The 112,577-nt window shown below is 61.5% G+C and carries 102 protein-coding genes, 2 tRNA genes, 1 pseudogene and 2 riboswitches (1 of these 107 only partly in view); of the genes and pseudogenes, 47 read left to right on the forward strand and 58 right to left on the reverse strand.

Annotation, left to right across the window (positions count from 1 at the left end; all coding sequences use genetic code 11):
• The 3 genes in view from ACYQ2U_RS12620 to lplT are tightly spaced (at most 33 nt apart) and all read right to left on the reverse strand, a layout consistent with a single transcriptional unit that may run on beyond the window.
• Positions 1-12, reverse strand: the 5' portion of a protein-coding gene (locus ACYQ2U_RS12620) for a branched-chain amino acid ABC transporter ATP-binding protein/permease (RefSeq protein ID WP_459950732.1). The gene continues 1,683 nt to the left of window position 1, outside the view; only the first 12 of its 1,695 coding nucleotides appear in the window; it begins with the start codon at positions 10-12; its stop codon lies beyond the left edge, outside the window.
• Positions 9-890, reverse strand: a complete 882-nt coding sequence (locus tag ACYQ2U_RS12625) for a branched-chain amino acid ABC transporter permease (protein WP_459950733.1) — start codon at positions 888-890, stop codon at positions 9-11. The genes ACYQ2U_RS12620 and ACYQ2U_RS12625 overlap by 4 nt, the downstream gene beginning before the upstream one ends.
• A 33-nt stretch (positions 891-923) precedes the next feature.
• Complete coding sequence (gene lplT, locus ACYQ2U_RS12630; protein WP_459950734.1) at positions 924-2,261, reverse strand: lysophospholipid transporter LplT; 1,338 nt, start codon at positions 2,259-2,261, stop codon at positions 924-926.
• Positions 2,262-2,411: 150 nt separating this feature from the next.
• Here lplT and alr point away from each other — a divergent pair, with 150 nt between their 5' ends.
• A complete protein-coding gene (alr, locus tag ACYQ2U_RS12635; protein WP_459950735.1) occupies positions 2,412-3,518 on the forward strand; it encodes an alanine racemase in 1,107 nt (368 codons plus the stop codon).
• A complete protein-coding gene (gene radA, locus ACYQ2U_RS12640) occupies positions 3,518-4,891 on the forward strand; it encodes a DNA repair protein RadA (protein WP_459950736.1) in 1,374 nt (457 codons plus the stop codon). The genes alr and radA overlap by 1 nt, the downstream gene beginning before the upstream one ends.
• 7 nt (positions 4,892-4,898) lie before the next feature.
• Here the strand turns inward: radA and ACYQ2U_RS12645 are convergent, their stop codons facing one another.
• Positions 4,899-5,360, reverse strand: coding sequence for a bacteriohemerythrin (locus ACYQ2U_RS12645; RefSeq protein ID WP_459950737.1), 462 nt, complete (start codon positions 5,358-5,360; stop codon positions 4,899-4,901).
• 130 nt (positions 5,361-5,490) lie between these two features.
• On the opposite strand from ACYQ2U_RS12645, the gene ACYQ2U_RS12650 reads away from it, so the two are divergent.
• Positions 5,491-7,959, forward strand: coding sequence for an ABC transporter permease (locus ACYQ2U_RS12650; RefSeq protein ID WP_459950738.1), 2,469 nt, complete (start codon positions 5,491-5,493; stop codon positions 7,957-7,959).
• Between the two features lie 249 nt (positions 7,960-8,208).
• A complete protein-coding gene (locus tag ACYQ2U_RS12655) occupies positions 8,209-9,237 on the forward strand; it encodes a hypothetical protein (RefSeq protein WP_459950739.1) in 1,029 nt (342 codons plus the stop codon).
• A 248-nt stretch (positions 9,238-9,485) separates the two neighbouring features.
• On the opposite strand, the gene ACYQ2U_RS12660 is transcribed toward ACYQ2U_RS12655, so the two are convergent.
• Positions 9,486-11,108 carry a methyl-accepting chemotaxis protein gene (locus ACYQ2U_RS12660; protein WP_459950740.1) on the reverse strand — a complete coding sequence of 541 codons (1,623 nt, stop codon included), beginning with the start codon at positions 11,106-11,108 and terminating at the stop codon, positions 9,486-9,488.
• A gap of 431 nt (positions 11,109-11,539) precedes the next feature.
• On the opposite strand from ACYQ2U_RS12660, the gene fliD reads away from it, so the two are divergent.
• Entirely contained in the window at positions 11,540-12,391 is an 852-nt protein-coding gene (gene fliD, locus ACYQ2U_RS12665) for a flagellar filament capping protein FliD (RefSeq protein WP_459950741.1), read from the forward strand.
• 137 nt (positions 12,392-12,528) lie between these two features.
• Here fliD and ACYQ2U_RS12670 read toward each other — a convergent pair whose 3' ends face one another.
• From ACYQ2U_RS12670 to ACYQ2U_RS12685, 4 genes are all read right to left on the reverse strand, one after another.
• The gene (locus ACYQ2U_RS12670) at positions 12,529-12,822 is read right to left on the reverse strand and encodes a DUF6156 family protein (RefSeq protein WP_459950742.1); all 294 of its coding nucleotides are present in this window, start codon (positions 12,820-12,822) and stop codon (positions 12,529-12,531) included.
• The gene (locus tag ACYQ2U_RS12675) at positions 12,819-13,112 is read right to left on the reverse strand and encodes a hypothetical protein (protein WP_459950743.1); all 294 of its coding nucleotides are present in this window, start codon (positions 13,110-13,112) and stop codon (positions 12,819-12,821) included. The genes ACYQ2U_RS12670 and ACYQ2U_RS12675 overlap by 4 nt, the downstream gene beginning before the upstream one ends.
• Before the next feature lie 4 nt (positions 13,113-13,116).
• On the reverse strand, positions 13,117-13,851 hold the full coding sequence (locus ACYQ2U_RS12680; RefSeq protein ID WP_459950744.1) for a dinitrogenase iron-molybdenum cofactor biosynthesis protein: 735 nt from the start codon (positions 13,849-13,851) through the stop codon (positions 13,117-13,119).
• 277 nt (positions 13,852-14,128) lie between these two features.
• Positions 14,129-14,806, reverse strand: a complete 678-nt coding sequence (locus tag ACYQ2U_RS12685; protein WP_459950745.1) for a hypothetical protein — start codon at positions 14,804-14,806, stop codon at positions 14,129-14,131.
• 169 nt (positions 14,807-14,975) lie between these two features.
• Here ACYQ2U_RS12685 and ACYQ2U_RS12690 point away from each other — a divergent pair, with 169 nt between their 5' ends.
• From ACYQ2U_RS12690 to ACYQ2U_RS12700, 3 genes are read left to right on the forward strand one after another with little or no spacing between them, the layout of a single operon-like run.
• Positions 14,976-15,524 carry a YaeQ family protein gene (locus tag ACYQ2U_RS12690; protein ID WP_459950746.1) on the forward strand — a complete coding sequence of 183 codons (549 nt, stop codon included), beginning with the start codon at positions 14,976-14,978 and terminating at the stop codon, positions 15,522-15,524.
• The gene (locus tag ACYQ2U_RS12695) at positions 15,524-16,327 is read left to right on the forward strand and encodes a hypothetical protein (RefSeq protein WP_459950747.1); all 804 of its coding nucleotides are present in this window, start codon (positions 15,524-15,526) and stop codon (positions 16,325-16,327) included. The genes ACYQ2U_RS12690 and ACYQ2U_RS12695 overlap by 1 nt, the downstream gene beginning before the upstream one ends.
• Before the next feature lie 60 nt (positions 16,328-16,387).
• Positions 16,388-17,191 (forward strand): D-hexose-6-phosphate mutarotase, encoded by an 804-nt coding sequence (locus ACYQ2U_RS12700; protein ID WP_459950748.1) that lies wholly within the window; start codon positions 16,388-16,390, stop codon positions 17,189-17,191.
• On the opposite strand, the gene ACYQ2U_RS12705 is transcribed toward ACYQ2U_RS12700, so the two are convergent.
• The 3 genes from ACYQ2U_RS12705 to ACYQ2U_RS12715 all read right to left on the reverse strand — a co-directional run bounded on the left by ACYQ2U_RS12705 (position 17,188) and on the right by ACYQ2U_RS12715 (position 20,592).
• Positions 17,188-17,901, reverse strand: a complete 714-nt coding sequence (locus tag ACYQ2U_RS12705) for a TIGR01621 family pseudouridine synthase (protein ID WP_459950749.1) — start codon at positions 17,899-17,901, stop codon at positions 17,188-17,190. The two genes, ACYQ2U_RS12700 and ACYQ2U_RS12705, sit on opposite strands and share 4 nt — an antisense overlap.
• A 36-nt stretch (positions 17,902-17,937) precedes the next feature.
• Positions 17,938-18,867, reverse strand: a complete 930-nt coding sequence (locus ACYQ2U_RS12710) for a hypothetical protein (protein ID WP_459950750.1) — start codon at positions 18,865-18,867, stop codon at positions 17,938-17,940.
• Positions 18,868-18,957: 90 nt separating this feature from the next.
• Positions 18,958-20,592, reverse strand: coding sequence for an electron transfer flavoprotein-ubiquinone oxidoreductase (locus tag ACYQ2U_RS12715; protein ID WP_459950751.1), 1,635 nt, complete (start codon positions 20,590-20,592; stop codon positions 18,958-18,960).
• A 209-nt stretch (positions 20,593-20,801) separates the two neighbouring features.
• On the opposite strand from ACYQ2U_RS12715, the gene ACYQ2U_RS12720 reads away from it, so the two are divergent.
• Positions 20,802-20,878 (forward strand) — tRNA-Asp (locus tag ACYQ2U_RS12720).
• A gap of 93 nt (positions 20,879-20,971) precedes the next feature.
• Here the strand turns inward: ACYQ2U_RS12720 and ACYQ2U_RS12725 are convergent.
• Entirely contained in the window at positions 20,972-21,499 is a 528-nt protein-coding gene (locus ACYQ2U_RS12725) for a C40 family peptidase (protein WP_459950752.1), read from the reverse strand.
• A gap of 145 nt (positions 21,500-21,644) precedes the next feature.
• Between ACYQ2U_RS12725 and ACYQ2U_RS12730 the strand changes: the two genes are divergently transcribed.
• Positions 21,645-21,734: transfer RNA gene (locus ACYQ2U_RS12730), tRNA-Ser, on the forward strand.
• A gap of 119 nt (positions 21,735-21,853) precedes the next feature.
• Here ACYQ2U_RS12730 and mobA read toward each other — a convergent pair.
• Entirely contained in the window at positions 21,854-22,450 is a 597-nt protein-coding gene (gene mobA, locus ACYQ2U_RS12735) for a molybdenum cofactor guanylyltransferase MobA (protein ID WP_459950753.1), read from the reverse strand.
• 7 nt (positions 22,451-22,457) lie between these two features.
• The gene (locus tag ACYQ2U_RS12740) at positions 22,458-23,693 is read right to left on the reverse strand and encodes an MgtC/SapB family protein (RefSeq protein ID WP_459950754.1); all 1,236 of its coding nucleotides are present in this window, start codon (positions 23,691-23,693) and stop codon (positions 22,458-22,460) included.
• A gap of 62 nt (positions 23,694-23,755) precedes the next feature.
• On the opposite strand from ACYQ2U_RS12740, the gene ispD reads away from it, so the two are divergent.
• From ispD to ACYQ2U_RS12760, 4 genes are all read left to right on the forward strand, one after another.
• Positions 23,756-24,436: a 2-C-methyl-D-erythritol 4-phosphate cytidylyltransferase gene (gene ispD, locus ACYQ2U_RS12745; protein ID WP_459950755.1), complete on the forward strand. Its 681-nt coding sequence runs from the start codon at positions 23,756-23,758 to the stop codon at positions 24,434-24,436.
• Entirely contained in the window at positions 24,433-24,918 is a 486-nt protein-coding gene (gene ispF / locus ACYQ2U_RS12750; protein WP_459950756.1) for a 2-C-methyl-D-erythritol 2,4-cyclodiphosphate synthase, read from the forward strand. Before ispD ends, ispF begins: the two co-directional genes overlap by 4 nt.
• 87 nt (positions 24,919-25,005) lie before the next feature.
• Positions 25,006-25,482 carry a cyclic nucleotide-binding domain-containing protein gene (locus ACYQ2U_RS12755; RefSeq protein WP_459950757.1) on the forward strand — a complete coding sequence of 159 codons (477 nt, stop codon included), beginning with the start codon at positions 25,006-25,008 and terminating at the stop codon, positions 25,480-25,482.
• Positions 25,479-26,618 carry an AI-2E family transporter gene (locus ACYQ2U_RS12760; RefSeq protein WP_459950758.1) on the forward strand — a complete coding sequence of 380 codons (1,140 nt, stop codon included), beginning with the start codon at positions 25,479-25,481 and terminating at the stop codon, positions 26,616-26,618. Before ACYQ2U_RS12755 ends, ACYQ2U_RS12760 begins: the two co-directional genes overlap by 4 nt.
• Positions 26,619-26,625: 7 nt before the next feature.
• Here ACYQ2U_RS12760 and ACYQ2U_RS12765 read toward each other — a convergent pair whose 3' ends face one another.
• Positions 26,626-27,054, reverse strand: a complete 429-nt coding sequence (locus ACYQ2U_RS12765) for a hemerythrin domain-containing protein (protein WP_459950759.1) — start codon at positions 27,052-27,054, stop codon at positions 26,626-26,628.
• A gap of 67 nt (positions 27,055-27,121) precedes the next feature.
• Here ACYQ2U_RS12765 and ACYQ2U_RS12770 point away from each other — a divergent pair, with 67 nt between their 5' ends.
• Positions 27,122-27,913: a TatD family hydrolase gene (locus ACYQ2U_RS12770; protein ID WP_459950760.1), complete on the forward strand. Its 792-nt coding sequence runs from the start codon at positions 27,122-27,124 to the stop codon at positions 27,911-27,913.
• Positions 27,914-28,002: 89 nt separating this feature from the next.
• Here ACYQ2U_RS12770 and ACYQ2U_RS12775 read toward each other — a convergent pair whose 3' ends face one another.
• Positions 28,003-28,323, reverse strand: a complete 321-nt coding sequence (locus tag ACYQ2U_RS12775) for an H-NS histone family protein (RefSeq protein ID WP_459950761.1) — start codon at positions 28,321-28,323, stop codon at positions 28,003-28,005.
• Positions 28,324-28,576: 253 nt separating this feature from the next.
• Between ACYQ2U_RS12775 and glmS the strand changes: the two genes are divergently transcribed.
• Entirely contained in the window at positions 28,577-30,394 is a 1,818-nt protein-coding gene (gene glmS / locus ACYQ2U_RS12780) for a glutamine--fructose-6-phosphate transaminase (isomerizing) (protein ID WP_459950762.1), read from the forward strand.
• A gap of 65 nt (positions 30,395-30,459) precedes the next feature.
• Here the strand turns inward: glmS and ACYQ2U_RS12785 are convergent, their stop codons facing one another.
• From ACYQ2U_RS12785 to ACYQ2U_RS12825, 9 genes are all read right to left on the reverse strand, one after another.
• The gene (locus ACYQ2U_RS12785; protein ID WP_459950763.1) at positions 30,460-31,218 is read right to left on the reverse strand and encodes an outer membrane protein; all 759 of its coding nucleotides are present in this window, start codon (positions 31,216-31,218) and stop codon (positions 30,460-30,462) included.
• A 213-nt stretch (positions 31,219-31,431) separates the two neighbouring features.
• Positions 31,432-32,121: an SIMPL domain-containing protein gene (locus ACYQ2U_RS12790; RefSeq protein WP_459950764.1), complete on the reverse strand. Its 690-nt coding sequence runs from the start codon at positions 32,119-32,121 to the stop codon at positions 31,432-31,434.
• 11 nt (positions 32,122-32,132) lie between these two features.
• Positions 32,133-32,654, reverse strand: coding sequence for a gamma carbonic anhydrase family protein (locus tag ACYQ2U_RS12795; protein WP_459950765.1), 522 nt, complete (start codon positions 32,652-32,654; stop codon positions 32,133-32,135).
• 4 nt (positions 32,655-32,658) lie between these two features.
• On the reverse strand, positions 32,659-34,134 hold the full coding sequence (locus ACYQ2U_RS12800; protein ID WP_459950766.1) for an aminoacyl-histidine dipeptidase: 1,476 nt from the start codon (positions 34,132-34,134) through the stop codon (positions 32,659-32,661).
• 61 nt (positions 34,135-34,195) lie between these two features.
• A complete protein-coding gene (gene hslO / locus ACYQ2U_RS12805; protein WP_459950767.1) occupies positions 34,196-35,050 on the reverse strand; it encodes an Hsp33 family molecular chaperone HslO in 855 nt (284 codons plus the stop codon).
• 6 nt (positions 35,051-35,056) lie between these two features.
• Entirely contained in the window at positions 35,057-35,404 is a 348-nt protein-coding gene (locus ACYQ2U_RS12810; RefSeq protein WP_459950768.1) for an arsenate reductase, read from the reverse strand.
• Between the two features lie 696 nt (positions 35,405-36,100).
• Positions 36,101-36,541, reverse strand: coding sequence for a hypothetical protein (locus ACYQ2U_RS12815; protein WP_459950769.1), 441 nt, complete (start codon positions 36,539-36,541; stop codon positions 36,101-36,103).
• Positions 36,542-36,750: 209 nt separating this feature from the next.
• Entirely contained in the window at positions 36,751-37,932 is a 1,182-nt protein-coding gene (locus ACYQ2U_RS12820; RefSeq protein ID WP_459950770.1) for an MFS transporter, read from the reverse strand.
• A gap of 140 nt (positions 37,933-38,072) precedes the next feature.
• Positions 38,073-39,305: an MFS transporter gene (locus tag ACYQ2U_RS12825; protein WP_459950771.1), complete on the reverse strand. Its 1,233-nt coding sequence runs from the start codon at positions 39,303-39,305 to the stop codon at positions 38,073-38,075.
• 213 nt (positions 39,306-39,518) lie between these two features.
• On the opposite strand from ACYQ2U_RS12825, the gene ACYQ2U_RS12830 reads away from it, so the two are divergent.
• On the forward strand, positions 39,519-39,863 hold the full coding sequence (locus ACYQ2U_RS12830) for an ArsR/SmtB family transcription factor (RefSeq protein ID WP_459950772.1): 345 nt from the start codon (positions 39,519-39,521) through the stop codon (positions 39,861-39,863).
• A gap of 5 nt (positions 39,864-39,868) precedes the next feature.
• Entirely contained in the window at positions 39,869-40,321 is a 453-nt protein-coding gene (locus ACYQ2U_RS12835; protein ID WP_459950773.1) for an SRPBCC family protein, read from the forward strand.
• A gap of 103 nt (positions 40,322-40,424) precedes the next feature.
• On the opposite strand, the gene ACYQ2U_RS12840 is transcribed toward ACYQ2U_RS12835, so the two are convergent.
• Positions 40,425-42,761, reverse strand: a complete 2,337-nt coding sequence (locus tag ACYQ2U_RS12840) for a Tex family protein (protein ID WP_459950774.1) — start codon at positions 42,759-42,761, stop codon at positions 40,425-40,427.
• Between the two features lie 128 nt (positions 42,762-42,889).
• Here ACYQ2U_RS12840 and ACYQ2U_RS12845 point away from each other — a divergent pair, with 128 nt between their 5' ends.
• The 3 genes from ACYQ2U_RS12845 (at position 42,890) to ACYQ2U_RS12855 (ending at position 46,592) form a co-directional block, all read left to right on the forward strand.
• Positions 42,890-44,401 (forward strand): DNA recombination protein RmuC, encoded by a 1,512-nt coding sequence (locus ACYQ2U_RS12845; protein ID WP_459950775.1) that lies wholly within the window; start codon positions 42,890-42,892, stop codon positions 44,399-44,401.
• Between the two features lie 161 nt (positions 44,402-44,562).
• Positions 44,563-45,252: a Bax inhibitor-1/YccA family protein gene (locus tag ACYQ2U_RS12850; RefSeq protein ID WP_459950776.1), complete on the forward strand. Its 690-nt coding sequence runs from the start codon at positions 44,563-44,565 to the stop codon at positions 45,250-45,252.
• Between the two features lie 260 nt (positions 45,253-45,512).
• The gene (locus ACYQ2U_RS12855) at positions 45,513-46,592 is read left to right on the forward strand and encodes an alpha/beta fold hydrolase (protein ID WP_459950777.1); all 1,080 of its coding nucleotides are present in this window, start codon (positions 45,513-45,515) and stop codon (positions 46,590-46,592) included.
• A 139-nt stretch (positions 46,593-46,731) separates the two neighbouring features.
• Here ACYQ2U_RS12855 and ACYQ2U_RS12860 read toward each other — a convergent pair whose 3' ends face one another.
• On the reverse strand, positions 46,732-47,205 hold the full coding sequence (locus ACYQ2U_RS12860) for a Crp/Fnr family transcriptional regulator (protein ID WP_459950778.1): 474 nt from the start codon (positions 47,203-47,205) through the stop codon (positions 46,732-46,734).
• Between the two features lie 350 nt (positions 47,206-47,555).
• Complete coding sequence (rlmD, locus tag ACYQ2U_RS12865; protein ID WP_459950779.1) at positions 47,556-48,887, reverse strand: 23S rRNA (uracil(1939)-C(5))-methyltransferase RlmD; 1,332 nt, start codon at positions 48,885-48,887, stop codon at positions 47,556-47,558.
• 45 nt (positions 48,888-48,932) lie between these two features.
• Here rlmD and ACYQ2U_RS12870 point away from each other — a divergent pair, with 45 nt between their 5' ends.
• The 3 genes from ACYQ2U_RS12870 (at position 48,933) to recN (ending at position 52,800) form a co-directional block, all read left to right on the forward strand.
• The gene (locus ACYQ2U_RS12870) at positions 48,933-50,081 is read left to right on the forward strand and encodes a JmjC domain-containing protein (protein ID WP_459950780.1); all 1,149 of its coding nucleotides are present in this window, start codon (positions 48,933-48,935) and stop codon (positions 50,079-50,081) included.
• 151 nt (positions 50,082-50,232) lie between these two features.
• Positions 50,233-51,135: an NAD(+)/NADH kinase gene (locus tag ACYQ2U_RS12875; RefSeq protein WP_459950781.1), complete on the forward strand. Its 903-nt coding sequence runs from the start codon at positions 50,233-50,235 to the stop codon at positions 51,133-51,135.
• Positions 51,136-51,147: 12 nt separating this feature from the next.
• Positions 51,148-52,800 (forward strand): DNA repair protein RecN, encoded by a 1,653-nt coding sequence (gene recN, locus ACYQ2U_RS12880; RefSeq protein ID WP_459950782.1) that lies wholly within the window; start codon positions 51,148-51,150, stop codon positions 52,798-52,800.
• A gap of 30 nt (positions 52,801-52,830) precedes the next feature.
• On the opposite strand, the gene ACYQ2U_RS12885 is transcribed toward recN, so the two are convergent.
• Together ACYQ2U_RS12885 and fur are read right to left on the reverse strand one after the other, a co-directional pair.
• The gene (locus tag ACYQ2U_RS12885; RefSeq protein ID WP_459950783.1) at positions 52,831-53,403 is read right to left on the reverse strand and encodes a TMEM165/GDT1 family protein; all 573 of its coding nucleotides are present in this window, start codon (positions 53,401-53,403) and stop codon (positions 52,831-52,833) included.
• 23 nt (positions 53,404-53,426) lie between these two features.
• Positions 53,427-53,582: riboswitch (yybP-ykoY riboswitch) on the reverse strand.
• Between the two features lie 137 nt (positions 53,583-53,719).
• Positions 53,720-54,148, reverse strand: a pseudogene (fur, locus tag ACYQ2U_RS12890) (ferric iron uptake transcriptional regulator); the annotation flags it as partial.
• Positions 54,149-54,247: 99 nt separating this feature from the next.
• Here fur and ACYQ2U_RS12895 point away from each other — a divergent pair.
• The 6 genes from ACYQ2U_RS12895 (at position 54,248) to ACYQ2U_RS12920 (ending at position 61,058) form a co-directional block, all read left to right on the forward strand.
• Positions 54,248-54,688 (forward strand): outer membrane protein assembly factor BamE, encoded by a 441-nt coding sequence (locus ACYQ2U_RS12895; protein ID WP_459950784.1) that lies wholly within the window; start codon positions 54,248-54,250, stop codon positions 54,686-54,688.
• A gap of 30 nt (positions 54,689-54,718) precedes the next feature.
• Positions 54,719-55,525 (forward strand): 4-hydroxy-tetrahydrodipicolinate reductase, encoded by an 807-nt coding sequence (dapB, locus tag ACYQ2U_RS12900; protein WP_459950785.1) that lies wholly within the window; start codon positions 54,719-54,721, stop codon positions 55,523-55,525.
• A 161-nt stretch (positions 55,526-55,686) separates the two neighbouring features.
• Positions 55,687-56,820, forward strand: a complete 1,134-nt coding sequence (gene carA / locus ACYQ2U_RS12905; protein ID WP_459950786.1) for a glutamine-hydrolyzing carbamoyl-phosphate synthase small subunit — start codon at positions 55,687-55,689, stop codon at positions 56,818-56,820.
• A 4-nt stretch (positions 56,821-56,824) separates the two neighbouring features.
• Positions 56,825-60,043 (forward strand): carbamoyl-phosphate synthase large subunit, encoded by a 3,219-nt coding sequence (carB, locus tag ACYQ2U_RS12910; RefSeq protein ID WP_459950787.1) that lies wholly within the window; start codon positions 56,825-56,827, stop codon positions 60,041-60,043.
• The gene (gene greA, locus ACYQ2U_RS12915) at positions 60,040-60,519 is read left to right on the forward strand and encodes a transcription elongation factor GreA (RefSeq protein WP_459950788.1); all 480 of its coding nucleotides are present in this window, start codon (positions 60,040-60,042) and stop codon (positions 60,517-60,519) included. Before carB ends, greA begins: the two co-directional genes overlap by 4 nt.
• A gap of 77 nt (positions 60,520-60,596) precedes the next feature.
• On the forward strand, positions 60,597-61,058 hold the full coding sequence (locus ACYQ2U_RS12920; protein WP_459950789.1) for a DUF4149 domain-containing protein: 462 nt from the start codon (positions 60,597-60,599) through the stop codon (positions 61,056-61,058).
• A gap of 33 nt (positions 61,059-61,091) precedes the next feature.
• Here ACYQ2U_RS12920 and ACYQ2U_RS12925 read toward each other — a convergent pair whose 3' ends face one another.
• The gene (locus tag ACYQ2U_RS12925; RefSeq protein WP_459950790.1) at positions 61,092-61,472 is read right to left on the reverse strand and encodes a YhbY family RNA-binding protein; all 381 of its coding nucleotides are present in this window, start codon (positions 61,470-61,472) and stop codon (positions 61,092-61,094) included.
• Positions 61,473-61,550: 78 nt separating this feature from the next.
• Between ACYQ2U_RS12925 and ACYQ2U_RS12930 the strand changes: the two genes are divergently transcribed.
• The 4 genes from ACYQ2U_RS12930 to glmM all read left to right on the forward strand — a co-directional run bounded on the left by ACYQ2U_RS12930 (position 61,551) and on the right by glmM (position 66,372).
• On the forward strand, positions 61,551-62,141 hold the full coding sequence (locus ACYQ2U_RS12930; protein ID WP_459950791.1) for an RlmE family RNA methyltransferase: 591 nt from the start codon (positions 61,551-61,553) through the stop codon (positions 62,139-62,141).
• Positions 62,142-62,238: 97 nt separating this feature from the next.
• On the forward strand, positions 62,239-64,122 hold the full coding sequence (ftsH, locus tag ACYQ2U_RS12935) for an ATP-dependent zinc metalloprotease FtsH (protein WP_459950792.1): 1,884 nt from the start codon (positions 62,239-62,241) through the stop codon (positions 64,120-64,122).
• A 61-nt stretch (positions 64,123-64,183) separates the two neighbouring features.
• Positions 64,184-65,011, forward strand: a complete 828-nt coding sequence (folP, locus tag ACYQ2U_RS12940) for a dihydropteroate synthase (protein ID WP_459950793.1) — start codon at positions 64,184-64,186, stop codon at positions 65,009-65,011.
• Positions 65,012-65,016: 5 nt separating this feature from the next.
• The gene (gene glmM / locus ACYQ2U_RS12945) at positions 65,017-66,372 is read left to right on the forward strand and encodes a phosphoglucosamine mutase (RefSeq protein WP_459950794.1); all 1,356 of its coding nucleotides are present in this window, start codon (positions 65,017-65,019) and stop codon (positions 66,370-66,372) included.
• A gap of 36 nt (positions 66,373-66,408) precedes the next feature.
• On the opposite strand, the gene ACYQ2U_RS12950 is transcribed toward glmM, so the two are convergent.
• The 4 genes from ACYQ2U_RS12950 to gcvT all read right to left on the reverse strand — a co-directional run bounded on the left by ACYQ2U_RS12950 (position 66,409) and on the right by gcvT (position 73,184).
• Positions 66,409-68,517 carry a methyl-accepting chemotaxis protein gene (locus ACYQ2U_RS12950; protein WP_459950795.1) on the reverse strand — a complete coding sequence of 703 codons (2,109 nt, stop codon included), beginning with the start codon at positions 68,515-68,517 and terminating at the stop codon, positions 66,409-66,411.
• 254 nt (positions 68,518-68,771) lie between these two features.
• Positions 68,772-71,615 (reverse strand): aminomethyl-transferring glycine dehydrogenase, encoded by a 2,844-nt coding sequence (gcvP, locus tag ACYQ2U_RS12955; RefSeq protein WP_459950796.1) that lies wholly within the window; start codon positions 71,613-71,615, stop codon positions 68,772-68,774.
• Between the two features lie 80 nt (positions 71,616-71,695).
• The gene (gene gcvH, locus ACYQ2U_RS12960; protein WP_459950797.1) at positions 71,696-72,076 is read right to left on the reverse strand and encodes a glycine cleavage system protein GcvH; all 381 of its coding nucleotides are present in this window, start codon (positions 72,074-72,076) and stop codon (positions 71,696-71,698) included.
• Between the two features lies 1 nt (position 72,077).
• Positions 72,078-73,184 (reverse strand): glycine cleavage system aminomethyltransferase GcvT, encoded by a 1,107-nt coding sequence (gene gcvT, locus ACYQ2U_RS12965; RefSeq protein ID WP_459950798.1) that lies wholly within the window; start codon positions 73,182-73,184, stop codon positions 72,078-72,080.
• Between the two features lie 142 nt (positions 73,185-73,326).
• A riboswitch (glycine riboswitch) is annotated at positions 73,327-73,416 on the reverse strand.
• Positions 73,417-73,470: 54 nt separating this feature from the next.
• Between gcvT and ACYQ2U_RS12970 the strand changes: the two genes are divergently transcribed.
• The 7 genes from ACYQ2U_RS12970 to rluB all read left to right on the forward strand — a co-directional run bounded on the left by ACYQ2U_RS12970 (position 73,471) and on the right by rluB (position 79,524).
• Positions 73,471-74,307: a 3',5'-nucleoside bisphosphate phosphatase gene (locus ACYQ2U_RS12970; protein ID WP_459950799.1), complete on the forward strand. Its 837-nt coding sequence runs from the start codon at positions 73,471-73,473 to the stop codon at positions 74,305-74,307.
• 12 nt (positions 74,308-74,319) lie between these two features.
• On the forward strand, positions 74,320-74,946 hold the full coding sequence (locus ACYQ2U_RS12975; RefSeq protein WP_459950800.1) for an L-threonylcarbamoyladenylate synthase: 627 nt from the start codon (positions 74,320-74,322) through the stop codon (positions 74,944-74,946).
• Positions 74,947-74,988: 42 nt separating this feature from the next.
• A complete protein-coding gene (locus ACYQ2U_RS12980; protein WP_459950801.1) occupies positions 74,989-75,630 on the forward strand; it encodes a site-2 protease family protein in 642 nt (213 codons plus the stop codon).
• 10 nt (positions 75,631-75,640) lie between these two features.
• Complete coding sequence (locus ACYQ2U_RS12985; protein ID WP_459950802.1) at positions 75,641-76,843, forward strand: tryptophan--tRNA ligase; 1,203 nt, start codon at positions 75,641-75,643, stop codon at positions 76,841-76,843.
• A 168-nt stretch (positions 76,844-77,011) separates the two neighbouring features.
• Positions 77,012-77,779: a segregation and condensation protein A gene (locus ACYQ2U_RS12990; protein ID WP_459950948.1), complete on the forward strand. Its 768-nt coding sequence runs from the start codon at positions 77,012-77,014 to the stop codon at positions 77,777-77,779.
• Positions 77,760-78,398 (forward strand): SMC-Scp complex subunit ScpB, encoded by a 639-nt coding sequence (scpB, locus tag ACYQ2U_RS12995; protein WP_459950803.1) that lies wholly within the window; start codon positions 77,760-77,762, stop codon positions 78,396-78,398. Before ACYQ2U_RS12990 ends, scpB begins: the two co-directional genes overlap by 20 nt.
• A gap of 13 nt (positions 78,399-78,411) precedes the next feature.
• A complete protein-coding gene (gene rluB, locus ACYQ2U_RS13000) occupies positions 78,412-79,524 on the forward strand; it encodes a 23S rRNA pseudouridine(2605) synthase RluB (protein WP_459950804.1) in 1,113 nt (370 codons plus the stop codon).
• A gap of 81 nt (positions 79,525-79,605) precedes the next feature.
• Here rluB and ACYQ2U_RS13005 read toward each other — a convergent pair whose 3' ends face one another.
• Positions 79,606-81,141: a transglycosylase SLT domain-containing protein gene (locus ACYQ2U_RS13005; protein WP_459950805.1), complete on the reverse strand. Its 1,536-nt coding sequence runs from the start codon at positions 81,139-81,141 to the stop codon at positions 79,606-79,608.
• 121 nt (positions 81,142-81,262) lie between these two features.
• Positions 81,263-82,063 (reverse strand): hydroxyacylglutathione hydrolase, encoded by an 801-nt coding sequence (gene gloB, locus ACYQ2U_RS13010; RefSeq protein ID WP_459950806.1) that lies wholly within the window; start codon positions 82,061-82,063, stop codon positions 81,263-81,265.
• Between the two features lie 41 nt (positions 82,064-82,104).
• Between gloB and ACYQ2U_RS13015 the strand changes: the two genes are divergently transcribed.
• The 4 genes from ACYQ2U_RS13015 to ACYQ2U_RS13030 all read left to right on the forward strand — a co-directional run bounded on the left by ACYQ2U_RS13015 (position 82,105) and on the right by ACYQ2U_RS13030 (position 84,702).
• Positions 82,105-82,848, forward strand: coding sequence for a class I SAM-dependent methyltransferase (locus ACYQ2U_RS13015; RefSeq protein WP_459950807.1), 744 nt, complete (start codon positions 82,105-82,107; stop codon positions 82,846-82,848).
• Positions 82,841-83,290 carry a ribonuclease HI gene (gene rnhA / locus ACYQ2U_RS13020; RefSeq protein ID WP_459950808.1) on the forward strand — a complete coding sequence of 150 codons (450 nt, stop codon included), beginning with the start codon at positions 82,841-82,843 and terminating at the stop codon, positions 83,288-83,290. Before ACYQ2U_RS13015 ends, rnhA begins: the two co-directional genes overlap by 8 nt.
• Positions 83,290-83,988 (forward strand): DNA polymerase III subunit epsilon, encoded by a 699-nt coding sequence (dnaQ, locus tag ACYQ2U_RS13025; protein ID WP_459950809.1) that lies wholly within the window; start codon positions 83,290-83,292, stop codon positions 83,986-83,988. The genes rnhA and dnaQ overlap by 1 nt, the downstream gene beginning before the upstream one ends.
• Before the next feature lie 126 nt (positions 83,989-84,114).
• On the forward strand, positions 84,115-84,702 hold the full coding sequence (locus ACYQ2U_RS13030) for an SPOR domain-containing protein (protein WP_459950810.1): 588 nt from the start codon (positions 84,115-84,117) through the stop codon (positions 84,700-84,702).
• 8 nt (positions 84,703-84,710) lie between these two features.
• Here the strand turns inward: ACYQ2U_RS13030 and ACYQ2U_RS13035 are convergent, their stop codons facing one another.
• Positions 84,711-84,989: a DUF6150 family protein gene (locus ACYQ2U_RS13035; RefSeq protein ID WP_459950811.1), complete on the reverse strand. Its 279-nt coding sequence runs from the start codon at positions 84,987-84,989 to the stop codon at positions 84,711-84,713.
• 73 nt (positions 84,990-85,062) lie between these two features.
• On the opposite strand from ACYQ2U_RS13035, the gene ACYQ2U_RS13040 reads away from it, so the two are divergent.
• Positions 85,063-85,467: a hypothetical protein gene (locus ACYQ2U_RS13040; RefSeq protein ID WP_459950812.1), complete on the forward strand. Its 405-nt coding sequence runs from the start codon at positions 85,063-85,065 to the stop codon at positions 85,465-85,467.
• Between the two features lie 819 nt (positions 85,468-86,286).
• Here ACYQ2U_RS13040 and ACYQ2U_RS13045 read toward each other — a convergent pair.
• From ACYQ2U_RS13045 to tssC, 19 genes are all read right to left on the reverse strand, one after another.
• The gene (locus tag ACYQ2U_RS13045; protein WP_459950813.1) at positions 86,287-86,994 is read right to left on the reverse strand and encodes a hypothetical protein; all 708 of its coding nucleotides are present in this window, start codon (positions 86,992-86,994) and stop codon (positions 86,287-86,289) included.
• 39 nt (positions 86,995-87,033) lie between these two features.
• The gene (locus ACYQ2U_RS13050) at positions 87,034-88,080 is read right to left on the reverse strand and encodes a GNAT family N-acetyltransferase (RefSeq protein ID WP_459950814.1); all 1,047 of its coding nucleotides are present in this window, start codon (positions 88,078-88,080) and stop codon (positions 87,034-87,036) included.
• Between the two features lie 206 nt (positions 88,081-88,286).
• On the reverse strand, positions 88,287-88,727 hold the full coding sequence (locus ACYQ2U_RS13055; RefSeq protein WP_459950815.1) for a hypothetical protein: 441 nt from the start codon (positions 88,725-88,727) through the stop codon (positions 88,287-88,289).
• 51 nt (positions 88,728-88,778) lie between these two features.
• Positions 88,779-89,486 (reverse strand): hypothetical protein, encoded by a 708-nt coding sequence (locus ACYQ2U_RS13060; RefSeq protein WP_459950816.1) that lies wholly within the window; start codon positions 89,484-89,486, stop codon positions 88,779-88,781.
• A gap of 18 nt (positions 89,487-89,504) precedes the next feature.
• Positions 89,505-90,665, reverse strand: coding sequence for a type VI secretion system protein TssA (gene tssA / locus ACYQ2U_RS13065; protein ID WP_459950817.1), 1,161 nt, complete (start codon positions 90,663-90,665; stop codon positions 89,505-89,507).
• Between the two features lie 5 nt (positions 90,666-90,670).
• Positions 90,671-94,687 (reverse strand): type VI secretion system protein, encoded by a 4,017-nt coding sequence (locus tag ACYQ2U_RS13070; RefSeq protein WP_459950818.1) that lies wholly within the window; start codon positions 94,685-94,687, stop codon positions 90,671-90,673.
• A gap of 10 nt (positions 94,688-94,697) precedes the next feature.
• Positions 94,698-95,468 carry a DotU family type IV/VI secretion system protein gene (locus tag ACYQ2U_RS13075; protein ID WP_459950819.1) on the reverse strand — a complete coding sequence of 257 codons (771 nt, stop codon included), beginning with the start codon at positions 95,466-95,468 and terminating at the stop codon, positions 94,698-94,700.
• Entirely contained in the window at positions 95,461-97,029 is a 1,569-nt protein-coding gene (gene tssK, locus ACYQ2U_RS13080) for a type VI secretion system baseplate subunit TssK (RefSeq protein ID WP_459950820.1), read from the reverse strand. Before tssK ends, ACYQ2U_RS13075 begins: the two co-directional genes overlap by 8 nt.
• A 15-nt stretch (positions 97,030-97,044) precedes the next feature.
• Positions 97,045-97,521, reverse strand: coding sequence for a hypothetical protein (locus ACYQ2U_RS13085; RefSeq protein ID WP_459950821.1), 477 nt, complete (start codon positions 97,519-97,521; stop codon positions 97,045-97,047).
• Positions 97,518-97,916 carry a DUF4150 domain-containing protein gene (locus ACYQ2U_RS13090; protein WP_459950822.1) on the reverse strand — a complete coding sequence of 133 codons (399 nt, stop codon included), beginning with the start codon at positions 97,914-97,916 and terminating at the stop codon, positions 97,518-97,520. Before ACYQ2U_RS13090 ends, ACYQ2U_RS13085 begins: the two co-directional genes overlap by 4 nt.
• Before the next feature lie 10 nt (positions 97,917-97,926).
• Positions 97,927-98,511 (reverse strand): DUF3540 domain-containing protein, encoded by a 585-nt coding sequence (locus tag ACYQ2U_RS13095; RefSeq protein ID WP_459950823.1) that lies wholly within the window; start codon positions 98,509-98,511, stop codon positions 97,927-97,929.
• Positions 98,508-99,596, reverse strand: coding sequence for a pentapeptide repeat-containing protein (locus ACYQ2U_RS13100; RefSeq protein ID WP_459950824.1), 1,089 nt, complete (start codon positions 99,594-99,596; stop codon positions 98,508-98,510). The genes ACYQ2U_RS13095 and ACYQ2U_RS13100 overlap by 4 nt, the downstream gene beginning before the upstream one ends.
• Positions 99,593-102,286 carry a DUF2169 domain-containing protein gene (locus tag ACYQ2U_RS13105; RefSeq protein ID WP_459950825.1) on the reverse strand — a complete coding sequence of 898 codons (2,694 nt, stop codon included), beginning with the start codon at positions 102,284-102,286 and terminating at the stop codon, positions 99,593-99,595. Before ACYQ2U_RS13105 ends, ACYQ2U_RS13100 begins: the two co-directional genes overlap by 4 nt.
• 2 nt (positions 102,287-102,288) lie before the next feature.
• Positions 102,289-104,961 carry a contractile injection system protein, VgrG/Pvc8 family gene (locus ACYQ2U_RS13110; RefSeq protein ID WP_459950826.1) on the reverse strand — a complete coding sequence of 891 codons (2,673 nt, stop codon included), beginning with the start codon at positions 104,959-104,961 and terminating at the stop codon, positions 102,289-102,291.
• Entirely contained in the window at positions 104,958-106,070 is a 1,113-nt protein-coding gene (gene tssG, locus ACYQ2U_RS13115) for a type VI secretion system baseplate subunit TssG (RefSeq protein WP_459950827.1), read from the reverse strand. Before tssG ends, ACYQ2U_RS13110 begins: the two co-directional genes overlap by 4 nt.
• A complete protein-coding gene (tssF, locus tag ACYQ2U_RS13120) occupies positions 106,034-107,848 on the reverse strand; it encodes a type VI secretion system baseplate subunit TssF (protein WP_459950828.1) in 1,815 nt (604 codons plus the stop codon). The genes tssG and tssF overlap by 37 nt, the downstream gene beginning before the upstream one ends.
• A gap of 12 nt (positions 107,849-107,860) precedes the next feature.
• Entirely contained in the window at positions 107,861-108,265 is a 405-nt protein-coding gene (tssE, locus tag ACYQ2U_RS13125; RefSeq protein ID WP_459950829.1) for a type VI secretion system baseplate subunit TssE, read from the reverse strand.
• Between the two features lie 72 nt (positions 108,266-108,337).
• Positions 108,338-108,931: an Hcp family type VI secretion system effector gene (locus ACYQ2U_RS13130; RefSeq protein ID WP_459950830.1), complete on the reverse strand. Its 594-nt coding sequence runs from the start codon at positions 108,929-108,931 to the stop codon at positions 108,338-108,340.
• A 41-nt stretch (positions 108,932-108,972) separates the two neighbouring features.
• Positions 108,973-111,021, reverse strand: coding sequence for a type VI secretion system contractile sheath large subunit (gene tssC / locus ACYQ2U_RS13135; RefSeq protein WP_459950831.1), 2,049 nt, complete (start codon positions 111,019-111,021; stop codon positions 108,973-108,975).
• 538 nt (positions 111,022-111,559) lie between these two features.
• Between tssC and ACYQ2U_RS13140 the strand changes: the two genes are divergently transcribed.
• Positions 111,560-112,540 (forward strand): sigma 54-interacting transcriptional regulator, encoded by a 981-nt coding sequence (locus ACYQ2U_RS13140; RefSeq protein ID WP_459950832.1) that lies wholly within the window; start codon positions 111,560-111,562, stop codon positions 112,538-112,540.
• Positions 112,541-112,577: the final 37 nt, after the last annotated feature.

The raw sequence follows: 112,577 nt of genomic DNA on the forward strand, positions 1-112,577 counted from the left end.
AAGCCAGATCATGCCTTGCGCTCCAATACCCGGCCGAACAGGCCCGAGGGGCGGATTAGCAGGATCAGGAAGAGCAGGCCGAAGGCCACGGCATCGCCCATCTGACTGGACAGGTAGGCCTTGCTGATGACTTCGGCAAAACCGAGAAAGAGACCGCCGATGAGAGCGCCACGGATGTCGCCCATGCCGCCGAGGATGATGACGGCAATGCCCTTGTGCAGGATGGGTTGGCCCATCTGGGGCGTGATGGCATTGAAGTCGAGGCCGATCAGCACGCCGGCCACGCCGCCCAGAGCCGCGGCGGCGAAGGAGGTGACGTGGAACAAGGCTTCGACGTTGATGCCCAGCAGGCAGGCGGCCTTGGGCGATTCGGCGATGGCCCGCAGGGCGCGGCCCAGCTGGCTGCGCTTGAGCACGGTGAACAGCACCGCCATGAGCAGGAAGGCGATGGCGACGATGGCCAGTTCCAGGGCACGAACGTGGATGTCGCCGATGACGAAATCGGCGGCGGGCAGGATTTCCTCGGGGAAACGACGAATCTCGGCACCGAACAGGCCCTGGGCGCTGCTGGTGAGCATGATGCCGACGCCGATGGTGGCGATCATGGGAATCAGGTGGGGGGCATTGCGGGCCCGCAGCGGCTTCAGCACCAGCAGGTCCACCAACAGGCCGAGGAGGCCGCTGAACAGGGCAGCAGCGGGCAGGGCCAGCCAGAGGGAGCAGTCCAACTGGGTCACCAGCACCAGGGCGGCGTAGCTGCCGGCCATGAAGACGGCGCCGTGGGACAGGTTGATGACCGCCAAGACGCCGAATACCAGGGTGAAGCCCAGGGCGAACAGGGCATAGACGCTGCCCAGGGTCAGGGCGTTCAGCAACTGCTGGGCAAGCATGGTTGGACGGCGGCCGGTGGGCTCAGGCGACGGTCAGTGGGTACAGTCGTCCAGGTGGGCCACGTCGTCGTACTGGCGCTGGTTGGCCTCGTGGCGCTTCTGGATGAGCCACATGATGCCGGCGACGAAGAGGCCGAACAGGGCGATGATCCAATAGATGTGCAGATGCAGGGAAACCAGGGTCGAATAGACGAAGGTCATCACCAGGATCGACAGGTTTTCGTTGAAGTTCTGCACGGCGATGGAATGGCCCGCGCCCATCAGCACGTGGCCACGATGCTGGAGCAGGGCGTTCATGGGGACGACAAACAGGCCCGAGAGGATGCCGACCACCACTAGCAACAACATGGACACCGCCATGCGCAGCTCGATCAGCCAATGCACCGGCTTGCCGAACAGAGTGAAGTCGAAGCGGGCGATTTCATAGGTGGGCACGTAGGGCACCAGGATCATGACGATGACGCCGACGCCCATGATCATACCGAGGGGAATCACCTTGACCGAGCGGCGCAGGGAAATCATGCGGGCGGCGGCGAAGGCACCGGCGGCGACGCCGAAGGCGACGATGCCCTGCAACATGCTGGCCTTGGACAGGTCCAGGTGCAGGGCGGCCTTGGCCCAGTCGAGGACGATGAACTGCAAGGTGGCGCCGGCGCCCCAGAACAGCGTGGTCACCGCCAGGGAGACCTGGCCCAGCTTGTCCTTCCACAGCAGCTTGAGGCAGTGGTTGAACTCGTGGAGCAGATACCAGGGGTTCTTTTTCAGGGGAACGTGGTCCACCCCGGTGTCGGGAATGTAGAGATTGAAAATGGCAGCGACGACGTACAGGGCGCCGACGATCAGCAGGTTCATTTCGCCCACGGTGTCGATGCCCGTGTCGAAGCCGGGGAAGTCAAAGTTGAGCAGGGCCTGGGCCAGGTCGGGCTTGATCAGGGCACCACCGAGGACGGTGCCGAGGATGATGGCGATGACGGTGAGCCCCTCGACCCAGCCGTTGGCCACCACCAGCAGGCGGTGGGGCAGGTATTCGGTGAGGATGCCGTACTTGGCCGGTGAGTAGGCGGCGGCGCCCAGGCCCACCACGGCGTAGGCGTAGAGGGGATTGACGTTGAGGAACATCAGCCCGCAGCCGAGGATCTTGATGGTGTTGCTGATGAACATGACCCGCCACTTGGGCATGGAGTCGGCGTAGGCACCGACGAAAGCGGCCAGGACCACGTAGGAGACCGTGAAGAAGGTCTTGAGCAACGGCGCATGGGATGCCGGCGCGTCCATTTCCCTCAACAGGGCAATGGCGGCAATCAACAGCGTGTTGTCGGCCAGCGCAGAAAAAAATTGCGCCGCCATGATGGTGTAAAAGCCTAGATTCATGGGGTCCGCTTTTTTGAGGCGGGGTGTTTATATCACGAAAGGGAGGCTTCCCCGACCCTTTGCAAGCCGGGCGAATTTGTGGCAGCGGGCAGCGGGGCGGTGCACTATGCGAAACTTCGTCCCTGCCATCCGCTGACTTTCCGATTCGCCATGACCCGCCCGATTCGCGCCCGCATCGATTCTTCCGCATTGCGTCATAACCTGGCCATCGCCCGTCACCATGCCCGGGGCAGCCATGTCTGGGCGGTGATCAAGGCCAACGGCTACGGCCATGGCGCCCTGCGCGTGGCAAAAGCCCTGTCCGGTGGCGCCGACGGCGCGGACGGTTTCGCCCTGGTGGAACTGGAAACCGCGATTGAACTGCGGGAAGAGGGCATTTACGAGCCCATCCTGATGATGGAGGGGTTCTACGAGGCCGGCGAGCTGGCCCAGTTTTCCTGGCACAACCTGCAACCGGTGATCCACAGCCTGGACCAGGTGCGGGTCTTTTGCGACGCCCAATTGACGGCGCCCATGCCCGTCCATCTCAAGCTCAACACCGGCATGAATCGCCTGGGCCTGAACCCGGACGAACTGCCCATTGCCTTCGCCAAGCTGGAGGCCTGCACCCATGCCGGCCCGATCACCCTGATGAGCCATTTCGCCGATGCCGACGAGCCGCGCGGCATCGCCGAGCAAATGGCGCGGTTTGCCGCCATGGCGGGGGGCTACGGTTTGCCCGTGTCCCTGGCTAATTCGGCGGCATTGCTGCGCTTCCCCGAAACCTCGGGGCGGGAGGGCGACTGGGTGCGGCCCGGCATCATGCTTTATGGTGCATCGCCGTTCCCGACCATGCAGGACGCCCAGGCCATCGGCCTGCGCCCGGCGATGACCCTGGAGTCGGCATTGATCGCCGTGCGCACCCTGCAAGCCGGCGACCGCATCGGCTATGCGGGCAACCACGTGGCCGCGGGCGAACTGCGGATCGGCATCGTCGCCTGCGGCTATGGTGACGGCTATCCGCGCCATGCCCCCACCGGCACGCCGGTGCTGGTGGCCGGCGTGCGCAGCCGCATCCTGGGGCGGGTGTCCATGGACAAGATCTGCGTCGATCTGACGCCGGTGCCCCAGGCCAAGGTCGGCAGCATCGTCACCCTCTGGGGCCGCCACGGCGAGACGCGCCTGGAGGCCGACGACGTGGCCACTGCTGCGGGTACGGTGAGCTATGAATTGTTCTGCGCGGTGGCCCGACGGGTGCCGGTGATCGAGGAAAACTGATGGCCAAGGCGAAAACCATCTATTCCTGCACCGAGTGCGGCGCCAGTTCTCCCAAGTGGCAGGGCCAGTGCCCCGGCTGCGGCCAGTGGAACACCCTGGTCGAGACCATTGCCGAAACCGCGCCGACGGCGGCCAACAACCGCTATTCCGCCCTGGCGGCCTCGGGCAAGTTGCAACGCTTGGCGGAAATCGACCCCAAGGAGGAGCCGCGCCAACCCACCGGCATCGAGGAGTTCGACCGAGTGCTGGGCGGTGGCCTGGTCCAGGGCGGCGTGGTGCTAATCGGCGGCGATCCGGGTATCGGCAAGAGCACCCTGTTGCTCCAGGCCCTGTGCCGCCTGGCGGAAATCGGTCAACCCGTGCTCTATGTATCCGGCGAAGAGTCCGGCGAGCAGGTCGCCCTGCGGGCGCGGCGCCTGCAACTCCAGGCCGACCACCTGCAATTGCTGGCCGAGATCAACCTGGAAAAGATCGTCGCCACCTTGCAAGCGGAAAAGCCCGCCGTGGCGGTGATCGACTCGATCCAGACCATCTATTCCGAAGCCCTGCAATCGGCCCCGGGCTCCGTGGCCCAGGTGCGGGAATGCTCGGCCCAGCTGACGCGGCTGGCCAAGCAAAGCGGCACCACGGTGATCCTCGTCGGCCACGTGACCAAGGACGGCGCCCTGGCCGGTCCCCGGGTGCTGGAGCACATTGTCGATACGGTGCTGTATTTCGAGGGGGACACCCATTCCAGCTTCCGCCTGATCCGTGCCTTCAAGAACCGGTTTGGCGCGGTGAACGAACTGGGCGTGTTCGCCATGACCGACAAAGGCCTGCGCGGCGTTTCCAATCCCTCGGCCCTGTTCCTTTCCCAGCACGCCCAGGAGGTGCCCGGTTCCTGCGTCTTGGTGACCCAGGAAGGCACCCGCCCTTTGCTGGTGGAAGTGCAGGCCCTGGTCGATACGGCCCATACCCCCAGCCCGCGCCGTTTGACCGTGGGCCTGGAAGCCCAGCGGCTGGCCATGCTGTTGGCGGTGCTGCATCGTCACGCCGGGGTGGCCTGTTTCGATCAGGATGTGTTCGTCAATGCGGTGGGTGGGGTCAAGATTCAGGAACCGGCGGCGGACTTGGCCATCGTCCTGGCCATCGTGTCCTCCCTGCGCAACAAGCCCCTGCCGCAAAAACTGGTGGCCTTTGGCGAAGTCGGCCTGGCCGGCGAGGTCCGCCCCGCGCCCCGGGGCCAGGAGCGGCTGAAAGAGGCGGCCAAACTGGGCTTCACCCACGCCATCATTCCTACCGCCAATGCCCCCAAGCAGGCCATCAAGGGCATCGAGGTCATCGCGGTGGATCGGGTGGAGCAGGCGGTGGAGCGCTTACGGCAACTGGATTGAGTCCCTGTCAGGCGGGGCAGGAGGCTTCGTTCAACTCGCCTTCCACCCGTTCGCAGGGCGGCACGTAGCCGGCGTGGGCGGCGTATTCCCGGTCCGCCACCAGGATGTGGGTGATCAACCAGTCCCGCAGGAACAGCAGTAGGCTGATGCTGATCCAGCCGCCGTCGAGCATGGTGGCTTTTTCGCTGTGGAGGCGCTGGACGAAGGCGTCGTGGGCTTTTTTGTGGTGATCCAGGCGGGGATAGCCGGTTTCCGCCATGAAAACTTCCTCCGCCCGGAAATGGTTCTGGGCGTACTCTTCCAGTTGCAGGATCAGCTCGCCGGCGGTGATGGCATTTTCCCGCTGATTCACGGCGTCCCACACTTGGTTCATGAGCCGGAACAGGGTTTGATGTTGCTGGTCTATCTCGCTCAGGCCGAGGCCGTAATCGTCGTGCCAGGGAATCAGGTTTTCGCTCAGGGTGTTCATGGCGTCTCCTCCATTTGTGTATTTGGGTGCCAGAACCAGAAACGGAGAATTGGATGGTAATTTCGTTTCAATTTGAAGTATTGATGATGATCAAGTAATCCCCATGAATATGACAAGGTTAATGGTCCGCATGTTGTGGCGTGATTTGCGCGCCGGCGAATTGACGGTGCTGGGCTTGGCCCTGCTGTTGGCGGTGGCGGCCCTGGGTAGCGTTTCCCTGTTGGGGGATCGGGTGGCGCGGGGCGTGGCCCAGGAATCCCGGCGCATTCTGGGCGGCGACGTGCTGCTGACGGCGGACCATCCCTGGGCCCGGTCCTGGCGGGATCAAGCGATTGCCAATGGCTTGCAGGTGGCGGAGAGTATCGGCTTCCCCAGCATGGTCAGCAGGGACGGCGGCGGCACCCAATTGGCGGACGTGAAGGCCGTGAGCGATCACTATCCCTTGCGCGGCAAGTTGCGGACGGCGGCGACGCTCAACGGCGAGGATGCCGAGGTTGCCGGCGTGCCGGCGAGTGGCACGGTGTGGCTCGACGAGCGCCTTATGGCAGGCCTCGGGGTTGCCGTTGGCGATAGGGTCGGCCTTGGCAGCCAGTCCTTCACCGTGGCCGCCGTGCTCACCCAGGAGCCCGACCGGGGCTTCAATCCTTTCGCCATCGCGCCGCGCCTGCTCTTCAATCGGGCCGACCTGGACCGTACCGGTTTGATCGGTTTCGGCAGCCGGGTCAGCTATCGCCTGCACCTGGCCGGACCGGACCGGGCCGTGGCGGCCTACCAGTCCTGGGCCGAGCCCCGTCTGGGGCGCGGCGAGAAGTTGGAGACCCTGGACAATGCCCGGCCCGAGGTGCGCAATCTGCTGTCCCAGGCCGAGCGCTTCCTGCGCTTGGCGGCCTTGCTGGCCGTGGTTCTGGCCGCCGTGGCGATGGGGCTGGCGGCGGATCGCTACCTGCGTCGCCACCTGGATGGCTGCGCCGTGTTGCGCTGCCTGGGCGCGTCTGGGCGCCAGGTGCTGTGGATCCACGGTGGCGAATTCCTCCTCTTCGGCACCCTGGTGACCTTGCTCGGAACACTCCTGGGTTATGCCGTTCAAGCCCTGTTGACGAGCCTGCTGGCAGGTCTGGTGGCGACGGACCTGCCCCCGCCCGGTTTCCTCGCCTGGGGGCAGACCGTGCTGGTGGGTTTGGTGTTGGTGGCCGGTTTTGCCTTGCCGCCCTTGCTCCGGTTGCGTCGGGTGCCGACCTTGCGGGTGCTGCGGCGGGAGTGGGAAGCTCCGGATACCGGCAGTCTGCTGGTGAGCCTGGCCGGCATCGTCGCCCTGGCGGCCCTGATGCGCTGGATTGCCGGCGATTGGCGGCTGTGGGCGGTGGTGATGGGGGGCTTTGCCGCCGCCATCGCTCTCTACGGCGGCATCGCCTGGGGATTGCTGGGCCTGTTGCGGCGCTGGGGGCAAACACGTCCCGGGGCCGGCCTGGGCTGGCGTTACGGCGTCGCCAATCTGCATCGTCATCGCCGTGCCACCCTGGTCCAGGTGGTGGCCCTGGGGCTGGGGCTCACGGCCTTGCTGCTGCTCACCGTGGCCCGGGACGATCTGATGGCCTCCTGGCAGTCGCGCCTGCCTGCCGACGCGCCCAACCGCTTTGTCATCAACATCCAACCGGAACAGCGGGAAGCCGTGGCCGCCTTTTTCAGTGCCCAGGGCTTGGCTCGGCCGGTGCTGGAACCCATGGTGCGCGGACGCCTGGTGACGGTTAACGGCCAGCCGGTGAACGCCGACAGCTACGTCGACGACAAGGCCAAGCGGCTGGTGGAACGGGAATTCAATCTGTCTTGGAGCGGCATGCTACCCACGGGCAACCAAGTCAGCGCCGGGCGCTGGCCGGCACCGAATGCCGCTGCCCAATTCTCGGTAGAGCAGGGCCTGGCGGAAACCCTGGGCTTGAAACTGGGCGACGTGCTGGGCTATGACATCGGCGGCAATCGGCTGGAGGCCGCCGTCACCTCCCTGCGCAAGCTGGATTGGGACTCCATGCGCGTGAATTTCTTCGTCATCACGCCACCGGGCGTGCTGGACGATTATCCGGCCAGCTACATCACCAGTTTCCATCTGCCGGCAGGTCGGCAGGTGTTCGTCGCCGATCTGGTGAAGGCCTTTCCCAACCTGACCTTGATCGATGTGGCCGCCGTGGTGCGCCAATTGCAGGACACCCTGGACCAGGTGGCGCGGGCGGTGCAGGTGGTGTTCGGTTTCGCCCTGCTGGCCGGCCTGGCGGTGCTCTACGGCGCCCTGCAAGCCACGGCGGACGAACGCAGCCACGAGCTGGCGGTGCTGCGGGCCCTGGGCGGGCGCAGCCGCGAGTTGGGCCGGGTCTTGCGCGCAGAATTCCTGCTGCTGGGCTTGGGCGCCGGCCTGCTGGCGGGGCTGGGGGCCGCCGCCCTGGCGACGGTGCTGGCGCGGCAGGTGTTTCATCTGGACTACCTGCCCAAGCCCTTGCTGCCCCTGGCCGGGGTGGTCCTGGGATCGGCCCTAGTACTGGCTGCCGGTTGGTGGGGTACGCGTCAAGCCAGACTCAGCAGCCCGCTGCAAGTATTGAGGGAAGTCTGACTTAGATCACGCCTCCCGCCTAGGCGCATCTGCCGTCTGGCAATGTTGATAGGAAGGCAGTTTTATTCCCAATAAATAATTAATACATTTGAATTAAGAACTATGTCATATTCTGGCGGGTGGGCGCGCGATGATCGAACGATCCGCCGTGCACTCAGTGTGGGTGGGCTTCAGTTGCATCGCGTCTTGCGAGGTAATTGTCGGAAGCTTCCCCTGCATCCAGCAATCCATCCCCCAGGAGAGTGAATCATGCGTACTCAGGTCGGTATCGCTCATCGTAGTTTGGTCGTGGTATTGGGAGCAATGGTGATCGGCGGTTTGGCGGCGGAAGCAGCGTTGGCTCAGGACGTCGCGCAAAAAAATTATCACTTGGTGTCAGGTCAGACACCGACGGTGTTGACCGTGACCAATGGCAGCAAGAAGGCGGTGTATGCGAATCTGGTGCTGGGGCAGCCGCCAACAAGCAATCCCCCAGGATGCAGCAATCTGGGAACGCAAGTCACTTCTGTCAGCCATTTATCCAACGGCCAACCGAATCTGGAGTTCAAGTCTTCCGTCTCCGGCAAGAAGGTACGGTTTGTCGGGCCAAAGGGGGTCACGACCAAGGGTGCCTACCGGATGAGCGCAGGGGAGACCATCACCTATGTGCCCAGAACCTTCCCTTGTTTTTCCGGTAAGACCTGCACGCCCGCGATGACCTTCAACTTCTTTTTTACCGATGGATTCAATGGGACGAGCACAGGCAACAACGGATGCGGTGGAGCCGGCACCACTTATCCGAATGCCACCAATCTTGCCGAGGGTTCCATCAATTTCAGCGCCAATGGCGCGGTAGGCTCTGTTTCAGGGCCAACTTGTGCCAATGCGGACGATACCGATATCAGCGCGGTGAACGGTGTGAATGCAACTCTCAGCGTCAATACTCAAAGCCATGGCAAGGGGGCGGCATGGCCTAAGGGCACCCGCATTGCTTTGAATGGCCTCTTGGGGAGCAACGCCAATCAGCCCGGCGTTTTCGGTTGGGCAGCAACCAATTGCACAAATGCGCAAGGATTCCCGAATCCATCGACGCAGTGCGCTGCCCCGGTGGATGCACCCAAGGCCCAGAACGGTGTTTGTCCTCCGCCGACGACGTTGATCACGGGGCCGGACGGTACACAGTACTGTGCCCAAACCAGTGCCTCTGGTACATGTAATAACCAAAGGGCGGCCTATAACACAGGGGGCACCATCAAGATTGTCTACAAAGGCCAGATTGCGCCTAAAGCTGTAAATTAATCAGGCTACTGCTAAAGAAGGGCTCGGCAATGCCGGGCCCTTCTTTTTTGTAATGGCGGACATTAGGCTGCCTCTTGGTTTCCGCTTGCCGGTTATCGGCTATTGATGAGCAGCATCAATTGCTGTGCTCGGAAGAAATGCGTGGCGCAATCCGAGTGAGTTGGGTCGAGTGTACGCGCCGGGATAGCCCCCTGCAGGTGCTGCGGCAAGCCTAGCGGACTAGGGGAGGGGGCCATCTCCGTGGGGGGTTAGACGCTGAACTTCCGCACGCTCTCCGTCAATTCATGGGATAGCTCCACCAGGGTATCGGTGCGATGACTTTCCTCGGAGGAGGCGGTATGGGTGGCGGCAATGCCGTTGGCGACGATTTCAACCCGCTGGGCGATTTCGGTGCTGGCCGAGCTTTGTTCCTGTAGGCCGACGACGACGGTTTCAATGGCGGTGCCAACCTCGTTGGAGGACTTGGCCATGCGCTCCACCGCATCATGGATTTCCGCCGTGTGGGAAGCCAGATTCGACGTTGCCGAATCGGCCCGCAACATGGTTTCGCGGGCGGTGGTGCTGGTCTTGCAGACGCCGTCGACGATCTCGGAGATTTCATGGGTCGATGTGGCCGTCCGCTCGGCGAGTTTTCGCACCTCGTCAGCCACCACGGCAAAGCCGCGGCCTTGCTCACCCGCCCGGGCGGCCTCGATGGAGGCATTAAGGGCGAGCAGGTTGGTTTGGTCGGCGATTTCCCGAATCGTTTCGACAATCCCGTTGATGCTATTGACCTTGCCGACCAGCACTTCCATGGTGGAGGAAGCCTGTCCCATTTCCTGGGCGACTTCCTGAATCACGCCCATGGCGTCGGACACGACCTTCAAGCCGGCATAGCCTTCCTGGGCAGAGGTTTCGGCCAGCCGCCGCACATCGCTGGCGCTATCGGACATGACGCCGATGCTGGTGGTCAGTTCTTCAATCGCCGCGGCAATGGCGGCGGTGGCGGTACTTTGCTCTTCCGCGGTTTCAGCAAGATGGGAGGCATCGCTGCGGATGCCTTCGCTCTCGCGCACGACGGACTCCGCATTTTTGACCGTGGTGCTGACCAGGTCGCGTATCTGGTTTTGCATGCTGGCCGTGGCGGCGATGATGCTGTTTTGATCGGTCGCGGAAACATCCAGCTTGTGCGTCAAGTCGCCCCGGGCGATGCGATGTAGTGCGGCTGCCACGTCGGCTGGTTCGCCGCCGATCTGGCGGAAAACACCACGGGCGACGAAGGCCATGGTCAGGGAAACGAGGAGTAAAGCCCCCAGGCTCAGGCCGATGGAGGTGATTTGCGAGGTGTTCAGTTCAGAAACGAGGCTAGTGCGCTCCGCGTTGGCGGCTTCGTTGGCCCGTTTGACCAGATCGGTCAAATCGATCCGCACGGGTTTCCAGGCCGGGGTCTCCTTGCGCACGATCAGTTCCTCGGCCTCGGCGCGGTTCCCTGCCTCGATCAATTGCAAGGCCTGCTGCTGGAGCGGACGCATGATGGCAACGTTGTTCTTCAAGCGTGTCGCGACTTCGGTTTGCTCCTTGTCGTCGGCAAGCAATTGGGCCAGCTTGTCCAACTCCTTGGCCAGCTGGTTGCCAGCGGCATTGAAGTTTTCCACGGCGGTCTTGTTGCTGGTGTTCAGCAGGTAGTTGCGCAGTGCAAGGTCGGCGAGCAATCCCTGGGTATAGGCCGCCGTGGCGGTTTGGCTGATGGCCACCTGGCGTTCGACGAAATGGACCAAAGTCGCTTTGCTACGGGCTGAGTGCCAATAGCTAGCTACGGCAAGGAGGGCGATGCCGATAGCACTCAGGCAGCCAAGGAACCACAGACGGGTCTTCAGGGATTGGGACAACACGAACTCTCTCCTCTTTGGTTTATGGGGCCCCGTGTTGGAGCCCAAGGTCATTACGCAGATCAAATCTATCAGCGGGTGAATAAGTTCCTTCTGATGAACATCAATGGCCAGTGTGCTGGGGCAATAGGCCGATACCTTCGATGTTTGGGAAAACTTGCCGCTTCTGCTGCTTTATAAGGGTTCCAGCATACATAGATTGCCGGCAATTCCTGCCGGTGAGGTGGGGAACGCAGCAGAAATGGGGCAACGGTGTGCGGGGCTGGTCGTGGCTTGGTGGTCTCAGCGCGCCTGGAAAGCCTTGTCCTGTCAGGGATTGAGACGGCTCATGGCAGATAACGAGGGGCAGCAAATTTTGATTGTAAGAAAACAGGCGTATTTGTTGCTCAATTCTTGCAATCGAGTTGTTTGCCCCTCGTCACCAGGAGATGACCATGAACGTTTCTGCCAACGATATCCTGCTGCAACTGGCTGATTTTCGTAGCCAAGCCCTGAACTCCCTGTTCAACATCAATACCGAAACAGAACAGAAGAGCAGCGGTAGTAGTTTTTCCCAGATTCTCAACGGCAAGCTGGCTGGCGGTACGGATAGCAGCGGCATGAACATGTCGTTGCGGGATCCGCTGTCGGGCTACAACATGATGAGCTTCATCAACAACAGCGGGGTCCAGTTCAAGGCCCAATACGCGGAACTCAGCGCCATGGGCAGCTCCGTCGATCACCTGGAGCAGGTGGGGGAAAAACTCAGCGATATCGACACCAGCACCGCCGACAGCGATATGAAGGCCCAGTTGCAGGATTTCGTCAGCCAGTACAACCAGTGGGTGGATCGTTTCGGTGCCGACGTGAAGGACGGCGGCGTCCTCGACAACGTGCAGGCCGCCGAGGTTTCGCTGTTCGAGCTGGAACAGAACATCTCCAGCATCTTCAACGGGGCCGACGCTGGCATCGGCGGCTTGGGCGAACTGGGTATCGAGATCGATCCCGTCACTAAACATGCGACATTCGACACCAACCGTTTCGACTCGGCCCTGGCCAACAATCGGAACGGGGTGGTCAGCGCCATCGACCAGTTCAGCGCCAATTTCGCCAAGTCGGCGGACCTGCTCAACGACAAGGGCAACTTCATCCAGAACGCCCTGGACAATCGCAGTCGGGCCATCGATTTCATCAACAGCCACAAGTCCAGCTTGCAGTCCGAGTTCGGTACCGGGGCGGCGCCCACGCCCTCGAGTCAGGTGGCCCAGGCCCTGGCCGCCTACGAAAAAGCCCATGCCCTGTCCTGAGCGCTAGTTGGGCGGAACCGGTTTGCCTTGACATCCTCCCCGCGAAAGCGGGGATCTCGTGACGGTTGGGAAAAGCCGCTGTATTCCCGTCAGCACGGGAAAGACGCGGATTGCGTCAATGGCTTTTGCGAGCTGCCCTAGCGTGCGGCGCCGGCTTCGTCGAAGTGCAACACCGTCAGCTCGCCGTCGGCGTCGATGATCTCCGCCCACTTCAAGCGGCCATTGGGGTGGTAGTCATAGCGGTGCTGGGTTTCCACCTCGTTGTATACGACCTTCTGGCAGGCCGTGAGGCGGTCGGCGGCATCGAAGTAGCCCCGGTAAAAGGTGTTGCGGTGGGCTACGCTGTCCAGGGGTTCCACCAGTTTCAGGGGCAGGCTGACGCCACTGTAGGTAAGGAAGTGGCGGCAGGTACCGGGGAGGGGTTCGCTCATGATTCCAGCCATTCGTCCAGATTGAGGGGCATGACGGTGTTGTCGGCCAGCAGTTTGTCGAGTCCGCCGTGAAGCTTGGGCACCAGCGGGACCTCTTCGGCGCCGATGCGAGCCAGGGCGTGGCGGATCAGGGCCTGCCCTTCTTCCGGCGCCAATTCGGCAGCGAAGCGGCCAACGCTGCTGGCCACCAGTCGGGAAATGCGCGGATTCTCCCCCAGCACCCGGGCGGCGGTGACGGCGTTGTCCACCAGGGTGGCCGAGGCCAGGAAAGGATCGGGTTTCTTGTTCACGGCCTCAGCTTTCGGTTTCCTCGGCCCGGTAGTTCTTGAGCCGGTTTTCCGCACTGACGCCCAACACCTTTTGCAGCCAGGGCGGGGGCGACTTCATGACCTCCTGGAACTGACGGATGACGTCGTCGGCCTCGCCGCCCTCGATGCGCTTGATGGGGAAAATGTCGCCCCGGATCACCTTGGCGGCGGCGGGGCCGCCGATGGATACGACGTAAACCACGTGGCAATCGCCGATCAGTTGCACCCGGTAGCCGTTCTTGTCCGGGGCAAAGTCGGCCTCCAGGGCGTCGCGCACGTCGATCAGGCGGAAGTCCGTGGCGGATACCTGGTAGATCAAAAAGCGCAGGCAGGAACCGAAGTGGCCGTTGAGCTTGGCTTCGCTGTCGGAGGCGATGGCCACCCGCAGGGAGTTGGGGATGTCGCCGTCGGTGTAGGGCTGGGGTTCGGGGATGCCTTCATCGTCGCCGGTATCGCCCCAGAGGATGCGCACTGCCAGTTTCATGCCCTCCAGGCCGAGGCCGATGTCCTCGCCGTCCTCTTCGTCCCCGGCCAGGCCACCGAGGCCGGTCTTGAGGTTGGTGACGGTGATGGTGCGCAGGGTTTCCTCGTCCAGGACGTCGCCGAGGGTGCTGTGCAGCACCTCGATCAATTTGGGCAGGGTGGTGGTGGGTAGGGCACGGGCGGCCAGGGCGATGCGCAAGGCGGCTTCCCGACCCAGGGGGGGCGTGGTGTGGTCCATGGGGCTCTCTCTTTGGGTGGTTTTTTGTTCCTCCGTGCAGAATGAATGCCAGCCCCGCCGGTTTATGTCCTGGTCATGCTAGTCGTTTGATTATTATGGAATTCCCGATGCCGGCGGTGGGCGGCAATGACGCGGACGCCGCCGCCTTGTCGCAAGGGCGACAAAGGGGCGGCGGCTTGCCTGTCGTTTCGCCTCCCTGCGGGTCCCGTGTTGGCGTCCCGTCAAACGATGCGTCGATCGGCCAGGATGGGGCGATTGGGTGCGGGGGGGCGGGCGGTTAGCGGGCGGTCGTCGCCGTCAGCAGCGGGTCCCGCAGTTGGGCGAAGCGGCCGGGGGCGACGTATTGCAGGATTTCCTTGCCTTCGCTGTCGAGCACCACGTCCAGGCCTTTGTTAGGGTAGAGCAGGTGCTCAGTGCTGCCCTGGCGGATGCGTTCCACGGGGGAGCCGAAGCGCTGTTCCACCATGCCGGCATCCAGATTGATGCTGGGAATGAAGCTGAGGGCGCGGATCGGCGCGGCCAGAGCCCGTTCCAGATCCTCGGGGGCGAGGGTGATCTTGCGCGTGGTGCTTTCCATGTAATCCCGCTTCACCGACCGTTCCCGCATACCTGCCAACTGGTCGGCAGGAATGTCGGCGGTAACGATCATCCGACCGGTGACGAAGCCGGCGTTAACGCGCTCGACATAGGCTTCCACCGTGCCGGTTTCCCCCGGTGCGGCGATCAGGGCCACCTGCATGTCGCCGCCCCATAGGCGACGGGCGTCGGCCAGGGTCGCCTCGCCCAGGACCAGGTTGAAGACGCGGGACTTGCCGCCGTAGAGGGTGTCGATCTGCCAGGGCAGGCCGTGGGCCGGTTCCGCGCCATCCTGTTTGTCGTGACTGAGAAAGGGGATCAGCACCAGGGCGGCGATCAGGGCCAAGAGCAGGCCGGCAACGGACAGGGCGGTTTTCATGGGCGGCGGGGCGGGGAGACGAAAAGGCCATTTTCGCATCCTTCTTCTTACGCACGCCTTGGCGGGAGATCGGTCATGGGCCGATTTCTGCGGCAATAGGCTCTAAAATGCCCCGCCGTGCCGAGCCGTCCCGTTGCTCCGGGCGGGTTTCCAATACCGCGTTATCCCCATGGCACTCAAATCCACCATCTTCAAGGCCAGTCTCAACATTGCGGACATGGACCGCAATTACTACGGCCAGCACGGCCTGACCCTGGCCCGTCATCCCTCCGAAACCGACCAGCGCCTCATGGTACGCCTGCTGGCCTTCGCCCTTTACGCCGATGAGCGCTTGGAATTCGGTCGCGGCATTTCGGCCGATGACGAGCCTGCCTTGTGGCTGAAGGACTACGGCGGCGACATCAAGCTGTGGATCGAAGTGGGTCAGCCCGACGAACGTTTGCTGCGCCGCGCCGCGAATCGTGCCGACAAGGTGGTACTGCTGGCCTACGGCGGCCGCGCCATGGATGCCTGGTGGGCCAAGGAGGGGCCGGCCATCAGCCGGCTCGACAAGGTGCAGGTGTTCGCCCTGGACGACGAGGCGTGCGCCGGTCTGGCGGCCCTGGCGGAACGGGGCATGGACCTGCAATGCACGGTACAGGACGGCCAGGTCTGGCTCACCGACGGGCCCAACACCGTACACATTGAACTGCGCCGTTTGGCGGGAGGAGAACAGTGATGAGCGAAACGACGCAAAACGAGGCCCAGGACATTCCCGAGGACGCTCTGGCCGTCCATGCCCCGCTGGAGGTGCAGCGCCAGGCGGCGCGCATGGCCCAGGACGGCTTCACCCAGATTTTCCGGCTGACGGTCGAGAACGATCCCGAGGCCTTGCAACGGGGCGTGAACGACATGCTGCCCCTGATTCGGAACTGGGCCAAGGCCGGCGGCAGCGAAGAAGCTCGCCATCTGCGCCTGGCCCTGCTGGTGGCAGGCTTGGACCAATGGGGACTGGCCTATAGCCAGGCGTTCGGTCTCAACGCCATTCCCGGTCTGACCGAGCTGCTGGGCGCCCTGCGCACCGCCTTGACGGCGGAAGAGGATGCCCGTTTCCTGCAAATGTTCGACGCCCTGGGCGCCAGCGAGGGCAATGCCATCGATTTCAAGGTGGATCTGCGCCGGGGCATTCATCTTTCCCTTTGGCACGCCATGATCGCCAGCGAGGACCGGGATGAAGCCACCCATATCTGCACGGCCCTGGGGAGTCTGATGCTGGCCCTGGTCAATTCCATGCCCGTGCTGGGCTGGCGTTTGGTGGCCGATGCCCTGGCCCATGTGCAGATCCGTTGCCTGGCGGAAGGGCTGGCCAGCGATGGTTTGGGCCAGGAAATGACCCAGCAATTGTTCGCCGCCTTGCAACAAACCTTGCCCGCCGAGATCAAAACCCAGGTTTTCACCCAAGCCGCCCAGGTGGCCCTGGCATGGCAGCAGGCCAGACGCCAAGGGCAACTGGAGGCGGAGCAGGAACCGACCCGGCATTAATAATTAAGGTATTACATGAGTTCATCGGTACAACAAATTGAATTTAATGGAATAGAAGCCTTGCTTCTCAAGGCGGAAAGCGGTGCCGAGGCGGTGATCAGCCGGCTTGGTGCCCAGGTGCTTTCCTGGAAAACCGGCGACGGCAAGGAGCGTTTGTTTCTCAGCGAGCGGGCGGTTTTCGACGGCAGTCGCTCCATTCGCGGTGGGATTCCCGTCTGTTTTCCCCAGTTTTCCGGCTTGGGCGAACTGCCCAAGCATGGCCTGTTGCGGCAAAAGCCCTGGACCGTGGTGGAACAGGCCGGTCGGCGCGGTTTTGCCATGGCCTGTCTGGCTACCGGCGATGACGACGCCACCCGGGCCCTGTGGCCCCACCGTTTCAGCGCCGAGCTGACCGTGGTGTTGGAAGGCTCACGCCTGGATGTGGAACTGGCGGTGGAAAACACCGATTTGGCGCCGTTTAGCTTCACCGCCGCCCTGCATACCTATTTGCGCGTCAAGGAAGTGGAAAACGTTCATGTGCGCGGCTTGCAGGGCCTGGAATACCGGGATGCCGCCCGGGGCGACGCTATCGTGCGGGACAACGCCGAGGAACTGACGGTGGACGATGAGGTGGACCGCGTCTACCACGGGGTGAGCAAGCCCGTGCTGCTCAGCGACGGCGGCGTCAATCTGGGCATCGATGCCGAGGGCTTTCCCGACCTGGTGGTCTGGAATCCCTGGGAAACCCGTTGCGCTGCCTTGCCCGACATGGCGCCGCTGGAATTCCGCCGCATGCTGTGCATCGAAGCGGCCGCGGCGCGCCAGCCGGTGCTGCTGCCCGCCGGCGAAACCTGGCTGGGACGGCAAACCCTGGTGGCGGTCTAGGTTTTCGTCGCTTTATCGGCCGCCGTTTCCCCCGGCCAGGGCTGGTCTTCGGGCGGCCCCAGGCTGGCCAGCTTGGCCGTCAGGGTGGGGTCAAGGAACCAGCGCCCTTCCGTGGGCAGGGCGCGGTAGCTCAGAAGCTCGCCGCGCCAGGGAAATCGCAGGGTGTAGGCGTGGAGATAGGCGCGGTCGGCCTCTTCGCCGCCGTAGCGCTCGTCCCCCAGGATGGGGCTGCCCAGGCTTTTCATGGCAACCCGCAATTGATGGGTGCGCCCCGTGCGGGGGCGGAGCAGGAACAGCCGCAGCCCTGGCGCGGCCTCCGGTAAACCGTAACTGAAAAACTGCGTCACCGCCCAGGTTTCCCCCTGGCGGGCCAGGCGCCAAGAGCCGTTGCGGCCCTTGCTCATGGCGCCTTTGACCGTACCCTGTTTTTTCGCCGGTGGCCGCCGCGACAAGGCCAGGTAGTACTTTTCCACCTGTCCCTCGGCGAACAGTGTGCCGAACTGACGCGCGGCGTCTTCAGAGCGGGCCAGCAGCACCAGGCCCGAGGTGACGCGATCGAGCCGGTGGACCGGGTAAAGGGTTTCCAATCCGGTCAGTTGGCGGGCGGCGGGGAGCAGGCCGGCATCGGCGTCGTCCCGATGGAAGCTCATGCCGGCCGGCTTGACGACGACGACGAAATCCTCGTGGCGGGCAAGCAGGGTCAGGGACAAAGCGGGGAGAGCAGGGCGGTGCAGCGGGGACGCCGATCAGGCCGGCAGGTGGATGGGCATCACGTCCACGATGCCCCGTTCGGCGTACACCTGGCAGCGCTCGACGAACTCCTGGGTGCTCTTGGGCATGGCCACCCGGGCCCGGGTGATGTAGAAAATCAGATCGCGGCCATTGCAGATCAGTTGGGTGCCGAAGGAAGCCTTGCGCTGTTCGGCTTCGCTGTCGGGGTCCTCGAAAATCGGCTTGTAGCCCGCCAGGCGTTCGCCGGAAGTGACCAGATCGGCCCAGACGTCGAAAATATCCCGGTCGGTGCGCAGGGTTTCGGTCTTTTGCCGGGCTTCCATGGCGAATTCGCGGACGATGGGCTCGATACCGGCAAACATCGGACTACAGCCGATGAACTGGATCATGGCGTCGGCGATCTGGTCGATGCCTTTCATGGCCTGGCCGATCTTCAGGTAGCGGCTTTCGTAAAAGGCGTCGATCGGGATGGAAAAGGCCCGGAAGGGCTCACCCCAGAGTTCGTCGATGCCTTCCTCGCCGCTGCGGTGCAGGACCATGCGGCTCAGGCCCAGGGCTTCCTGGAGGCAGCGACCGCATTCCCGCATCAGGTCGTTGCTGGGGTTGATTTCCACCCCCATGGCTTGCAGTTCCACCAGCTTGGTGAAAATGTCCGTGGCCCGGTTGAACATGGCGCCGGCGTACATGGCGCCCTTGACCCGTTTTTTGGCCGGATCGGTTTCCTGCTCGTAGGAGGCCTTCGCTTCCGCCAGACGGTTGCCGGGGACGTTGAGGCCGTGTTCGGTGTGGTTGAACAGACGTCGCGTCAGCGCCTGGATCAGGCGCTTCTTGGCCAGCAGAGTGTCCTCCGGCACCGGATAGGTCTTGATCCAGTAACCTTCCTGGTAGATGCGCGTCTGTCCGTTGATGACGCGTATGGTGCCGGGTTCGATGTGCTCTTCCATGGACGCCCAGGGGCCGGGAAAATTGGGATGGCGGATTCTAGGGAAAAACCACCGCCTTGTGGGCGGTGTGGAAAATTCCCTTGGCCGCGCTCACATTCCCTGATAGATGGGCCCTTCGCCGCCCTGGGGGGCAACCCAGGTGATGTTCTGGCCGGGGTCCTTGATGTCGCAGGTCTTGCAATGAACGCAATTCTGGCTGTTGATCTGTAGCCGGGGATTGGCGCCGCCCTCGTCGCGGACGATTTCATACACCCCGGCCGGACAATAACGTTGTTCCGGGGCGTCGTAGAGGGCCAGGTTGCGGGTGATGGCGACATCCGGGTCGGCCAGCTTCAGGTGGCAGGGCTGGTCCTCCTCGTGGTTGGTGTTGGAGAGGAACACCGAGGACAAGCGGTCGAAGGTCAGCACGCCGTCGGGCTTGGGGTAGTCGATGGGCACGCAGGCGGCGGCGGGCTTGAGCTTGTCGTGATCGGCCTGGTTGCGCAGGGTCCAGGGGGCCTTGCCCTTCAGCAGCAACTGATCGATGCCCACCAGCACCGCGCCGAGACGGGTGCCCAGAGACATGTAGGGCTTGAAGTTGCGGGCCTTGTGCAGCTCCTCGTGGAGCCAGGAGGCGCGGAATTTCTCGGGATAAGCCGTCAGTTCATCCCGTTGCCGGCCTGCCGCCAGGGCTTCGGCCAGGGCCTCCGCCGCCAGGCTGCCGCTCTTGATGGCGGCGTGGGAACCCTTGATGCGGGACGCGTTGAGGAAGCCGGCATCGTCGCCGACCAGGGCGCCGCCGGGAAACACCAGCTTGGGCAGGGATTGCAGGCCGCCCGCGGCGATGGCCCGGGCGCCGTAGGCGAGGCGCTTACCGCCCTCGAAGAACTTGCGGATCAAGGGGTGGGTCTTGAAGCGCTGGAATTCCTCGAAGGGCGAAAGATAGGGATTGCTGTAGCCCAGGCCGACGACGAAACCGACGGACACCTTGTTCTCGCCGTAGTGGTAGAGGAAGGCGCCGCCATAGGTGTCGGATTGTAGGGGCCAACCGGCGCTGTGCAGCACCAGGCCGGACTGGAACTGTTCGGGCTTGATCTCCCACAACTCCTTGATGCCGATGCCGTAGGTTTGCGGATCGACGCCGTCGCGGAGTTTGAAGTGAGCCTCCAGCTGCTTGCCCAGCTGGCCGCGGCAACCCTCGGCAAACAGGGTGTACTTGCCGTGGAGTTCCATGCCAGGCTGGTAGGCGGCGGTGGGCTGGCCGTCGCGACCGATGCCCATGTCGCCGGTGGCGACCCCCTTCACCGCGCCGCTGTCGTCGTAGAGCACCTCGGCGCCGGCAAAGCCGGGATAGATTTCCACCCCCAGGGCCTCGGCCTGTTCTCCCAGCCAACGGGTCACCAGGCCCAGACTGACGATGTAGTTGCCGTGGTTCTGGAAACAGTCGGGAAGGAGGAAGTTGGGCACCTTGCTGGCGCCGGATGCCGACAGCAGATAGAAGCGGTCCTCGCTCACCGGGGTGTCGAGGGGCGCGCCCTGGGCCTGCCAGTCGGGAATCAGTTCGTTCAACGCGCGCGGATCCATGACGGCGCCGGACAGAATGTGGGCGCCCACTTCCGCGCCCTTGTCGATCAGGCAGACGTTGATATCGGCGTTGATCTGCTTGAGTCGGATCGCCGCCGCCAGCCCGGCGGGGCCGCCACCGACGATCACCACGTCGAATTCCATTGATTCCCGTTGCGTCATGATTTCCTCTCTTGTCGTTATAGGTAGCAAGCCGTTTCCACGGCCAATCTTGTCATCATACTGGTTGCCGCGCCGCTCACGGCGGTCGACTACGCATGACTACTTTTGTGTCGAAATTCGTTACACGTCTTGGACAGAAAAAAAACCTGTGCTATAGTTCGCGCCCCGTTAGCGCAGTGCGTTCTCCAGCGCAACGGCAGCAGCAAATTGGAGTGGTAGTTCAGTTGGTTAGAATACCGGCCTGTCACGCCGGGGGTCGCGGGTTCGAGTCCCGTCCACTCCGCCAGATCAAATAAAAAAGCCATCCTTCGGGATGGCTTTTTTATTTTCTGCTTGCCTTGCCTCCGGAGAGGAAAGGCAAGCAGAAGAAAGCAGTAGCTCAGCTACCCTGGTCTTCCGTGACCCGACGGGCGCCGTTGTAGCGGGTGGCCCAATAGGATTCGCGCATGTCCTCAATGCGGATCTGGCCGCCGACGCGGGGGGCATGGATGAACTGGTTGTTGCCCAGGTAGATGCCGACATGGGAGAAGGCGCGGCGCATGGTGTTGAAGAACACCAGATCGCCGGGCTTGAGTTCTTCCCGCTTCACGTTCTCGCCGGTTTTGCTGATTTCCGCCGCGCTGCGGGGCAGGATCAGGCCGATGCCCTCGCGGAACACGTGGCCGACGAAACCGGAGCAGTCGAAACCGTATTCGGGAGAGGTGCCGCCGCGACGATAGCGGATGCCCAGCAGGTCCATGGCCTGGTTGAGGGCAGCCTGGGTCGCCGCCTGGGCCTTGGCGGTGTATTGCTTGAAAAGGGAGGGAGGCGTCTCTGCCGCGACCGGTGTTGCTTCGTCTGCCGCGACTAACCCACTATGGGCGGCGAGGCTGAAAATCGCCGCAAGGATCAAGTTTTTTGAACGCATGGGGCGGCACTATAACAACTTGCGCCGGAGGCGTAAACCCCTGTTCATTCAGTGGAATATGACGGACTTCTGAAGTGCCGGCTGACTTTCTGCTGCGTTCCCATGGACAGGGAATGGTGAAATGGTCAGAATAGCGGCCCGCAACGGAGGTGTGGCAGAGCGGTTGATTGCACCGGTCTTGAAAACCGGCGACGTTGAAAGACGTCCGTGAGTTCGAATCTCACCGCCTCCGCCAATGAACAACCCGCGTCGATTCTTCCCTGGCGAGTGCCAAGGTCCTGAGTCGGAGCGGGTTTTCTCTTTGGTGGCCGCCCATGACTTGGGCGGGAGTGGGACAAGCAATCGCGGTGGCCGTTATTGCTCAGTCGATGGATCCAGCGCCAAGTCTTGCGGGCAGTTCAGGTTGGCGAAGGCCGATTCCTGGTCGAAATGGGTGGGCACGCCGCCGACTCCCAGCAAAAAATCCCGGACCCGCCGCTTTCCCGCCGTCAGATAGTCGACCAGGGCGGGGAGCAGGGTTTTCTGGCAAAGCAGAAAAACCGGGTGTTCTCCCTGGTCCGTGGTCGCCCAGGTGACCAGGGCCTGGGGATTGTGCGCCAGGGTGGCGCGCAGCCGGGTCACCAGGTCCGTCGGGAAGTTCGGGGTGTCGCAGGGGATGCACGCCAGGAGGGGGGTGTCGCAGGCGGCCAAGCCCGCTTGGAGTCCGGCCAAGGGGCCGGGGTAGTCGCCCAGCGCATCCGCCAACACGGGATGGCCCCAGCGACGATAGGTGTCCAGGTTGCGGTTGGCGCTGATCATCAGCCCCGTGACTTGCGGGGCCAGCCGGGCCAGGGCGTGGGCGGCCAGGGGGCGTCCTTGCCAGGACAGCAGTCCCTTGTCCTCGCCGCCCATGCGTTGCCCCCGGCCACCGGCCAGGACCAGGCCCGTGACGGCGGCGTGGTCGAGATCCATGGCGGGGCTAGACCAGCACCAAGCCGAGGCTCAAGCCCAGGGCGATGGCGATGATGCCCGGCACCACCCGCCAAGCCAGGGTCTTGCCGCCGATGCTGATGGCCAGGCTGGCCTTGAAGGCCAGGTTGGAGAGCACCGCCAAGGTGATGGCGGTGACGGCGGTGACCGTGGGTACTTTGCCCATTTCTAGCAGGTGGAGGGTGGACAGGGTGATGGCATCCACGTCGGTGAGGCCCGAGGCCAGGGAAACCAGATACATGCCCTTGCTGCCGGCCAAATCCTGCAACCAGGCCGAAACCAGCAGCACGGCGCCATAGAGCAGGCCGAAGGTGAGGGCGGTACGCAGTTCCGTGGGGTTGCGCACCTCGGGCATGGGCAGGTCTTGATGTTCGCCGTGCCGCTTCCATCCCCACAGGGCCACCCCCAGGCCGAAGACGAAGCCGCAGCCGAGCAGGGGCGCCAGGTCGGGAATCAGCTCAGGGGCGAGGAAGGCGGCCACCAGGCCGATGCGCAGCAACACCACCAGGTTGGCGAGCAGGATGACCAGGGCGGCGGTGGGGATCAGGCCGCTCTCATTGCGCGCATGGCGGGCGAAGACCATGGTGGTGGCGGTACTGGACACCAGCCCGCCGAAAAAGCCGATGACCGCGGCGCCGTGCTGGACGCCCACCAGTCGCAGGGCGGCATAGCCCGCCAGGGAGACGCCGGAGATCAACACCACCATGCGCCAGATCTGGTGCGGATTGAAGGCCTGGTAGGGGCCGTAGTTCTGGTCCGGCAGGATGGGCAGCACGATGAAGGACAGCACGGCGAATTGCAGCACCGACAGTACGTCCTTATTGGACAGGGAGACGGTGAAGCCATGCAGTTGGGACTTGAAATAGAGCAGGGAGGTGGCGGCTATGGCGAGCATCACCGCCAGGGGGCCATGGCCCAGCCACACCGCCGCGCCCAGGCCATAGGCGAGCATCAGGGCCACCACCGAGGTGGTGCCGGGGTCGCCGTCGTCCGGCGGGTCCATGGCGATGGCCGCCATCATCATGGCGCCCACGGTCAGCAGGCCCAGGGCGAGGATCCAGCCATTGCCGGTTTCCCGGGCGATCAGGGCGGACAGGCATCCGAGCAGGGCGGTCAGGCCGAAGGTACGCAGGCCGGCCTTGGCGTCGGGCTTACGTTCACGCTCGAGGCCGATCAAAAGACCGATGGCGAGACTGGTGACGAAGGCTTGCAAATCGGCGGGCATGTTTTTCCCAAGTGGCGGCGAACAGTGACTGGAGGGCGATTCTAGTCCGTACAATCCGGGATATGAGCTACTACGCACTGGTTCCCGCCGCCGGCAGCGGCGCGCGCATGGGCGGTGAACTGCCCAAACAATACCTGCCCTTGCTGGGCAAGACGGTGTTGCACCACACCCTGGCCGCCTTGGCTGCCGTCCCTGCCCTGGAAAAGCTGTTCGTGGTTCTGGCCCCCGACGATGGCTATTGGGACAGCCAGGACTGGTCCGCCTTTGGCGATCGCCTGGTGCCCCTGCGTTGCGGCGGCGCCACTCGTGCCGCCAGCGTGACCGCGGGATTGCGCGCCATCGCCGACCGGGTGGGCCGCGACGACTGGATCCTGGTGCACGACGCGGCCCGGGCCTGCCTGGACCGGGAGGCGACGGAACGCCTGCTGGACCAGGCCGGGGCCGATCCGGTCGGCGGCATCCTGGCGGTGCCGGTGGCCGATACCCTGAAGCGGGCGGAAGGTGGCCATATCGCCGTCACCGTTGCCCGCGACAACCTGTGGCAGGCGCAGACACCGCAGATGTTCCGCCACGGCCCCTTGTTGCAGGCCCTGGAGGCCTGCCCGGCGGTGACCGACGAGGCCAGCGCCATGGAATTCCTCGGCCACCGTCCCCGCCTGGTGCAAGGCGCCGCCACCAATCTCAAAATCACCTATCCCCAGGACCTGCTCCTGGCCGGCTGGATTCTGGAAAACCGATCATGACCCTTCAATTTCGCGTAGGCCAGGGCTTCGACGTGCACGCCCTGGTGACAGGCCGGCCCTGCATCATCGGCGGCGTCACAATTCCCTTCGACAAGGGGCTGCTGGGCCATTCCGACGCCGACGTGCTGCTCCATGCCGTCACCGACGCCATTCTCGGCGCCGCCGGCCTGGGCGACATCGGCCGCCACTTTCCCGACACCGATCCCCAATGGAAAGGGGCCGACAGCCGCGTGCTGCTGCGCGGCGCGGCGGCCAAGGTGCGGGCTGCCGGCTGGGCCGTCGCCAACGTGGATTGCACGGTGATCTGCCAGGCCCCCAAGATCCTGCCCCACGCCGCCGCCATGGCGGCCAACATCGCCGCCGACCTGGGCATCGCGCCCGAGCAGGTGAACATCAAGGGCAAGACCACCGAGCAGTTGGGCTTCACCGGTCGGGGTGAGGGCATCGCCGCCCAGGCGGTGGCCCTGTTGCAATCGGCATGAATCTCTCCGTGGCCTAGCGCCGACTTGGGACGGAACGGCAAGGTTTAGCCGCTAGAATCGGCCGAACCTCGACTCCTCTCCGTCGCCATGTCCCTGTTCTCCCGCACCCTGCCCAAACGCCTGGCCCGGCTCAAGGGCATGCCCCTGTTTTCCACCCTGGACGCGCGGGAACTGCGCATCGTGGACGGCATGCTCCACGAGCGCGAGTACCTGGATGGCGAGGTCATCTTCGACCAGGGCGAAGAAGGCCAGGCCATCTATCTGGTGTTCGAGGGCAGGGTGTCGATCCGTCACCACGGTGCCGAGGAAGAGGATTTCATTGCCGAGCTGGAGGCGGGCACCTTTTTCGGCGAGCAGGCCCTGCTCAACAACGCCGTGCGCGCTGCCCAGGTTCGGGCTTCGGGGCGCTGCCTGTTGGGGGTGATGTTCCGCACCGACTTCCATAGCCTGTTGGCCTCCGACGCCCGGGTGGCCTCCAAGATCGCCCTGCAACTGGCGCGCCACCTGAGCCGCCGCCTGCGGGACATGGTGGAAAGCCGGGACCACGGCAAGGACCACCTGTGAGCCGCCAACCCTGGGTTTTTTTCCATGGTCCGGATCGGGACGGCCCCGTCGTCTGGGCCGGGGTGATCGGCAGCACTTGCCTGCTGCTATTCCTGCTGCAAAAAGTGCTGTGGCTGGTGCTGCCCTTTCTGCTCGCCCTGATCCTGTACTACTTCCTGTTCCCCTCGGTGCAATGGCTGCGCTACCGGGGCATGAGCCGTTCCCTGGCATCGGTGGTGGTCATGACCTTGTTCCTGGTGACGGCGGCCATCTACTTGAGCTTCTTCCTGCCCTGGATCGCCAGCCACCTGCTGGACTGGCAATCCTCGGTCATCCGCTATGTGGATGGAGGAACCAAGCTGCTCGGGCGTACTCTGCACGGCCTGGAAAAGGCCTCCGCCATGCTTTCTAGCGCCCATCTGGCGGACCAGGTCCAACACAAGCTGACGGGGGTCACCGGCAGCGTCAGCCAATACCTGGAACCGGTGGTGCTGGGCGTGCTGACCTGGGCGCCGAGCCTGCTGCTGGCCCCCTTCGTCGCCTTCTTTTTCTTGCGGGATGGCGGCGACTTCCAGCACATGCTGGGGCGGGCCGTGCCCAACGCTTTTTTCGAAAAAACCCTGTGCCTGCTGCACGAAGTGGACCGCACCACTCGGGCGTATTTCCAGGGCCTGCTGCGGCTGACCCTGCTCGACACGGTCACCCTGGCTGCCGGACTGTGGTGGATCGGCCTGCCGGCCCCCCTGTTGCTGGGCTTGGTCTGCGCCGTGCTGGCCTGGCTGCCCTTCGTCGGCTCGGTGCTGGGGGGCTTGCTGGTGGTGCTGGTGGCGGCCACGGACTTTTCCTCCAACCCGAGCATGGCCTACGCCGCCATCTTTCTTTTCGTGGCGGTGCGCCTATTGGACGACTTTTTCTACATGCCGCTGACCATCGGTCGCAGCCTGCACATCCATCCCCTGTTGGCGGTGCTGATGATCTTCGTCGGCGGTGCGGTGGCCGGGATTCCCGGCCTGATGCTGGTGCTGCCCCTGCTCGGGGTGGTGATGGTGGTGGGCAAGACCATCGGCAAGATCATCACCGATCCGCGCCTGATGGCCCGCTATCGCCACAGCCGGCGCTTGCGGGCACGCCAGGCCAGCCTGGACCTGGTGGATTGAGGGCGGCTTAGTCGGCGGCGACGGGAACGTCGATCTTGTACTCGGTCTGATTGATCCAGCTTGCCAGGGCTGAATCCATGGTGGCCGCGTGGTCGTCGAACCAGGGCACCAGTTCCTTTACCAGTTGCCGTCCCATCTTCAGGTTGCCCTTGCTCACCTGTTCCCGGACGAAACGGGCAATCTTGAGGATTTCCGCGTGCATGCCGCCGTGGCACTCCACGGGTGGGAACATGGACCCGCGCATCCAGCGGTCCTCCTGGTCGAAATGGTGCTGGGTGTGCTCGATGAAGGTATCCAATCCTGTCAGGAACTCTTCGTCCGGGGCGGCGTCCAGTCGGTTGAGCCAGTCGATGAATTCGCGATGGGTCTCGTCCATGGGAGCGAGGCCCAATTCATATTCCGGTTTCCAGGGGGCGAGGGACATGGCGGCGGACATAAAATAAACGATGGTCGCCGATTCTACCGGCCCAGCCTTGCCTCTACTTGACTCAGGTCAGTTGCCCATGTTGATCGACACCCACTGCCATCTGGACGCCGCCGAATTTGCCATCGATCGGCAAGCGGTTCTTGCCCGTGCTCGGGAGCGGGGGGTGCGGGCCTTGGTGGTGCCGGCGGTGGAAAAGGACAATTTCTCCACGGTGGCCGATTTGTGCCGGCGGGAATCTGATTGTTTTCCCGCTTTCGGCATCCATCCGCTTTATGTGGACCGGGCACAGGACGAGGATCTGGTCGAATTACGGCGATATTTGTCCAATGGCGCGGTGGCGGTGGGGGAAATCGGCCTAGATTATTTTGTCGAACCCCGGGACGAAGCCCGGCAATTACATTTTTTTGTCGAACAATTGAAAATCGCCCGGGAAATGGCCTTGCCGGTCATTCTCCACGTGCGGCGCGCCATCGATCCGATATTGCGTGAATTACGCCGCATCAAGGTTGTGGGCGGAATAGCCCATGCCTTTAATGGGAGTATTCAGCAAGCCGAGGCTTTTATTAAGCTGGGTTTTGTCCTGGGTTTTGGCGGTGCCATGACTTACGAAAAAGCCAATCATCTGCGCCGCCTGGCGCGGGATTTACCGGCGGAAAGCCTGGTATTGGAAACCGATGCACCGGATATTGCCCCCGAATGGAAATGGAAACAGCGTAATGAGCCGGGGGAATTGATGGCCATCGCCGAGGTGCTGGCCGAACTTCGCCAGCAAGGCGTTGCCGAAGTGATGGCCACGACAGGCACCAATGCGCTGCGGGTGCTGCCGGGCTTGCATAGGGACAGCGCGACGAGCGGCGGAATTTTCTAGGGCAGGCGAGGCTAGGTGGAAAAAATATCCCCGCATGAGCGGGGATGTTTTTTCGGGGATCGCCGAGGCGCGATCCCCGAACGCCGGAATTAAATCGCCAGGGATTCCAGGGTCTTGCCAGTGGCCAGCAATTCGCTGACCCACACGGGCTTGCGACCACGACCGGTCCAGGTCAGTTCGGGTTGGGAGGGATGGCGATACTTGGCTGCCACCTTCTTGCCGCCAGCCGCCGATTTCTTGCCGGACTTCTTGCCAACCAGTTCTTCCAGGGAAAAACCGTGGGAGGTTGCCAGGGCAGCGATTTGATCCAACACCTTTTGCTTGTCTTCGGTTTGGCGCTTGGCGATTTCAGCCGGAATCTTGGCTTGCAATTCCTTCAACTGGGCGATGGACAGGTGGGAAATATCCATGAATGTTTTCTCCTGAAGATGTCGTTTATTAAGGGGAGTCCGGCAGAAAAGCCGAATCGCGGGGAATATTACCTTAATAATAATTGAGGGACATTGCGGTTAATACGTAGTTTTAATTTTTTATTCGACCCAGTTGTTACCGTGTATTTCCGCGAGCCGCCCATCCCGGCGGGAATCGGGCTTTTTCACGGCTTTGGGCCGGTCGCCGGCTGGCTATAATCGCCGCCTTTACCGTTACTGCCAGACCCGCCCCATGTGTGGAATCGTCGCCGCCGTCGCCCCCAAGAACATCGTCCCGGTCCTGATCGAGGGGCTGCGCAAGCTGGAATACCGGGGTTACGACTCCGCCGGTCTGGCCCTGCTCAAGCCGGAACTGGTCCGCGTCCGTAGCGTCGGCCGGGTGGCGGAACTGGCGGCCCAGGCCGATGGCCTGTCCGCCCACATCGGCATCGCCCACACCCGCTGGGCTACCCACGGCGTGCCCTGCGAGCGCAACGCCCATCCCCACATTTCCGGCGGCCTCGCCGTGGTGCATAACGGCATCATCGAAAACTTCCAGGAATTGCGCCGGGAACTGGGCGCCCTGGGTTACGAATTCACCTCCGACACCGACACCGAGGCGGTCGCCCATTTGCTGGCGGAAGTGCTCAAGACCGAGCCCGACCTGTTCGCCGCCGTCCGCCTGGCGAGTGCCCGACTGGTGGGCGCCTACGCCATCGCCGTAACCCGGGAAGGGGAGCAGCGCATCGTCGTGGCCCGCCACGGCGCGCCCCTGCTGCTGGGCATCAGCGAAGCTGGCCACTATGCCGCCTCCGACGCCTCGGCCCTGCTGCAAGTGACCCGCTCCATGATCTACCTGGAGGACGGCGACATCGCCGAGCTGCGCCAGGACGGCTACCACATCGTTCGTCCCGACGGCAGCGCCGCCCTGCGCGCCGTGGTGGAAAGCCAGCTTTCCGCCGACGCGGTGGAGCTGGGCCATTACCGCCACTACATGCAAAAGGAAATCTTCGAGCAGCCCCAGGCCCTGGCCAATACCCTGGAAATGATCGGCGGCGCCCAGGCCCTGTCGCCCAATGTGTTCGGCGTCGACGCCCCGGCCATTTTCGCTCGGGTCAAATCCGTGTTGATCCTGGCCTGCGGCACCAGTTACCACGCCGGTCTGGTGGCCCGCTACTGGATCGAGCAGGTTGCCAAGCTGCCCTGCACGGTGGAAATCGCCAGCGAGTATCGCTACCGCGACTCCGTGCCCGCCGCCGACACCCTGGTGGTCACCATCTCCCAGTCCGGCGAAACCGCCGACACCCTGGCTGCCCTCAAGCACGCCAAGGCTCTGGGCATGACCGATACCCTGTCCCTTTGCAACGTGCCCGAGTCGGCCCTGATCCGCGAATCGGCCCTGAAATTCCTGACCCGGGCCGGGCCCGAAATCGGCGTCGCCTCCACCAAGGCCTTCACCACCCAATTGGCCGCCCTGGCCCTGTTGGCCCTGACCCTGGCCAAGCAGCAAGGCCGCCTCGACGCCACGGCGGAGGCCCAACACCTCATCGCCCTGCGCCACCTGCCCGTGGCGGTGCAGAAGGTACTGGCCCTGGAACCGGAAATCCGCGCCTGGGCCGAGCATTTCGCCAACAAGCACCACGCCCTGTTCCTGGGCCGCGGCCACCACTACCCGATCGCCCTGGAAGGGGCCTTGAAGCTCAAGGAGATCTCCTACATCCACGCCGAGGCCTATCCCGCCGGCGAACTCAAACACGGTCCCCTGGCCTTGGTGGACAAGGAAATGCCCGTCATCGCGGTGGCGCCCAACGACGCCCTGCTGGAAAAGCTCAAGTCCAACTTGCAGGAAGTAAAGGCCCGGGGCGGCGAGCTGTACGTGTTCGCCGACCGGGATTCCGAAGTCACCCCCGGCGAGCACGTCCATGTGCTGCGCCTGCCCGAGCACTACGGCCTGCTCTCGCCCGTGCTCCACGTCGTCCCCCTGCAACTGCTGGCCTACCACGCCGCCCTGGTCAAGGGCACCGACGTGGACAAGCCGCGCAACCTGGCCAAGAGCGTCACCGTGGAATGAAAAACGCCGGCGGATGCCGGCGTTGGTGATGGTGAGCGGGATCGGTCTGTCGCTAACCAGCCGCGTCAAAATCGATAGGTGAGTCCCACGTAGAGGGCGTGATTATCGAGGTCGGCCTTGTGGATCATGGTGCCGCCGGAGTTGTTGGTGGACGTCACATCGGACATCGTCGAGATCCGGTCGAACTTGGTGTAGAGATATTCCCCTCGGAACGACCACTTCTGATCCAGCGCGTATTCGCCGCCAAAGCCGAGACTCGTACCTGTCACCGAGGTCGACTTGGAACCGTGGGAGAAACCGGTAAACGCATTGTCCGTGTAGGTGGAGTTGAGCTTCAGGCGCGTGGCGGCAATGCCTGCGGTGACATAGGTCAGCCAATTGCGCTCGGCCCAACCGAGACGGAGCCGCAATCCGGCCATCCAATCGGCGGAGACCGATTGTCGAATGGTGCTTTGAGAACCGGGATTGGCATCCATTTCCTGCCGCGCCACGTGTTCCTTGTCGAGGGAGAGGCTCGTGGCGCTGGCCTCGATCCCGACGAGCACATTCCCGTACTGCTTGCCGTAGCCAAGAACCAGACCGCCTGACACGCCCAATTGATCCAGCTTGTTCTTGCCTACCCGGGCGATCTGGGCGGCATCGGTCGCGTCAAAGTATTGCAACCTGCCGGCCACCGAACTCACTTCCGATTTGCTGTCGGTGACGCCAAGCAGACCGCCCACATAGCCGCCCGACCAGTCGAGGCCCGATGCGGTCTGCGCTACGGCGCCATTGCTTATGCCCCATGCCAGCACCACAAGTGCACTTCCCAAAATCCCCTTCATCGCCGAGCCCCTGATTTGATTAAGGTGTAAAGCGATGGCATCTTAGCTTAACCGTGGCAAAAATCACAGAAGCATAGGGTTCGCATAAGGTTCGCATAAGGTGGGGGCTGAGAGGGAGGGGCGAGCAGGCCAGGCCTTGCCTGAGCGGGAGGCTATGGATACCAACACGTGGATTCCCGCCTTCGCGGGAATGACGACTTAATCAGTGTTTGCCTAGGGCAATACCTCGATCTGGCCGCTGACGGTGACCGTCACCTGGCTTTCGCCGGCCTCCAGGGGCAGTGCGGCGGCTTCGGCACGCAGGGCCATGGCCTTGGGGGCGTAGATCTGGCCCCGGCTGCTGTTCACGTTCAACTGCACGATGCGATAGTCCCGGCCCAGTTGCCGGGCGATTTGTTTCGCCTTGTCGCGGAACAGGGCGATGGCGTCCTGGGTGGCCTGGTCCTCGGCTTTGCCGCGGGTTTCCGGCGCCGGCTGGAGATGGATCTGGCCCACGCCCAGGGTGTTTTGCAACTGGCCGACCAATTCCGCCAGGGCCGGCAAGTCGCGGCTTTCCAGCAGCAGTTCGGAACGCATGCGCCAGGCGACGATGGCGCGGTCGTTCTTGCCGTAGATCGGGCTGGTCCAGGTGTTGCCGCTGCGGGTCTGTACCGCCGGGGTCTTTTTCGCCAGGGCCAGGGCCTGGGCGATGGCGCCGTTCACCTTGCGCGCCAGTTCCGCCGGACTGGCGGCGTCGGCTTCCATAAAGGCCGTGGCGCTGCCCTGGTCGTTGGGCGCGCTTTGCCGCGCCTCCACGGTGAAGTCCACCAGGGTGCCCTTGGCTGCCTCGGTGGTGGGCGCGGCGAGGGTGGTCTGGACGGGCAGGGCGATCAGCAGTCCCAACAACAGGGCGAAGGCACGCATGGCGGGCTCCTTTACAGGGCTTTGAGGGTGGTGGCGTAGCGCGCGCCGTTCTTGGCGTAATGCTCGGCGCTGCGGCTGATTCGAGCGATTTCCTCCGTCGTCAGTTCCCGCACCACCTTGCCCGGCGAGCCGATGATCAACACGCCTTCGGGGAATTCCTTGCCCTCGGGGATCAGGGTATTGGCCCCCACCAGGGTGTTGCGGCCGATCACCGCCCGGTTGAGCACGATGCTGCCGATGCCGATCAGGCAGTTATCGCCGATGGTGCAGCCGTGAATCATCACCATGTGGCCCACGGTCACGCCATTGCCGATTTGCAGATGGATGCCCGCATCGGTATGCAACACCGAGCCGTCCTGGATGTTGGTCTTGTCGCCGATGCTGATGCGGTCCGTGTCGCCCCGGATCACCGTGTTCCACCACACCGAGGCGCCGGCGCCCAGGTGCACGTCGCCGATCACCGTGGCGTTGGGCGCCACCCAGGCGTCGGGCGCAATGACGGGGGCTTTGTCGCCGAGTTGATAGAGGCTCATCACATCATCCTTTCGCGGCGGTTTTTGCGGGAATGGCCGCCAGCAGGGCCTTGAGCAGTTGCCAGCAACGGTCCACCGAGGCCACGTCCACCCGCTCGCCAGGGGCATGGGCGCCGACGATGTCGGGGCCGAAGGAAATCATGTCCATGGCCGGGTACTTGCCGCCGATCAGACCGCACTCCAGGCCGGCGTGGATCACCTTGATCTCCGGCGTCTGGCCGAATTCGCGCTGGAACACCTGCCGGGTCAGGGCCAGCAGGGCCGATTGGGGATTGGGCCGCCAGCCCGGGTAGGCCCCCACCTGTTCCACCGCCATGCCGGCCAGGGTGAACAGGTCGGTCAAGCTGGCCGCCAGTTCCTGTGCCGCCGCATCCACCAGGGAACGCAGCATGAACACCGCCTCTGCCTGCCCCTCGGCGATACGGATCACCCCCAGGTTGAGGGAGGTTTCCACCGTGTCATGGGCCTGCTGGCTCCAGCGCTGCACGCCCTGGGGCGCGGCGTGGAGGGCGGCGAGGATGCGTTGCTGGTCATTTCTGGCCATCACTTCCAATGCCGGCTCGGACACTTCCTCCACCAGCACCGTCACGCCTTCGTCCACGCCCGCCAGATCCAGGCGGAACTGGTGGCCCAACTGTGCGCACTGGCTGCGCAGGGCATCCAGATCGCCTGCGGCCACGGCCACCACGGCCTGGGCTTCCCGGGGCAGGGCGTTGCGCGAGGTGCCGCCGGTCAGGCTGGCCAGGCGCAGGGCGATGCCCTTGTTTTCCAGGGCGCGCAGCAGGCGCACCAGCAGCTTGATGGCGTGGCCCCGTTCGCGGTGAATGTCGATGCCCGAATGGCCGCCCATCAAGCCCTTCACCGTGATGCGCAGCGGGCGGTGGCCCGCCGGCAGGGCTTCCGCCTGCCAGTGGCTGGTGACAATGCTGTCCATGCCGCCGGCGCAGCCCAGGTACACCGCGCCCCATTCCTCGGTGTCGATGTTGAGCAGCAGTTCGCCTTCCAGCACGCCCTCGGGTAAGTGGCGGGCGCCGCCCATGCCGGCTTCCTCATCCACCGTCAGCAGCACCTCGAGGGGGCCGTGGGCGATGTCGTCCGCTTCCAGGGCCGCCAGGGCCAGGGCCACGCCGATGCCGTTGTCCGCGCCCAGGGTGGTGTGCTCCGCGCCCAGCCAGCCGTCCTTGAGCACGGCCTGGATCGCGTCGCGGTGAAAGTCGTGGCTGACGCCGTCGTTCTTCTGGCACACCATGTCGATGTGGCCTTGCAGGGTCACCGTGGGCCGGTTTTCCATGCCCGCCGTGGCCGGCCTGCGCAGGATCAGATTGCCCGCACCATCCACCAAGGTCGCCAGTCCCCGACCCTTGGCCCAGTTCAGCAGCTCGTCCCGCAGGCGTTGCTCATGCTTGGAGGGGCGGGGGATGCGGCACAGGGTATCGAAGTGCTTCCAGACGACGGTGGGTTCAATGGCGGCGATGTTCATGGGGAGGGAAACGGAAAGGGGCTGAGAAGTAAAAAGGGCGCATGAAGAATGCGCCCCGGTTTTAATGCAATGTGCGTTTGACCGGCGGGAAAAGCTGGTCCAGCACTTCCGGGCCGAAGCGGTAGGTGTGGTTGCAGATGTCGTCCACGATGACGATCTCGCCTTTCTCTTCCAGCAGGCCGGCGATTTCCTCCCGGCCCAGGGAGATCAACATGCCTCGCACTTTTTCCTCGTCGCGGGGGCAGTAGTAGCTGGCGGGCATCGCGTCGAACAGGCGCACGTTTTCCTCGGGGAACAGGCGGCGCAGCAGTTCTTCCGGCGCCAGGGCCAGTTCGCCGGCCTTCACCGTGTTGGCCAGCAGTTGCACCCGGTTCCAACCGTCCTCGTCCTTCTTGTCCGCGTCGGGCAGTTTTTGCAGGAACAGGCCGCAGGCGCTGCGTTCGTTGGCCGCCAGCCAGAGGCGGGACGGGGCCTGCTCCGAGGTTTCCAGGTAGTGCTCGAAAATCTCCGCCACCGTGTCGCCTTCCAGGGGCACGAAGCTCTGGTAGGGCCGGTCCAGGGCGGTGTTGGTTTGTAGGGTCAGCACCAGTTGGCCGTCCCCCAGCAGTTCGGGCACCGGCGCCGGGGCCAGGTCGGCGGGTGCCTTGGCCAGGCCGCGCAGGCGCAGTTGTTCGTCGCAATCCACCACCAGCAGGCGCAGCGCGCCGTGGCCCTGCACCTGGAAGGAAAGGCGACCCGGGGTCTTCAGATTGCTGCCGATCAAGGTGGTCACGGCGGCCATCTGGCCCAGCAGGTCGCGGGTGGTGGGCGCGTAGTCACGGCCCGCCTGCATGCCTTGCCAGGCATGGTCGAGATGGACGATGGCCCCCCGGATGTCCAGGTCTTCCAGCAAAAAACGGCTAACGCTATCGGTCATGGCCGCTCAATTCACAAAGCTGGCGAAGAGGCCGGCATCGAAGCCCACCAGCAACTGGCCGCTGGCGGTTTCCACCACCGGGCGCTTGATCAGGCTCGGGTTCGCCACCATCAGGGCCACCGCCTTGCTCTGGGTGGTGATTTCCTGGTCTTCGGGGGAAAGCTTGCGGTAGGTGGTGCCCTTGGTGTTCACCAGGGTCTTCCAGCCTACGGCGCGGCACCATTCCACCAGCCGGTCGCGGGGCACGCCTTCTTTCTTGTAATCGTGAAACTCATACGCCACGCCGTGCTCGTCGCACCAGTCGAAGGCTTTTTTCATGGAGTTGCAATTCTTGATGCCGTAAATCTTGGCCATGGAGGGCTCCTGCGTTGGGAGGGGAATTTTAGCAGGAGGGGTGAGGCAGGAATTGTGTGGTGAGGCGGCTATCGATCCTTTGCGGTCGTTGCTTGTTATGAAAATCGGTCCATCTCGACCGGCGGCTTAAGGTTCAGCGCCAGGACAACCACAGAAATAGCAAGTAGACGATCAAATAGAAGAAGGCTGTAAGCCCTCGTGCTCCTCTGTTATCAGCGGACGGATCGATCTGGGTGGACGGAAGAGACTGGAATCTCATGTGAACAGTTTCGTTCCGAAAGTAACTACGAATCTCCCAAGTGCTGATTAGCATTAGGAGGGGTTCCCAGAAACTGTGGATACCAAGATGTTCAGCACATAGTGATACCTTCAGCAAGGTAATTGCACACCCTAAGGACAATAACCACAGGGAGATGAAATAGGAAACTTTTCCCGGTGCGAAAAATTCGAGAAAAGTAGCGCCTTCCGGGATTGGCAAAGGAGGCACAGCCATTGCATCGGGGTTTTTTTGAGCTTGCTGCGACGCAAGTTCGTAGCAGCTGCGACAGGCTTCGGTGTACGGCGGGTTGTTTTCTCTGCAGTGGTTGCAAATCCAAGAATGGTCGGGCATGTGTGGTGTTCAACGTTCTTGGTAATCGGCGCTGCGTGGCTTCATGTTCCACCGTCCGTGTTTACCGACGGGGTTTAGACATCTGGTTAGTATTGGGCGAACAACTGGCGAATGTCATCATCAGTTTTGAACGTATTGAGCATCCATCCACCCTTGCCTCGATAAAAGTAGAAAACCCAGCGCATGGGATGTTTTTCAAATCGATGCACATAGGTTAGCCGAAGCAGATTCTCTCCCGCCTTTTCTTCGCGAATAAACTCGGTTCCAACACTCTTACCGAAACGTAACGACATGGCGGGTAACTGCATCTTTAGCTGCTCTCGCATTACATCGAACTCCGGGGTCGGAACCAAGAGAAATGGCTTCGTTAACAGAAGCCCTGCCTCAATTTCTCCCGCACCTATCTTCGCCATAACCCGGTCAGCCAGTTGTCTGGCTTCGATGGGATTGGCGAGGGAATCCGCAAACGCAAGGGTGTGTGTAAATAGTAGGACCGCGATAGCGTTGAGTCGAAAAAATAAGTGCATACAACTCTCCTTAGAGGACTAACTGTGTTTACCCTGTGTCCGTACAACAATTGATATTGATATCGACTACGCTCGATTTGTGGCCACTTTTTCATGGCTATTAGCCATTTGTCATTTACGCTGCAGTATAACGACTCCGATATGGAGGACGGCCAGCAAGCCTATAGTCTAGAGTGTCTAGATCGACTCTTGGCCGATTGGTGATGGAGTTAGTTTTGTTGTGATTTAAAACTCCATCCCAGCCCCAGCATCCCCAAACTCCCCACCGCCAGCCCCCAAGCCAGCGGCCCATTTCCGGCTACATCCAGAATTACCCCGAACACCAGCGGCGCAATGAAGCCGGCACCAAAACCCAGCAGCGAATACAGCGCCATGGCCGCGCCCCGTTGGGCCGGTGGGGTCACTTCCACCAGCCCCGCCGTGAGGGAGGCCGAGTCGGCCATGACGGCGATGAAATAGACGGCCAGCACCAACAGCATCAGCCACCAGGGGGCGCTGGCGGCGAAGCCGGCCAGCCAGCAGAGCAGGGCGGCGGCCACCATGACGCTGGCGATCCAGCGTTTGCGGCCCAGCTTGCCGGCGGCTTCGTTGCCCAGGATGCTGGCGGGCAGCCCCAGCAGGTTGATGGCGGCGGCGGCCTCGGTGGCGCTGAGCCAGGGCTGGCTACTGCCGAGGCCGTAGCCGAAGGCGATGAAGGCCACCATCCAGGAGCGCAGGCCGAAGAGTTCCCAGCAGTGGGCGCCGTAGCCGAGGATGTAGGTTCGGGTTTGCTTTTGCTCCAGCACGTCGCCGAAGCGGGGCAGCCAGCCGCTTTGACGATGGACCTCGGGCGCCTGGGGGGCGAGGGCGACGATAAAGATCGCCGCCGCCAGCAGCGGCCCAACAGCTAGCAGGGTGACGGTGGTGGACCAGGGCAGGGTCTTGCCCAGTTGTCCGGCCAGGATGAGGGAAAGGCTGGTGCCGATGCCGAAGGTGGCGGTGTAGAAGGCGATGTAGCGGGACTGGCGCGGGCTCTGCACCCGGTCGGTGAGGGCCTTGAGGCCCGGCATGTAGGTGCCCGCCAAGCCGGCGCCGGTCAACGCTTGGAAGGCGGCGGCGGTGAAGGCGCCTTGGGCGAAGGCGGCAAAGCCCGCCATGCCGGCGACGGCGAGAAAACAGGAGGCGACGAACACCTGACGGGCGTCGAGCCGGTCGGTGATGCCGGCGAGGAAGGGCACCGCCACCATGTAGCCGAAGAAGAAGGCGCCGCCGGCAAAACCCGCCTCGGCGCCGCTCATGCCCCACAGGGCCTTGAGTTCCGCGAGGAAGGCCGGGTAGGCGGCAAAGCCCGTCATGCTCAGGGCTTCGGCCAGGCAGATGAGGGCGACGAGGCGGCGCGGGCCGTGGGGCATGGCGATGGGTGGGCTCGGGGCAGGGACGGGCCCCTACCTTAACGCAATCCTGCCCATTCGGCGCTAGTGGGATGCCGGCGCGTTTGCGGCATGGCTGGGGCTTCGACAGGCTCAGCCCGAACGGTTGAAAGCGTGCTTTTTCAGTGCCCTTGCAGGCTTTCAGCCTTGCGCAGTTGGGGGAACCAGATCATCCAGAGCAGGGTGACGCCCAGGCTGAGGGCACCGCCCAGGATTACGGCGGGCACGGCGCCAAACCAGGCGGCGGTGACGCCGGATTCGAATTCGCCCAGTTGGTTGGAGGCGCCGATGAAAATGCTGTTCACGGCACTGACCCGGCCGCGCATGTGGTCGGGGGTTTGCAACTGCACCAGGGAGCCGCGAATCACCACGCTCACCATATCGGCAGCGCCGAGCAGGGCGAGGATGGCGAGGGACAGGCCCAGGTGGGTGGATAGGCCGAAGCCGATGGTAGCCAGGCTGAACAGGGCCACGGAGACGAACAGGATGTGGCCCACCCGCTTGTCCAGGGGATGGCGGGCCAGCCAGAAGGAAATCAACAGGGCGCCCACTGCCGGCGCGGCGCGCAGCAGGCCCAGGCCCCAGGCGCCGGTGTGCAGCAGTTCCTCGGCGATGATGGGCATGAGGGAGGTGGCGCCGCCGAACAGCACGGCGAACATGTCGAGGGAGATGGCCCCCAGCACCACCTTCTGGCCACGGATGAAGGCGAGGCCCTCGATGAATTTCTGCCATTCGCCGCCGGCCTGGCCCGTGGTCAGGGGCGGTTGGGGCGGTAGGGCCTGGAAGGCAAAGGTGGCGACGACGAACAGGGCCAGGGTGACGCCGTACACCGTGGTGGCGCCGAAGGCGTAGAGCAGGCCGCCCAGGGCGGGGCCGATGATGAAGGCCGCCTGCATGGCCGAGGCGCTGAGGGCCACGGCCTTTGACAGTTGATTGCCGGCCACCAATCGCGGCAACAGGGCAGCGGTGGCGGGCATGTCGAAGGCACGGGCACAACCGGACACGGCCACCAGCAGGAAAATCCACTCGCGACTGATGGCGTCCGTCACAGTGAGCAGCAGCAGGGCGCCCAAGGCCAGGCATTGCAGCAACTGGGATAGCACGGCGATGCGCTTGCGGTCGTGGCTGTCGGCCATGTTGCCGGCGGTGGCGGTGAGCAACAAGCGGGGCAGGAACTGAAACAGGCCCACCAGGCCCAGGTCCATGGCGCTACCGGTGAGTTGGTAAACCTGCCAGGCCACGGCCACGGTGAGCATCTGGTTGGCGGCGGCGGCGCTGATGCGGGCCAGCCAGAAGCGCAGGAAAACCGGATGGCGGAAAAGGGATGAGGCGTCGGTGGCTGGGGCGTCGGACATGATGGGGCGTCGTTGGTGAGCCCCTGTCATGGCGCGGCTTACGGCGACGCGGAGGCTTTTCTGTTGTTCGCTGGCCCACTGGGCAAGCGTAGCCCACTACTTTATCAGCCTTGCCGGATGGCGACCGTTTCCATGGTCCGGCCCACCACCTAGCGGTCTGGATTTTCCCCGCTTGCGCTTGACAGATGCGCTGCCTGCCTTTAATTTAACCAAATGGTTAATTACGATACGCAACTGGATGCCGTATTCACGGCCCTGGCTCACCCGGCCCGGCGGGCGATGTTGACGCGGCTCAGCAAGGGCGAGGCGACGGTGGGCGAACTGGCCGAGCCCTTGGCCATGTCGCTGCCCGCGGTCACTAAGCACCTGAAGGTCTTGGAACGGGCCCGCCTGATCAGTCGTGGCAAGAACGCGCAATGGCGGCCTTGCCGCCTGGAAGCCGCGCCGTTGGAAACGGCGGTGGATTGGATCGAGGAGCAGCGGAAGGTGTGGGAAGCCAGGCTGGATCGGCTGGAAACCTATTTGCAAAGTTTGGAAAAAACAGAAAGGGAAAGGTAATGGCGATGGTGGATAAAGACAGAGAGCTGATCCTGCAACGGGATATCCCCTTTGCCCGCGAACTGGTGTGGCGGGCGATGACCGACCCCGAGCACGTGAACCAGTGGTGGGGACCGGACGGTTTCAGGAACGAGGAGGTAACCCTGGACTTCCGCGTCGGCGGCGAATGGCGTTATGTGATGGTGGGGCCCGACGGCACCCGTTATCCCAACCTGTCGCTGTTCAAGGAAATCGTGCCCCCGTCGCGCCTGGTGTACGACCACGGCGATGGCCAGCGGGTGTGGTTTGAAACCACGGTCACCCTGGAACCCACGGCGACGGGCACCCTGGTTACTTTGCGCCAGCTTTATCCGAGCCAGGCGGCACGGGACGAGGTGGTCGAGAAATACGGCGCCATCGAGGGCGGCAAGCAGCACTTGGCAAAACTGGAGGCCTACGTCCGGCAACACCTGGCGTGATGCCTGGCGCTGCGGCAGAAAGTCTGCCTTGCCCGATAAAGACAACAGCCGGCAAGCGGGGGCATATCCCGCGTGCCGGCTGTTTGCGTAATGGCGGTCGAGCCTAGCGCTTGAGCTTGGCGAAGGCGGCGGCCATGGCGCCGCCGGCGGGGGCTTGCTGTTGCAGGCGGGAAGCGCCACTGCGGGACATGCGGTCATTGCGGTCGCCGCTGCTGCCAGGCGCGGAGCGCTTGCCCGGTTCGTCGGACATGCGCATGGAAAGGGCGACGCGACGGCGGCCCACGTCCACTTCCAGCACCTTGACCTTGACCACGTCGCCGGCCTTGACCACGGAGTGGGGGTCCTTGACGAATTTGTCGGATAGGGCGGAGATATGCACCAGACCATCCTGGTGCACGCCGATGTCTACAAAGGCGCCAAAGTTGGTGACGTTGGTGATGACGCCTTCGAGGATCATGCCTTCCTGCAAATCCTTGAGGTCTTCGACGCCTTCCTTGAAGGTGGCGGTCTTGAACTCGGGGCGGGGGTCGCGGCCAGGCTTTTCCAGTTCCTTGAGGATGTCCTGCACGGTGGGCAGACCGAACTTCTCGTCGGTGTACTTGGCGGCGCTGAGGGACTTCACGGCGCGGCTGTCGCCCAGCACTTCCTTGGCGCTCTTCTGGATGTCGGCCAGGATGCGCTCCACTACGGGGTAGGCTTCCGGGTGGACGGCTGAGGCATCAAGCGGGTTGTCGCCGCCCATGATGCGCAAGAAGCCGGCCGCCTGTTCAAAGGTCTTGTCGCCCAGCCGGGGCACCTTCAGCAACTCGTCGCGGCTCTTGAAGGCGCCGTTCTGGTCCCGGTAGCCGACGATGTTGGCAGCCAGGGTGCTGTTGAGGCCGGAGATGCGGGTCAGCAGGGGCACGGAGGCGGTGTTCACATCTACTCCCACGGAGTTCACGCAGTCTTCCACCACGGCGTCGAGGGACTTGGCGAGTTTGGACTGGTTCACGTCGTGCTGGTACTGGCCGACACCGATGGATTTGGGGTCGATTTTCACCAGCTCGGCCAACGGGTCTTGCAGGCGGCGGGCGATGGAAACGGCACCCCGCAGGGATACGTCCAGATTGGGGAATTCCTTGGCGGCCAGTTCCGAGGCGGAATAGACGGAAGCGCCGGCCTCGGACACGACCACCTTGGTCATGTGCAGCTGGGGCAGGCCCTTGATCAGGTCGGCGGCCAGTTTGTCGGTTTCGCGGCTGGCGGTGCCGTTGCCGATGGCGATGAGATCCACGTTGTGCTTGATGCACAGGGCGCCCAGTTCGGCCAGGGAGCCGTGCCAGTCGCGGCGGGGTTCGTGGGGGTAGATGGTGGTGGTGTCCAGCACCTTGCCGGTCTTGTCCACCACGGCCACCTTGCAGCCGGTGCGGATGCCGGGGTCCAGGCCCAGGGTGGCGCGGGGACCGGCAGGGGCCGCCAGCAGCAGATCTTTCAGGTTGCGGGCGAAAACGTGGATGGCTTCTTCTTCGGCCCGTTCGCGCAGCTGGTTCATGAGTTCCAGTTCCAGGTGCAGGGACAGCTTGACCATCCAGGCCCAGCGGGCGGTTTCGGTCAGCCACTTGTCGGCGGGGCGGTTCTCGTTGCGAATGCCGAAGTGCTTGGCCACCATGGTTTCGCAGGCGGAGGCCATGGGCGGGTCTTGCAGCTCCGGCTCGGTTTTCAGGGCCAGGCGCAGCACGCCTTCGTTACGGCCGCGGAACATGGCCAGGGCGCGGTGGGAGGGAATGTCGGCGATGGCTTCCTTGAAGTCGAACCAGTCGCGGAACTTGGCCACTTCGGCGGATTCGTCCTTGTCTTTGCCTTCCACCACGGCGGAAACCAGCAGGCCATGGTCGTTCAGGTAGTTGCGCAGCTTTTCCAGCAGGGTGGCGTCTTCGGAAAAACGCTCCATGAGAATCTGGCGGGCGCCATCCAGGGCGGCTTTCACGTCGGGCACGTGCTTTTCCGGCGGCTCGGTGGCGGTGTTCACGAACTTGGCGGCCTCGGTTTCGGGCGTCAAGGTGGGGTCGTTGAACAGGGCGTCGGCCAGGGGTTCCAGGCCTGCTTCCTTGGCGATCTGGGCCTTGGTGCGGCGCTTGGGCTTGTAGGGCAGATAGAGGTCTTCCAGGCGCTGCTTGGTATCGGCATTTTCCACGTCGTTGCGCAGCTCGGGGGTCAGCTTGCCTTGTTCCTCGATGGAGGCCAGCACGGCGGCGCGGCGCTCTTCCAGTTCCCGCAGGTAGCCGAGGCGTTCTTCCAGGTTGCGCAGCTGGGTATCGTCCAGGGCGCCCGTCACTTCCTTCCGGTAGCGGGCGATGAAGGGCACGGTGGCGCCTTCGTCCAGGAGTTGCACGGTGGCGGTGACTTGTTGCGGGCGGACACCCAGTTCTTCGGCAATACGGTGTTCGATGGGAGGCAGCATGAAACTTTCCGGGAGATGAAACAAAGGGGGCGCACTATGCAGCAAGCGGCAGCGCGGTGCAAGGCGCCGGCGTCATCGTCGTCACGGGCAAAGCCTAGGCATAATGTCGGCCTTGATTGCCCTCGAAAATGAAAAGCATGGATGGTCAGATAGTTAGCGTATTGGCGGGATTCGTCGGCCTTGGTCTGGGGGGTGTCGGCGCCTGGCTGCTGCTCAAGGGACGGATCGCCGATGCCCAGGAGCAGGGGCGGGCGGCCGTGTCCATCGATCTGGCCCGGGCCACGGAGCGGGTACGCGCCCTGGAAGAGGACCGTGCCCAGGCCCAGGCGGCCAGCCATCAACTACAAGGCCAGATCGGCCAGTTGCAAGCCCAGCAGGAGGCGGACCGGCAGGAAGTACTGCGCCTGTCCACCTCGGAGGCGGAAAAGGCCCAGTCGCTGCGGACCACCCAGGCCCGGCTGGCGGAGCTGGAAGCGGGCAACCAGGGGGAACGGGCCCAACGGGAACAGGCCGAGACCCAGGTGAGCCGGCTCAAGGCCGAGCTGGCCGAACTCAATGCCCGTTTCGAGGCCGAGAAACAGCAATCGGAGGAAAAACTGGCCCTGCTGCGCAGCGCCAGGGAAGAACTCTCCAACCAGTTCAAGACCCTGGCCAACGACATCCTGGAAGAAAAGGCCAAGCGCTTTACCGAGCAGAACCAGGCCAATCTGGGCACCCTGTTGGAGCCCTTGAAGACCAAGCTCACCGAGTTCCAGGGCAAGGTGGAAGAGGTGTACGTCAAGGAAGGCAAGGACCGCACAGCCCTGGCCGAGCAGGTGCGCCAGTTGATGGAACTGAACAACGCCCTGAGCCAGGACGCCAAGAACCTGACCCGGGCCCTCAAGGGGTCGAGCAAGGCCCAGGGTAACTGGGGCGAACTGATCCTGGAGCGGGTGCTGGAAGCCTCGGGTCTGCGCAAGGGCGAGGAATACGACGTGCAGGAAAGCCATACCCGGGAGGACGGCAGCCGCGCCCAGCCCGACGTGGTGATCCACCTGCCGGAAGAGCGCCATCTGGTAGTGGATGCCAAGGTGACCCTGACCGCCTACGATGACTACGCCTCGGCGGAGGAAGAGGGCGATCGTCAGGCAGCCCTGAAACGGCATCTGGAGTCGGTGCGCAGCCACATCCGTGGCCTGTCGGAACGCAACTACCAGGACCTCTACGGCATCCAGTCCCTGGACTTCGTGCTGATGTTCATCCCCATCGAGCCGGCCTTCATGGTGGCGGTGACCCAGGACAAGGATCTGTTCATGGACGCCTGGCAGAAGAACGTGCTGCTGGTGAGCCCGTCCACCCTGCTCTTCGTGGTGCGCACCGTGGCCCACCTGTGGCGTCAGGAGGCCCAGAACCGCAACGCCCAGGACATCGCCAAGCGGGGCGCCGAGCTGTACGACAAGCTGGTGGGCTTCGTCGAGGACCTGGAGTCCCTGGGCAACCGGCTCAAACAGGCGCAGAAGGATTACGACGGCGCCTACAACAAGCTGGCCGGTGGTCGCGGCAACGTGATCCGCCAAGCGGAAATGCTCAAGCAACTGGGCGTGAAACCGGCCAAAAACCTGCCCAACGGCCTGGTGGAACTGGCCGGCGAGGACGAGTAGGGCAGCCGTAGGCCGTTCGGGACGGATGAAGCCCTTGAAAAACCGGGATAAAGCCCCATTTGCTCGGCTGCGGGCGTGCAACTTTTTTGCCCTGGTTTGTGTCTACAATGCCGTTCGCCATATTTGTTGCTGATGCAATAACTCAAGGAGGTTCCCCAACCATGTCCATCGACATCCAGACCTATCAGACATCCGGTACCTACGCCGGCCAGCAGCACCGCGTCCTGCGCAACACCTACGCGCTGTTGGGCCTGTCCATGATCCCCACCGTCATCGGCGCCATCCTCGGCACCATGTTCGGCGTGTCCCTCATGGTGGGTAGTCCCATCATGTCCACGGTGATCTTCCTGGCCGTGAGTTGGGGCCTGATCTACGCCATCGAAAAGAATCGCAACAGCGGTACCGGCGTGGTCCTGCTGCTTGGCTTCACCTTCTTTATGGGCCTGATGCTTGGCCCCCTGTTGGCCTACACCTTGCACTTCCGCAACGGCGGCCAATTGATTGCCATGGCGGCAGGCGGCACCGGCGCCATCTTCTTCACCCTGGCCGGCATCGCTTCCACTGGCAAGCGCGACTTCAGCAAGATGGGCACCTTCCTCATGGCGGGCGCCGTGCTGATCCTGGTGGCGGCCCTAGCCAACATCTTCCTGCACCTGCCAGCCCTGTCCCTGGCCATTTCCGTGGTGGCTATCGCCGTGTTCTCCGGCTTTATCCTGTTCGACATCGACCGTATCGTGAAGGGCGGCGAAACCAGCTACGTCAGTGCCACTCTGGCCGTGTATCTGGACATCTACAACATCTTCACCAGCCTGCTGCAAATCCTGGGCGTGATCGGCGGCGACCGCGACTAAACGGACCCTCGCTTCATCCCCCAACGGCCACCCAAGGGTGGCCGTTTTGTTTGTGGTGCTGGCGGACGGCGCGTTTTGTGATTTTTGTTGCTACGCAGCAAAATATTGCCTACCTACCCCGCCAATAGCCTTGCCTTTCCCGAGGAGATCACTACACTAACAATTGTGCATTGCACAAATAACAAGGAGAGGCCATGGAAGTTCAATTAAGGCGGCTCCAAGCAAACGCTCGCCCCGCCATCAGAGAGCACCTCGACGCCATGACGTCCGAGGACCGGTTCACCCGCTTCGGCTTTGAGGTCACGCCGAAGGGCTTGGATCATTACACCGACAGCATCAATTTCAACCGCGATGTGGTCATCGGCGCCCATTACCGGGAACTGCTGATCGGCGTGGTTCACGTTGCCGTTTACCAGCGTGACCGACATCCGATCGGGGAGTTGGGCATCAGCGTGGATGGGTTTTGCCAGGGCAAGGGCGTCGGTCGGGTGCTGTTCGACCAGGCCTTGCAGCAGGCCCAACGCCGCAAGCTGACCATGCTGCATGTGCAGTACCTGCGGCGCAATAGCCGCATGGCGTCCCTTTGTCGCGGCCTGACCACCATCTTCGAGCAGGACAGCGAGGAAACGGCGTGCTCCATCAAGCTGGCCGATCCCGATCCGGCGGAGGCCTGCCGCCAGGAGGTGATCGACGGCATCGAGGTGTTCCATACGGACCTCGTCGATCCCCGCGACCACATCCTGTTCATTCACGGCGTGGCCGGTGACGGCTGGCAATGGCGGGAGAACTTCCTGCCGTACTTTGCCCGCCATGGCTACAGCGCCAGCGCGCTTTCCCTGCGGGGGCACGGTGGCAGCGAAAGCCGCGACGACGTTACCCTGCGCGGCTACGAAGAGGACGTTCATGCGGTGTTGCGGCACCTGGAGGTCAAGCCCAAGGTCATCGTCGGCCATTCCATGGGCGGCTTCCTGTCCCAACGGGTGTTGGAGCGCAACGGTGACATCGAGAAGGCGTCGTTGGTGACGTCGGTGCCGCCCTGGGGCCTGCTGCCGGGCACTTTGCAGCCGGTGCTGGAGCACATGGGCGACCCCCTCGGCAAGATGATCGCCATCCACGCCGCGGAGGGCAAGCCGGCCTACGTCAATCCCGACAACATCACGGCCGACGTGCAGGTGATCGGCGGTAGCCGCGACCGCATCATTCCCGCCGACGTGGTGACCGCCACGGCCCGTTCCTATGAAACCGATCCGATCATGATCGAGGATGCCGGCCATGCTGTGATTTCCAGCAGCAAGTGGCGGGAAGTGGCGGACCACATCATTCATCACTTGTCCCAATAGGCGCAGGCCCGAGGAGATGGCTTCCTTGACGCAAGGAGGCCATAGGGAAACGCTGGAGCAGGGCGCCGCTGGCGCCATGGGTGGTGGAGGGGCGGCGGCCCCGATGGGCCGGCGTTCGGGCTGGCCCTTAGTCGCCCTCTTAGTGGGACATGTGCGCCGCGATGACGAAGTCTGCCAATTCCCCGGATGCGTGCCGCAGGCGACGGGAAATGAGCGTGGCAAGACCCATGGCAAATTGGAAAGCCACGGTGGGATCATCCGAGGCAAGAGACTGAAAGGCCTCGTCGGTCATGACCAGAATGTCGCAACGCCGCTCCGCAATGCAGGTCGCCGATCTGGCCGAGCCTTCAATCAAGGCCATTTCGCCGACGGCAAGTCCCTTGCTGGCGTAGGTCAACAGCGGCTTGGCGCCGTTCTCGCTGTTTTTGTAGACGGCCACCTGCCCATCAACGATGAACAGCATGAAATTCCCCGCGTCACCCTCGCTGAAGATGACGGCATTCTTGTTCATCGTGCTGCGCGTGAGGTATTTCGAAATGATTTCTAGGCTTTTCTTGGGGTAAGCGCTGAAAAAATCCAATTGAGGAAGTAAATCCAGAATTTCTGCCGACACTGATGACCTCCGGTTCCCTTGTCATGCGGAGTTCATCGTGAACGCCGATAAGGGCAATACAAAGACTGTTTTTTGAACGCCGCGGGCGTCTGCGGGCGCAGACGCAAATGCGAATGGGCTTTATTGTAATGCCGTCGACATTTCTTCGGCCGAATCTTGGCCTGGATCCGGTTCGGGACGGGTTATGCGCCCGTTATCGGTGGTTGCGGACAAGCACGCAATGATGCCCTTGGCTGGCTTCAGGCTGGCAGACAGCCGGAACCCGGGGGATGATTTTCTTACTTATGGCCTATCCCCGGGGATGCCGATGAATAGGCTGGAATGCAGGCTTGGGCGGGTTTTCCCTTGTGCTAATCCCGTTCGAACAGGGCGATGGATTCCACGTGGGAGGTGTGGGGGAACATGTTGGCGATGCCGGCGCCCTTGAGGCGGTAGCCTTTTTCGTGGATCAGGATGGCAGCGTCCCGGGCCAGGGTGGATGGCTTGCAGGACACGTAAACGATGCGCTTGGGCGCATCGGCACCGAAGGACTTGACCAGTTCGGCGGCGCCATCCCGGGGCGGGTCGATCAGCATCTTGTCGAAGTGGCCCAGGGCCGCCAGGCTTTCCGGGGTGGCTTCGAATAGGTTGGCAACGCCGTATTCGCAGCGGTCTTCCAGGCCGTTGAGGATGGCATTGGCCCGCGCCCGCTCCACCAGTTCCTTGCTGCCCTCCACCCCCACCACGGTGGCACCGCTGCGGGCGATGGGCAGGGTGAAATTGCCCAGGCCGCAGAACATGTCGGCGATGCGCTCACCGGGCTGGGGCTGCAACAGCGCCATGGCGCGACGGACCAACAGCTTGTTCACGCCGTGGTTCACCTGGGTAAATTCAGTGGGCGAGAAGCGCAACTGGAGGCCGAATTCCGGCAGGGAATAGGCCAGGGGCGGCGTGTCCATCGGGTGGAATAGGTGGGCCGTGGCCGGTCCCTTGGGTTGCAGGTACCAGACGATGTCGTGCCGGTCGGCGAAGTCCCGCAGCAAGCTTGCGTCCCGGTCACTCAGGGGTTCCAGATTGCGCAGCACCAGGACCTTCTGGCCATCGCCTACGGCGACTTCGATCTGGGGCAGGCGTTGGCGGGCGTCCATCTGCGCCACCAGCTGCTTGAGGGGTGGCAGCAGGTCGGAAATGGCGGGGGGCAACACGGGGCAGGTGTCCATCACCGCCACGTAGGAACTGCGCCGTTCGTGGAAGCCCACCAGCACGCCGCCCTTTTTCTCGACGAAACGCACCGAGAGTCGGGCCCGCTGGCGGTAGCCCCAGGTGGCACTGGTGATGGGCGGATAGAGCACCTCGGGCTTGAGCTTGCCGATGTGCCACAGGGCGTCTTCCAGGATGCGCTGCTTGACGGCGGTCTGGGCCGCTGGGTGCAGGTGCTGCATGCTGCATCCGCCGCAGGTGCCGAAGTGGGGGCACTTCGGTGCCACCCGCAGGCTGGAGGTTTTGAGAATGCGGGTCGCCACCGCCTGCTCGTAGCTGGGTTTGCGGTGATGGCTGCTGTACTCCACCCATTCCCCGGGTAGGGCATCTTCGATGAAAATGACCTTGCCGTTTGCGTGGGCGATGCCGCGGCCTTCATGGTCCAGGGATTCGATCAGGACGGGGGCTTCGCCGGGAGTGAGGCGCGGTTTCTGGGCACGCATGGAAATTGAGCGGGGAGGGCAAAGGGGCGCAATTATAATGGGACGATGAAACCAAACCGCACATCCTCCGCCTCCCGGCACAACGAACCGTTGGCCCTGCTCGGTGGCCTTTCCCCCAAGCAGTTCCTGGCGGAATACTGGCAAAAGAAACCCCTCTTGATCCGCAACGCCGTGCCGGGCTTTACCGGCCTGCTGAGCCGGGACGAGATGTTCGCCGCCGCGCGCCGCGATGACGTGGAATCCCGCCTGGTAAGCCGTGAAGGCGGCGACTGGGACCTGCGCCGCGGACCCTTTGCGGCCAAGGATCTGAAGCCTCGCAAGCATCCCTGGACCGTGCTGGTGCAAGGACTCAACCTGATCCTGCCCGGCGCCGAGGCCCTGATGCAGCGGTTCAACTTCATTCCCCATGCCCGCCTCGATGACGTGATGGTGAGTTGGGCCAGCGATGGCGGCGGTGTCGGTCCCCACTTCGACAACTACGACGTTTTCCTGTTGCAGGGCATCGGCCAGCGCCATTGGCGCATTGGCGCCAACAAGGACCAGACCCTGGTGGATGGCTTGCCGATCCGCATCCTAAAGCACTTCAAGCCCAGCAAGGAGTGGGTGCTCAACCCCGGCGACATGCTTTATCTGCCCCCCCAGTACGCCCACGACGGCATCGCGGTGGGGGAGTGCATGACCTATTCCGTGGGTTTCCGCACCGCGCCGGCCCAGGAACTGGCGGAAGGTTTCCTCGGCTTCCTCCAGGACAAGCTCTGTCTCGCCGGCCGTTACGCCGATCCCGGGCTCAAGCCGGCCAAGCACCCGGGAGAAATCACCGCCGAGATGGTGGACCAGGTGGCGGACATGCTGGCCAAAATCCGTTGGGACAAGGGACTGGTGCGGGACTTTCTCGGCGAACACCTGACCGAGCCCAAGCCCCACGTCTTCTTCGACCCACCCGAAAACCCTTTGAGCGAAGCCAGGTTCGTGGCTGCCGCCGTGAAAAAGGGCTTGCGCCTCGATGCGCGAACCCAATTGCTGTTTGCCGGCAAGCAGTTCTACTTGAACGGCGAGACCGTGGAGGGCGTCGAGGCGGCGGATCGTTCCGCCTTGCAGGCCCTGGCCGACGACCGCTGCCTGACGGCGGTGGATGCCGCCCTGGCCCGGCAGTTGTATGGCTGGTATTGCGACGGCTTCATTCATCTGCGCTGAAAGGCGTCGCTTTGCCCGGGACCGGCAGCCCCTGCGGCATGGGGCCCGAGGCGGCCGTGGTGCCGCCCCGGGCTGCCTTGGCATCGCGTAAAGCCGCTTCCCGGGCTCTTCTCCGGCCTATGCCGGGGGGCTTTTGTGGTTAAATCGGCCCATGTCTTCTACACCCCCTTTTGTCCTTCGCAGCGCCGCCCTGATCGGCAAATTCCGTAGCCCGGACGTGGCTGAATCCCTGGTCGCCCTGGCGGATTTCCTGTTCAAGCAAGGCGTGGATGTCCGGGTGGAGGAGGGCACCGCCGCCGCCACCGGTCTCAAGGACTATCCCACGGTTTCCTACACCGCCATCGCCAGCCGTTGCGTCGCTGTCGACGTGGCGATCGTCGTCGGCGGCGATGGCACCTTCCTCAATGCTGCCCGCAACCTGGCTGCCAGCGGCGTGCCCCTGCTCGGGGTCAACCAGGGGCGGCTCGGTTTCATGACGGATTTGTCCCGGGACCAGATGCTGTCGGGCATGGCCGACCTGCTGGCCGGCAAGTTCCACCGGGAAGAGCGCTTCATGTTCCAGGCCGACCTGGTCCGCGATGGCAAGACCGTCGCCACCAACCTGGCCCTCAACGACGTGGTGCTGTCCAAGGGCGACGCGGGTCGCATGATCGAGTTCGAACTGCACCTGGACGGCGAGTTCATCTACGTGCTGCGGGCCGACGGCATGATCGTGGCGACGCCCACCGGCTCCACCGCCTACGCCTTGTCCGCCAACGGTCCTATCCTGCACCCGGCGGTGCAGGGCATCGCCATCGTGCCCCTCTGTCCCCATGGCCTGTCCTATCGGCCGATCAGCGTCAGCGCCAACAGCACCATCGAACTCAAGCTGCTCCATCCCCACGATGCCCTGCTGCACTTCGACGGACAGGACCATTGCGACGCCCGTGCCGAGGACAGGCTGGTCATCCGCCGCGCCAGCCAGAATATCGTTTTCCTGCACCCGCCCGGCTACAGCTATTTCGCCATGTTGCGGGAAAAGCTCCAGTGGAGCGCCACCCCGAAGCGTTCTTGACCCGGATAAGCCATGCTGCGACGCCTGTTCATTCGCGATTTCGTCATTGTCGACAAGCTTGAGCTGGAGTTCGACACCGGTTTTGGCGCCTTGACCGGCGAGACCGGGGCGGGCAAGTCCATTCTGATCGACGCCCTGTCCCTGGCCATGGGCGAGCGGGCCGATGCCGGCGTGGTGCGGTCCGGCAGGGACAAGGCCGAGGTGGCGGCGGAGTTCGAATTGGCAGCGGCCAGCCCCTTGCACCAATGGCTCAAGGACAATGACTTCGAGGACGAGGGTGTTTGTCTGCTGCGCCGGGTGATCGATGCCGGCGGCCGTTCCCGCGCCTATATCAACGGCGCGGCGGCGACCCTGACTCAACTGAAGGAAGCCTCCGACTGGTTGGCGGACATCCATGGCCAGCATGCCCACCATTCCCTGTTGCGGGCCGATGCCCAGCGCCAATTATTGGACACCCATGCCGGGCTGGGGGCCCTGAGCAAGGAAGTGGGCGAGGCCTTCCGTCTCTGGCAACGCCTGAAGGAAGCCCGCGAGAACGCGGAGCGGGATGCCGAGGCCGGCAGCAAGGAACGGGAACTGCTGGAATGGCAGGTCAAGGAATTGGCGATCCTGGCTTTCGAGCCGACCCAGTGGTCGGAGGACAACCAGGAGCATAGCCGGTTGTCCCACGCCGCCAGCCTGATGGCGGGTGCCGATGCCGCGGTGGAGGCTTTGGACTCCGGCGAGGTGTCCGCCACCACCGCCATCGACCTGGTATTGGGCCGCCTGCGGGACTTGGTGGAGGTGGATCCGAGCCTCAAGGAACCGGTGGAGTTGATCGAAGGCGCCCGCATCCAGCTGGGGGAAGCCGCCCATGAATTGGCCCGCTACCGCCAGCGCCTGGAGTTGGATCCGGCGCGCCTGGAGGAATTGGAGGCCCGCATCGAGGCCGTGACCACCATGGCGCGCAAACACCGGGTCAGCCCTGAGGAGTTGCCGGACCTGTTGGCGCGGCTTGGCTCGCGGCTGGAGGAGTTACGCCTGACGGCGGACCCGGGCGCCTTGGCCGAAAAGGAGGCCGAAGCCCACAAGAATTACCTGGCGAAGGCAGAAAAATTGTCCCAGGGCCGGGCCGAGGCCGCGGCTAAGCTCTCCCGCCAGGTGACCGAAGCCATGCAGCAACTGGCCATGGCCGGTGGCCAGTTCGAAATCGCCCTGTTGCCAGTGGAAGGGGGCGCGGGCTACGGCCTGGAAAGCATCGAATTCCGCGTGGCCGCCAATGCGGGCCAAGGGCTGCGCTCCCTGGCCAAGGTGGCTTCCGGCGGGGAACTGTCCCGCATCGGCCTGGCCATCCAGGTCATCGCCAGCCAGGCCGGCGACGTGCCGACCTTGATTTTCGACGAGGTGGACGTGGGTATCGGCGGCGGCGTGGCCGAGATTGTCGGCAAGCTGCTCAAGCAATTGGGCGGCAGCCGGCAGGTGCTGTGCGTCACCCATTTGCCCCAGGTGGCCAGCCAGGCCCATTGGCAATGGTCCATCGCCAAGGAAAGCCGCGAGGGTCAGACCTTCAGCAAGGTGAGTTGCCTTGATGAGCTGGGCCGGGTGGAGGAAATCGCCCGCATGCTGGGCGGCGTCAGGATCACCGACACCACCCGCCAGCACGCCAGGGAAATGCTCGGGCTGTAACCAGCCGCGGGAAGGACTGCGCGCCGTCGTTTATTGGGCAACGCCAGCCGCGCCGGCCATGGTAAGGGCACCGGTGGCGATGAACACCCCGGCAGCAACCCAGCGGATCAGTTTGAGGGGCAGGCGCTGGGCCAGTTTCTCGCCGATGATCACGGCGGGCACGTTGGCCAGCATCATGCCCACGGTCGTTCCCATCACTACTGCCAGCAATTCGCCCTGAAAACGGGCGGCCAGGGCCACCGTGGCCAGTTGGGTCTTGTCTCCCATTTCGGCGATGAAGAAAGCGATCAAGGTGGTGACGAAGGCGCCGGCCTTGTGCAGCTTGGGGTCGTCGTCCAGTGAATCGGGATGCAGGGTCCACAAACCGAAAGCCACGAACACCGCGCCGGTGATCCAAGGTAGCCAATCGACGGCGACGAAGCCGGACAACCAAACGCCGACCGAGCCGGCCAGGGCGTGGTTGAGCACCGTCGCCACGAAGATACCGGCCACGATGGGCCAGGGCTTGCGCAGGCGGGCAGCAAGGACGAAGGAAAGCAATTGGGTCTTGTCGCCGATTTCCGCGAGGGCGACGAGGAGGGATGAGGTGATGAGGGCTTCCATGGGATTCCTGAGGGTCGGGCGGTACTGACCGATGACGCAAAGCACCCGCCCAACCTTGATGGCGCCCTGCGTCAGCGGTCTCGCCAAACCATTGTGGCCAAACACACCATGGCGCAAGCCAAGTCTGTTGATGTGTTTCCCCCTCGACTGGGGGGAGGCTACTCCCCGATGACGGGGCGCATTCTAACGGAAGCAGCCCCCGAAGCGGGGTGGGGGAGCATCAGGGATGATGCTTGCGGGTCACCTCGGGACAATGAGGCGGGCACTCGCCAGCGCCGTTGAGGTGCTGGCAGTTCCCCTTGAGGGGACATTCTTCCTGACCGTGGCAGTTGGGCTTCTTGCAATCCACGTAGAGGTAGAGGGCGTGTTCCTTGACCTCGAAACCCCGCTCGGCGGCGATTTCATTTTGCCGCCGTTCGATTTCGGCGTCGTAGAACTCTTCAACCCGGCCGCATTGCAGGCAGACCAGGTGGTCGTGGTGCTTGCCCTCGTTCAGTTCGAAAACCGCCTTGCCCGATTCGAAAAAGTGGCGTTCCACCAAGCCGGCCTGTTCGAATTGGGTCAATACCCGATAAACCGTGGCCAGGCCGATATCCATGCCCTCGTTCATCAAGTGCAGATAAACGTCCTCTGCCGTCATGTGCCGGTCCTCGCCTTTTTGGAACAGTTCGAGGATGCGCAAACGGGGATAGGTGGCTTTGAGGCCGGTGCTCTTGAGGCTTTGGGCGTTGGGGTTGGTGGCCATGGAATGTGCTCGCTTGTGCGCAGGGCAGGGTTCTCAGCCCGCTATGATATAGTTTTCCGCTGCTTCGGAAAAATTTCCGTTTTACCTTTCAGGATTCCCATGCGGCCACTCCTTCGGCAAAGCCTCCTCCTTCTCCTGCCCGTGTTGGCGGCCTGTTCCAGCACCAAGTGGTCGGACATGAAAGTGACCGACTACCTGTCGCCCTACCGTATCGACGTCAATCAGGGCAACTACATCACCCAGGACATGGTGGCCCAGTTGAAACCGGGGCAGAGCCAGGAGCAGGTGCGGTTCATCCTCGGCTCCCCCTTGATCGTGGATGCCTTTCACGGTGGCAACCGTTGGGACTATCTGTACCGTTTTCAGCCCGGTAGCAGCCAGCAGGTGCAAACCCGCCGCCTGGTGGTCTTTTTCACCGACGGCAAGCTGACCCGCGTCGGTGGCGACGTGATGGCCGGCAATGCCGCCGACCTGGCGGTCAACCCCGTGCCGGCCGCCCAGGTGATCGACATCACCGCACCGGCGCCCGCGGCCAAGTAGTCCTTCTTCCCGCTTCTTTTCGGAAATTACATGAGCAAGATTCGTTTTGCCCTGGTGGGCAGTTCCGGCCGTATGGGCCGTACCTTGATCGAGGCCGTTCTGAAGGCCGAGGATGCCGAACTGGTGGCCGCCATCGACCAGGAAGGCAGCCCTTTCATCGGCAAGGATGCTGGTGAACTGATCGGTACCCCTTGCGGTGTCGCCATCAGCACCGATTTGGACGCAGGGCTGGCCAAGGCTGATTGCCTGATCGACTTCACCCGTCCCGAAGGCACCTTGATTCACCTTGAGGCCTGCCGCAAGCACAAGGTGGCCCTGGTCATCGGCACCACCGGTTTTAGCGCCGAGGGCAAAAAGCAGATCGAGGCCGCCGCCAAGGAAATCCCCATCGTTTTCGCCCCCAACATGGCCGTCGGCGTCAATGCCGTGTTCAAGCTGCTGGACGTGGCTGCCCGGATTCTCAACGAAGGCTACGACGTGGAAGTGATCGAGGCCCATCACCGCCACAAGGTGGATGCACCTTCCGGCACCGCCCTGCGCATGGGCGAGATCGTGGCCGCCGCCCTGGGCCGGACCCTGGAGGAGGACGCCGTTTATGGCCGCGAGGGCCATACCGGCGAGCGCCCGGCCAGCCAGATCGGTTTTTCCACCATTCGCGGTGGGGATATTGTCGGCGACCATACGGTGCTTTTCGCGGGTACCGGCGAACGCATCGAAATCACCCATAAGTCCGCCAGCCGAATGTCATATGCCCTCGGCTCCCTGCGGGCCGCCCGCTACATGCGGGGCAAGGCTTGCGGCCTGTTCGACATGCAGGACGTGCTGGGATTGAAATAAAAAACCGCGCCAAAGCGGTGCATGGCATTGCCCAGCAAGGGCTCCTCGGGCTATAATTTGCCGGTTTGCCGGGACGGGCAGAATTTCGCGCAAAAATTGTGCATGCAAGTTGATTCCGTCCTCGGTTTCCCCATACGCCAAATACCGACAGGAGCCTCATCGTGCCTCAATTCCCGCCCGCCATCCTTGCACTTGCCGACGGGACGGTTTTTAGAGGGAAGGGCATAGGGGCTGTCGGCTCCAGCGTCGGCGAGGTGGTGTTCAACACCGCCATCTGCGGTTATCAGGAAATCCTCACCGATCCTTCCTATACCCGCCAGATCGTCACCCTGACCTATCCCCACATCGGCAACTACGGCATCAACGACGAGGACGGCGAAGCCGACAAGGTCTATGCCGCCGGTTTGGTGATCCGCGATCTGCCCCTGCTGGCTTCCAACTTCCGCTCCACCCAGACCCTGGACGCCTATCTCAAGGCCCAGAACGTTGTCGCCATCGCCGACATCGACACCCGCAAGCTGACCCGCATCCTGCGGGAGAAGGGCGCCCAGGCCGGTTGCCTGGTCACGGGTGACAACATCGACGAAGCCGCCGCCATCGCCCAGGCCAAGGGTTTCCCCGGCTTGGCAGGCATGGATCTGGCCCAGGTAGTCACCACCGCCAAGCCCTATCCCTGGACCGAGGGAGAATGGAAGCTGGGCAAGGGCTATGTGACCCAGGAAAATCCCAAGTATCACGTGGTGGCCTACGACTTCGGCGTCAAGCGCAACATTCTGCGCATGCTGGCCGAGCGCGGCTGCAAGCTGACCGTGGTACCGGCCAAGACCCCCGCCAGCGAAGTATTGGCCCTGAATCCCGATGGCGTGTTCCTGTCCAATGGCCCCGGCGACCCCGAACCCTGTGATTACGCAATCGCCGCCATCCGCGAGTTGCTGGACAAGAAGCTGCCCACCTTCGGCATCTGCTTGGGCCACCAGCTCATGGGCCTGGCCGCTGGCGGCAAGACCCTGAAAATGAAGTTCGGCCACCACGGCGCCAACCATCCGGTCAAGGACCTGGAATCCGGCCAGGTGATGATCACCAGCCAGAACCACGGTTTCGCGGTGGATCCCGCCACCTTGCCGGCCAACGTGCGGGTGACCCACGTTTCCCTGTTCGACGGCAGCCTGCAAGGCATGGCCTGGAACGACCGGCCCGCCCTCTGTTTCCAGGGCCACCCGGAAGCCAGCCCCGGCCCCCACGATGTGGCCTACCTGTTCGACCGTTTCATCAAAATGATTGCAGAGGCGCGATAACAACATGCCCAAGCGCACAGACATAAACAGCATCCTCATCATCGGCGCCGGCCCGATCATCATCGGCCAGGCCTGTGAGTTCGACTATTCCGGCGCCCAGGCCTGCAAGGCCCTGCGCGAGGAAGGCTACAAGGTCATCCTGGTCAATTCCAATCCGGCCACCATCATGACCGACCCGGACATGGCCGACGTGACCTACATCGAGCCCATTACCTGGCAGGTGCTGGAAAACATCATCGCCAAGGAAAAGCCCGACGCCATTCTGCCCACCATGGGCGGCCAGACCGCTCTCAATTGCGCCCTCGACCTGGCCAAGCACGGCGTGCTGGAAAAATACGGCGTCGAGATGATCGGCGCGTCCAAGGAAGCCATCGACAAGGCCGAGGACCGGGAAAAGTTCAAGCAGGCCATGACCAAGATTGGTCTCGGCTCCGCCCGCTCCGGCATCGCCCACAGCATGGAAGAGGCGCTGCAAGTGCAGGGCGCCCTCGGCTTCCCCGCCATCATCCGTCCGTCCTTCACCATGGGCGGTTCCGGCGGTGGCATCGCCTACAACATGGAAGAGTTCACCGAGATCTGCAAGCGCGGTCTCGAGGCCAGTCCCACCAAGGAACTGCTGATCGAGGAGTCCCTGCTGGGTTGGAAGGAATATGAAATGGAGGTGGTGCGGGACCGCAAGGACAACTGCATCATCGTCTGTTCCATTGAAAACCTGGACCCCATGGGCGTGCACACCGGTGACTCCATCACCGTCGCCCCGGCCCAGACCCTAACGGACAAGGAATACCAGATCATGCGTAACGCATCCATTGCGGTGCTGCGCGAGATCGGCGTGGATACGGGCGGTTCCAACGTGCAGTTCTCCATCAACCCGGTGGACGGCCGCATGATCGTGATCGAGATGAATCCCCGGGTTTCCCGTTCCTCCGCCCTGGCCTCCAAGGCCACCGGCTTCCCCATCGCCAAGATCGCCGCCAAGCTGGCCGTGGGTTACACCCTGGACGAGCTCAAGAACGACATCACCGGCGGCGCGACCCCGGCGTCCTTCGAGCCATCCATCGACTACGTGGTCACCAAGATTCCCCGTTTCGCCTTCGAGAAGTTCCCCCAGGCCAACGATCGTCTGACCACCCAGATGAAGTCCGTGGGCGAGGTGATGGCCATGGGCCGCACCTTCCAGGAATCCCTGCAAAAGGCCCTGCGCGGTCTGGAAGTGGGGGTTTACGGCCTGGATGAAATCGAGGCGGAAAAAGAAGAAATCGAACACGAGCTGGCCAATCCCGGGGCTCAGCGCATTTGGTACGTGGGTCAGGCCTTCCGCGAAGGCTACTCGATGGACGACCTGTTCCGTCTGACCAAGATCGACCCCTGGTTCCTGGTGCAGATCGAGGACATCGTCAAGACCGAAGGCTGGATTCGCGCCCAAAACCTGCAAGAGTTGGATGCCGCCGCCCTGCGCGGTCTCAAGCGCAAGGGTTTTTCCGACCGCCGCATCGCCAATCTGATCGGCACCGGTGAAACCGAGGTGCGCAAGCATCGTCAGTCCCTGGGCGTGCGCCCCGTGTTCAAGCGGGTGGATACCTGCGCCGCCGAGTTCGCCACCTCCACCGCCTACATGTACTCCACCTACGAGGAGGAGTGCGAGTCCCGCCCCACGGACAAGAAGAAAATCATGGTGCTGGGTGGCGGCCCGAACCGGATCGGCCAAGGCATCGAGTTCGACTACTGCTGCGTCCATGCCGCCCTTGCCATGCGCGAAGACGGCTACGAGACCATCATGGTCAACTGCAACCCGGAAACCGTGTCCACTGACTACGACACCTCCGACCGCCTCTACTTCGAGCCCCTGACTCTGGAAGACATCCTGGAAATCGTCGATGTGGAAAAGCCCGTCGGCGTGATCGTCCAGTTCGGCGGCCAGACGCCCCTGAAGCGCGCTCGTGACCTTGAGGCCAATGGTGTGCCCATCATCGGCACCAGCCCCGACATGATCGACGCTGCCGAAGACCGGGAACGTTTCCAGAAGCTGCTGCATGATCTGGGTCTGAAGCAACCGCCCAACCGCACCGCTCGTACGCCCGAGCAGGCCATTGAACTGGCCGCCGAGATCGGCTACCCGCTGGTGGTTCGCCCCTCCTATGTGCTGGGTGGCCGCGCCATGGAAATCGTCCATGAGCAGAAGGATCTGGAGCGCTACATGCGCGAAGCGGTCAAGGTCTCCAACGATTCCCCCGTGCTGCTGGACCGCTTCCTCAATGACGCTACCGAAGTGGACATGGATGCCTTGTCCGACGGCAAGCAGGTGATCATCGGCGGCATCATGGAACACATTGAACAGGCCGGCGTGCACTCCGGCGACTCTGCCTGTTCCCTGCCGCCCTTCACCCTGTCCAAGGAAATCCAGGACGAGCTGCGTCGCCAGACCGAAATGATGGCCAAGGGCCTCAACGTGGTGGGCTTGATGAACGTCCAGTTCGCCATCCAGGGCAAGGGTAAGGATGCCGTGGTCTATGTGTTGGAAGTGAATCCCCGGGCCTCCCGCACCGTGCCTTTCGTTTCCAAGGCCACGGGCGTGCCCCTGGCCAAGGTGGCTGCCCGCTGCATGGCTGGTCGCAGCCTGGCCGATCAGGGCATCACCAAGGAAGTCATCCCGCCTTACTACTCAGTGAAGGAAGCGGTTTTCCCCTTCAACAAGTTCCCCGGCGTCGATACCATCCTCGGTCCCGAAATGAAGTCCACCGGCGAAGTGATGGGCGTCGGCCGCAGCTTCGGCGAAGCCTTCATCAAGTCCCAGTTGGCGGGCGGCACCAAGTTGCCCAAGAGTGGCAAGGTGTTCATCAGCGTCAAGCCCGCCGACAAGGCCAAGGCCGTGGAAGTGGCGCGGGAACTGAACGACATGGGCTTTACCATCCTTGCCACCAAGGGCACCGCCGCTTCCATCGCCGAAGCCGGCATTCCGGTGACGGCGGTGAACAAGGTGACGGAAGGTCGTCCCCACATCGTGGACATGATCAAGAACAACGAAGTGGTGCTGGTCATCAACACCGTGGATGAAAAACGCACGGCCATCACCGACTCCCGCTCCATTCGTACCTCGGCCCTGGCCCAGAAGATCACCGTCTACACCACGGTAGAAGGTGCTCGCGCCGCCTGTGCCGGTCTGCGTCATGCCGGGTTGGAAACCTATTCCATCCAGTCCCTCCATGGAGAGTTGGCAGCATGAGCGGCAAGTTTCCCATCACCCTGCGTGGCGCCGAGCTGCTAAAGGAAGAGCTGCAACGCTTGAAGACGGTGGATCGCCCCAATGTGATCGCCGCCATCGCCGAAGCCCGCTCCCACGGTGACCTGTCGGAAAACGCCGAATACGATGCGGCCAAGGAGCGTCAAGGCTTCATCGAAGGCCGTATCGCCGAGGTTGAAGGCAAGTTGGCCAATGCCCAGATCATCGACCCCAAGTCCCTGGATGCCGATGGCCGCGTGGTTTTCGGCGCCACGGTTGAACTGGAGGATATGGACGGCGGCAAGACCGTGACCTATCAGATCGTCGGCGATGATGAGGCCGACTTGAAAGTGGGCAAGATTTCCCTGAACTCCCCGGTGGCCCGGGCCATGATCGGCAAGTACGCCGGCGATGTAGTGGAAGTCCAGACCCCGGGCGGCGTTCGGGAGTATGAAATCCTCGACGTCCGCTATGAGTAAACGATTGGCAACGATCAATCGGCGGCTCTCAGTGGCCACAGCGCTTTGCGGCAGGTGACTAAAAGGATTTCCAGCCCATGTCCCGCTTAGCCGAGGCGCTGTATTCCCTGGCCATCGCCCTGTGGGTGGGTGGCCTTTTTGCTATTGGCTATTTGGCCGCGCCCGTTTTGTTTTCCCAATTGAGCGACCGCATGCTGGCCGGCAATCTGGCCGGCACCATGTTTTCGCTCGTGGCATGGGCGGGCATGGCCTGCGGTGGCTATCTGCTTTTTTATCTGCTGGTGCGGCGCGGTTGGCGCGCTTTCCGCACGGCACTGTTCTGGATTGTGGTGACCATGGTCGCCCTGACCGTAGCCGGTCATTTCGGCGTGCAGCCCATCCTGGCCCAACTCAAGGCGGACGCCTTGCCCCGGCAAGTGATGGAAAGCGCGCTAAGGGATCGTTTTGCCGCCTGGCACGGGATATCGAGCGGGCTCTACCTCGTGCAAAGCCTGCTCGGACTATGGCTGGTTGTGTGGCAGGAGCGGGGCCGGCGCTAAGCCGATGAGGCCTGCCCGTAAGGGCAGGGGGGCTTAGCGGGTGCTCTTGCGGCGGCGTTCGTTGGCGGCGGCGGCCTGTTTCTTGGTTTTTGGCTTGGGCGCCCGGCGCGAAGTGGGCTTGGCGGTTGGCGCCTGTTCTGCTGCCGGCTTTTCCCGCCAAAGGACCAGGATATTGCCGATATGCTGTACGGGGGCACACGCCAGCGTGGCAGAGATTTCCGTGAAGAGGGCTTCCCGGTCGTCCCGCTCGATGCCGTGGAGCTTGACCTTGATCAGCTCATGGGCGTTAAGGGCACCGTCGATTTCCTTCAGCACGGCAGGCGTCAGCCCCTGCTGGCCGATACTGGCGACGGGATTCAAATGGTGGGCGGCGGCGCGGAGCGCCTTGCGCTGTTCAGTGGTCAGTTCAATCATGGTGCGTATTTTCGCATGTAAGTAGGACGGCAGTCAGTGACAATCAGAAGCAAACGGTCGAAAAAGAGCAGTCATTACATGAACCAGCACGTTCATGACCCTTTCGTGCAAAAAGCCAAGCACGAAGGTTGGCGCTCGCGGGCGGTGTTCAAACTGATCGAAATCGACGAAAAAGACCACTTGCTCAAGCCGGGCATGACCGTGGTGGACCTGGGTTGCACTCCGGGAAGCTGGAGTGAGTACGCGGTCAAGCGCATTCAGCCCGGCGGCCGCCTGATTGGCCTGGATCTGCTGCCCATGGATCCGATACCCGGTGTCACCTTCATCCAAGGGGATTTTCGCGAGGACGAACCCCTGGCCCAATTGATTGAGGCCCTGGACGGGCGCCAGGTGGACCTTGTTATTTCCGACATGGCCCCCAATATGACCGGTATCGCCGTCACGGACCAGGCCGGCATCATGTATCTGGCGGAGCTCACCCTGGACTTTGCCAAGGATCATTTGAAAAAGGGGGGAACCTTGTTGACCAAAGTGTTCCAAGGCAGCAGTTACATGGAGTTGCGCAAGGAAGTCATGAATCGTTTCAGCGAACTGCACGTACGCAAGCCTGCCGCATCCCGTGACCGTAGTGCAGAAACCTACCTTTTGGCCCGTGGCAAGCGGGATTAGCCAGGGTTTGTCAATCATCTCGATAGTTTGCGCCCCCCGTCATTCCGCCATAGAATGACCAATCCGATATTCCCTGCGGGGAAAGTGAGGCATCACCTTGAATAATATGTTCAAAAATCTTGCAATCTGGCTGGTGATCGGCATCGTGTTGATGACGGTGTTCAACCAGTTCAACGCCCGCCAGACGGCACAGTCCACCATGGACTATTCTCAGTTCCTCGAGGAAGTGAAGCAGGGGCACATCGCCAAGGTAGTGATCCAGGGCCGTACCCTGGAGGCCACCACCAGCGACGGCAAGAAAATCACTTCCTATGCACCGCCCGATCTGTGGATGGTGTCCGACTTGTTGAAGAACGACGTCAAGGTCGTGGCCAAGCCGGAAGAAGAGCAATCCTTCCTCATGAGCCTGTTCGTCTCCTGGTTCCCCATGCTGCTGCTGATCGGCGTCTGGGTATTCTTCATGCGCCAGATGCAGGGCGGCGGCAAGGGCGGTGCCTTCAGCTTCGGCAAGAGCAAGGCGCGCATGATGGACGAGGCCAGCAACACCGTGACCTTCGCCGACGTTGCCGGTTGCGACGAAGCAAAGGAAGAAGTCTCCGAGTTGGTGGACTTCCTCCGCGACCCTTCCAAGTTCCAGAAGCTCGGTGGCCGTATTCCCCGTGGCGTGCTGATGGTGGGCTCTCCGGGTACTGGTAAGACCCTGCTGGCCAAGGCCATCGCAGGGGAGGCCAAGGTGCCGTTCTTCAGCATCTCCGGTTCGGACTTCGTCGAAATGTTCGTCGGTGTCGGTGCTGCGCGGGTTCGTGACATGTTCGAGCAGGCCAAGAAGGCTTCGCCCTGCATTATTTTCATCGACGAAATCGACGCTGTCGGTCGCCAACGGGGCGCCGGTCTTGGCGGCGGCAACGACGAGCGGGAACAGACCCTGAACCAGTTGCTGGTGGAAATGGACGGTTTCGAAGGCTCGTCCGGCGTGATCGTGATTGCCGCGACCAACCGCCCCGACGTGCTTGATCCGGCCCTGCTGCGTCCTGGCCGTTTCGATCGCCAGGTGGTGGTGCCCTTGCCCGACATTCGTGGCCGGGAGCAGATCATCAAGGTGCACATGCGCAAGGTTCCGGTGGCCCAGGATGTGGATGCCTCCGTGCTGGCCCGGGGCTGCCCTGGCTTTGCCGGTGCCGATCTGGCCAACTTGGTGAACGAGGCGGCTCTGTTCGCTGCCCGCGCCAACAAGCGCCTGGTGGACATGAACGACTTCGAGCGGGCCAAGGACAAGATCATGATGGGGGCAGAGCGCCGCTCCATGGTCATGCCCGAGGAAGAGCGCAAGAACACGGCCTACCATGAGTCCGGCCATGCCGTGGTCGCCAAGCTGATGCCCAAGACCGATCCGGTGCACAAGGTCACGATCATCCCGCGTGGTCGCGCCCTGGGTCTGACCATGCAGTTGCCGACCGAGGATCGCTACAGCCAAGACCGGACCCGACTGCTCAGCACCATCGCCGTGCTGTTCGGTGGTCGCATCGCCGAAGAATTGTTCATGAACCAGATGACTACCGGAGCTTCCAACGACTTCCAGCGCGCCACCGACCTGGCCCGGCGCATGGTGACCCAATGGGGCATGTCAGACAGCCTTGGCCCCATGGTCTATGGCGAAGAGGAGGGCGAGATCTTCCTTGGCCGCTCGGTGACCACCCACAAGAACATGTCGGAAGCTTCCCTGCAAAAGGTCGATGCCGAGATTCGCCGCATCCTCGACGAACAGTACGCCCTAGCCCGCCGCCTACTGGAGGAAAACCGGGACAAGGTAGAGGCCATGACGGCAGCCCTGCTGGAATGGGAAACCATCGATGCCGACCAGATCAACGACATCATGGACGGCAAGCCGCCCCGGCCGCCCAAGCCCAGCAGCAGCCTGCCCAAGGTCACGCCGGAGAATCCTTCTTCCGGTGCCGAGCCCAGCGCACCGGCTCCCGCCTGATACTTGAAGCTCACGATCATGGGCCGCGCCTGAGGTGCGGCCCTTTGTTTTTTCCTCGTCCATGAATCCGACTCTCCACTGCGGCCGTTTTACGCTGTCCCTGCGCCAGCCACTGATCATGGCCATCGTCAATGTTACGGATGATTCCTTCTCCGGTGACGGCCTGCGGGGGAATACCGCGCGGGCCATCGAACAGGGCCATCGTTTCAAGGAGGAGGGCGCTCATCTGCTCGACATCGGTGGCGAGTCCACCCGGCCGGGCGCCCAGCCCGTCTCCGTGCAGCAGGAACTGGACCGGGTCATGCCCGTGCTGGAAGGCTTGAAGGATTGCGGTCTCCCCCTGTCGGTGGACACTTTCAAGCCCGAGGTCATGGCGGCAGCCCTGGCCGTCGGGGCCGACATGATCAATGACATCAACGCCCTGCGCGCCCCAGGGGCCATGGCGATCGTGGCGCCCACCACGGCGGCCGTCTGCCTGATGCACATGCAGGGCGAGCCCGGTACCATGCAGTCCGCGCCCCACTACGAGGATGTGGTGATGGAGGTGGGGGATTTCCTTGACGAGCGTGTCGCTGCTGCCGAGGCAGCCGGCATCGAACGTAACCGTCTCGTCGTGGACCCCGGCTTCGGCTTTGGCAAAACCCTGGACCACAACCTTGCATTGCTGCGCCACCTGGGGCGATTCATTGCCCCTGATCTGCCTTTGTTGGCCGGCATGTCCCGCAAGAACATGCTCGGTTTATTGACCGGACAGCCCGTGGACGCGCGGGTCTACGCCGGCGTCGCCGCCCACTTGCTGGCGGTGCAACGCGGCGCCCGCATCGTCCGCGTCCATGACGTGGCGCCCATGCGGGATGCGTTGGCCGTCTGGAATGCCTTGGAGAACTGAACACGATGACTCGGAAATATTTTGGTACCGATGGTGTACGCGGCCTGGTGGGCCAATCCCCCATTACCCCGGAATTCGTTCTACGCCTCGGTTACGCCGCCGGCACCACCCTGGTGGCACGGGAACACCTCCCCGCTGGTGAGCGTCCCGCCGTGCTGATCGGCAAGGACACCCGGATTTCCGGCTACATGCTGGAGGCCGCGCTGGAAGCGGGTTTCTCCGCCGCCGGCGTGGACGTCTGCCTGGTGGGGCCGATGCCCACCCCCGCAGTAGCCTATCTGACCCGGGCCCTGCGGCTCCAGGCAGGGGTGGTGATCTCGGCTTCCCACAATCCCTACCACGACAATGGCATCAAGTTCTTCTCGGCCCAGGGCACCAAGCTGCCCGATGGCGTGGAGCAGGAAATCGAGGCCCGGCTCGACCAGCCCATGGGCTGCATGGACTCGGCCAAGCTGGGCAAGGCCCGTCGCATTGATGATGCCGCCGGGCGCTACATCGAGTTCTGCAAAAGCACCTTCCCCAACGAATTGGATCTGCGCGGCTTGCGCATCGCCGTGGATTGCGCCCATGGTGCGGCTTATCACATCGCCCCGTCGGTCTTCCACGAACTGGGGGCAGAGGTGCTGCGGGTCGGTGTCACGCCCAACGGTCTCAATATCAATGAGGGCGTCGGTGCCACCCATCCCGAGGCCTTGCGCAAGGCCGTGCTGGAAAACCAGGCGGACCTGGGCATTTCCCTTGACGGCGACGGCGACCGCCTGATCATGGCCGACCGCAACGGTACGCTGTACGACGGCGACCAGTTGATCTACGTGATCGCCCGGCAACAGGCCAAGGTGGGCAAGGTTCCAGGCGTGGTGGGCACGTTGATGAGCAATCTCGGCTTCGAACATGCCCTGGACCGCCTGGGCATTCCCCTGGTTCGCGCCAAGGTGGGGGATCGTTACGTGCTGGAACAGTTATTGGCCAAGGGCTGGCAACTGGGAGGCGAGAACTCGGGTCACATCATTTGTCTGGACAAGCATTCGACGGGAGACGGCATCATCGCCGCCCTCCAGGTATTGGCGGCCTTGCAGGCAGGTCAGGAGTCCCTGGCTGAAGCCTGCGCCGATCTCAGCATGTACCCGCAAAAATTGATCAACGTGCCGATGAAGACCGGCTTCGACTGGCGTGGCGACCCGGACATCGCCGCCGCCCAGCAAGGCGCGGAACAAACCCTGGCGGGGCAGGGCCGGGTCCTGTTGCGCCCGTCGGGCACCGAACCCTTGCTGCGGGTCATGGTCGAGGGCCGGGACGGCGAACTGGTGGCGCGCCAAGCCGAGAACATCGCTGCTGCCGTGCGTGGTGCCCTGGGCCAGTAGTCGCGAAGAGCGCCTGCCAGATCACATTGGCGGGCACTAGATCACGAAGCGGCTGGTGGCCTGTTGCAGGGCCTCGGAAATGGCATTCAGTTGATGGGCGCTGTCCGACGTCACCCGGGCCGCCTGGTGGTTCTCGCTCGACAACTGGCCGATGCTGTCGATCTGGACGGTAATGGTCTCGCTGGCCCGGCGCTGTTCCTGCAAGGCTTCGGAAATCTCCGCCACCAAGGTGGCAACCTTGACCGCGCTGGCCCGGATATCGGCGATGGAATGACCGGCGGCGCTGGCGTGTACCGTGCACTCATCCACTTCCTTGACGCTGTCCTCCATGTGGCGGATGGTCGCTTGCAGACTGCCCTGGATGGCATCGATGATGCCCACGATTTCGCCAGTCGCCTGGGCCGTGCGTTCGGCCAGCTTGCGCACTTCGTCGGCCACTACGGCGAAGCCACGACCTTGCTCTCCGGCCCGGGCAGCTTCAATGGCGGCATTCAATGCCAGCAGGTTGGTCTGGTCGGCAATCTCCCGGATGGTTTTGACCACCGATGAGATTTGTTCCGACTGCACCCCCAGGGACACCACCGATGCCGATGAGGCCCTTACCGCCACGGCGATCTGCTGCATGCTGTCCACGGCCTGGGTGATGACCTTCGCCCCATCCTCGCAAACCTGGTTGGATTGAACCGATACCTGTTCCGCGTCGGCGGCATTGCTCGCCACCCGACTGATGCTGGCGGAAAGGTCGTTGATCGTGGCCCCGATGGTAGAGGTGGACTCCAATTGACTCTGGGTCGATGCGACCAGCTGGTCGCCAATACTGGCCAGACGGGCGACGTTGTCCGCCATGGTATTGGCCCGCTGGAAAATCTGGCCGATCAGACGGCGCAGCTTCGCTTGCAGGTACTTGATGGTGGCCGGCAGCGTTTCCTGGCCCTTGTCGATCGCATCGACGCGGATCGCCAAATTACCTGCTGCCAGATGGTGAAGCAGGTTATGGGCGTAATGGGGATCGCCGATGCGCAATAGGTTGCGCATGATGACCCAGCCGAGAAAGACCAGAATAGCCATTACCGCCAGGCTGATGCTGAGGATGAGGACATGCCGCATGCGGATGGTGGCAGCACTGCCCGCCTCGGTCGCGACAGCCCATTCCCTGGCAGCTTGGGTGGTGTGATTCACGGCTTGGCGATGAGCCTCGTACAACGCCTCGAGTTCAGGCAACAAGGCTTGGGCCTCTTCCCGCCGTCCGGCTTGTAGTGCGGGAATGAATACACGGTTGCGCTTTTCCAGATAGGCCCGGCCACTGCGTTCCAGCACATCCAGCCCCAGCGCGGCTTGGCGGGCCACCTCAGTCGTGCCAGACCAATACCGGATGCGTTGATCGAACTCCTCGTCCAGCCCCTTGGCCTTGCTGACGAGATTGGGGAGGATGTTGGCGTTGGCCACCAACATTTGATGGGTCAGCAGATGGGACTCCACCAGGTAGATCGGTGGCGGCAGGATATCGGCCGCCAGGTCCTTGCTTTGGACGATTTCCTGATAAAGGGGGCCGGTGACTTGAATGCGTTGGATCAGGGCTTGCACCATGCCCCCCATGAGCAGGTTGCCCAGCAAAATCGCAGCGATCAGCACCAGGAATTGTCGATGCATCGACAGTGCCTGCATCAGCCGCAAAGGGCTCATCCGATAAAGGAAGGAACGGGGAACAGGGGCTCCCTCCGCAAGCTTGATCGATGCGCCGCCCCGTAATTTTTCATAAAGAGCCTCGGCCATGGCGATCTGCTGACGGCTCGGCTTGGCGCGCATGGAGGAATAGCCTACCGTCTGGCCGTTCTCCTCAATGGGAGCGACATGGGCATGCACCCAGTAGTGATCGCCATTCTTGCAACGGTTCTTGACCAACCCGGTCCAGGGCTTGCCGGAGCGGACGGTGGTCCAGAGGTCGGCAAAGGCCTCGGCGGGCATGTCGGGATGGCGCACGATGTTGTGGTTCTGCCCCAGCAGCTCATCCAGGGTGAAACCGCTGATCTGGCAGAAATCCCGATTGGCGTAGGTGATGATGCCCTTGAGATCGGTTTTGGTGACGATGGTGGACTCATCGTCCAGCACAACCTCGTGTCCGGTGACAGGCAGGTTGCTGCGCATGGTGAAACTCCTTCAGTTGTGGCACTTCGTACAGACTAAAGAGAGTTCAGCAAAAACAAAGCCATCGTGACCACGGCGGAAATGCGGGCCAAGCATATGCTTGTTGTGCCACACAAAAATCATGGCAAGGCCACGCTCACGACGGCAAGGGGAAAATTCGATTTGTCGCAGAGGCGACATCTCCGGGCATCTTTCAGCGAGATGCCCGGAGCATTTGGCTCAATGACCGGCCATTGGCATTGCGCTAGCGGACGTCATGACGCCATGGGCGGGCAGGAGCAGAACAGGTTGCGGTCGCCGTACACGTCGTCGATGCGGTTCACGCTGGGCCAGAACTTGTTGTCCGCCACCCAGGGCAGAGGGAAGACGGCGGTTTCCCGACTGTAGGGACGATCCCACTCTGCCACGATGTCGGCCTGGGTGTGGGGGGCGTTCTTCAGCGGGTTGTTGTCGGCGGGCCAGAGGCCTTGCTCGATCTGACGGATTTCCTCGCGGATGGCGATCATGGCGGCGATAAAGCGGTCCAGCTCGTCCTTGGATTCGGACTCGGTAGGTTCCACCATCAAAGTGCCGGGCACGGGGAAGCTCACGGTGGGGGCATGGAAGCCGTAGTCCATCAGGCGCTTGGCGATGTCGATTTCGGCAATGCCCGTCGCCGCCTTGATGGGCCGCACATCCAGAATGCACTCATGGGCCACGCGGCCATTGCTGCCTTTGTAGAGCACAGGGTAGTGGGCATCCAGGCGGCTGGCCACGTAGTTGGCGTTGAGAATGGCCATGGCCGTGGCTTGCTTCAAACCCCGTCCGCCCAGCATGCGGATGTACATCCAGGAAATGGGCAGGATGGAGGCGGAGCCGAAGGGCGCCGCAGAGACCGCGCCCTGGCCCTTGTTCACCCGCTCAGCCCCACCGGTGGCCTGCACCGCGTGGTCGGCCATGAAGGGCGCCAGATGGGACTTGAGGCCGATGGGGCCCATGCCCGGTCCGCCACCGCCATGGGGAATGGCGAAGGTCTTGTGCAGGTTCATGTGGCTCACGTCGGCGCCAATGTGGCCGGGGCTGGTCCAGCCCACTTGGGCGTTGAGGTTGGCACCGTCCATGTAGACCTGAGCGCCGTGGCTATGGATGACGGCACAGATTTCCTTGATGGCTTCTTCAAATACGCCATGGGTGGATGGGTAGGTGATCATCAGGCAGGCCAGATGGGCGCTGTGTTCGGCGGCCTTGGCCTTGAGGTCGGCTACGTCCACGTTGCCGTTGTCGTCACAGTTCACTACGACGACTTCCAGGCCACACATCTGAGCGGTGGCCGGATTGGTGCCGTGGGCAGACTTGGGAATCAGGCAGATGTTGCGCTGGGCCTCGCCCTGGCTGGCGTGGTAGCGGCGAATGGCCACCAAACCGGCGTATTCGCCCTGGGCGCCGGAGTTGGGCTGCATGCAGATGGCGTCAAAGCCGGTGATGGTTTTCAGCCACTGATCCAGCCCGGCGATCATTTCCAGGCAGCCCTGGGCTTGTTCCAGGGGGGCGAAGGGGTGAATGTCGCCGAACTCGCGCCAGGTGACGGGAATCATCTCGCTGGTGGCGTTGAGCTTCATGGTGCAGGAACCCAGGGAGATCATGGAGTGGTCCAGGGCCAGATCGCGGTTTTGCAGGCGCTTCAAGTAGCGCAGCATCTCGTGTTCGGTGTGGTGGGTGTTGAACACCGGATGGCTGAGGATGGCGTCCTCGCGTAGCAACCCAGCGATGGGGCTTTGCAGCGCTTGGTCCAGGGCATCGATGCCCGCAGGCTTGCCGCTGAGGGTTTCGATCAGCAGGGCCACGTCGGCGCAGGTGGTTTTTTCGTTCAGGCTGATGCCGCGAACGTCATTGGCGACCAGACGCAGATTGAAACCGGGTACGGCCTTGTCGGTGGCCACTTGCAAGGTGTCGAACCAGCTTTGGTTCAGCACCGTGACGCCGTTTTGGCGCAGGCCCGCCGCCAGCAAACAGGTGAGACGGTGAATGCGCCCGGCAATGGTCTTGAGTCCTTCCGGGCCGTGATAAACCGCGTACATGCCCGCCATATTGGCCAGCAGCACCTGGGAGGTACAAATATTGGAATTGGCCTTTTCCCGGCGGATGTGCTGCTCGCGGGTTTGCAGGGCCATGCGGTAGGCCCGCTTGCCCCGGGCGTCCACGGACACACCGATGATGCGGCCGGGCACGGAGCGCTTGTGTTCGTCCTTGCAGGCAAAAAAGGCAGCGTGGGGGCCGCCAAAGCCCATGGGCACGCCAAAACGCTGGCTGGAGCCCAAGGCGATGTCAGCACCCATGGCCCCGGGGGATTTGAGCAGCACCAGGGCCATCAGGTCCGTGGCCACTGCGGTAATGGCACCGCTGGCCTTGAGGGTGGCGATGGTGTCGGTTAGATCAACGACCTCGCCCTTGTCGTTGGGGTACTGGAGCAATGCCCCGAAAACCGCGTGGTTGACGGCATCCTTTGCCGGGCCGAACACCAGCTCGAAACCGAAGTATTCGGCCCGGGTCTTCACCACGTCGATGGTTTGGGGGAAGCAGGCTTCATCCACAAAGAAAGCGTTGCTCTTGGCCTTGCTGACGCGGCGGGCCATGGTCATGGCTTCGGCGGCGGCGGTGGCTTCGTCCAACAGGGAGGCATTGGCCAGATCCAGCCCGGTCAGGTCCATAACCATTTGCTGGTAGTTCATCAGCGCTTCCAGGCGCCCCTGGGCCACTTCGGCTTGATAGGGGGTGTAGGCGGTGTACCAGCCGGGGTTTTCCAGCACGTTGCGCAGGATCACCGTGGGGGTCAGGGTCTCGTGGTAGCCCATGCCGATCAAGGACTTGTGAATTTCGTTCTTGGCGGCAATGGCTTTGAGTTCGGCCAGGGATGCATGCTCCCGTTGCGGCGCAGGCAGGGCCAGATCGGCGGGCAGGCGGATGGCAGCGGGAATGGTTTGATCCATCAGGGCCGCCAAACTGGGGGCACCCAGAGCGGCCAGCATGGCGGTGATTTCGGCTGGATTGGCGCCCATATGGCGGCCAAGGAATTCGTCCTGTTGTTCCAGGGCGGAAAGGGGCGTGGCGGTAACGGTCATGGCGTAAGGCGGGAAGGGGCAACGGCGGCAGAGTGGCGGGCCATTCCCCTGCGCAAGGGAATGGCCGGGGGAGGGCGTTTTTAGTCGTTGGCGACGGCGGCGTAGCCTGCTGCATCCAGCAGGCTGTCCAGCTCGGCCGGGTTGCTGGGCTTGATCTTGAACAGCCAGGTGGCGTAGGCGTCGGCATTGACGCTCTCGGGGGCATCCACGGCGGCGCCGTTGGATTCGATGATCTCGCCGGACACGGGGGCGTAAATGTCGGAGGCGGCCTTGACGGACTCCACGACAGCCACTTCCTGACCGGCCTTCACCACACGACCGGCTTCCGGCAGTTCCAGAAACACCACGTCACCCAGGGCTTCCTGGGCGTGGTCGGTAATGCCTACGGTGACGGTGCCATCGGCTTCCAGCTTGGCCCATTCGTGGCTCTTGGCGTACTTGAGGTTGTCGGGGGTGTTCATGTCATTTCTCCTGAATCAAAGATTGGCCGTTACGCGCAAAGGGCGGTTTTACCACCTTTGCCTTGAGTTCCTTATCGCGGATTTGCACAAGCACTTCATCGCCGACGGCGACCCCGGCAGGGACCCGGGCAAAGGCGATGGAACCTTGAATGGTGGGCGAGAAACTACCCGAGGTTGTTTCTCCATCCCCATGTTTAGTAATTACTTTCTGATGTGATCGCAAAACCCCGCGATCCAGCAGAACAAGGCCCACCAGGCTGCGCTGGGGCGCCGCCTCCAGGGCAGAGCGACCGATGAAGTCGCGGCTGGCGTCTTTACGATCTACGGTCCAGGCGAGGCCGGATTCCAGGGGATTGACGCTCTCGTCCATGTCCTGGCCGTAGAGGTTCATGCCGGCTTCGAGGCGCAGGGTGTCCCGGGCGCCCAGGCCGCAGGGTGCGATGCCTACGGCTTGCAGGGCAGCCCAGACGCCGGCAGCTTCATCCACGGGCACGGCGATCTCGAAACCATCCTCACCGGTGTAGCCGGTGCGGGCGATCAGCCATTCACTGCGATCGGCACCTTCGCCGGCTTCCCATTCGGCGGCCTGGAAGGGTGTCAGCAATACAGTCTTGGCCCGGGCGACGGGAAAGGCCATCCAGAACCGTTCCCGGGCATTGGGGCCCTGGATGGCGATCATGGCCAGATCCCGGCGCGGCTTGAGTTCAGCCTTGACCCCCTGGATTTGCTGGTTCATCCAGGCCAGGTCCTTGTCGGCAGTCCCCGCATTGACCACGATGCGATAGCGTTCGGGCGCCAGGTAATAGACGATCAGGTCGTCGATGACGCCGCCGTCTTCCTTGAGCATGCAGGAGTAGAGCGCCTTGCCGAGGGTCGTGAGCTTCGCGCAATCATTAGCCAGCAGGCGGCGCAAAAAGGGCAGGGCGTCGGGGCCGGTCAGGTCGATGCCCAGCATGTGGGAAACATCGAACATGCCCGCATCCTTGCGCACGATGTGGTGCTCTTCCAGTTGCGAACCGTAGTGGATGGGCATGTCCCATCCGGCGAAATCCACCATCTTGCCGCCGGCGGCGACATGGGTGTCGTAAAGGGGCGTACGCAGAGCCATGAGCTTTCCCAGAAAAGAAAAAGGGGCACGGACCACACGATCCATGCCCCATCTGTCCTTGTACCTGAGAGATTTTCCGGCTGTATGACACTGGCCGGGCCCCGTCGGTGGGTGAGTCCTGCTCACCGCTCTCCAGATTTTTACTACCTTGTCGGCCCTTTTGCCTGAGCGATTCCTGGGGGTTGCGCCTTCGGCGGCTTCGCATTGCAAAGCTCTCTCCCGACAATGGCCGCGGATTATCCATGGAACCTCGGGGCTGGGCAAGCCCGGCTGTTAGAATCGGCCGATGATCAACGCCGACCTCCATTGCCATTCCACGGTTTCCGACGGACTACTGGCGCCCGCTGACTTGGTGTGGCGGGCAGCGGTCAACGGGGTGGAACTGTTGGCCTTGACCGACCACGACGAAATTGGCGGCTTGGAAGCCGCTGCGGACGAAGCCCGTATCTGCGGCCTGCCTTTCGTCAACGGTGTGGAAATCTCCGTTTCCTGGGGCGACGACTTGACCATCCATATCGTCGGCCTAGGTTTCGACCGGCTAAACCCGGCCCTGGTCGAGGGACTGGGTCGGGTCCGCAGCGGTCGCAACGGCCGCGCCCAGAACATCGCGGCCGCCCTGGACAAAGCTGGCATCCACCATGCCTATGAAGGCGCCCTCAAATATGCCGGTAACCCGGCCTTGATCAGCCGTTCCCACTTTGCCCGCTACATCGTCGAACTGGGACTGGTGAAGGATGTCAAAACGGTTTTCGACTATTGGCTGGCCAAGGGCAAGCCGGGCTACGTGGCCCATCCCTGGGCCAGCCTGGAAGAAGCCCTGGCCTGGATTCATGGCGCCGGCGGCGTGGCGGTCATCGCCCATCCCGGCCGTTATCGGGCCAGCCGGGCCGAGTTGAAGGCAATTTTCAACGCCTTCAAGGACCTGGGCGGTGAAGCCATCGAAGTCCTGTCCGGTTCCCAAGGGCCCGCCGATACCCACGAATTCGCCCGCGTGGCCCGGGAATACGGTTTCCTGGCATCCCGTGCCTCTGATTTCCACGGACCAGGCGAAAGCTGGGTGGATCTGGGGAAATTGCCTGCCTTGCCCGATGACCTAACACCTGTCTGGTCGCGCCTCATTTGATTCGCTTGCCCCATGTCACAATTTTTCACGCTGCACCCGGAACAACCCCAACCCCGACTCATCAAGCAGGCCGCCGACATCATTCGCAAGGGCGGCCTGGTCGCCATGCCCACGGACGCCGCCTATGCCTTGGGCGGTCATACCGGCGATGCGGCGCTGCTGGACCGCATTCGCCGCATCCGCGACGTGGACGAACGACATCTCTTCACCCTGATGTGCCGTGATTTGTCCGAGATCGCCACCTACGCCCGGGTGGACAACGCCCAGTACCGCCTGCTCAAGGCCGTGACGCCAGGGCCCTATACCTTCATCCTGGAAGGCACCAAGGAACTGCCCCGGCGGGTATTGCATCCCAAGCGCAAAACCATCGGCCTGCGGGTGCCGGACCATCCGCTGATCAAGGCGCTGCTGGAGGAACTGAACGAGCCCTTGCTGGTTTCCACCCTGATCCTGCCCGGCGACGAGCAGCCCCTGTCCGATCTGGACGAAATCCGCGCCAGACTCGAAAAACAACTGGACCTGGTGATCGATTGCGGCCGTTGTGGCAGCGCCATGACCACGGTGGTCAACCTGGCCGACGGCGCCCCGGAGCTGGTGCGCCTGGGCTGCGGCCCCCTGGAGCCCCTGGGGCTTGATTAAGCGGGCTTTCCCTTATCCCTCTGGTAGAATCGCGCCCATCCCATGAATAGCCTGATCCAGACCCTGGTCATTTCGATTCTGCCAGTGGTTTTTGCCATCACTTTGCATGAAGCGGCCCATGGCTATGCCGCCAAGCGATTCGGTGACGATACAGCTTGGCGCATGGGGCGAATCAGTTTGAATCCGTTGCGTCATATCGACCCCATCGGAACCGTGTTGGTGCCGCTGCTCAGCCTGATGTTAGGCGGCATCCTGTTCGGTTGGGCCAAGCCGGTGCCGGTGAACTTCGGTCGTTTGCGCCATCCCAAGAAAGACATGTTCTGGGTGGCGGCAGCGGGGCCCGGCGCCAATCTGCTGATGGCAATAGGATGGGCACTGATCTTGAAACTGGCGGTCATGCTGCCTGATGTTGGCTACAACGAGGCCTTGGCCGAAATGGCCCGGGTAGGGATCAACATCAACGGCGTGTTGATGATCCTCAACCTGCTGCCCTTGCCGCCCCTGGATGGGGGCCGGATTGCCGTGAGTTTGCTGCCCATGCGGGCCGCTTTGCAGTTTGCGCAGTTGGAGCGTTTCGGTTTGATCATTCTGCTCGGCTTGCTGTTTTTCGGCGGCCTGGAGTTGATCATGCGGCCCCTGCTCAGGTTTTTTTACGCAGTCTTGATGAGTCTTTTCGGTTTCTGACCAGAACAACATGTACGCAGAACGAGTCCTTTCCGGCATGCGGCCCACGGGTCGCCTTCATCTGGGCCACTATCACGGGGTGCTCAAGAACTGGGTCAAGCTCCAGCACGAGTATCCCTGTTTGTTCTTCGTGGCCGATTGGCACGCCCTGACCACCGCCTACGACGAGCCCGGCACCATCGCCGAGAACACCAAGGGCCTGATCATCGACTGGCTGGCTGCGGGGGTCGATCCCTCCCAGGCCACCCTGTTCATCCAATCCAAGGTGCTGGAGCACGCCGAGCTGCATCTGCTGCTTTCCATGACCACTCCCCTGGGTTGGCTAGAGCGGGTGCCCACCTACAAGGACCAGCAGGAAAAGCTCTCCCACAAGGACCTGTCCACCTACGGTTTCCTCGGCTATCCGCTGCTGATGAGCGCGGACATCCTGATCTACCGGGCCGACAAGGTGCCCGTGGGCGAGGACCAACTGCCCCATATCGAATTTACCCGTGAGCTGGCCCGCCGCTTCAACCATATGTACGGCCGCGAACCGGGCTATGAGGAAAAGGCCAAGGAAGCGGTGAAGAAGCTGGGCTCCAAGCGGGCCAAGCTTTACGAGGAGTTGCGTACTCGTTTCCAGGAAAAGGGCGACACGGAGGCCCTGGAGCAGGCCCATGCGCTGCTCAACGATACCCAAAACCTCTCCATGGGCGACCGGGAGCGTCTGTTCGGTTATCTGGAAGGCGGCGGCAAGATGATCCTGGCCGAACCCGGCGCGCTGATGACCGAAGCGTCGCGCATGCCCGGCCTGGACGGCCAGAAGATGTCCAAGTCCTATGGCAATACCATTGCCTTGCGCGAGGACGAAGACACCATCCGCAAGAAAATCCGCGCCATGCAAACCGACACCCAACGGGTGCGCCGCACCGATCCAGGTGATCCGGACCGCTGTCCGGTGTGGCAGTTTCATGTAATCTATTCCGACGCCGCCACCCAGCAATGGGTGCAGGAAGGCTGCCGTAGCGCCGGCATCGGCTGCATCGACTGCAAGCAGCCCGTGATCGAAGGCGTGCTCAAGGAGCAGGAGCCCATGCGGGAACGGGCTCGCATGTATGAGGAAGACCCGCAGTTGGTGAAGAACATCATCGCCGACGGTTGCGAAAAAGCGCGCAAGCTGGCCCAGGAAACCTTGCGCGATGTGCGCGAGGCCATGGGTCTCGACTACAGCTGAATTCTCGATAACTTATCTGACGACGTGACGGAAACCACGGTCATTACTGCGGGTGAAGGGGAGGGTGCGTTGCCACCCAACTTGATCGCCGCCGATCCTGCTCAGCCCATCGACGCGGCTGCGGCGGTGGAGGCCCTCGTCCATGGTCCGCGGGTTTACGGCGAACTGATGACGGAGTTGCCCCGGGATTTGTACATCCCCCCGGACGCCCTGGAAATCATCCTCGACTCCTTTGAAGGCCCCCTGGATCTGCTGCTTTACCTGATCCGCAAGGCCAACGTGAACGTGTTGGACATTCCTATGGCACCGCTCACCTCCCAGTACCTCAAGTACGTGGATGCCATGCAGAAGCGCAACCTGGAGCTGGCGGCGGAATACCTGTTGATGGCGGCCATGCTGATCGAAATCAAGTCGCGCATGTTGTTGCCCCGTCCGCCCAAGACGGAAACCGGCGAGCCCGAGGATCCCCGGGCCGAACTGGTGCGCCGCCTGCTTGAATACGAGCAGATGAAGGCCGCCGGCGTCAAGCTCAATGAGATCCCCCAGGCGGGGCGGGATTTCGAGTGGATCACGGTTTGGGTGGCTGACAAGGTGGTGGAACGTCAGCCCGAGGTCAGCCTGCACGACCTGCAAGTGGCCTGGCTGGCGCTGATGAAACAGGCCAAGGTGACCCAGCACCACAAGATCAAGCGCGAGGAATTGTCGGTCCGGGAATTCATGACCAACATTCTGCGCAAACTACAGGGCCATAACTTCGTCGTGTTCGAGGATTTGTTCGACGTGACCGCGGGTGCCCAGTCCCTGGTGGTGAGCTTTCTCGCCATTCTTGAACTGGCCCGCGAAAGCCTGGTGGAAATCACCCAGGCCGAAGTATTGGCCCCGATTTATGTAAGAGCCGCAGACGGAATGCTCACGGATGGAACTCTACAAGCCTGAAGACTTCAAGCGCGTGCTGGAAACCGCGCTCCTGGTGGCTCCCGAACCGGTCACCCTGTCCGAGTTGAAAAAACTGTTCGACCAGGAGTTCGACGACGACACCTGGCGCACCTTGCTCGACGACCTGCGCCGGGACTGGGCCAATCGCGGCATCGAACTGGTCCAGTTGGCCACCGGCTGGCGCTTCCAGACCCGGCCGGAATACCAGGAATACCTGGACCGGCTGAAGAACGAAAAGCCTCCCCGCTATTCCCGGGCGGTGATGGAAACCCTCGCCATCATCGCCTACCGCCAGCCCGTGACCCGGGGCGACATCGAGGACATCCGGGGCGTTGCCGTTTCCCAGAACGTGCTTAAGACCCTCGAGTCCCGCAACTGGATCGATACCGTGGGACACCGGGATGCTCCCGGTCGCCCCGCACTTTACGCAACCACCAAGAAGTTTCTTGACGACCTGGGCCTGCGCAGTCTTTCCGAACTGCCGCCTTTGACTGAAATTGAAAGGGTAATGGACCTTGGAGACAACCCGTCCCCCCCGCAAGCGGACCCCGTTCCGCCGCCCGCAGAAGAACCGCAACAATCCGAACAACCCGAACCCGGGCCAGACCTCCTCTCCTGAAGGTGGCAGCCCGGTGCAAGCCGGGGAAGGTGGTGCAACGGGCGGCGAGAATCGTCCTCCCCGTGGCCCTCGGCCGCCCCGGCCCCAGGGTCAGGGGAAGCCCCGTCGTTTCAACAAGGGTCCCCGTCCCCAAGGGGATGGCCAACCGGCCGTCGGTCCCGATGGACAGCCCCTGGCGGCCGACGGTAACCGTCCGGCCCGGGGAAACAAACCGCGCAAAGGCCCCCGTCCGGGTCCCAATGCCGCACCCACACCCCAGGGAGCGAGCAAGGGTCCCAAGCAGAATGGTCGTAAGAACCGTGGCCCCAAGAAGGAACAATTCGGCGGCGGTTATGCCGGCGGCGCCTTCGACGACGAGGACGGCGAGGCGCCCAAGCTGCACAAGGCCCTGGCCGACGCCGGTCATGGTTCCCGCCGCGAGTTGGAGGAATGGATCATCGCCGGTCGCGTCAGCGTGAACGGCATGCCGGCCCACGTCGGCCAGCGTATTACCCCCAACGACAAGGTGCGGGTGAACGGCAAGCTGGTGAACCTCAAGGTCGGCCGTTCCCGTCTGCCTCGGGTGGTGCTGTATCACAAGCCGGAAGGCGAAATCGTCTCCCGCGACGATCCGGAAGGCCGTCCCACCGTCTTCGACAACCTGCCCAAGATCCGGGGCGGGCGCTGGATCACCGTGGGCCGTCTGGACATCAACTCCTGTGGCCTGCTGGTGGCCACCAATAGCGGCGATCTGGCCAACCGGCTGATGCATCCTCGCTATGGCCTGGACCGGGAATACGCCGTGCGCGTCCTGGGCGACCTCAGCGAGGAAGCCATGGAAAAGCTCTACGACGGGATCGAACTGGAAGACGGTCCCGCCCGCTTCACCCGCATCGAGGAAGCCGGGGGCGATGGCGCCAACCGCTGGTACAACGTCACCATCGCCGAAGGCCGCAACCGGGAAGTGCGCCGCATGTTCGACGCGGTGGGCGTCACCGTCAGTCGCCTGATGCGGGTACGTTACGGTCCCTTGCCCCTGCCGCCCCAACTGAAGCGGGGACAAACCCGGGAGCTGACCGAAACCGAGGTCAAGAGCCTGATCGCCGCCCTCAAACCCGTTAAGCGGGCTGAGTTCAGCCCGATGTAGCCCCCGGCATTCTGGGCGAATGTCCCAATCCCCATAAAAAAACCCGGCTAGGCCGGGTTTTTTTATGGCGTTATCCGTCCGTCAATGCTTCGCCGGAGCAGACTTACCCGCTGCTGGTTTCTTTTCCTGGGCAGGCTTCGCCGCTGCCTTGCCCGCGGGCTTGGCGGTTCCTTTGCTTGTCGGCTTGGTGGCAGCCTTGGCAGGGGACGTTGTCTTGGCGCCCTTGATGGCAACGGGCTTGGTGGCCTTGGCGTTTTTGCCGGCCGGTGGTTTACCTTTGCCGCCCTTATCCTTGGCAGAAACCGGGGCAGCGCTGCGTCCATTGCCAGAGCGCGCTTTGGCGGCAGGCAATTCCGCCGGGGGCTGGGGCATTGGGCCACCGATGTCGTTGGCGGCCGCGGGACTGGCTGGTACCAACAGCGTCATACCGGGAACAATCTTGGTCCGGGAGCTGATGCTGTTGATCTGCTTCAGCCGCGCCGTGGAAATACCGTAGCGGGCGGCGACTGCATCCAGTTTTTCCTTGGCCTTGAGGGTGGCCGTTTTCCACAGGGACAGCGGCTTTTCCAGGCGGGCATGCTGCTGGACGTTGGCCTGAAAAATGGAAATGCGGTCGGCCGGCAGCAGCAGGGAGGCGTTGCCGTTGTCCGGCATGAGGGGACGGCTGTAGGCCGGATTCAGCGCCATGAACTCATCCAGGGGGATTTCGGCCAACTTGGCCGCGGTGGCGACGTCCATCGTGGCCGGCATGTCCACCGTGTCGAAATAGGGCTTGTTGGGTATTGGGTCGAGGCGGATGCCGAACAGGGCAGGATCGGCAATGATGTTCTTCAGGGCCTGGAGCTTGGGCACATAGTAACGGGTTTCACCCGGCATGTTCAGGCTCAGGTAGTCCGTGGGCAGGCCGGCGGCTTGGTTGCGGGCCACGGCCTTGGCCACGGCGTTTTCGCCCCAGTTATAGGAGGCCAAGGCCAGGTGCCAGTCGCCGTGCATTTCATAGATGTTCTGCAAATAATCGAGGGCGGCGTTGGTGGAGGCGATGATGTCACGGCGCTGGTCCAGCCACCAGTTCTGGGCAAGGTTGTAGTTCTTGCCGGTGGACGGGATGAACTGCCACATGCCCAAGGCTTTCGCGGGGCTTTGCGCCAGGGGGTTGTAGGCGCTTTCCACCATGGGCAGCAAGGCCAGTTCCATGGGCATGCCGCGCTTTTCCAGCTCGGTAACGATGTGGTACAGGTAGCGGCGGCTACGCTGGGTCATCACCTTCAGCGCGGCGGGGCGGTTCAGGTAATAGGCTTGGCGCTCGGCGACCAGGGGGCTTTCCAGATTCGGCATGGAAAAACCATTGCGAATCCGCTGCCAGAGGTCGTTCACCGGTGCCGTCAAATCGATGGTGGCGATGGGCGGCAGGTCTTCTTCCAATTGCGGTGACGGTCCCCGGGGGGTCATGGCTGGGGTCGTCGTGGGCGTCAGCGGTCCGATTGACATGGGGCCTGCTGTGGGCGGTTCCTCCAGGCCGGAGATGACCGGCGACAGGCGCAGGGATGGCTGACGTTCCAGGGATTCGGCATTGCCGATAACGGGCAGGCCCGTCAAAACACCACAGGCCAGGAGCAACAGGCCCGTCCGTTGGCGAAGGAAGGAAAGGGGAGTTTTGAGAAGCGCACGCAGGCGTGCGCGACACGAGAGAAGCCTGCGACGCATAGTGCCGGGATGGTAGCGGAGGGGAGGATGCGGGTCAAATGGACGGCGGTAAATAAGTGTTTCGCCACGCTCTCAGCGCGGTAAAAACCTCCAGGGGAGATTGCGCATTTCCCGCGCCGTCACGGGCTTTCGCGGCGGCGATGACCTCCGCTTGGTCACAACGCAAAAAAACGTTGCTCGCCAACTCGGCAGCCAGGGTGTCGGGCACGGTCGGTATGCCTGCCGCGATCTTTTCCTTGAGCGCTTTGGCACGGGCTTGCAGGGCAGCATTGCCCGGTTCGACAGCCAAGGCAAAGGGCAGGTTCAAATGGGTGTATTCATGGGCGCAATACACCAGGGTTTGCGGGGGCAGGGCGGCGAGTCGGTTCAGGGATTGCCACATTTGGCTCGGCGTCCCCTCGAACAGCCGGCCGCAGCCCAGGGTGAACAAGGTGTCGCCGCAAAATACCGCGCCTGGGCGATAATAAGCGACGTGTCCTCGGGTGTGCCCGGGTACCGCCAGGGTTGTGAGTTCGGCATCGCCATGGAATCCGGGCAGGGTGATGGTTTCACCGCCCACGAGAGGCCGGATCACCCAAGGGATGTCCTCCCCGGCCGGACCGTATACGGCGACATCGCCCCGGGCGCAAAGGGCTGCGGTACCGCCAACATGGTCGTCGTGATGATGGGTGAGCAAAATGGCCCGTAAACGGGTGCCACTTTGCGCCAGGTAGGCAAGGACGGGTTCGGCCTCACCTGGGTCCACCACCGCCAGATCGTTACCTTGGCGCAGGGCCCAAATGTAGTTATCGGTAAAGGCATGCAAGCGAATGATTTCCACAGCGACTCCCGTCATTGATCCGTTACCGGCTATTTTTGCAGACTTGTTGACGTTCCATGCCCATTGAAGGTTTTCGCGACTGGTTGACGACGCCCCAGGGGCAGTACGTGCTGCACTGGGAGCTACAGCGCCACGAGCAGCTCTTGGCGGATGTGTTTGGCTTCAATGCGGTACAAATCGGCCTGCCGGAAATCGACTACCTGCACGGCAACCGCATGCCCTTTCGCTTCCGCTGCGGCAATAGCGACTATGCCCTCGCGACGCCAGCGGAGGAGGTCCGGGCCGATTTTCATCATCTGCCTTTTGCCACCAACAGCGTCGATCTGGTGGTCTTGCCCCATGCCCTGGAATTCGACCCCAATCCCCATCAGATCCTGCGGGAGGTGGAAAGAATCCTGGTACCGGAAGGACAAGTGGTCATTACCTGTTTCAACCCCTTCAGCCTGTGGGGTGTGCGCCGCGCTTTCAAGCGCCAACCCCAACCGGCGCCCTGGGCGGGCCGTTATATCAGCGTGCCGAGATTGAAAGACTGGTTCGCCCTGCTGGGCTTTGAAACCCGGGCCGGTGCCTTCGGCTGTTATGCCCCGCCTTTAGAGCAACCCCACTGGCTGCACCGCTTCCGTTTCATGGAATCCGCCGGCGATCGCTGGTGGCCCTACGCCGGTGCCGTCTATATCATGCAGGCCATCAAGCGTCAGCACGGCATGCGGCTGATCATGCCCCAATGGCGCGACCGCCTGGCCCGCGCCAAGGCCTTGGTCAGCGTGGCCCAAAAAACCAATCCACTGTCCCATGACTGAAGAAAGCATCGACATTTATACCGACGGCGCATGCAGCGGCAATCCCGGCCCCGGCGGCTGGGGCGCCATCCTGCGCCTCGGCCAGCATGAAAAAGAACTGTACGGCGGTGAACTTGAAACCACCAACAACCGCATGGAGCTCCTGGCGGTTATCGAGGCCTTGCGGGCCTTGAAGCGGCCGGTGAAGGCACGGGTGCACACCGATTCCCAATATGTGCAAAAAGGCATTAGCGAGTGGATCGTCGGCTGGAAAAAGCGCGGTTGGCAAACGGCCGATAAAAAACCGGTAAAGAACGTGGATCTCTGGCAAGCCTTGGATGCCGAGGCGGGGAAACATCATCTGGAATGGCTTTGGGTGCGCGGCCATAACGGCCACCCGGAAAACGAGCGTGCCGATGCCTTGGCGCGGCGCGGTGTGGATAAGGCGAGAGGAGGGCGCTGATGGCCTTGCGACAGATTGTTCTGGATACGGAAACCACGGGCCTTGAATGGCGTCTTGGCGACCGCATCATCGAAGTGGCCGGCGTGGAACTGGTGGATAGAAAACTCACCGGCCGCCATTTTCACCGCTACGTCAATCCCGAACGGGAAATCGACGCAGGCGCCCAGGCGGTCCACGGCATCAGCAGCGAATTCCTGGCGGACAAACCCAAGTTCGCCGACATCATGGATGAGCTGGCGGACTTCATCCAGGACGCCGAACTGGTGATTCATAACGCCAACTTCGACGTCGGCTTCCTGAATTACGAATTCAGCCTATTGGATAGGGAGCCCATCGCCCAGCTCTGCGCCGGAGTGGTGGACACCCTGAGAATGGCCCGTGAACTGCGCCCCGGCAAGCGCAACAACCTGGATGCGCTGTGTAACGAGTACGGCATTGATAACTCCGGCCGCCAACTGCACGGCGCCTTGCTGGATGCGGAACTCCTCGCCGAAGTCTATCTCGCCATGACCCGTGGACAGGAAAGCCTGGTCATGGAATTGGAATCCCCCCAAGTCGAGATCAACGTCACGGTCAGTTCCCACCGGAAACCATCCCCTGTCATTCGTGCCACGGAAGCCGAGTTGGCGGATCATGAGCGGGTTTTGCAGGAAATCACAAAGGACGGTAAGGGTAATTGCTTATGGTTGAACTCCTAGAAAGCGACGATAGCCTATCGGTAGTGCAAAGCCATTAATGGGAATGGCGAACATCAGCTTATTCTGAAACGGTTTTTTGCGTAAGTGAAAAACATCATCGACTGATCACTGAGTGGGTGTCGCCTTATGCTCTCAAAGATTTTTTTTGTTCTCATGCTTCTCATCTTTGGCGGCCTCCTTTTCACCGCCGGCGTTTTGGCCCCCGAATCGGTCAAAACACCGACGGCGAATGTTGCCCATAAGGCCATGGCGGCTTTGCCTTTTGTATCCACTGCCGGAAACTCGGATACCAAACCCACAAATGAGGAAAAAAAGGCACCAACAGCCCCCCCTGTTCCTGCCGAGTCCTTACTGTTGCCAACACCGCTCCCACCGCAAGGCCAATACGCCTTACAAATTGGCCAGTTTGGCAGCACTGAGTCCGCCGATGTCCTACTCAAGCGAGCCCAATCTGCTGGCGTGGTTGCAAATAAAATCGCTGCGGTGGATCGCAGTGGTCAGACTTGGTGGATAGTTGCCGTAGGTAACTATGCCCAGCCCGAGGAGGCCCGGACTGCACGAATAGCTATCGCCAGGGAGATCAGCGCACTCGAGGAAATGCCGGTGATCCTCTTGCCGGCTGCGTCGGGAGTTGCGGTTGCCCCGACATCGGCGACAGCAATCACCGCTCCTTCAGTGCCTGCATCGACAGCGGCGCTATCTCCCCCAAAATAACTGTAGACTTAACCAAATCGACTTTGGTATCGATGGGGTCGTTGCCAGCCGACTTCTCCATATCCGTCCACAAAGCAGACCAGGACATCGGCAAACCCTTCTTCACCGAAGTAGACCCAGGCCGTGGCATCTTGTTTGTCGCGAGTGATGAACCATAAAGCATCGCCCCTGGCCAGTCCCCAGCTTTCCACCCTGCGCACCAGCAAATCGGCGCGGCCCTGATCCTGCACTAGGGCAACGCGGATATGGGCTTCTCCCATCAGCGTGGTTTGGTAAATACGCGCCATGCTTTTCCTTCATGCTTGCCATGTTATGGCGAATGGGTAAAAATTAACCCACATCTTCATCGGATCATCCCGCATGGACAACTCCCTGCCATTTCACTTGGGTTTGCGCGACGACCAGCATATGGTCAGCGTAATCCGGCAAAACGGCCAGAATTTGCTGCAACTGGGCGTAGCCTACCCCGAAGAGAGCGACCGGCGCAGCCGGATTCTCGCCCAGTGGGGCATTGACGCTGGATCGCCCCGGGAGGAGTGCCTAGACACCATTGATATGCCCCTTGCTCAACGCTGCCAAGCGATTCTTTTCTGGCAGGTATCCTCTACTCTGAGAGCGCAGCTCGCCACGGGACAAGGCGGGATGACATCTTCGCGACTGATTGGCAATCAAGCAGGAATGTTGGATCGGTCTCATCTCGGCACGGAGCGGCAGCCAATGGCGGTGGATACAAGATTTTCTTCCCACGCAACCGGAGGTAAATAGTGACAAGCCTGGGTTCGTCAGGTGGTTGTGTCCATCAATTGCTGACCCCAATGATCTCCAGTCATGCCATGGGTCGTTTGTGCAACGCCGGCAGCAGGTGAGCTGGTCCAGAAGCCATCCAGTGAATGGCCGCTTTGATGGGTCGCGTCCGACGATCTGCGTACATGGGGCGTTGGTGCAATCCCTGCTGCTGCGATCGCAGCAGCGGCGGTAGCACTTCTTGTCGCGCTGTGATTGAAATCACCGGCGAGGTTGATCAATTGGCCGGGTGGTGTCCGCGCACTCAATTGTGTCCAATGGTCGCTGGTCTGTGTTGCGGAGAGGGCCGGTGCACTTGACACCGCATGCTGCGATGCAAAGGTTCCATGGTCAGTTCGAAAGCCAACGGCTGCCCGTTGTGTGGCCGGTACGGCCGGGCTGCGGACTTCAAATGGATTCCCCGTGAAAGGCATAGACGACAACATCAGTTGACTGTTCCGGGTCGGGATGGCACCACTAGGGCCAGGGTCAGGTGTTTGATGGACTGCGTAGACAGTGCCTTGCCTTCGGCTGGCGGGAATTGTTGCTTGTTGCAAATTAGGTTCTCCCGGTACGGGCGCCCATGGCCAACTGGCTGGGGCTTGTCCCGACTCCTGAATGGAACTTACCACCGCACGTCCCTGGGCGCTCGCCCTTGCGACATGCGCACGCTCTGCTATTACCGTCTCACCACGATAACCTTGGGTGTTCTGAGTTCTAACTTCAACTGAATGCCCGGGACCGACATAGGCCATGAGATTGATCTCCTATTTTGTTAGCGGTAGTTCAAGAGCGGTTAGCTTACTTCCCCGAGGTTTTGGGCCCAGACGAGCCACTGCCGATGCTGAGCGAAAGCCCTCCTTTCCCCATGCCAATGCTCACATTGCCACCGCCCATTTTCAGGTTCATGCCGATGCCGCCTTTGCCCCCCATATTGATGCTCATATTCATGCCCCCCCCAGGCATGCCCTTGTTGCCTTTCCCCCCAGTCAAGTCGAGCATCATCGACAATCCGTTCTTTCCCGACTGCAAGGCTAGTCCCGGCCCTTGTTTGCCTTGAAAGCCCAGGTTCATAGAAAAGCCGCCCTTGCCATTCTGCATCTCCATGGCGAATCCCGAATGTCCTCCCGAACTTGTGATATCCATTGAAAACTGATGGCCCTTGCCAAAACTGGTCATCTTGAAGCTTGATCCGTGTTCATCCTGGCTCGCCATAAAACCAAATCCCTGCTTGATGTTGCCGTCCTTGCCTAGGGTTTTGCTGCCAAAGGCAAATTGGCTGCCCTTTTCATTCTGATTGAAGGCGGAAAAGGTTTGGTGGCGTTTGTCGTTTGACTCGGTGAATCCCTTGAAAGAAAAATGATCCTCTTGGGATGCTCTGGGACCGGAAGGACCCAATTGCAGTCGAGAATTTGGGATGGGAACACCGCCCGCTGGAATGACTCCCCCGTACTTTTTCAGCGCGAGCTTATTCTTATAAGCAATCTGCTCATTTTCGATGTCGACCATGTCGTCGTCACGATAGGGCGGCATGAGCAGGCCTTGGGCTTATCCCTTTGTCCGCACAAGAATCGCAGGTCGAGTACTTGCATTCATGGCGGCCATTAACCAGTGAAGCTCTTCAGCTATCAAATCTCGGTCTGCTGATGGGCCACGCCGATAAAACATTTCGTTGTCGTCGGGGGAGACGGCAGATACCTGAATGTCTTCGAAGCCCAGTTTTTCCAAAGCACGACGGGAGGGTATGTTGACATCGAAGACCTTGGCATAACAGGTGTGGAGCCCGTAACGTTCAGAGGCAAAGGACAGCATCAAGGCAACTGCGCGTGGGCCAAAGCCTTTTCCCTGGAAATCCCGTCCCAGCCAATAGCTGAAAAAACCTATGCCAGCATGTTGAATCAGGCTGACATTTCCGATGAAACCCCATTCACGATGGATGACGGCATAAATTCCTTGATCACCATAGCGATAGGTATCATCCAGCCACTCGTGCCACTCATTATCGCTACGGAATTTTGGCAGGCAGCAGCGCTCGGCGATAGCAGGATCATAGTATTGCCAAGCAAAATCTCTAATGTGATGGTGCCCCATAGGTTCCAACTGCAAGTCATCATCGCCAAGTATTCCTTTGGCATCCAAACCTAGCTGGCAACGGGAGTCATTCCAAGCGAGAAGACTACGGTAGATAGAAACAAAAACTAGGTTTCTTGGTTTGGCCAATTGACAGGCAATGCTTAGGTTGATTGCGTACTCCATCTCCCCCATGTGCTTTAGCGAGTCCAGTAAAAGTAGCGTCCTATCTATATCAAGAGAATTTTTCTGCAAAAGAACTTTTCCCACATAGCAAACGAATGCCCGATCACTCCAACGATCACCAATATCAAATAGTTGAAGCAGGTGATCAGTAGATAAATTCCAGCGGTGTTGACGATACAGGGAGTGCAGAAACTCCAGCCATGAATACCGGTCCGCTGGATCCAGCCACTCTGCGTAACGATTGACGTCAGAAATTAATGATGGATAGCTCTCGACAGTACGCTTATTTCCAGAAATTTGGTGCCACATAACCTGCAATGGACTTTTCGTAGCGGTCACAACGTGCTCCTGCTTATGCATCGTCGTTTCGTCAAATGGATAAGTTTCCAATGAGATGTGTGGGACACACCTTACGACAGGTGACCTCGTAATCATGTAGACAGTTTCTCAAAATAATACTGGTGAGCCGGACTTTGCTTCGAATGTGGAGGCACCATTAACTCCTTATTTCCGGGAAAACCTAGCAGGTTCATAAAGAAAAATATTTATTCGACACCATGCAAGTGGTCGTTATTTTTATTTTCAAAAATCATTTTGCTTCCCGTTTGTTGTGCCACCGTATTTGTGCTCTTGGTACTCTGCATGACGACTGCTGAGGAAACATCCATCTCATGAAATTGATTGCGACTTCCTCCCAGTGTCGGAGAGGGAAGCGCCTCTCGTTGAAAGAGGGCGACAGTATTCACATCGGGAGTTTTTTGACCACTAAGAGCCCGATTGGCATGCACGTCCTGAGCCATGTGCTGGTAAGTGCTTAATTCAAGTGGCCCCTGTACCGGAAGTCCATCAATTTCTGGACGCGAAAAAGTGGCGATGTGTTTGCGACTGGCATCTTCTGAGAGTCCGGTTTTGGGAGAGCCATGGGCTTCAGCGGTTTTTACTCGCAAAGATGTATCAAGCAGATAGTTTCTTCCAGTATTGCTCATAATGACTCCTTATGTCGTGGTTGATTCAGTCATATTCCTTCGTCGAATATTTCAGTAGCCGCCAGTTTTTTTCTGCCAGTTATGGACCGCCTCTTCAGAAGACTGGAGGGTCCCCACATATCCCTTTTCAGTTTTTCCTTCATAACTTTGAGCCATCTGTTGAGCGGTTCTTTTTTCCCAGTTCTCTGGATCCTTCCCGTAAAGTTGTCGGGACACGATTCCTTGAGACTCGAATGCGCGCTTCTCCGAATAGAGCGTATGCGTGTTATTGGTAAGGTCTAGCAGACCAGATAAATGGTCATATGCATGCTGGAACTCGTGTGCCAAGGGATCTGCCTGATCCTTCATCATTACTGAAACTGAATTTGTCTTTGGGTTGTAGTGGGGAGCTTGGGAAGAGTCGTATCTCACCATCAATGGCTTGAAACTATTCGCAAGCATCGTTTGGGCGATGTTTAACGGAGAGTGTTCCGGTGCCACATGTCCTTCAGGGAAGGCGCGCTCATAGATCTTGGCAGCCTTTTCGACAGTGCTCTGGAACCGGGTCTGCTGTGCGAGTAGCAATCCTTGATCTAGCTCCGCTAGCTTCGGGGAATTGACTTTTTGTGCTCGTAATAATTCGGTCGTTGCATCGAATTGGACAAACTGTTTTGGTTGAAGAGACTGCTGCATTGCCAGTCGATCGGCTTTGATTGGTTGAGAGTGGCTGGCTAGCAGCGTGAATCCTTCACCAACTACTGGAGCGAGACGTCTAAACATAGTTATTCTCCCGTCTTGTCATTCAGAGTTTCCTTGTGCAATCCCTAACAATTCGAAAATGCTTAACTGCCCTCCGAACTTCACGAACACCTCGTGGTATAGCTCGGCAGTATTCAGATTTCCCCATTCCACAGCTCGTTGCACCAGATATGGCGCAGGGCTATGGGGTTCCAGTCGCATCAGGTAGTCAGCGGCCTCAGCCAACCGGGCATACGCGTCCGCGCGATTGCGGATAGGGCCTCGACCGTCACCACTGCCGTCGCTGTCATCTCCACCGGTGCCACCACCACCTCCCGTGCCGCCGCCATCACCGTCGTGATCATCGGTTTTGCCTGGTTTCTCCGTGGTGGCGGAAAGGCGTACACCGCGCTTATAGAGTTCTGCCGCCACCAGTGCCTGGATTTGTTCCAAGAGACCGGCCAGGGCATTGAGGCTGGGGGCATTCTTTTCTTCGTCATCACCCCAGAGTTTGTCCAGGGTATGGGTCAGGGTATCGATGCTCTCCAGGGCATCCGCCAGCAATCTGTAGAGGCTTAGATGGGCTTCCGTGGCGGTACCCGCCATGGCCGTGGCGAACTCATTGGGGGTTGGCCCTTCCAATTGCAGGTCGGACCGGTTGCCGCTGGCGGCTTTGATTTGTTCGTTGCGCTTGGCCTGTTCCCAATCCGCCCAGTGGTACTCCTGCCCCCGACCGCTGGCCGTGATGGGAATTTGGCGGATGGCGGGCAGCAGCTTCTCATTGGCCCAGTGGAGGATGTTGGCCCGGTATTCAATGTCGCCGTCTTCAATCTGGGGGTGCAGCTCCTGCCAATAGGTGGTGCATAGCTCATCCATGAGCATGATGCAGGAGGCGATGCCATCGAAGCCCGACAGATTGATCTGTGCTTCCAGCAGCCAGGCCGCCAGTTGAAGATCCTTGCTTTTGCTGGCGATGGCATGGGCGGCGATGTCGCTGACCTTGCGCCAATCCGCGCGCTTAAGTTCGTAGGTCCAGGCGCCTTGGGGCAGGGTAGGGTCATCTTCGCGTCGCGCCTCCTTGATGGCGCTATAGACACCGTTGCCCCGCACCGATTTGCCGGTGGGTTGGTCGGGGGCAATGGGCGTGAGCAGCGTGTCCCAGGGAATGCCGAGATGGCTTTCAAAGTAGCTTTGGGCTTTCTTGGTCAGTTCGGTACGCATGGCGGTCACCAAAGCAAGGGAGCCTTGTTGGGAAAAGTCGGAAGTTTTACCGGAACCGCCGCCTGAGTTTTGGCATCAACCCCTGCCAGCGATAGCGTCAAATAAGTCTTGGCATTAGAGGTTTGGCCGGGTGCGGGGCCGACTTTTTGGCTGCTGACTGGAATATTGAATTCGATCCCCAGTCGATTGCCATCCAAACTTCCTTCATCTTGGCGGCTGCGATGGCGGGAGACCAAACGCAACAATGCCCAGTCGCCCATGCCGATGAAGGAGGCCACATTGCCCTCCACCTGCATGTCGTTTTGTTGGGGGTCGCCAACGGGACGAAAGCGCGATTGCTCGGCCCATTGCAGTTCGAGCAGCACGATCTCACCGGGCGTCCAATCAAGGGTGGTGGCACCATTGGGGTAGCTCGCCAAGTTGGTTCCCGAGGATAGCCGCCAGGCGACAATCTGCTCGCTACCGGCGGACAGTCCGGGCTGCGCGCGGAAACTGATGTTGGCGCGCAAAGGCATGGCAGCCTCGCCGGAGGTGAGATAGCTACGAAAGAACCCGGAAGACTTGTCCAAGCTGGCCAGAAACTGGCGCACCTCCTGCCAGTGGCTATCGTGCTTACCGCTCAAATTGGCGACGGCATCATGCAGGGTGTCGCGTTGATTGTCATAGTCGGTGAAGAAGTTCTTCACCATAGCCGGCGACGCATCCTGTCCGCTCAAGGGGCCAAAGGGGAAGCGTCCAGAAAGCTCTCGGTTGAAGCGGGTAGCCAGTGTGCGATAAAGGCTATAGGCATCCGCCTCCCGGCGGTTATTGCAGCGCCAGTCCGTATCTTTTTGCAAAACCCGGCGGCGGTCGGAAAAGAAATCGTTGCCGCCCGCTTCCGCTTGATAGCCGACCAGGGCTTTGCCGCAGTTGTCGAAGCGCAGGCTGGTCAGTTGTTTGAGAAAGTAGTTTTCCAGGTAGGCCACCTGACCATTGGGCTCCTTGAACTGGACGTAGCGACGCAGCTCACTGAGGGTGCTGTCCCAATAAGCCATGCTTTGTTTATTGGCCTGTTTCGAGTCGTCCACCGCCTCGCCATTTTTGAGAAAGGCGACAAAGGGGGCGGCGTAATTGGCGAGCACCATGCTCCGTTGCAACTGCCGTGCAAGGTAATCCTTGGCCTCTGCGCTACTGCCCAGGTCGTAGATGAAACCATTTCCGTCCTTTTCACCATTGGGCTGATAGAGGCGGCTTGCCTCGGCCAGGGAGTCGGCACTGAGCAGCATGCGGGCAGAGAAATTGCGTACGCATTGATTGATGCTGTTGGCGCTATCCTTGAAGCCCAATTGTCGATAAAGATCGAGAACGCGGATCAGGGAGTCCACGACCTTGGCAAAGTCGGTGCTGCGACGGGATAGTTCCTGATCACCTGTGGAAAGAGCATCGGTTCGATTGGTACCGAGCGCACTGGAAAGGGGCGTTGGTATTTGTCCTTGGGAAAGAATGCGGTCCAGGACAGTTTGCAGATGTTTTCTCGCCAAGCGGTCGTAAATGAGGCGCCGGCCACCGGCAGCGGCCGCCTCAGCGCCCTGCATTCGTGCGAAATTCTGATAGTCGAGAATGTAGCGATTAGCCTCGTCCAAAGACTGGGGTCGCCAACCCGCGCTGTCGGAAAGGCAGGTGAAGCCATCCTGAGATTGAATCTGCATGAAGTCCTGGGCGATCAATTGCCTCATGCCTTGGAGCTCCGCGTCGATTGGCGCCGACAGGACATAAATCCCACCGCGCTTTTCAAACAGGTTGCCATAGGGAGGAAGCTCTAGAGCAGTGAGCTTGGCCATGGCCGGGACGTAGCAGGACGCGGTGGAGAAGCGATTAATCGTGGCCAGAATCTTTGCTGGGTAGTCGAAATTCAAGAGGGTTTTGAGTTGCGGCGTGATGGCGTCGCTGAATGTTCGGCAGGGATTTTGTTCCCGACTCGAGGCCAGCCAATTCTGACTTGTCCAGTTAATCCAGCGGTCGAACTCGCCGATGGTTTGGAGGATGGGGGTTTGCTCGTCCCTGACGCGTTGCACCAGAGTTTTTCCCAGATCCATGGCCCGCACCGTGCTCTTGAACAATTGGGTGGTCAGGTCGTCAATCCTGGCGGCGACGGCGGCCTTGAATTCCGCCTCGTCTTTGTCGATCGCCAGTCGATGGGGATACTCCAACTGCGTCATGGCCTGGGCGTAGGTGGCGGCATCATCCTTTTGGCGCAGGGGAACCCCTTCGCCATAGACATAGCGCATCAGGCTATTGAGTAATTCCAGTTGTTCCCGCTGGTGGTTGGCGGTCGCCGGCTTGGAAAGAACCTCGAAGTCCCGCCGCTGCTTTTCAAAAGCGGCGGCTTCATTGACATAGTTTTCCAGGGATGCGCGGGCGCTTGACACGATTTCATGATTGAACACCAGGGGGGCCGTGGCCGCCGGTGCACTGGCGAGGAGGGCTTGTGCCCTTTGTTCAAGGTGACACTGGATGCTGGGCATGATGACCAGCTTGAAAGCGCTTTCCGAGATTTGTTTCGCGCTGTGCTCCTCGATTCTGGAGTCGAACCATGAGGCAGGAATGAGGAGGTAGTTCATGTCGGTGTCCGCATTGCTGATGTCGTCCAGCAGTTTGAACACCGTCGCTTTGTCGTAGCAGGTGTTGGCCCCCCCCGTGTGGCGCTTGATGGTGACCAGCGCCGATGTCAGGGCCTGGCTTTTTTGGTCGAGCTGATAGGTGGCGCTGGCCAGGGTCATGGCCAAAGCGGCGAAGGAACCAAGAATGGCGATTTGCAAGCGGCGCAACAGTCGGTTGCGGGACCAGATGCTTTCCCGTACTGGGTGGGCAAGGTTCTTTTCCTGGAAAACCCGTTGGTCGAACAGGTCGTCCACGCAGGCGATGTCCACCCTGGCGCCATCCTGGCAATCGCCCCGGGCATTTTCGCTGCCGGTGCAATAGATACCCCGCAGATAAAAGCTCGCGTGGTAGACACTGGGGCGGAACACCACATCGAGAAAACTGGTCAATGGCGCCTGGAGCTCGGCGAAGTGTTCTGGAAAAAGAAAGAAACCATCGCTGTCGATGATGTTCCTGTCACTGGCGGCGGCTTCGATCTGGAGTCGTCTCAGGTCGTCGGCCAGCAAGTCCCATGCACCGGCGACGCAGTCGGTCATGGCGCGTTCTTCTTGTAGCGCCGGGTTTGACCAACCCCACATGCCGCTTTGCCAGCCCGGTTCCTGGGCTTGCCAGAACTCCGGAAATCCTTTGATGGCATCGCACTGGGTGATGGCGACATACACTGGATAGGCAAATTCAAAGCGCTTTTGCAGCGTGAACAATTGTTCATAGCACTGAACCGCCAGTTGTTGGCGGGTGTCGTAATCCCCTTGAAGCAGACTCCGCGCGGAAACAACCAGGACGATGGCATCGAGAGGCCGCTCCGGCCGTTGGGCCTCCAGGGCGTCCAGCAGGGAACGCCACGCCTTGCCGTCGGTGCTTTCAGCCGCTGCGGCAGGAAGATCGCCGATGGGGTCGATGAGAATGCCCTGGTTATAGAAGTGCCAATCGCTTCCCTCCAGGGTGAGCCGCTTTTCCCTCAGCAGGAGCGTGGTCCGCCTCCCGCTCTTGAGGGACGCGGCAATACTACTCTTGCCGGCACTTTTCTCCCCGAGCATGAGCACCCAGGGGGTGGCATAGCGCCATTCCCGCCGGGTACTGAGAAAGCGGAGCGCGGCCAGAACCCGACTGAGTTGGTCGAGTCCCTTGTTGCTGCGGATCTGATTGGTGGCCTGACGCAGTCTGGCCAAGATTCCCGGCACGGATTGCAACGGTGGCAGTTGCAAGGGCTTCTTGGCCCGCAGGATCATCAACACCAGCAAGACTAGGGAGGAACCACCGAGGAGGGTGCTGAGGTAAAAAGACGAAGTCCCGTTGACGACCGTTTCCAGCAAGGCCGATCCCATCCCCAGAGGCGAGGATGGGTCAGCGGCAGTCAGGCTGGAAAGGGCGGGCGCGGTCATGGCGGCAACATCATCGAGTGAGCGGGGCAACGGCCGTCATCCACACCCCGGTGGAAACGATCAGGTAAGTCCCCAGGGCGATGGCGCTATAGCGATACCAGTTCTTCATCGGGGCCAGCCGTGATGGTTCCTCTGCGCTCAAGGGTCGAACGTAGGTCTGAGGAAACAAGTGGCTTATTTCATCTGTCTGTGCGGGACGGCAGGACACGATAAATCGCAGCAAGCGCTGACGAAGTGCCAGCAGGCTTGCCGCACCATGAGGACCGCGATATCGTCCTTGAAAGCCTAATTGCAAAGCGATCAGGAAAACGCTGGCAAGATCCGCATAGATGGTGTCTCGAACACGTGATTCCATCAGGCGTTCGGCGTGAAGGAAGAAGTCCCGACCGGCCGAGCAGGTGCCGAACAGTTTTCCTTCCAGCAGAAAGTCGAGCCAGATGTCTTTTCCTTCCCAGTTCTGGCCCAGGATCAGCAATTCGTCGGTGAGGGCCACCATGACGTAGCGGGCCAGACGATGGGCGCGACTCAGACGTTCCGTACCGCCATCTCGCAACTCCCGCGTTTGGGCGTCGAGTTTTTCGCGCAGCCGGCTGCTCAGCATGGCGGCGGTTTCCACAATATCGTTGGGCCGTAGATGGCCATCCCGCGCCAGATAGGTGGGGAGGGCGGCGTTGGCGATCGCCTCCTTGACCCGTGCTACCTCGGCGTAATAGGTGGCGAAGCAGTTGACCAGAACATAGTCCTGCCAGGGCTGCTGTTCTTCCCGCAGCGCGTTAGGCATGGCCCTCTCCTGGGTTTTCGTCGAGGATTTCATCCACCGTCTCGGTGGTCGCCGCCGAGGCCATGAAGCTCAATGGATCATCCGCAATGGGATTATTCAGTCCCTTGCCGTCCGAATGTTCCACCGCTTGTAAGGGCGGCACGAGGGGGGCTGCTTGTCCGGCGGCTACTGTCTGCCGAATGCGAGTCCGGTGCAGCACGATGTTGGCGGGGGCATCGCCACCGTGTAGCCCCTGGATTCTGAGCTTGCTTCCCCGATGAAAGAGTGGGAGGCGGCGGTTTTCCAGGTCAATGGCCTCATTGCTGATTTCAAACAACAGGGCATCCGGCCTGAATTGTCCGCTGCGCACCTGGCTCGGTTCCAATGCTTTGAGTTGCGCGCCGGGTAAACGTCGCGCCGCCAGGGTGGGCATCAGTTCCTCGCTGGCGATGCGCGCCTGATTGAGCCATTCGGTCAGTGCCTTGCTGGTCTGGGCGTTGCCTGGCTTGAGTTCGATCAGCAGTTTGTCGGCCAACAGGTCGTTGGGCAATTGGCAGGTGAATGCGGATTCCGAGACATTTTTCTGGAAGTAGATGGATTCGGTCGCCACCTGCAAACGCGAGATTCTTTCCTCCAGGAAATCGATCGCGGCACGGAATGCGGGCAAGGCATCGTTGTGCAGATAGGTGGGAAGGAGTGGTGGCATCGGGTCTGCCGTAATGGCCGCCGCTTGCCCGACAATGTGCGCGAGGGCCAGATAAAGATCAAACGGGTGGGCGCAACCCGCTGCTACCAGGATTTCAAAGGGGGGCAATGCCGAGGTCAGCATTCGGGCAGAATGGAGTTGAAACTTCGCCTCGGGATTGGCGTAGGTCTGGGCTTCGTCATCATCGGCACGACGATCGCCGATGAGTTCCTTGGCCTTGTCGCGCAGGGCTCGGACAAGTTGCGGCAATAACTCTTGCAGCCCGCGCTTTTCCAAAAAGGCAGCGGCTGAAATGCGCAGCAGAGGCGGATGAAAATCGGTCAGGACGAAGCGATTCCCGGCCTCCTTGCTGACTTCGAGCAGGGGAAAGGACACGTATTTACCGGAAACCTTGCTTTCCGGCAGCAATTCCAGTCGAGGGGCGAGGCGCCCCACCTCCACGGTACCGTCCCCGGTGTTTTCATCCTTGGTGGGATGTACCGGTAAGGAGTCGAATCGGCGGATGTCGCTATTGCTGCTGGCCGCTGCATCGGTGCGGATGGGAACGCAGAGGTGGAGCTTGAGCCGGCGTTGATCGTTCCAGGCGATCTGGGGATCATTCAGATTGAAAGGCGCGATATCGCAACCCAAAGGGCACTGCACAGCCAATCCGTCAGGGAATATGGCGTGAAGGCGCTCAACCCTTACCGTGCCGGCTTGTAACTCGACCTGCACCAGGGAAAAGTCGATCACCCCCCAGAAATTGGGCTGAAGGCTGGCAATGCGATGCCAGAGTTGCTGATGCCAGTAGATATCGTTCTGCTGGAAATGCTGGGGCGAGAGCAACATGCCTTCCGACCATTGCAATGCATTCGAGATTGGGCTGGTGATATCCATGGTGTGCTCGCTAGATCAAGGAGTCGCTGCCTTGTAATCGATGGCCATTGCCTTGAGGTGGATTTCGGCACTGGTGTAGGTGGTCAGATTCACCGGGAATTGACCGTCCCGCGACAAATAGTTGGCGAAGATAAATGCGCCCACGGATCGATTGCTTCTTTTCGGGAGAGGGGCATCGATAATCATGCCGGGGGGGATCTCAAGGGAGACCACATCGAAATTTCCCGGCTGACTGGCCACGATGCTTTTCTTTTTGGCAAACCATTCCGGCCCGCTTTTCGGCAGCAGGGGAATGGCGGTCTTGTCGTAGACGAACACCAGATCCAGGGCTGTGGCCGTGGTCTGGTTGGCGTCCGCATCGGCAATGACCTGCAACTGCTTCAGGGATGCCTTGGGATACAGCGCCTGGATCACGTCCAGTACGTTCAACACGCTGCAACCCGTGAGGGTGACGGCGATAAACAAGACGAAAAGAAAACGGAGGATTTTCATGTCAGGGCCATGACCCGTATTTGGCTGGGGGTGATGGAAATACCCACGGTATTGCAAGGCATGCCGTTTTGGCCGTTGATCGTGGTGAGGCGGGTGGAGAACATGCCGCCGATCATCACCTTGAAACTTCCCAGGAAGGGGCGGTCCGGGCCCACATCGATCTGGGAGATGAGGCCCATGGCCAGCCCGGCTTCGTCGCCGTTGCTGATGGTGCCGTTTGTGATCAGGTTTTCCCCCAGGCCGCCGCCGATGATGACCTTGAATTGGCTGGGGATATGGGTGGTGGATATGGCGATATTGGGATAGGGCAGGGGAACGATGACGATGCCGATGATGGTTTTGCACACATCGGGAAAGCCGAGATTCATGACGCAGAGGTTGGTGTTGATGAACATTGCCCTCTCCCTAACCCATGGAGATGCGTTCGGCATCGATTTTGATGTCCCGGTCCGCCGTAACCAGGGCTTGGCGGCTATGCATGCGCAGTAGTTCGCTGGCTTCGATCAGGGCATGACCCATGCGGCAGATCCAGTGGCTGGCTTGCTGGACCAGACTGTCCACCGCATTGATGAAAAGATTGCGCCCTTGGAGGGAAAGGGTGCCGGTGGCCGCCGTGACTTCGGTATCCCCGAGGGAGCGCAGGCGCAGGCGGCGGCGGCTTTCGATCAATATTTCCTCTTGGCGCAGAGTCAGGCTGCTGGCCTTGCTCACGGAGAGCAGGGCTTCGCCATCCTTGTTTCGGGCAAGAATATGGACGATGTGGGCTTCTTCGTTCAGGCTCAGGACCATCACCCGGTCGCCGACCTGGGGTTGCAACAGACAAGAGGCGGCGCGCTGGGTGAGGCGTCCGTTATCGAGCAAATAGCGGTCATCCCCCAGCAGCACCTTGACGCAGGCCTCGGCCCAAAGAACGGTTCTCGGCAGCAGAACGATGTCTTCCTCAGACTGCTTGTCCAAGGAAAGATGGAAATCGTGGCGTTCATCGCTCATGGCAGGGTTTTCTCCAAGTGCAGGGTGCGGCTTTCAGCCGCCAATAGGTTCGTATCGGTGCCCGTGGCCTTGCGTCGTTTGGCGTTGCGAAAGGCGGCGGAAGGAAACTGGGTGTTATGAAGGCGGCAGTAATCGAGGACGGCCCTGCCCATATCCACATGGATCCCTTCCGCATGGTCGAAACGGGCGAAGGTGAGGTCGGTGTCCACAAAAGACACATATTCGTGCTGACTTTTATCCCAGACGCTGCGCAGCAAGCGGGCACCGTCCAGGCGGACGTTGCGTAATTTCGCCGCCTGGAACACGCTGGACTCCAGGTCTGCCTGGCGGAGGTCCACATCCGCCAGGGTGGCGCCGAGGAAGAGGCAGTGACCCGCCCGGATCTGCTTCATCGAGGTGCCGATGAAGCGGGCGTTGCGGCAAAGGCATTCGGAGAACAAGGCATTGTCGAGATTGACCCTGCTCAGATCCGCATTGTCGAAATTACAGCGGGTCAGGGAGAGCCCGCTCAAGTCCTGCCCGCTCAGTTTCGCGTTCATGAACAGGGTGGTACGCGCCTCGATGCCGGTAAGGACGGTCGCGCTCAGATCGGTGTCGTTGAGGGCAAGCTGGTCGAAGTGGCTGCCGGTGAAATCGGTTCCCGCCAGGATCGCACCTACGGCGGCGCAACGGGTCCAACGGCTGCCGCTGAGGTCCGCCGAACTGAGATCGCACTCATTGAAGACCGTGAGCTGGATATCCGCGTTTTTCCACTGGGCCCGGGTCAGGTCGCAACTTGATAGAACGCATTGGGTGATGGGCTGAACGGGCATGGCCGCGGCGGTCAGGCGGCAGCGGAGCAGGGTAGTGGTGTTCAAGCGAGCCGAAGAAAGATCTGCCCCGGACAGGTCGCAATCCAGCAGCGTGGTGCCGGCAAGGTCGCTGTCTTTGAGGCGGCTGGCTTTCAGCAGGCAGTTTTGCAGCAAGGCGCCGGAAAGATTGCGCCCGGACAAGTCAAGTCCGGAAAAATCCATATCGCGCAATGGTTCGCGCCGCTTCAGCAAGCGGTCCACGGCAGCCCAGTCGAGTTGCGTTGGGGGAGTCATGCTGCCCTCCGGTTGCTGTCGAGACGGACGTTTTGCAAATGGGCGCCGGTAAAACGGGCCTCGGTCAATTCCACCTGGACCAGATTGGCGTCGGTCAGGTCCGCATCGGTGAAGTCGGTCTTGCGGCAAAGGGCGCCCAACCAGTCGGAACCCGGCGCCCGGCAGGAGGACAGGTTGGCGGCGTAGAAGAGCGATCCCGAAAGCAGTGCGCCGGACAAGTCGGCGGCGGTGAGGTCGCAGCGACCCAGGTCGCACTTGTAGAGTTGGGCGCCGGCGAAATTGGCGGCGGTGAATCGGGCGCCGTTGAAGCCGCATTGGAACAGTCCGGCGCTGCTGAGTTCAGCCGTGCTCCAGTCCGCTTTGCCGCCGCCCTGGACCTTGTCCAGCCTGGCGCCGCTCCAGCGGCTGCCCACCAGCTTGGCATCGAGCAGGACGCAGGTGTCCAGTTTTGCCCCGGAAAAATCCCCATGGCTGAGGTCCGCCGCCCAGGCGACCATCATGCGGAATTCAGCCACATAGGCGGTGCACCCGCTGAGGTTGGCCTCGGTGAGCAGGGTGGCTTCGCCCTTGGCGCCGTCGAGACGGGCCCGGCTGAGATCAAGTCTGTGGCCGATCATTTTGTCGAGGCAGGCCCCGCGCAGGTCGGCTTCTGGCCAGTGGGCTTCCTGGGCCAGGACACCGGTCAGATTGGCTTCCTTGAAGATGGTCCCCTTGCCCTGGCTGACGCTGAGGTTGGCTTGGGACAAGTCGGCGCCATGGAAGTCGGCACTCTCCAACTGGGCGCCGGACAACACGGCTCCCATCAATTTGGCTTCCCGTAGGCTGGCGCCCCGGAGGTCGGCATTTTCCAGCAGGGCTTCCCGCAGGTCGGCACCGTCAAGTTTGGCCCCCCGCAGGTCCGCCCCGGCCAAATCGCGGCCGGCAAGGCAGACACCGGCACCGATCCAGGCCAGGATTTGTTGGCCGAGCCGGCTTGCGGCCGATGGGGCCAGGGCAGGGGATCCGGGTTTTGGCGCAGCGCGGCGGGCCGCGCGCTTTCCTGCTTTGGCGGTCAGGATGTTGTTGACAGCATCCCGGCGCTGGGCGCTTTCTTCCGCACTGGGCGGGGGGAGCGTGGCCCAGTGGTCCAGCAGCGGGCGGCAATCCTCGTCGCTGTCCGCCGACCCTCCCACCAAATCCAAAGCTGGCTGGGTCGCCTTGTGCAAAGCTTCCTGCCATTGAGCTTCGACCTCGTCCCCGGCATTGGGGGCTGTGGCTTGCTGGCTGGCGATCAGTTCTTCAAGCTGGGCTTGTTCAACGGCCATGGACTGCCGCGCCGCTTCGGCCTGGGCCTTGGCATCGTCGGCCATTTGTTGCGCCTGGGCGATAAAGCCTGAGAGGTCGAAGTCTCCCGCAGCGATGGCGGCGGAAGTCGGCGGCACCAGGGTTTGGGGCGGCAGCTTGGGCGCCGCTTGAGGGGGCAGGCCGGCTTGCTGCAACTCATCGTTCATTTCGGCAAGCAGTTCCGCAACCTGGGCTTGCCGGGCGGTTTCCCGTTGTTCCTGGGCTTGCCGTTGATCGGCGGCAAGCCGCTCAAGCTCTGCGCTGTCTTGCGGCGGCGATAGCTCGGCCTCGTTGAAGGCATGGAGGGCGGCCAGGGCCGGATCGGTGCGCCAGGCGAATACCTGCCGGTAGTGCTCCATATCTCGTGGCTGGGCCGGGTTTTCATAGCCGGCCATGACCGTGGCAACATCCAGGGCGTCGCTGTCGGTGATGGGGATTTCTCCATGCCAAATGACGGCACCCAGGGGATGGTCCACGTCATGGCCGTCGGGGAAAAACCAGACCGTGTCCCAATGGAGGGGGATTTCCTCAATGTCGTTGGCCCCCTGCTTTTGCAGGAAAGCGCGCATGGACAAGCGGGGCAGGGCGCCGGTCAGGCTGCCCTTGGGATGCAGGCCGTCAAGCTGATAAGCCTCGCCGCCTTGGAAGAAGCCGGTCAGCCACTGGTCTTCTGGCGCGCGATTGAATATGCGCCAGTCGATGTTCCGGGCGAGGCCGGGGGCATCCTCCGCGAGCCAGGCTGCATCGTAGCTGCCGCCTCGGCCCTGGCGCGGTGTCCAGCGCAGGTCCAGGGGGCCGAAACCGGCGGGAGGGGCGGACTTCCAATGTCGGGTGATGGGATGCCCTGGATATTCCACATTGGGCAACAGGCCGCGGTTGAGGCCGATCAACCCGGCCAGAACGTTGCCGCTGTAGCCGCGACCGATCAGGTTGCCCGGATGCTTGGGGCCGCCGAAGGCCCGGTCGTAAGCGATGGGCATCCGAGTAAAGGGCTGGGGACGGGTTGTCCGATACCATGGAACCAGGCCGTAGTACCACTGGCGATCACCCACGATGCGCAAGGTCTTGTCGATACCGGCGCAGGCGAGGCGCACCGGCATTTCGGTCAAAGCTTTACCCTGGGGAGCATGGGCGCTGCCCGCCAGGAGAACTTCACCGCACCGTTTGGGCATGATCTCATCCAGGGGGTGCTCAATCGGCAGACTGGCCAGGACGGCCGGCCATTGCAGGTTCTCCATCAGGAAGCGGCCTTGGTGGTCGCCGCCCAGACGGAAAAAACCGTAGACGGCGACGGAAAGCCGGTGGGTGCCCCGATAGCGATAGGGCTTGGTCAAGACGCCGAGGGTGAGGGGCTTGATGATTTTCATGGCTAGAGGGTGATCTCGATGCTGGCGACGAGATTGATGCCACTGCTTTTTATCGTGATTTCGGCCTGGGCTCCGGCGGCACTGATGGTGACGCCGGGACCGGCGACGCTGACCCGTGTGCTGCTGCCCACCACGTTGACCGAGGTGCTGTCTCCCTGGACCGAGACTTCCGTGGCGGAGCCGGTGACGCTGATGCGATTGCTGCTGCCCACCACGGTGAGGTCGGTGCTGCTGCCGATGATGTTCATGCCCATGGTGCTGCCGGTAAGGGACATGGAGGTATTGGACCCGGTCAGGGTCATGGCGTTGGCGCTGCCGGTCATGCCCATATGGTCGGTGACGCCGGTGAGGGACATGCTGTTGCTGGCGCCGAGGGCTTCCATGCTTTCGCGGGAGCCAACGGCGGAGATGCTGCTTTGGGAGCCCACCAGGCTCAGGTCGTCGCCGGCGCCGAGCAAGGAAATACCGCTGCGCATACCGGTCATGGAAAGGGTGTTGCTCATGCCCTCCATGTTGATGGCCGCATTGCTTCCGGTGGCCGACAGGCTGACATTGGAGCCGACGGCGCTGGTGCTGATGCTTTGGCCGACGGCATGAAGGCTGGTGGAAAGCCCCACCACCGAGGTGCTGTTGCTATTGCCGATGGCGTCGCAGGAGGTCGTGCTGCCTATGGTGTTGGTGCTGGTCTGGACATTGGTGCTGGAGGTGTTTTCCACAATGTTGTGGCTGCTCACCGATTTTGCCGTGCCGGTGATGGTGGAATTGCTGTCGGTGTTGTCGAACACCGTGGTGCTCTGGCTCATGGCGCCATGGTGGGTGCTGTAGGTGGAGCCGTAGGAGTCGGACGCGGAGAGCAGGCCGTCCTTGCCGTTCTCGGAGGTGCTGTAGCTGTAGCCGCCGCCCTTGCTGTAGGAGGCATCCCGGTATTTCCCCGTGGCGTAGGCGTTGCTGACGATGCCTACGGCCTCATCCAGATTGACCGAGGATTTCCAGCCGTAACGAATGCTGGTGCCGTCGCCGTAGTGGGTGTTGTAACTATTGCCGACAAAGGTGCTGGCGGTCCAGCCGCCGGGGACCACCACCTTGTTGCCGTTGTTATGGACGATGGATTGGATTTCCGGCAACTCGGACTCGTCGTTGGCCCGGGCCACCATGACCGTGACGCCAATTTCCGGCACGGTTTGCATGTGGGAGGCCAGCTTGACCCAGATCGGTTGGCCGGCGCCGTTGTCGGTGGCCAGTTCCACCAGCACCCCCCGGGCGCGCAGGCTGGGCTTGGGCTCGGCAGACAGCTTGTCCTCCATGGGCATCAGCTTCAGGTCGAACACGGTCTTCGGGTAGTAGCGCCAATCCGTCGGAGCTTCATCCTGATCGTGGCCGACGACCTTGCCGAGGACCGTGCCCTGCTGGGTTTCCTGGATGGAGAAGGGGGTTACCAGTGCCGTGGTATCGGTCGCTTCAAACTGGTTGCTGTACTTGCCGTCATCCAAGCTGGCGTCATGCTTGACCTCGGTCAGCACGAACCAGCGCCCGTCGATGCTGGGGCACACCGGCTGCGGCGCGGTGCCCGCTGCCATTTCCTCGTGCACCTGGAATTGGTACCCGGCGCGGAAAACGGGACAAAAGCTGGCTCCCGAGAACTGCAATCCCGTGGCGGCCAGTGCCTGGGAGGCGGCGACGGTGTGATCGTGCACTTCCAATTTGCTGCCGCCGTATTGGTAGAGCTTGAACAGGCGGAAGGGTTGGGATCCGATGTCGCCGGATGAACTGTCGGCGTAAGTCTGAAAAACGGGGATGGTGTCCTCTTCCCAGGTTTCCTGGGTGGAGGCGAAGACGCTTTTCACGCCGCTGCTGATCAGGTTTTGGCGAATGCTGTACTGGCTTACCAGATCGGACTGTATCAAGCCCAGTTCATCGGCCGCCGTGAAGGTGTAGCGCAGCGGGCGGTCCAGGGGAACTTCCAGGTATTTGGCCTGATTGCTGAAGGTCACCGTATGGCTGTTGCCGGTGTATTGGAAGTAATAGTAGAGATGGGCCTTGCCCATCAGGCGCCGGATGAAGTCGAAATCGGACTCTCCCGCCTGGAGCCAGTCCTGGATGCGGGTGGAAGCCAGGTTTTCCTCGCCGAGAATGCTCTTCATGTCGTAGGCGACATTGTGTTCCTCGAGCACGGCGGCGATGGCCTTGGCCACGCTCATCTGGCTGAGAACCCGGTAGTGGTTGGTCAGGGTGAGGCGCCACAAGGCCGGCTTTGCCGTCGCCCGGTAAACCCCGGGCTGCTCCATGGCAAGGCCGCCGACGATGCCGTTGAACAGGGAAAGCTCTTTCACCGGTTCGCCCCGTAAGGCTTTGGCAAAAAGAGGACTGGCCCAAGCCCGGTCATCGGCGTCGGTTTCGCCTTTCACCGGCAATTGCACGCCGAAAGTGATGGGGCGGCCCATCAGCTCGTCGAAGCGCAGGGCAGGCTGATCGTAGTCGGTGTTGCCATGGAGTTCCAGTTGGAACTCGAAGGGCTCGGAAATCTTCTCCTGGCCCTGGAGATGCACCAGCCGAAAGGTTTCTGCACCCAGTATCCGACCATCGGCCAGGGTGATGGCGCAATGGAGGTAGACCGCGGGATGATCCGCCTTGGCGATAGCCGTCTGAAGATATTTGGCGTCGATATGGTCGTTCATGCGGCCCTCTGCAATGGGAAGGCGGGAATGCGGACATCCACGCAGCGCAACTTGGCCCTATCGCTTTTATTCCCCGAGCACCAGGCCGTGTGACCCAGGTAAAGACCAATCCGCCGGGCGTCGGGTGCGGCAGTCAAATGACGCTCCGGATGCTGGGGCTCGGGTGTTGGATCATCCTGAACCAGGAAACGCACCAGGCAGTTGTGCCGCCGGTCCAGCAGGTAGCGCAGCAAGGTGGCAAAGGCGGAATGGGCGTGGGGATTCTTTTCCGGCAGCAACTGGATGAATCGGGAATAGTCCATGGGACCGACAACAACGGTCACATCGGCATGCTCATCCCAGGTTCTTGCGCCGGCAATGCTGTTCTGACCGAGACGGCAATTGGCTTTGCCCAAGGCCATCAGATCCGATTTCTCGATGGTGTGCCAATTTCCCTGGAGCGGTTCAAGCCGAACGGGAACCTGTAGGTAGGTCCTCAAAACCGCCTGCAAGACCGGAGGGCTGCGCCGGGAATTGGTGAGGAGTCCCGCCAGTCCAAGCAGAGCACGCCGCGGCAAGGGTAATTGTTCAGCCAAGCCCGGCGTGAACAGGCCCATCATCGCTGCCAGATATCCCGCGATGCGGCCTTGCTCAGGATTCGTGCCCTCCAGGCTGGGCCGATGGCGGGCCTTGAGTCGGTAGCGAAGGGCGTTGAAGCGATGGTTGAAAATATCCAGAAAAGCATTGGTATCGCCGTTGCCGTCCCGTTCCTGGTCGCGAATCCATTCGATATAGGTGTCGGGCAGGGGCCCCTGGGCGCCGGCGAGGCAATAGTTGTTCATCACCACGTCAGGCGGTGCCGGATGGGTTTCGCCTTGAACAAGCACTTCCCTGTCCTGCACGGCGCAGACTTCTCGTCCAGGGAAGGCGCCTTCCGCATTGGATCGGAAGCGGACCGAGGCATCCAACTCCTTCACCGTCACGGTCGTCATTGCCTTGGCGGGTGCGTTGGCCTGACGCCGACGCTCGAGCAGGAGCAACCACACCAACTGATAGAAGTCGATGTGGGCGTAGTCCTGCCGCAGGCGGCGGGTTAGAGGATCGGCAGTGCGCCAGCCAGGGGCGGCCATTGCTTAACCGTGCCTTTCTTGTCCATGGTTTCGAGACTGACTTCTACGACCGTGTTGATACTGGCGTAGAGGGAAAAAAAACGACGTAAAACTTCGGCGAACAGGACGGAGTTGCTGCCATTGGCACGCAAGCTGTCGATCTTGAGATGGATGTGCAGGCCAGATAAAAAACCTCGCCAGCCGTCTTTTCCACGGTGGCGGACCATGGGCCGGCAGGCCAAATCCACCAAACTGTCGATTTGTTTCCAGCCTTGGCTGCCGGCGCGGCCGAGATGGAGGCGCAGGATGCTTTTCAGCGCATTGAGGGCGATCGTGCCTTCGCTGAGGGAAAGATGATTCAACATCAGTTGCGAAACCAGCGCCCAAGGCTTGTTGCCCATCAAGGATGGTGCCTGATAGGGCGTCGGTTTGCTGACGATGCGGATGCCGTGAACCGGACCGGGACCTTCCAGGGTAAGGTCGTTGCCGATTTGCAGGCTCTCTCCCAAGCGCCGGTTGGTGCACAGGACGCGACCGCCGATGACATCCTTGGTGGGTTGGAAAGGGTCAAAATTCGGATCCTGGAAGGAGACATAGGTCTCGGTTCCGGGCACCGAACTCAAGGTGCTCTCGGCACGACGGCTGATGTAAAAGTAGTCCTGGTTTTCCATAGACATGAAGTCGTCGAGGGAAAAACAAGGGTGTATCACCCGAGGTGTGGCGTTGGGTCGGGTCGCCATCAGTTCTTCGATGGCATAGATTTCGTAGTAACGATGGTAGGCACGGTTGGCCACCAAGCGGTATTCGTAATGGGACTGGTCCAGGGCAAGGGGATCCAGGCGCTGACTGAACAGATTCACCAGGGGAATGCAATTGAGCCGAAGGGATTGGCTGCTGAAGGACAGGCCCCGATCTGGTGTGGCGCTTAAGGTGAACAGCAAATCGAACTCATGGATGACGCCGCTCAGGTCGAGATTGTCGATATCGAAGAACAGGAATTTTTCCGGGAAGGCAAAGTATTCCTGCACCAGGCGGTAGCCGGGGTGCACGCCGTAGCCTTGGGGCAGGGCGGCTTCCTCTTCGTCGAACCCGACCCAGCGCAAGCGACTGTTCTCTTGTGGACGGGGCTGGGATTCTCCCGGGACATGCAGCGCTACCCCAAGGAAGTCCAGTGAAAACAGTTCGTAAAGTCTGATCGACAGGTTGTCTTCGCTATCGATGTGGAAGCGAAGACTGCTGAGGTTGAAGTCCTGGATCGGATCTTTTCCCGAGCTGCGAATTTTTACCTTGAGGACGGAGTGGGTCTGGGGGTCGCGACCGATGCTGTCGTAATGGTTGATCGGTGTGAGGGCGACCTCGATGATCTCCAGGGGCCACAGAGGCGTTTCGTAGCAGGTGCGGAAACGGCATTCGAGGGGCTGATCGACATCGCTTGCCGCGTGGGTTTTGAAATAGCGGCCACGGGCCAGGGTGGCACCGTTGGAGAAGTTTGCGCCATCGCTTCTGACGTCCACCTGAGCCACCATCATGGTGGGGACGGGCGCCGCCAAGTGGGGGTAAAGATGGCCCAGCAGGGCATTGGGGAGGAGGGCCTCATCTTGATCCACCTGGTGTTGCAGGCGACCCGATAAATAGGCGAAGGATTCCAGCAAGAGCTCCACCTGGGGATCGCGGCTGCGTCCTTCATGGGAGAGAGCAAGGGCGCGGGCTGCTCTTGGGTGGTCTTGACCGAACTCGACAGCTTGCCGTCGTAGGGCGTCCAGTTCGTCGACGAAATAATCCTTGAGGGTGTTGGGCATGGATGGCCTGCGTTAATCCATGCGAAGTTCGCTGGTGATGAGCACCGGCATGACTTCGTCTTCCACCTGCAACTGGCCCGTTACCGTCACCCGTCCCGAGGTATGGGGTGAGGCACTGGGCTCCACGGTGACTTTGGCCTGTTCCAGTCGAGGCTCGTAGAGTGCGATCATTTTCTTGAGATGCTCGCCGTAGTGCCGTAACTGCTGAGCATTGCCAGAGGACAGGTCGGGAACAGCCGCTTGTCCGAAGGACAGCAGATGATTTTCGCCGTCACTGTCCATCCCGCCCTCCAGCCAGGGACGGCTGGCGACGATGCACTGGATTTGCCGCATCACATTGATCTGCATTTCTTCCTTGCTCGGCTCATGTTGAGGATCGGGATGACGACTGGCGAGGCGCTCAAAAAGATATTGCATAGACGTCTCCGGGGGCGACCGCCATGCCGGCAACCCAGAAACAAGGTTGCCGGCATTCCAGACGGACAATGCTTAGGAACTAAAGCCGTCGGAGAACTTTCCATCGAGAGGCCGGTTGCGTGCCAGTGACCAGCCGCTGGAGATGTTGCCGCCGATGCTGGAGTCCACCTTCTGCACGGTGTGTTCCCAAAGGATTTCTGCGAAGTTCAGCTTGAACTGCTCGGTGGGCATATCGTTGGGGTGGGACTGGAACTGGATCTCGCTGATCATGGCGTAGCGCAGGGAAATGGTCATGATCACCGAAGTCTGGTCACCGGAATTTCGGCAGACATAAATCTTGGTCGGCCCGGAGTCCTTGGTGTCCAGCGGCTTTGCCCGCAAGCATCGGTCATAGAGCAGAACCGAGATCTTGTCCGCATACTTGACGCAGGTGAATTCGCTGACAATGGGGCGACCGGAGGTCCGTGCGGAATTGGACACGTCGGTGGTCATCTGTTGCTTGAGGCCTTGATGTATGGACACCATTTCGACACAACGTTTCATGTCTTTCATGGTCGAGTTGTCTCGCCACACATTGTCAATCAGGCTTTCCCCGGCATCGATCGTCCAGGCCTTGCCTTCGCCCATGATGCTTTGATCGCCGGGCTCCAAAAGAATCAAATCCATGTTGGTTTCCTCATTAATAAGTTGTCATCGCAGGGATATCGTTAGCCCGGTAGTTCGGCAACGAGGCGAATAGACGTGGTGAGTTCTTCCAGTTGGAAATGAGGCTTCAGGAAGATGGTGGCGTTGTAGGCCCCTGGCTTGCCAGGGATGTCCGTTACGGTGATCTTGGCATCACGCAAGGGATAGGCGGCCTTCATGCCTTGGGAAGCGTTGTCGTCCAGGAGTACGTACTGGGCGATCCAGCTGTTGAGGTAGCTTTCCACATTGCTCCGGGTAAGGAAGCTCCCCAGCTTTTCCCGCATGATGACCTTGATGTAGTGGGCAAAGCGCGATGCGGCCAGGATGTAGGGCAACATGGCCGATATCTGCGCGTTGCTGTTGGCCAAAGGCGAGATATAAAGCTTGGGCTTGTTGGTGGTCTGCCCGCCGAAGAATGCTGCTTTGTTGCTTTTCTTGGCATGACAGATGGCCATGAAGCCCAGATCGTTCAGCTCTTTTTCCCGTCGGTCGGTAATGGAGACCTGAGTGGGGCAGATCATGTCCACATCGCCCTGGTCGGAGGTGTAGGTGTAAACCGGCAAGCCTTCCACCAGACCACCGCCTTCGACGCCGCGGATGGCTGCGGTCCATCCGTACAGGGAAAAGGCGTTGGTGATGCGTTCCGCCAGGATAAAAGCCGGATTCCCCCAGAGGAAAGCTTTGGAGTCCTCACTCGGCAGGGGAGACTTGAGTTCCTCGTAGACGAAACCCTCTGCCGGGACGGGAACGCGGCGGGGTTTGGGGTTGGGAACATCTTTGGTGGCGGAAGGGCGCATCTCCGTGCCGTAGGGCAGACGCAGCAGCACCTTGGGCAGGGTCAGGGTGACGTAACGGGAGTCCTCTGACTCGCGGAAGGCTCGCCACTCGATGAGTTCGTCGGTTTCAAAGATTTTCTGCAAGTCGCGGGGCTTGGGAAGATCTCCAAAAGTCGACAAGTCGAAGAGTTTGGCGTCGGCGGAGGCGATGAAGGGGGCATGGGCTGAAGCGGCCACTTCGGCGATCTTGTTGAGGCGGCGAATATCGTCCGGCGTGCGGCCGAACTCATAGTCACCCACCAGCAGGCTGTAGGGTGCGCCGCCGAATGTGCCGTACTCGGCCTCGTAGATCATTTTGAATAGGCCGCTCTGATCGAACTCGACTGCCTTGTTCAAGTCGTCGTCCATGTCCTTCTTGGAGGCATCGAGGACGCGAAGCTTGAGCATGGCGCCGGTTTCCGATCGGGATACCAGATAGTGCAGGCCGCGCCAGGTGGCTTCGATTTTCTGGAAGCCTTCGGCATGCATGACTTCGGCCAATTGCTTGCTGATCAGAACGTCGAGGGAGGCGACCTTGTCGTCCATGAAGGCCGCTGCCCCGGTCAGGTGATCGGCAGGGAGGTCCACAAGAAGTTCCTGATAGAACTCACCGGCCAACTCGGAGGCTGCCTTCTTACGCCCCTCGATTTCCACACCGTCGGCATCCAGGTAGTAGCCCTTGAGGAAGGCATCTGCTGCATCGGGAAGGGCGGTAGTTCCCAAGGCATCGGCTTTTACGCCATCAAATGAGCCTTTGAGTGCCCCCTGGAGATCGGCATCGTTCAACGCTTTCTCGAAGAACATCTGAACCGGGGTGCTACCTTCCCCTTTGGCCTGGAGCTTGCGGATGTTTTTGCGAGAGTCGTAGAGTTTTTTCAACTCGGGAATTCTTTCGACGACCGCCGCCGGTGAAAAGTCGTCCAGGGATGAGAAGACGATGGAGCCACCTAGATTGACGGGGGCTTCAGGGGTGGATGCCGGGTCAAGAAGGTTTTTGACCTTGCCCAAGCCGACCCGGGGGCCGATCTTTTTCATCAGATCGTTGAAGTTGTCCCGATCGATCTCCGTCATCTTCCGCTCTTTGATGGGCGGCAGCGGTGGTTTCTCAGGATCCAACTCGCCGGAGAGATCGGCAAAAATCCCGACGATGAATGGAAGTTCTTTTTTCTCGATCGCGCCAGCGGTTTCCACATCGTAGGTGATGCGTACCCGTGGCGGTCGAACCCGTAACAGTTTGTCTTGGATGCTTCCCAACATAGTGTGTGCTCCAAAGTTTCGAGAAAAACGCCACACCGTCCCTATGGTCGGGGGCCCGTGCTTTGTCCATCCTGGTTCTGTGCGCGACCCACCTCAGGTTTGCACTGACCGTGAGGGACAAAGATGTTGTGGGCGGAATAACTCAAGACCTGTGCCAACAATCGAAAACCCAACAAACCACTGATAAAAAAGTATTTTTTTGACTGACTAGAAAATCAGTTTTACTCACATGCGGTTTATTTCACCCATCGCCTCAGGCCGTGATCCTTCCTTTTCCCTTGAAATTCCTGGGTACAGCCGGCATTTCTTCGCATGGGTAGTTTTTCCCCAAGGTGGGTGTTTTCCATTCATCGTTTTTCGGTCACTGATTTTCATGCCATCACTAATGCGAACGGTATATATCTTTTGTTTAAGCACATCATTCGGCAATAAATTTCTTCACATTGCAGACGCTAGTTTTTTATTTTTCGTATGACATACTGCTAGTCCGATCTTGTTTTTCGCAAGAAACATAGCCCTTCACTCCAGGAGCGTGCGGATGGAAAACATGGCCAGTTCCAACTTGCTGGGAAGCTCTCAGCAGTTCAAAAATGTTCTTCAACAAATACGACGTTTTGCAAATGTTGGCGCTACTGTCCTTATCACAGGAGAAAGCGGCACGGGTAAGGAACAGGCCGCCCGCGCGCTTCATTACCTGGGGGAGCGGAAGGGAAAACCCTTTGTTCCGGTTAACTGTGGCTCACTGGCGGAGAGCTTGACCGAGAGCGAGTTGTTCGGCCATGAGAAGGGCGCATTCACCGATGCGAAGAATGCTTCCAATGGCCTGATCGGCGAGGCGGATGGCGGAACGCTCTTTCTCGATGAAATTGATGGCCTATCGAGCAAGGCCCAAGTGACGCTCCTCAGATTTCTTCAGGATCGCACCTACCGTCGAGTTGGGAGCGGAACCTTGCGCCACGCTGATGTCCGCGTTATTGCCGCAAGCAATGCTGATTTGGAAAAATTGAGTCAAGCCCAGCGGTTTCGGCTGGATTTGCTTTACCGACTCAATGTTCTCAAGTTGCACATACCACCATTGCGTGAGCGCGGCAGCGATGCGCTCGAAATGGCCCACGCTTATTTGCGCCGTCTTGAACGGCAGTATCAAATGCCCGCCAAAAGGCTTCATCAGGATGCCGTTGATTTCATCCAAAACTATGAGTGGCCCGGCAACATACGAGAACTAGAAAATCTATTACACCAGGACTTTCTCTTGACCGAAGGTGATGAATTGCAATTGCAGGTTGCTCGCAGCAATTTATCGTCGAAATGCTTTGGTCTTGGCTTGCTCAATCGCACCCGTTTTTCCTTCAAGGAGGCCAAGGCACGGAGCATCGCTGAATTTGAACGCTCTTATGTACAAGAACTACTCAACCTTACCCAGGGTAACTTATCCGCCGCTGCCAGGATGGCGGGGAAGGAACGAAGTGCTTTTGGAAAACTGGCGCGCAAGTATGGTTTCGGCGTTAACGAAGCTTGAGTTTCACCGCATCGACACCATGTGTATGAGGGTAGGG

The sequence above is a fragment of the Denitratisoma sp. agr-D3 genome (genome assembly GCF_054658675.1).

What these genes read in the sequence shown, in the direction of transcription:
- ACYQ2U_RS12625 (WP_459950733.1), bottom strand. Translation starts at nt 890, where the DNA reads ATGCTTGCCCAGCAGTTGCTGAACGCCCTGACCCTGGGCAGCGTCTAT.
- lplT (WP_459950734.1), bottom strand. Translation starts at nt 2,261, where the DNA reads ATGAATCTAGGCTTTTACACCATCATGGCGGCGCAATTTTTTTCTGCG.
- alr (WP_459950735.1), top strand. Translation starts at nt 2,412, where the DNA reads ATGACCCGCCCGATTCGCGCCCGCATCGATTCTTCCGCATTGCGTCAT.
- radA (WP_459950736.1), top strand. Translation starts at nt 3,518, where the DNA reads ATGGCCAAGGCGAAAACCATCTATTCCTGCACCGAGTGCGGCGCCAGT.
- ACYQ2U_RS12645 (WP_459950737.1), bottom strand. Translation starts at nt 5,360, where the DNA reads ATGAACACCCTGAGCGAAAACCTGATTCCCTGGCACGACGATTACGGC.
- ACYQ2U_RS12650 (WP_459950738.1), top strand. Translation starts at nt 5,491, where the DNA reads ATGTTGTGGCGTGATTTGCGCGCCGGCGAATTGACGGTGCTGGGCTTG.
- ACYQ2U_RS12655 (WP_459950739.1), top strand. Translation starts at nt 8,209, where the DNA reads ATGCGTACTCAGGTCGGTATCGCTCATCGTAGTTTGGTCGTGGTATTG.
- fliD (WP_459950741.1), top strand. Translation starts at nt 11,540, where the DNA reads ATGAACGTTTCTGCCAACGATATCCTGCTGCAACTGGCTGATTTTCGT.
- ACYQ2U_RS12670 (WP_459950742.1), bottom strand. Translation starts at nt 12,822, where the DNA reads ATGAGCGAACCCCTCCCCGGTACCTGCCGCCACTTCCTTACCTACAGT.
- ACYQ2U_RS12680 (WP_459950744.1), bottom strand. Translation starts at nt 13,851, where the DNA reads ATGGACCACACCACGCCCCCCCTGGGTCGGGAAGCCGCCTTGCGCATC.
- ACYQ2U_RS12685 (WP_459950745.1), bottom strand. Translation starts at nt 14,806, where the DNA reads ATGAAAACCGCCCTGTCCGTTGCCGGCCTGCTCTTGGCCCTGATCGCC.
- ACYQ2U_RS12690 (WP_459950746.1), top strand. Translation starts at nt 14,976, where the DNA reads ATGGCACTCAAATCCACCATCTTCAAGGCCAGTCTCAACATTGCGGAC.
- ACYQ2U_RS12695 (WP_459950747.1), top strand. Translation starts at nt 15,524, where the DNA reads ATGAGCGAAACGACGCAAAACGAGGCCCAGGACATTCCCGAGGACGCT.
- ACYQ2U_RS12710 (WP_459950750.1), bottom strand. Translation starts at nt 18,867, where the DNA reads ATGGAAGAGCACATCGAACCCGGCACCATACGCGTCATCAACGGACAG.
- ACYQ2U_RS12715 (WP_459950751.1), bottom strand. Translation starts at nt 20,592, where the DNA reads ATGACGCAACGGGAATCAATGGAATTCGACGTGGTGATCGTCGGTGGC.
- ACYQ2U_RS12725 (WP_459950752.1), bottom strand. Translation starts at nt 21,499, where the DNA reads ATGCGTTCAAAAAACTTGATCCTTGCGGCGATTTTCAGCCTCGCCGCC.
- mobA (WP_459950753.1), bottom strand. Translation starts at nt 22,450, where the DNA reads ATGGATCTCGACCACGCCGCCGTCACGGGCCTGGTCCTGGCCGGTGGC.
- ACYQ2U_RS12740 (WP_459950754.1), bottom strand. Translation starts at nt 23,693, where the DNA reads ATGCCCGCCGATTTGCAAGCCTTCGTCACCAGTCTCGCCATCGGTCTT.
- ispD (WP_459950755.1), top strand. Translation starts at nt 23,756, where the DNA reads ATGAGCTACTACGCACTGGTTCCCGCCGCCGGCAGCGGCGCGCGCATG.
- ispF (WP_459950756.1), top strand. Translation starts at nt 24,433, where the DNA reads ATGACCCTTCAATTTCGCGTAGGCCAGGGCTTCGACGTGCACGCCCTG.
- ACYQ2U_RS12755 (WP_459950757.1), top strand. Translation starts at nt 25,006, where the DNA reads ATGTCCCTGTTCTCCCGCACCCTGCCCAAACGCCTGGCCCGGCTCAAG.
- ACYQ2U_RS12765 (WP_459950759.1), bottom strand. Translation starts at nt 27,054, where the DNA reads ATGTCCGCCGCCATGTCCCTCGCCCCCTGGAAACCGGAATATGAATTG.
- ACYQ2U_RS12770 (WP_459950760.1), top strand. Translation starts at nt 27,122, where the DNA reads ATGTTGATCGACACCCACTGCCATCTGGACGCCGCCGAATTTGCCATC.
- ACYQ2U_RS12775 (WP_459950761.1), bottom strand. Translation starts at nt 28,323, where the DNA reads ATGGATATTTCCCACCTGTCCATCGCCCAGTTGAAGGAATTGCAAGCC.
- glmS (WP_459950762.1), top strand. Translation starts at nt 28,577, where the DNA reads ATGTGTGGAATCGTCGCCGCCGTCGCCCCCAAGAACATCGTCCCGGTC.
- ACYQ2U_RS12785 (WP_459950763.1), bottom strand. Translation starts at nt 31,218, where the DNA reads ATGAAGGGGATTTTGGGAAGTGCACTTGTGGTGCTGGCATGGGGCATA.
- ACYQ2U_RS12790 (WP_459950764.1), bottom strand. Translation starts at nt 32,121, where the DNA reads ATGCGTGCCTTCGCCCTGTTGTTGGGACTGCTGATCGCCCTGCCCGTC.
- ACYQ2U_RS12795 (WP_459950765.1), bottom strand. Translation starts at nt 32,654, where the DNA reads ATGAGCCTCTATCAACTCGGCGACAAAGCCCCCGTCATTGCGCCCGAC.
- ACYQ2U_RS12800 (WP_459950766.1), bottom strand. Translation starts at nt 34,134, where the DNA reads ATGAACATCGCCGCCATTGAACCCACCGTCGTCTGGAAGCACTTCGAT.
- hslO (WP_459950767.1), bottom strand. Translation starts at nt 35,050, where the DNA reads ATGACCGATAGCGTTAGCCGTTTTTTGCTGGAAGACCTGGACATCCGG.
- ACYQ2U_RS12810 (WP_459950768.1), bottom strand. Translation starts at nt 35,404, where the DNA reads ATGGCCAAGATTTACGGCATCAAGAATTGCAACTCCATGAAAAAAGCC.
- ACYQ2U_RS12815 (WP_459950769.1), bottom strand. Translation starts at nt 36,541, where the DNA reads ATGCACTTATTTTTTCGACTCAACGCTATCGCGGTCCTACTATTTACA.
- ACYQ2U_RS12820 (WP_459950770.1), bottom strand. Translation starts at nt 37,932, where the DNA reads ATGCCCCACGGCCCGCGCCGCCTCGTCGCCCTCATCTGCCTGGCCGAA.
- ACYQ2U_RS12825 (WP_459950771.1), bottom strand. Translation starts at nt 39,305, where the DNA reads ATGTCCGACGCCCCAGCCACCGACGCCTCATCCCTTTTCCGCCATCCG.
- ACYQ2U_RS12830 (WP_459950772.1), top strand. Translation starts at nt 39,519, where the DNA reads ATGGTTAATTACGATACGCAACTGGATGCCGTATTCACGGCCCTGGCT.
- ACYQ2U_RS12835 (WP_459950773.1), top strand. Translation starts at nt 39,869, where the DNA reads ATGGTGGATAAAGACAGAGAGCTGATCCTGCAACGGGATATCCCCTTT.
- ACYQ2U_RS12840 (WP_459950774.1), bottom strand. Translation starts at nt 42,761, where the DNA reads ATGCTGCCTCCCATCGAACACCGTATTGCCGAAGAACTGGGTGTCCGC.
- ACYQ2U_RS12845 (WP_459950775.1), top strand. Translation starts at nt 42,890, where the DNA reads ATGAAAAGCATGGATGGTCAGATAGTTAGCGTATTGGCGGGATTCGTC.
- ACYQ2U_RS12850 (WP_459950776.1), top strand. Translation starts at nt 44,563, where the DNA reads ATGTCCATCGACATCCAGACCTATCAGACATCCGGTACCTACGCCGGC.
- ACYQ2U_RS12855 (WP_459950777.1), top strand. Translation starts at nt 45,513, where the DNA reads ATGACGTCCGAGGACCGGTTCACCCGCTTCGGCTTTGAGGTCACGCCG.
- rlmD (WP_459950779.1), bottom strand. Translation starts at nt 48,887, where the DNA reads ATGCGTGCCCAGAAACCGCGCCTCACTCCCGGCGAAGCCCCCGTCCTG.
- ACYQ2U_RS12870 (WP_459950780.1), top strand. Translation starts at nt 48,933, where the DNA reads ATGAAACCAAACCGCACATCCTCCGCCTCCCGGCACAACGAACCGTTG.
- ACYQ2U_RS12875 (WP_459950781.1), top strand. Translation starts at nt 50,233, where the DNA reads ATGTCTTCTACACCCCCTTTTGTCCTTCGCAGCGCCGCCCTGATCGGC.
- recN (WP_459950782.1), top strand. Translation starts at nt 51,148, where the DNA reads ATGCTGCGACGCCTGTTCATTCGCGATTTCGTCATTGTCGACAAGCTT.
- ACYQ2U_RS12885 (WP_459950783.1), bottom strand. Translation starts at nt 53,403, where the DNA reads ATGGAAGCCCTCATCACCTCATCCCTCCTCGTCGCCCTCGCGGAAATC.
- ACYQ2U_RS12895 (WP_459950784.1), top strand. Translation starts at nt 54,248, where the DNA reads ATGCGGCCACTCCTTCGGCAAAGCCTCCTCCTTCTCCTGCCCGTGTTG.
- dapB (WP_459950785.1), top strand. Translation starts at nt 54,719, where the DNA reads ATGAGCAAGATTCGTTTTGCCCTGGTGGGCAGTTCCGGCCGTATGGGC.
- carB (WP_459950787.1), top strand. Translation starts at nt 56,825, where the DNA reads ATGCCCAAGCGCACAGACATAAACAGCATCCTCATCATCGGCGCCGGC.
- greA (WP_459950788.1), top strand. Translation starts at nt 60,040, where the DNA reads ATGAGCGGCAAGTTTCCCATCACCCTGCGTGGCGCCGAGCTGCTAAAG.
- ACYQ2U_RS12920 (WP_459950789.1), top strand. Translation starts at nt 60,597, where the DNA reads ATGTCCCGCTTAGCCGAGGCGCTGTATTCCCTGGCCATCGCCCTGTGG.
- ACYQ2U_RS12925 (WP_459950790.1), bottom strand. Translation starts at nt 61,472, where the DNA reads ATGATTGAACTGACCACTGAACAGCGCAAGGCGCTCCGCGCCGCCGCC.
- ACYQ2U_RS12930 (WP_459950791.1), top strand. Translation starts at nt 61,551, where the DNA reads ATGAACCAGCACGTTCATGACCCTTTCGTGCAAAAAGCCAAGCACGAA.
- folP (WP_459950793.1), top strand. Translation starts at nt 64,184, where the DNA reads ATGAATCCGACTCTCCACTGCGGCCGTTTTACGCTGTCCCTGCGCCAG.
- glmM (WP_459950794.1), top strand. Translation starts at nt 65,017, where the DNA reads ATGACTCGGAAATATTTTGGTACCGATGGTGTACGCGGCCTGGTGGGC.
- ACYQ2U_RS12950 (WP_459950795.1), bottom strand. Translation starts at nt 68,517, where the DNA reads ATGCGCAGCAACCTGCCTGTCACCGGACACGAGGTTGTGCTGGACGAT.
- gcvP (WP_459950796.1), bottom strand. Translation starts at nt 71,615, where the DNA reads ATGACCGTTACCGCCACGCCCCTTTCCGCCCTGGAACAACAGGACGAA.
- gcvH (WP_459950797.1), bottom strand. Translation starts at nt 72,076, where the DNA reads ATGAACACCCCCGACAACCTCAAGTACGCCAAGAGCCACGAATGGGCC.
- gcvT (WP_459950798.1), bottom strand. Translation starts at nt 73,184, where the DNA reads ATGGCTCTGCGTACGCCCCTTTACGACACCCATGTCGCCGCCGGCGGC.
- ACYQ2U_RS12970 (WP_459950799.1), top strand. Translation starts at nt 73,471, where the DNA reads ATGATCAACGCCGACCTCCATTGCCATTCCACGGTTTCCGACGGACTA.
- ACYQ2U_RS12975 (WP_459950800.1), top strand. Translation starts at nt 74,320, where the DNA reads ATGTCACAATTTTTCACGCTGCACCCGGAACAACCCCAACCCCGACTC.
- ACYQ2U_RS12980 (WP_459950801.1), top strand. Translation starts at nt 74,989, where the DNA reads ATGAATAGCCTGATCCAGACCCTGGTCATTTCGATTCTGCCAGTGGTT.
- ACYQ2U_RS12985 (WP_459950802.1), top strand. Translation starts at nt 75,641, where the DNA reads ATGTACGCAGAACGAGTCCTTTCCGGCATGCGGCCCACGGGTCGCCTT.
- ACYQ2U_RS12990 (WP_459950948.1), top strand. Translation starts at nt 77,012, where the DNA reads ATGACGGAGTTGCCCCGGGATTTGTACATCCCCCCGGACGCCCTGGAA.
- scpB (WP_459950803.1), top strand. Translation starts at nt 77,760, where the DNA reads ATGGAACTCTACAAGCCTGAAGACTTCAAGCGCGTGCTGGAAACCGCG.
- gloB (WP_459950806.1), bottom strand. Translation starts at nt 82,063, where the DNA reads ATGACGGGAGTCGCTGTGGAAATCATTCGCTTGCATGCCTTTACCGAT.
- ACYQ2U_RS13015 (WP_459950807.1), top strand. Translation starts at nt 82,105, where the DNA reads ATGCCCATTGAAGGTTTTCGCGACTGGTTGACGACGCCCCAGGGGCAG.
- rnhA (WP_459950808.1), top strand. Translation starts at nt 82,841, where the DNA reads ATGACTGAAGAAAGCATCGACATTTATACCGACGGCGCATGCAGCGGC.
- dnaQ (WP_459950809.1), top strand. Translation starts at nt 83,290, where the DNA reads ATGGCCTTGCGACAGATTGTTCTGGATACGGAAACCACGGGCCTTGAA.
- ACYQ2U_RS13030 (WP_459950810.1), top strand. Translation starts at nt 84,115, where the DNA reads ATGCTCTCAAAGATTTTTTTTGTTCTCATGCTTCTCATCTTTGGCGGC.
- ACYQ2U_RS13035 (WP_459950811.1), bottom strand. Translation starts at nt 84,989, where the DNA reads ATGGCGCGTATTTACCAAACCACGCTGATGGGAGAAGCCCATATCCGC.
- ACYQ2U_RS13040 (WP_459950812.1), top strand. Translation starts at nt 85,063, where the DNA reads ATGGACAACTCCCTGCCATTTCACTTGGGTTTGCGCGACGACCAGCAT.
- ACYQ2U_RS13045 (WP_459950813.1), bottom strand. Translation starts at nt 86,994, where the DNA reads ATGGTCGACATCGAAAATGAGCAGATTGCTTATAAGAATAAGCTCGCG.
- ACYQ2U_RS13055 (WP_459950815.1), bottom strand. Translation starts at nt 88,727, where the DNA reads ATGAGCAATACTGGAAGAAACTATCTGCTTGATACATCTTTGCGAGTA.
- ACYQ2U_RS13060 (WP_459950816.1), bottom strand. Translation starts at nt 89,486, where the DNA reads ATGTTTAGACGTCTCGCTCCAGTAGTTGGTGAAGGATTCACGCTGCTA.
- tssA (WP_459950817.1), bottom strand. Translation starts at nt 90,665, where the DNA reads ATGCGTACCGAACTGACCAAGAAAGCCCAAAGCTACTTTGAAAGCCAT.
- ACYQ2U_RS13070 (WP_459950818.1), bottom strand. Translation starts at nt 94,687, where the DNA reads ATGACCGCGCCCGCCCTTTCCAGCCTGACTGCCGCTGACCCATCCTCG.
- ACYQ2U_RS13075 (WP_459950819.1), bottom strand. Translation starts at nt 95,468, where the DNA reads ATGCCTAACGCGCTGCGGGAAGAACAGCAGCCCTGGCAGGACTATGTT.
- tssK (WP_459950820.1), bottom strand. Translation starts at nt 97,029, where the DNA reads ATGGATATCACCAGCCCAATCTCGAATGCATTGCAATGGTCGGAAGGC.
- ACYQ2U_RS13085 (WP_459950821.1), bottom strand. Translation starts at nt 97,521, where the DNA reads ATGAAAATCCTCCGTTTTCTTTTCGTCTTGTTTATCGCCGTCACCCTC.
- ACYQ2U_RS13090 (WP_459950822.1), bottom strand. Translation starts at nt 97,916, where the DNA reads ATGTTCATCAACACCAACCTCTGCGTCATGAATCTCGGCTTTCCCGAT.
- ACYQ2U_RS13095 (WP_459950823.1), bottom strand. Translation starts at nt 98,511, where the DNA reads ATGAGCGATGAACGCCACGATTTCCATCTTTCCTTGGACAAGCAGTCT.
- ACYQ2U_RS13100 (WP_459950824.1), bottom strand. Translation starts at nt 99,596, where the DNA reads ATGACTCCCCCAACGCAACTCGACTGGGCTGCCGTGGACCGCTTGCTG.
- ACYQ2U_RS13105 (WP_459950825.1), bottom strand. Translation starts at nt 102,286, where the DNA reads ATGAAAATCATCAAGCCCCTCACCCTCGGCGTCTTGACCAAGCCCTAT.
- ACYQ2U_RS13110 (WP_459950826.1), bottom strand. Translation starts at nt 104,961, where the DNA reads ATGAACGACCATATCGACGCCAAATATCTTCAGACGGCTATCGCCAAG.
- tssG (WP_459950827.1), bottom strand. Translation starts at nt 106,070, where the DNA reads ATGGCCGCCCCTGGCTGGCGCACTGCCGATCCTCTAACCCGCCGCCTG.
- tssF (WP_459950828.1), bottom strand. Translation starts at nt 107,848, where the DNA reads ATGCCCAACACCCTCAAGGATTATTTCGTCGACGAACTGGACGCCCTA.
- tssE (WP_459950829.1), bottom strand. Translation starts at nt 108,265, where the DNA reads ATGCAATATCTTTTTGAGCGCCTCGCCAGTCGTCATCCCGATCCTCAA.
- ACYQ2U_RS13130 (WP_459950830.1), bottom strand. Translation starts at nt 108,931, where the DNA reads ATGGATTTGATTCTTTTGGAGCCCGGCGATCAAAGCATCATGGGCGAA.
- tssC (WP_459950831.1), bottom strand. Translation starts at nt 111,021, where the DNA reads ATGTTGGGAAGCATCCAAGACAAACTGTTACGGGTTCGACCGCCACGG.
- ACYQ2U_RS13140 (WP_459950832.1), top strand. Translation starts at nt 111,560, where the DNA reads ATGGAAAACATGGCCAGTTCCAACTTGCTGGGAAGCTCTCAGCAGTTC.